Source organism: Leptospira yasudae (assembly GCF_003545925.1).
Taxonomy (GTDB): Bacteria; Spirochaetota; Leptospiria; order Leptospirales; family Leptospiraceae; genus Leptospira; species Leptospira yasudae.
On the sequence record NZ_QHCU01000001.1, the window covers coordinates 230,687 to 346,029 of the forward strand.

General features: G+C 45.7%; 101 protein-coding genes and 2 pseudogenes (2 of these 103 running past the window's edge). 54 read left to right on the top strand and 49 right to left on the bottom strand.

Annotated features, from left to right (window positions below; all coding sequences use genetic code 11):
- Window positions 1–328 (top strand): annotated as a pseudogene (locus DLM76_RS22115) (hypothetical protein); its annotated part reaches 455 nt to the left of the window's first position; the annotation flags it as partial.
- Window positions 329–908: 580 nt separating this feature from the next.
- Here the strand turns inward: DLM76_RS22115 and pssA are convergent.
- From pssA to DLM76_RS01130, 8 genes are all read right to left on the bottom strand, one after another.
- A complete protein-coding gene (gene pssA, locus DLM76_RS01095; protein WP_118956281.1) occupies window positions 909–1,673 on the bottom strand; it encodes a CDP-diacylglycerol--serine O-phosphatidyltransferase in 765 nt (254 codons plus the stop codon).
- A complete protein-coding gene (gene tsaD / locus DLM76_RS01100; RefSeq protein ID WP_118964150.1) occupies window positions 1,670–2,686 on the bottom strand; it encodes a tRNA (adenosine(37)-N6)-threonylcarbamoyltransferase complex transferase subunit TsaD in 1,017 nt (338 codons plus the stop codon). The genes pssA and tsaD overlap by 4 nt, the downstream gene beginning before the upstream one ends.
- A complete protein-coding gene (locus DLM76_RS01105; RefSeq protein WP_118964151.1) occupies window positions 2,683–4,080 on the bottom strand; it encodes a S41 family peptidase in 1,398 nt (465 codons plus the stop codon). Before DLM76_RS01105 ends, tsaD begins: the two co-directional genes overlap by 4 nt.
- Window positions 4,070–4,360 carry an LA_1448 family UV-C exposure upregulated protein gene (locus DLM76_RS01110; protein ID WP_118956278.1) on the bottom strand — a complete coding sequence of 97 codons (291 nt, stop codon included), beginning with the start codon at window positions 4,358–4,360 and terminating at the stop codon, window positions 4,070–4,072. Before DLM76_RS01110 ends, DLM76_RS01105 begins: the two co-directional genes overlap by 11 nt.
- A gap of 38 nt (window positions 4,361–4,398) precedes the next feature.
- Window positions 4,399–5,010 (bottom strand): transcriptional repressor LexA, encoded by a 612-nt coding sequence (gene lexA, locus DLM76_RS01115; protein WP_118956277.1) that lies wholly within the window; start codon window positions 5,008–5,010, stop codon window positions 4,399–4,401.
- 102 nt (window positions 5,011–5,112) lie between these two features.
- Entirely contained in the window at window positions 5,113–6,291 is a 1,179-nt protein-coding gene (locus tag DLM76_RS01120) for an efflux RND transporter periplasmic adaptor subunit (RefSeq protein ID WP_118956276.1), read from the bottom strand.
- 23 nt (window positions 6,292–6,314) lie between these two features.
- Window positions 6,315–7,871 (bottom strand): TolC family protein, encoded by a 1,557-nt coding sequence (locus tag DLM76_RS01125; RefSeq protein ID WP_118956275.1) that lies wholly within the window; start codon window positions 7,869–7,871, stop codon window positions 6,315–6,317.
- Window positions 7,847–8,476: a hypothetical protein gene (locus tag DLM76_RS01130; RefSeq protein WP_425528967.1), complete on the bottom strand. Its 630-nt coding sequence runs from the start codon at window positions 8,474–8,476 to the stop codon at window positions 7,847–7,849. Before DLM76_RS01130 ends, DLM76_RS01125 begins: the two co-directional genes overlap by 25 nt.
- A 237-nt stretch (window positions 8,477–8,713) precedes the next feature.
- On the opposite strand from DLM76_RS01130, the gene DLM76_RS01135 reads away from it, so the two are divergent.
- Window positions 8,714–9,253 (top strand): DUF1564 domain-containing protein, encoded by a 540-nt coding sequence (locus DLM76_RS01135; RefSeq protein ID WP_118956484.1) that lies wholly within the window; start codon window positions 8,714–8,716, stop codon window positions 9,251–9,253.
- 139 nt (window positions 9,254–9,392) lie between these two features.
- Here the strand turns inward: DLM76_RS01135 and DLM76_RS01140 are convergent, their stop codons facing one another.
- Window positions 9,393–10,961 (bottom strand): tetratricopeptide repeat protein, encoded by a 1,569-nt coding sequence (locus DLM76_RS01140; protein WP_118956274.1) that lies wholly within the window; start codon window positions 10,959–10,961, stop codon window positions 9,393–9,395.
- A 114-nt stretch (window positions 10,962–11,075) separates the two neighbouring features.
- Here DLM76_RS01140 and DLM76_RS01150 point away from each other — a divergent pair, with 114 nt between their 5' ends.
- From DLM76_RS01150 to DLM76_RS01180, 7 genes are all read left to right on the top strand, one after another.
- Window positions 11,076–11,600 carry an ABC transporter permease gene (locus tag DLM76_RS01150; protein ID WP_118956273.1) on the top strand — a complete coding sequence of 175 codons (525 nt, stop codon included), beginning with the start codon at window positions 11,076–11,078 and terminating at the stop codon, window positions 11,598–11,600.
- Window positions 11,597–12,262, top strand: a complete 666-nt coding sequence (locus DLM76_RS01155; RefSeq protein ID WP_118956272.1) for an ABC transporter ATP-binding protein — start codon at window positions 11,597–11,599, stop codon at window positions 12,260–12,262. Before DLM76_RS01150 ends, DLM76_RS01155 begins: the two co-directional genes overlap by 4 nt.
- Complete coding sequence (locus tag DLM76_RS01160) at window positions 12,259–13,155, top strand: ROK family protein (protein WP_118964152.1); 897 nt, start codon at window positions 12,259–12,261, stop codon at window positions 13,153–13,155. Before DLM76_RS01155 ends, DLM76_RS01160 begins: the two co-directional genes overlap by 4 nt.
- Window positions 13,152–13,502, top strand: coding sequence for a histidine triad nucleotide-binding protein (locus DLM76_RS01165; protein ID WP_118956270.1), 351 nt, complete (start codon window positions 13,152–13,154; stop codon window positions 13,500–13,502). The genes DLM76_RS01160 and DLM76_RS01165 overlap by 4 nt, the downstream gene beginning before the upstream one ends.
- A gap of 23 nt (window positions 13,503–13,525) precedes the next feature.
- Complete coding sequence (locus DLM76_RS01170) at window positions 13,526–14,536, top strand: lysylphosphatidylglycerol synthase transmembrane domain-containing protein (protein ID WP_118964153.1); 1,011 nt, start codon at window positions 13,526–13,528, stop codon at window positions 14,534–14,536.
- A gap of 73 nt (window positions 14,537–14,609) precedes the next feature.
- A complete protein-coding gene (locus DLM76_RS01175) occupies window positions 14,610–16,454 on the top strand; it encodes an ATP-binding protein (protein ID WP_118964532.1) in 1,845 nt (614 codons plus the stop codon).
- 25 nt (window positions 16,455–16,479) lie between these two features.
- Window positions 16,480–16,887, top strand: coding sequence for a response regulator (locus tag DLM76_RS01180; RefSeq protein ID WP_118956268.1), 408 nt, complete (start codon window positions 16,480–16,482; stop codon window positions 16,885–16,887).
- Window positions 16,888–16,970: 83 nt separating this feature from the next.
- Here the strand turns inward: DLM76_RS01180 and DLM76_RS01185 are convergent, their stop codons facing one another.
- Entirely contained in the window at window positions 16,971–17,408 is a 438-nt protein-coding gene (locus DLM76_RS01185) for an LA_2478/LA_2722/LA_4182 family protein (protein WP_118956267.1), read from the bottom strand.
- Between the two features lie 62 nt (window positions 17,409–17,470).
- The gene (locus DLM76_RS01190; RefSeq protein WP_118964154.1) at window positions 17,471–18,943 is read right to left on the bottom strand and encodes an adenylate/guanylate cyclase domain-containing protein; all 1,473 of its coding nucleotides are present in this window, start codon (window positions 18,941–18,943) and stop codon (window positions 17,471–17,473) included.
- A gap of 580 nt (window positions 18,944–19,523) precedes the next feature.
- Here DLM76_RS01190 and DLM76_RS01195 point away from each other — a divergent pair.
- Window positions 19,524–20,813: a beta-ketoacyl-[acyl-carrier-protein] synthase family protein gene (locus DLM76_RS01195; protein WP_118956265.1), complete on the top strand. Its 1,290-nt coding sequence runs from the start codon at window positions 19,524–19,526 to the stop codon at window positions 20,811–20,813.
- Between the two features lie 10 nt (window positions 20,814–20,823).
- Window positions 20,824–21,351 carry a SiaB family protein kinase gene (locus tag DLM76_RS01200; protein ID WP_118964155.1) on the top strand — a complete coding sequence of 176 codons (528 nt, stop codon included), beginning with the start codon at window positions 20,824–20,826 and terminating at the stop codon, window positions 21,349–21,351.
- Here DLM76_RS01200 and DLM76_RS01205 read toward each other — a convergent pair.
- The 3 genes from DLM76_RS01205 to DLM76_RS01215 all read right to left on the bottom strand — a co-directional run bounded on the left by DLM76_RS01205 (window position 21,326) and on the right by DLM76_RS01215 (window position 23,984).
- Entirely contained in the window at window positions 21,326–22,144 is an 819-nt protein-coding gene (locus tag DLM76_RS01205; protein WP_118964156.1) for a PP2C family protein-serine/threonine phosphatase, read from the bottom strand. The two genes, DLM76_RS01200 and DLM76_RS01205, sit on opposite strands and share 26 nt — an antisense overlap.
- A gap of 161 nt (window positions 22,145–22,305) precedes the next feature.
- Complete coding sequence (locus DLM76_RS01210) at window positions 22,306–23,064, bottom strand: SDR family NAD(P)-dependent oxidoreductase (RefSeq protein WP_118956482.1); 759 nt, start codon at window positions 23,062–23,064, stop codon at window positions 22,306–22,308.
- A 38-nt stretch (window positions 23,065–23,102) separates the two neighbouring features.
- Window positions 23,103–23,984, bottom strand: coding sequence for an acyl-CoA thioesterase (locus DLM76_RS01215; protein WP_118964157.1), 882 nt, complete (start codon window positions 23,982–23,984; stop codon window positions 23,103–23,105).
- A gap of 480 nt (window positions 23,985–24,464) precedes the next feature.
- On the opposite strand from DLM76_RS01215, the gene DLM76_RS01225 reads away from it, so the two are divergent.
- From DLM76_RS01225 to DLM76_RS01250, 6 genes are read left to right on the top strand one after another with little or no spacing between them, the layout of a single operon-like run.
- A complete protein-coding gene (locus tag DLM76_RS01225; RefSeq protein WP_118964159.1) occupies window positions 24,465–26,252 on the top strand; it encodes a CoA-transferase in 1,788 nt (595 codons plus the stop codon).
- A gap of 33 nt (window positions 26,253–26,285) precedes the next feature.
- Window positions 26,286–27,260: a ketoacyl-ACP synthase III gene (locus DLM76_RS01230; RefSeq protein ID WP_118956259.1), complete on the top strand. Its 975-nt coding sequence runs from the start codon at window positions 26,286–26,288 to the stop codon at window positions 27,258–27,260.
- Window positions 27,261–27,284: 24 nt separating this feature from the next.
- Window positions 27,285–32,639: an AAA family ATPase gene (locus DLM76_RS01235; RefSeq protein WP_118964160.1), complete on the top strand. Its 5,355-nt coding sequence runs from the start codon at window positions 27,285–27,287 to the stop codon at window positions 32,637–32,639.
- A gap of 37 nt (window positions 32,640–32,676) precedes the next feature.
- Complete coding sequence (locus DLM76_RS01240) at window positions 32,677–33,231, top strand: SiaB family protein kinase (RefSeq protein ID WP_118956257.1); 555 nt, start codon at window positions 32,677–32,679, stop codon at window positions 33,229–33,231.
- A gap of 2 nt (window positions 33,232–33,233) precedes the next feature.
- On the top strand, window positions 33,234–33,608 hold the full coding sequence (locus DLM76_RS01245) for a DUF1987 domain-containing protein (protein WP_118956256.1): 375 nt from the start codon (window positions 33,234–33,236) through the stop codon (window positions 33,606–33,608).
- A gap of 27 nt (window positions 33,609–33,635) precedes the next feature.
- A complete protein-coding gene (locus DLM76_RS01250) occupies window positions 33,636–35,111 on the top strand; it encodes an adenylate/guanylate cyclase domain-containing protein (RefSeq protein ID WP_118956255.1) in 1,476 nt (491 codons plus the stop codon).
- Window positions 35,112–35,370: 259 nt separating this feature from the next.
- Here the strand turns inward: DLM76_RS01250 and DLM76_RS01255 are convergent, their stop codons facing one another.
- From DLM76_RS01255 to DLM76_RS01265, 3 genes are all read right to left on the bottom strand, one after another.
- Window positions 35,371–35,829 (bottom strand): VOC family protein, encoded by a 459-nt coding sequence (locus tag DLM76_RS01255; protein WP_118956253.1) that lies wholly within the window; start codon window positions 35,827–35,829, stop codon window positions 35,371–35,373.
- Window positions 35,830–35,978: 149 nt separating this feature from the next.
- Window positions 35,979–36,527 (bottom strand): DUF1564 domain-containing protein, encoded by a 549-nt coding sequence (locus DLM76_RS01260; protein WP_118964161.1) that lies wholly within the window; start codon window positions 36,525–36,527, stop codon window positions 35,979–35,981.
- Between the two features lie 354 nt (window positions 36,528–36,881).
- A complete protein-coding gene (locus DLM76_RS01265; protein WP_118956251.1) occupies window positions 36,882–37,964 on the bottom strand; it encodes an endonuclease/exonuclease/phosphatase family protein in 1,083 nt (360 codons plus the stop codon).
- A gap of 131 nt (window positions 37,965–38,095) precedes the next feature.
- On the opposite strand from DLM76_RS01265, the gene DLM76_RS01270 reads away from it, so the two are divergent.
- Window positions 38,096–39,106 (top strand): hypothetical protein, encoded by a 1,011-nt coding sequence (locus tag DLM76_RS01270; protein ID WP_118964162.1) that lies wholly within the window; start codon window positions 38,096–38,098, stop codon window positions 39,104–39,106.
- Window positions 39,107–39,194: 88 nt separating this feature from the next.
- Here the strand turns inward: DLM76_RS01270 and DLM76_RS01275 are convergent, their stop codons facing one another.
- Window positions 39,195–40,142: an alpha/beta hydrolase gene (locus DLM76_RS01275; protein ID WP_118956249.1), complete on the bottom strand. Its 948-nt coding sequence runs from the start codon at window positions 40,140–40,142 to the stop codon at window positions 39,195–39,197.
- A 263-nt stretch (window positions 40,143–40,405) separates the two neighbouring features.
- Here DLM76_RS01275 and DLM76_RS01280 point away from each other — a divergent pair, with 263 nt between their 5' ends.
- The 3 genes from DLM76_RS01280 to DLM76_RS01290 all read left to right on the top strand — a co-directional run bounded on the left by DLM76_RS01280 (window position 40,406) and on the right by DLM76_RS01290 (window position 43,861).
- Window positions 40,406–41,794, top strand: a complete 1,389-nt coding sequence (locus DLM76_RS01280) for an MFS transporter (protein WP_118964163.1) — start codon at window positions 40,406–40,408, stop codon at window positions 41,792–41,794.
- Window positions 41,795–42,499, top strand: a complete 705-nt coding sequence (mtnC, locus tag DLM76_RS01285; protein ID WP_118964164.1) for an acireductone synthase — start codon at window positions 41,795–41,797, stop codon at window positions 42,497–42,499.
- Between the two features lie 87 nt (window positions 42,500–42,586).
- Window positions 42,587–43,861, top strand: coding sequence for a tetratricopeptide repeat protein (locus DLM76_RS01290; RefSeq protein WP_429946395.1), 1,275 nt, complete (start codon window positions 42,587–42,589; stop codon window positions 43,859–43,861).
- Window positions 43,862–43,908: 47 nt separating this feature from the next.
- On the opposite strand, the gene DLM76_RS01295 is transcribed toward DLM76_RS01290, so the two are convergent.
- Window positions 43,909–45,189, bottom strand: coding sequence for a PilZ domain-containing protein (locus DLM76_RS01295; protein ID WP_118956246.1), 1,281 nt, complete (start codon window positions 45,187–45,189; stop codon window positions 43,909–43,911).
- A 266-nt stretch (window positions 45,190–45,455) separates the two neighbouring features.
- Between DLM76_RS01295 and DLM76_RS01300 the strand changes: the two genes are divergently transcribed.
- Window positions 45,456–45,983 carry a hypothetical protein gene (locus DLM76_RS01300; RefSeq protein ID WP_118956245.1) on the top strand — a complete coding sequence of 176 codons (528 nt, stop codon included), beginning with the start codon at window positions 45,456–45,458 and terminating at the stop codon, window positions 45,981–45,983.
- Window positions 45,983–46,783, top strand: a complete 801-nt coding sequence (locus tag DLM76_RS01305; protein ID WP_118964165.1) for an enoyl-CoA hydratase/isomerase family protein — start codon at window positions 45,983–45,985, stop codon at window positions 46,781–46,783. The genes DLM76_RS01300 and DLM76_RS01305 overlap by 1 nt, the downstream gene beginning before the upstream one ends.
- 1 nt (window position 46,784) lies before the next feature.
- Here the strand turns inward: DLM76_RS01305 and DLM76_RS01310 are convergent, their stop codons facing one another.
- On the bottom strand, window positions 46,785–47,963 hold the full coding sequence (locus DLM76_RS01310; protein WP_241548158.1) for a putative glycoside hydrolase: 1,179 nt from the start codon (window positions 47,961–47,963) through the stop codon (window positions 46,785–46,787).
- A 176-nt stretch (window positions 47,964–48,139) separates the two neighbouring features.
- Between DLM76_RS01310 and DLM76_RS01315 the strand changes: the two genes are divergently transcribed.
- The 4 genes from DLM76_RS01315 (at window position 48,140) to DLM76_RS01335 (ending at window position 54,186) form a co-directional block, all read left to right on the top strand.
- Complete coding sequence (locus DLM76_RS01315; RefSeq protein WP_118956243.1) at window positions 48,140–49,081, top strand: histone deacetylase family protein; 942 nt, start codon at window positions 48,140–48,142, stop codon at window positions 49,079–49,081.
- 63 nt (window positions 49,082–49,144) lie between these two features.
- Window positions 49,145–49,663: a DUF1564 family protein gene (locus tag DLM76_RS01320; protein WP_118956479.1), complete on the top strand. Its 519-nt coding sequence runs from the start codon at window positions 49,145–49,147 to the stop codon at window positions 49,661–49,663.
- A 495-nt stretch (window positions 49,664–50,158) separates the two neighbouring features.
- Window positions 50,159–52,189 carry an NHL repeat-containing protein gene (locus tag DLM76_RS01330; RefSeq protein WP_118964166.1) on the top strand — a complete coding sequence of 677 codons (2,031 nt, stop codon included), beginning with the start codon at window positions 50,159–50,161 and terminating at the stop codon, window positions 52,187–52,189.
- Complete coding sequence (locus DLM76_RS01335) at window positions 52,186–54,186, top strand: tetratricopeptide repeat protein (protein WP_118964167.1); 2,001 nt, start codon at window positions 52,186–52,188, stop codon at window positions 54,184–54,186. The genes DLM76_RS01330 and DLM76_RS01335 overlap by 4 nt, the downstream gene beginning before the upstream one ends.
- 49 nt (window positions 54,187–54,235) lie before the next feature.
- Here the strand turns inward: DLM76_RS01335 and DLM76_RS01340 are convergent, their stop codons facing one another.
- Both DLM76_RS01340 and DLM76_RS01345 read right to left on the bottom strand, forming a co-directional pair.
- Window positions 54,236–54,832 (bottom strand): hypothetical protein, encoded by a 597-nt coding sequence (locus DLM76_RS01340; RefSeq protein WP_118964168.1) that lies wholly within the window; start codon window positions 54,830–54,832, stop codon window positions 54,236–54,238.
- Between the two features lie 71 nt (window positions 54,833–54,903).
- Complete coding sequence (locus tag DLM76_RS01345; RefSeq protein WP_118964169.1) at window positions 54,904–55,353, bottom strand: methylglyoxal synthase; 450 nt, start codon at window positions 55,351–55,353, stop codon at window positions 54,904–54,906.
- Between the two features lie 143 nt (window positions 55,354–55,496).
- Here DLM76_RS01345 and DLM76_RS01350 point away from each other — a divergent pair, with 143 nt between their 5' ends.
- Window positions 55,497–56,306, top strand: a complete 810-nt coding sequence (locus DLM76_RS01350) for an FcpA-related putative periplasmic flagellar protein (protein ID WP_118964170.1) — start codon at window positions 55,497–55,499, stop codon at window positions 56,304–56,306.
- Between the two features lie 15 nt (window positions 56,307–56,321).
- Here DLM76_RS01350 and DLM76_RS01355 read toward each other — a convergent pair whose 3' ends face one another.
- The 3 genes from DLM76_RS01355 to miaB are packed head-to-tail and all read right to left on the bottom strand — an operon-like array spanning window position 56,322 to window position 60,417.
- Entirely contained in the window at window positions 56,322–57,149 is an 828-nt protein-coding gene (locus DLM76_RS01355; RefSeq protein WP_167450708.1) for a hypothetical protein, read from the bottom strand.
- Window positions 57,150–57,187: 38 nt separating this feature from the next.
- A complete protein-coding gene (locus DLM76_RS01360; RefSeq protein WP_118964171.1) occupies window positions 57,188–59,071 on the bottom strand; it encodes an LptF/LptG family permease in 1,884 nt (627 codons plus the stop codon).
- A complete protein-coding gene (gene miaB, locus DLM76_RS01365) occupies window positions 59,068–60,417 on the bottom strand; it encodes a tRNA (N6-isopentenyl adenosine(37)-C2)-methylthiotransferase MiaB (RefSeq protein ID WP_118956236.1) in 1,350 nt (449 codons plus the stop codon). Before miaB ends, DLM76_RS01360 begins: the two co-directional genes overlap by 4 nt.
- Window positions 60,418–60,480: 63 nt before the next feature.
- On the opposite strand from miaB, the gene DLM76_RS01370 reads away from it, so the two are divergent.
- The 4 genes from DLM76_RS01370 (at window position 60,481) to DLM76_RS01390 (ending at window position 65,625) form a co-directional block, all read left to right on the top strand.
- Window positions 60,481–61,080, top strand: a complete 600-nt coding sequence (locus tag DLM76_RS01370; RefSeq protein WP_118956235.1) for a J domain-containing protein — start codon at window positions 60,481–60,483, stop codon at window positions 61,078–61,080.
- Window positions 61,077–61,721 (top strand): hypothetical protein, encoded by a 645-nt coding sequence (locus tag DLM76_RS01375; RefSeq protein ID WP_118956234.1) that lies wholly within the window; start codon window positions 61,077–61,079, stop codon window positions 61,719–61,721. The genes DLM76_RS01370 and DLM76_RS01375 overlap by 4 nt, the downstream gene beginning before the upstream one ends.
- Window positions 61,722–62,324: 603 nt before the next feature.
- Window positions 62,325–63,371 carry a hypothetical protein gene (locus DLM76_RS01385; protein WP_118964173.1) on the top strand — a complete coding sequence of 349 codons (1,047 nt, stop codon included), beginning with the start codon at window positions 62,325–62,327 and terminating at the stop codon, window positions 63,369–63,371.
- Between the two features lie 499 nt (window positions 63,372–63,870).
- Complete coding sequence (locus DLM76_RS01390) at window positions 63,871–65,625, top strand: putative Ig domain-containing protein (RefSeq protein ID WP_118964174.1); 1,755 nt, start codon at window positions 63,871–63,873, stop codon at window positions 65,623–65,625.
- On the opposite strand, the gene DLM76_RS01395 is transcribed toward DLM76_RS01390, so the two are convergent.
- Window positions 65,615–66,796 carry an AraC family transcriptional regulator gene (locus tag DLM76_RS01395; protein WP_118964175.1) on the bottom strand — a complete coding sequence of 394 codons (1,182 nt, stop codon included), beginning with the start codon at window positions 66,794–66,796 and terminating at the stop codon, window positions 65,615–65,617. The two genes, DLM76_RS01390 and DLM76_RS01395, sit on opposite strands and share 11 nt — an antisense overlap.
- 1,163 nt (window positions 66,797–67,959) lie before the next feature.
- Between DLM76_RS01395 and DLM76_RS01405 the strand changes: the two genes are divergently transcribed.
- Entirely contained in the window at window positions 67,960–69,171 is a 1,212-nt protein-coding gene (locus DLM76_RS01405) for a helix-turn-helix domain-containing protein (protein WP_118964177.1), read from the top strand.
- Window positions 69,172–69,235: 64 nt separating this feature from the next.
- Window positions 69,236–69,439: a tautomerase family protein gene (locus DLM76_RS01410; RefSeq protein ID WP_118964178.1), complete on the top strand. Its 204-nt coding sequence runs from the start codon at window positions 69,236–69,238 to the stop codon at window positions 69,437–69,439.
- Between the two features lie 41 nt (window positions 69,440–69,480).
- Here the strand turns inward: DLM76_RS01410 and DLM76_RS01415 are convergent, their stop codons facing one another.
- Both DLM76_RS01415 and DLM76_RS01420 read right to left on the bottom strand, forming a co-directional pair.
- Window positions 69,481–70,107, bottom strand: a complete 627-nt coding sequence (locus DLM76_RS01415) for an MORN repeat-containing protein (RefSeq protein ID WP_118964179.1) — start codon at window positions 70,105–70,107, stop codon at window positions 69,481–69,483.
- A gap of 64 nt (window positions 70,108–70,171) precedes the next feature.
- Window positions 70,172–71,380 (bottom strand): metallophosphoesterase, encoded by a 1,209-nt coding sequence (locus tag DLM76_RS01420; RefSeq protein WP_118956218.1) that lies wholly within the window; start codon window positions 71,378–71,380, stop codon window positions 70,172–70,174.
- Between the two features lie 149 nt (window positions 71,381–71,529).
- Here DLM76_RS01420 and DLM76_RS01425 point away from each other — a divergent pair, with 149 nt between their 5' ends.
- From DLM76_RS01425 to DLM76_RS01435, 3 genes are all read left to right on the top strand, one after another.
- Window positions 71,530–73,293 carry a GAF domain-containing SpoIIE family protein phosphatase gene (locus tag DLM76_RS01425; protein ID WP_118956217.1) on the top strand — a complete coding sequence of 588 codons (1,764 nt, stop codon included), beginning with the start codon at window positions 71,530–71,532 and terminating at the stop codon, window positions 73,291–73,293.
- Window positions 73,294–73,602: 309 nt separating this feature from the next.
- Entirely contained in the window at window positions 73,603–73,887 is a 285-nt protein-coding gene (locus DLM76_RS01430; protein ID WP_118956216.1) for an LIC10816 family protein, read from the top strand.
- A 143-nt stretch (window positions 73,888–74,030) separates the two neighbouring features.
- Entirely contained in the window at window positions 74,031–74,681 is a 651-nt protein-coding gene (locus DLM76_RS01435) for a DsbA family protein (protein WP_118964535.1), read from the top strand.
- Here the strand turns inward: DLM76_RS01435 and DLM76_RS01440 are convergent.
- A complete protein-coding gene (locus DLM76_RS01440; protein ID WP_118956215.1) occupies window positions 74,678–75,070 on the bottom strand; it encodes a phage holin family protein in 393 nt (130 codons plus the stop codon). The genes DLM76_RS01435 and DLM76_RS01440 overlap by 4 nt on opposite strands.
- A 12-nt stretch (window positions 75,071–75,082) precedes the next feature.
- Window positions 75,083–75,271: a hypothetical protein gene (locus DLM76_RS01445; protein ID WP_118964180.1), complete on the bottom strand. Its 189-nt coding sequence runs from the start codon at window positions 75,269–75,271 to the stop codon at window positions 75,083–75,085.
- Window positions 75,272–75,404: 133 nt separating this feature from the next.
- On the opposite strand from DLM76_RS01445, the gene DLM76_RS01450 reads away from it, so the two are divergent.
- Complete coding sequence (locus DLM76_RS01450) at window positions 75,405–76,016, top strand: tetratricopeptide repeat protein (RefSeq protein WP_118964536.1); 612 nt, start codon at window positions 75,405–75,407, stop codon at window positions 76,014–76,016.
- Window positions 76,017–76,217: 201 nt separating this feature from the next.
- Window positions 76,218–77,594, top strand: coding sequence for a 2-isopropylmalate synthase LeuA2 (gene leuA2 / locus DLM76_RS01455; RefSeq protein WP_404820514.1), 1,377 nt, complete (start codon window positions 76,218–76,220; stop codon window positions 77,592–77,594).
- A 263-nt stretch (window positions 77,595–77,857) separates the two neighbouring features.
- Here leuA2 and DLM76_RS01460 read toward each other — a convergent pair whose 3' ends face one another.
- The 4 genes from DLM76_RS01460 to DLM76_RS01475 form a co-directional block, all read right to left on the bottom strand.
- Complete coding sequence (locus DLM76_RS01460) at window positions 77,858–78,496, bottom strand: TetR/AcrR family transcriptional regulator (protein ID WP_118964537.1); 639 nt, start codon at window positions 78,494–78,496, stop codon at window positions 77,858–77,860.
- A 110-nt stretch (window positions 78,497–78,606) separates the two neighbouring features.
- Window positions 78,607–81,873, bottom strand: a complete 3,267-nt coding sequence (locus DLM76_RS01465) for an efflux RND transporter permease subunit (protein WP_118964181.1) — start codon at window positions 81,871–81,873, stop codon at window positions 78,607–78,609.
- Window positions 81,874–82,064: 191 nt separating this feature from the next.
- Window positions 82,065–82,763, bottom strand: coding sequence for an Lcl domain-containing protein (locus DLM76_RS01470; RefSeq protein ID WP_118964182.1), 699 nt, complete (start codon window positions 82,761–82,763; stop codon window positions 82,065–82,067).
- Between the two features lie 12 nt (window positions 82,764–82,775).
- On the bottom strand, window positions 82,776–83,531 hold the full coding sequence (locus DLM76_RS01475) for an LIC_13076 family protein (protein ID WP_118964183.1): 756 nt from the start codon (window positions 83,529–83,531) through the stop codon (window positions 82,776–82,778).
- 199 nt (window positions 83,532–83,730) lie between these two features.
- On the opposite strand from DLM76_RS01475, the gene DLM76_RS01480 reads away from it, so the two are divergent.
- From DLM76_RS01480 to DLM76_RS01495, 4 genes are all read left to right on the top strand, one after another.
- Window positions 83,731–84,717, top strand: coding sequence for a YheT family hydrolase (locus tag DLM76_RS01480; RefSeq protein ID WP_118956473.1), 987 nt, complete (start codon window positions 83,731–83,733; stop codon window positions 84,715–84,717).
- Between the two features lie 97 nt (window positions 84,718–84,814).
- The gene (locus tag DLM76_RS22120; RefSeq protein ID WP_118964184.1) at window positions 84,815–85,297 is read left to right on the top strand and encodes a DUF1564 family protein; all 483 of its coding nucleotides are present in this window, start codon (window positions 84,815–84,817) and stop codon (window positions 85,295–85,297) included.
- A gap of 561 nt (window positions 85,298–85,858) precedes the next feature.
- Window positions 85,859–87,070, top strand: a complete 1,212-nt coding sequence (locus DLM76_RS01490) for an acetyl-CoA C-acetyltransferase (RefSeq protein ID WP_118964185.1) — start codon at window positions 85,859–85,861, stop codon at window positions 87,068–87,070.
- 185 nt (window positions 87,071–87,255) lie between these two features.
- Complete coding sequence (locus tag DLM76_RS01495; protein WP_118956207.1) at window positions 87,256–88,182, top strand: hypothetical protein; 927 nt, start codon at window positions 87,256–87,258, stop codon at window positions 88,180–88,182.
- 193 nt (window positions 88,183–88,375) lie between these two features.
- On the opposite strand, the gene DLM76_RS01500 is transcribed toward DLM76_RS01495, so the two are convergent.
- From DLM76_RS01500 to DLM76_RS01510, 3 genes are all read right to left on the bottom strand, one after another.
- Window positions 88,376–89,536 (bottom strand): acyltransferase family protein, encoded by a 1,161-nt coding sequence (locus DLM76_RS01500; RefSeq protein ID WP_118964186.1) that lies wholly within the window; start codon window positions 89,534–89,536, stop codon window positions 88,376–88,378.
- A 13-nt stretch (window positions 89,537–89,549) separates the two neighbouring features.
- Window positions 89,550–89,774: a Rho-binding antiterminator gene (locus DLM76_RS01505; protein ID WP_118964187.1), complete on the bottom strand. Its 225-nt coding sequence runs from the start codon at window positions 89,772–89,774 to the stop codon at window positions 89,550–89,552.
- Window positions 89,775–89,836: 62 nt separating this feature from the next.
- Window positions 89,837–90,856 (bottom strand): DUF2804 domain-containing protein, encoded by a 1,020-nt coding sequence (locus DLM76_RS01510; protein ID WP_118956472.1) that lies wholly within the window; start codon window positions 90,854–90,856, stop codon window positions 89,837–89,839.
- Between the two features lie 126 nt (window positions 90,857–90,982).
- Between DLM76_RS01510 and DLM76_RS01515 the strand changes: the two genes are divergently transcribed.
- The gene (locus DLM76_RS01515; protein ID WP_118956471.1) at window positions 90,983–91,867 is read left to right on the top strand and encodes an LIC_13029 family protein; all 885 of its coding nucleotides are present in this window, start codon (window positions 90,983–90,985) and stop codon (window positions 91,865–91,867) included.
- Window positions 91,868–91,925: 58 nt separating this feature from the next.
- Here the strand turns inward: DLM76_RS01515 and DLM76_RS01520 are convergent, their stop codons facing one another.
- Window positions 91,926–92,516, bottom strand: coding sequence for a DUF6962 family protein (locus tag DLM76_RS01520; protein WP_118956204.1), 591 nt, complete (start codon window positions 92,514–92,516; stop codon window positions 91,926–91,928).
- Window positions 92,517–92,681: 165 nt separating this feature from the next.
- On the opposite strand from DLM76_RS01520, the gene DLM76_RS01525 reads away from it, so the two are divergent.
- Window positions 92,682–93,512: an aldo/keto reductase gene (locus DLM76_RS01525; protein WP_118964188.1), complete on the top strand. Its 831-nt coding sequence runs from the start codon at window positions 92,682–92,684 to the stop codon at window positions 93,510–93,512.
- Window positions 93,513–93,521: 9 nt separating this feature from the next.
- Here DLM76_RS01525 and truD read toward each other — a convergent pair whose 3' ends face one another.
- Window positions 93,522–94,745, bottom strand: a complete 1,224-nt coding sequence (truD, locus tag DLM76_RS01530; RefSeq protein ID WP_167450709.1) for a tRNA pseudouridine(13) synthase TruD — start codon at window positions 94,743–94,745, stop codon at window positions 93,522–93,524.
- Between the two features lie 104 nt (window positions 94,746–94,849).
- Between truD and DLM76_RS01535 the strand changes: the two genes are divergently transcribed.
- Window positions 94,850–95,299 (top strand): MarR family winged helix-turn-helix transcriptional regulator, encoded by a 450-nt coding sequence (locus DLM76_RS01535; RefSeq protein ID WP_118956201.1) that lies wholly within the window; start codon window positions 94,850–94,852, stop codon window positions 95,297–95,299.
- Window positions 95,300–95,509: 210 nt separating this feature from the next.
- Window positions 95,510–95,956, top strand: a complete 447-nt coding sequence (locus DLM76_RS01540) for a DoxX family protein (protein ID WP_118956200.1) — start codon at window positions 95,510–95,512, stop codon at window positions 95,954–95,956.
- 275 nt (window positions 95,957–96,231) lie between these two features.
- Here DLM76_RS01540 and DLM76_RS01545 read toward each other — a convergent pair.
- Window positions 96,232–97,914, bottom strand: a pseudogene (locus DLM76_RS01545) (GMC oxidoreductase); the annotation flags it as partial.
- Between the two features lie 110 nt (window positions 97,915–98,024).
- Here DLM76_RS01545 and DLM76_RS01550 point away from each other — a divergent pair.
- On the top strand, window positions 98,025–98,303 hold the full coding sequence (locus tag DLM76_RS01550) for a GNAT family N-acetyltransferase (protein WP_118956199.1): 279 nt from the start codon (window positions 98,025–98,027) through the stop codon (window positions 98,301–98,303).
- Window positions 98,303–98,638, top strand: coding sequence for a VOC family protein (locus DLM76_RS01555; protein ID WP_118964190.1), 336 nt, complete (start codon window positions 98,303–98,305; stop codon window positions 98,636–98,638). The genes DLM76_RS01550 and DLM76_RS01555 overlap by 1 nt, the downstream gene beginning before the upstream one ends.
- Here DLM76_RS01555 and DLM76_RS01560 read toward each other — a convergent pair.
- The 3 genes from DLM76_RS01560 to DLM76_RS01575 all read right to left on the bottom strand — a co-directional run bounded on the left by DLM76_RS01560 (window position 98,635) and on the right by DLM76_RS01575 (window position 101,602).
- Complete coding sequence (locus tag DLM76_RS01560; protein ID WP_118964191.1) at window positions 98,635–99,873, bottom strand: BaiN/RdsA family NAD(P)/FAD-dependent oxidoreductase; 1,239 nt, start codon at window positions 99,871–99,873, stop codon at window positions 98,635–98,637. The genes DLM76_RS01555 and DLM76_RS01560 overlap by 4 nt on opposite strands.
- 237 nt (window positions 99,874–100,110) lie before the next feature.
- Window positions 100,111–100,539, bottom strand: coding sequence for a DoxX family protein (locus DLM76_RS01570; protein ID WP_118956195.1), 429 nt, complete (start codon window positions 100,537–100,539; stop codon window positions 100,111–100,113).
- Window positions 100,540–100,717: 178 nt separating this feature from the next.
- Window positions 100,718–101,602, bottom strand: coding sequence for a pirin family protein (locus tag DLM76_RS01575; RefSeq protein WP_118964193.1), 885 nt, complete (start codon window positions 101,600–101,602; stop codon window positions 100,718–100,720).
- A gap of 71 nt (window positions 101,603–101,673) precedes the next feature.
- Here DLM76_RS01575 and DLM76_RS01580 point away from each other — a divergent pair, with 71 nt between their 5' ends.
- Together DLM76_RS01580 and DLM76_RS01585 are read left to right on the top strand one after the other, a co-directional pair.
- Window positions 101,674–102,147: an LIC13081 family protein gene (locus DLM76_RS01580; protein ID WP_118964538.1), complete on the top strand. Its 474-nt coding sequence runs from the start codon at window positions 101,674–101,676 to the stop codon at window positions 102,145–102,147.
- A 67-nt stretch (window positions 102,148–102,214) separates the two neighbouring features.
- The gene (locus DLM76_RS01585; protein ID WP_118964194.1) at window positions 102,215–103,918 is read left to right on the top strand and encodes a GAF domain-containing hybrid sensor histidine kinase/response regulator; all 1,704 of its coding nucleotides are present in this window, start codon (window positions 102,215–102,217) and stop codon (window positions 103,916–103,918) included.
- Window positions 103,919–104,014: 96 nt separating this feature from the next.
- On the opposite strand, the gene DLM76_RS01590 is transcribed toward DLM76_RS01585, so the two are convergent.
- From DLM76_RS01590 to ilvB, 4 genes are read right to left on the bottom strand one after another with little or no spacing between them, the layout of a single operon-like run.
- Window positions 104,015–104,614 (bottom strand): anthranilate synthase component II, encoded by a 600-nt coding sequence (locus DLM76_RS01590; RefSeq protein WP_118956192.1) that lies wholly within the window; start codon window positions 104,612–104,614, stop codon window positions 104,015–104,017.
- Window positions 104,611–105,852, bottom strand: coding sequence for an anthranilate synthase component I family protein (locus DLM76_RS01595; RefSeq protein WP_241548160.1), 1,242 nt, complete (start codon window positions 105,850–105,852; stop codon window positions 104,611–104,613). Before DLM76_RS01595 ends, DLM76_RS01590 begins: the two co-directional genes overlap by 4 nt.
- A gap of 46 nt (window positions 105,853–105,898) precedes the next feature.
- Window positions 105,899–106,237, bottom strand: coding sequence for a hypothetical protein (locus tag DLM76_RS01600; protein WP_118956469.1), 339 nt, complete (start codon window positions 106,235–106,237; stop codon window positions 105,899–105,901).
- Between the two features lie 25 nt (window positions 106,238–106,262).
- Window positions 106,263–107,945, bottom strand: a complete 1,683-nt coding sequence (gene ilvB / locus DLM76_RS01605) for a biosynthetic-type acetolactate synthase large subunit (RefSeq protein ID WP_118964196.1) — start codon at window positions 107,943–107,945, stop codon at window positions 106,263–106,265.
- 474 nt (window positions 107,946–108,419) lie between these two features.
- On the opposite strand from ilvB, the gene tpx reads away from it, so the two are divergent.
- Entirely contained in the window at window positions 108,420–108,935 is a 516-nt protein-coding gene (gene tpx, locus DLM76_RS01610; protein WP_118956189.1) for a thiol peroxidase, read from the top strand.
- Between the two features lie 9 nt (window positions 108,936–108,944).
- On the opposite strand, the gene DLM76_RS01615 is transcribed toward tpx, so the two are convergent.
- Entirely contained in the window at window positions 108,945–110,045 is a 1,101-nt protein-coding gene (locus tag DLM76_RS01615; protein WP_118964197.1) for a zinc-dependent alcohol dehydrogenase, read from the bottom strand.
- 298 nt (window positions 110,046–110,343) lie between these two features.
- The gene (locus DLM76_RS01620) at window positions 110,344–111,825 is read right to left on the bottom strand and encodes an aldehyde dehydrogenase family protein (protein WP_118956187.1); all 1,482 of its coding nucleotides are present in this window, start codon (window positions 111,823–111,825) and stop codon (window positions 110,344–110,346) included.
- Between the two features lie 523 nt (window positions 111,826–112,348).
- Here DLM76_RS01620 and DLM76_RS01625 point away from each other — a divergent pair.
- Window positions 112,349–113,875 (top strand): HDOD domain-containing protein, encoded by a 1,527-nt coding sequence (locus tag DLM76_RS01625; protein ID WP_118964198.1) that lies wholly within the window; start codon window positions 112,349–112,351, stop codon window positions 113,873–113,875.
- A 316-nt stretch (window positions 113,876–114,191) separates the two neighbouring features.
- Window positions 114,192–115,343 carry the 5' portion of an LruC domain-containing protein gene (locus DLM76_RS01630; RefSeq protein WP_118964199.1) on the top strand. 135 nt of this gene lie beyond the right edge of the window, so only the first 1,152 of its 1,287 coding nucleotides appear in the window; it begins with the start codon at window positions 114,192–114,194; its stop codon lies off the right edge, out of view.

A 115,343-nucleotide genomic window follows, 5' to 3' on the forward strand; every position in this document is an offset into this window, starting at 1 on the left:
ATTCGAAGCCGCGTATTCTCCCGAGGTTTCCAAACATTACGTTTCTCTAAATTTTCAATCGAATCATTGGAATCTTCCCGGTCCTCGGATCGTTTCCAGAATTCAAACCGTCGGCGAGAAAAAGGAAATCGGCGGGACGTTTTATACTTCTATGTTTTCGGAACGCTTGGATTCCGAATTTCGTCTGACCGGGTATCGCGGGAAAACCGAGGATCTTTTCGCACTCGACCCGAATCGGAACGAACTGCGCGGACAAGCTTCGTTGGTTCGTTTCGGACTCGTTTCCCACTCCGCGTTCTCGATAGAATGGATTCGCGCGTGGAATCGGCCGAGCGCCTCTCCGTCGCAATCGGAAACAAACTCTTTCCATCTTCCGAGCTCGGAAACGATTCCCCCGCCGGCTGCGAGACGTTGGGAAATCATCGGAGGGAAGGCTCCGATCGTTTACGATCCTTCTTACGGAGGAATTCTTCTTTCCTTGAGAAGTTATACGAACGAAACGATCGGCCGGGGAATGTATTACGGTTTATACCGAAACCGGTTTACGATCGAAGCGGGACAAGAATGGAGAATCAACGGAGATGCGATCACCGAAGGGAAATGGTCCTTTCGAATCGCGGAGACTTGGAACTTGGAAGGCGCGTTTTTGTTTCAGAAGGAAGGAAATCGAACGGATTCCCTTTTCGAGGCGAGAACGGCAAGGGATGAAACGAGTTTGATCTTTACGGATCGCTCTTCTTCGTTTCGTCTTCGGCTTTTATCGCCGACCATCGCTTTTACGGTAAGTCATTCGCGAAAGAAGGAAAGTAAAAGCGACGGAATTTGGATCAACTTGCAGGTGCAGTTTCCGTTTTGAAGGCGTGCAGACGGCGGCCTTTTCAAATTCGGCCGCCTCTTTTCGTTTTAGATCAATCCAGCTTCACTCGGAATTCTTGAATCAAGTGAATGAGAAAGGTCATGATTCCGGAAAAGATGTAAAAGAAAATCAATCCGTAGATCAGCCAAGGCCAGCGGTTGAGTCCTACAAGAGCGAGAAGAATGGTGATTCCCGCTACGAGCAGAAACAATCTCGTAGGATTGAGTTTGGATCGAATGGCCGCTTGCGGTTTCGAATAACGTATGTTGGAAACCATCAAGATCGCGATCAAAACGAAACCGGTGATCGTAATCCAATGAGGAGAGGAGTTCGCGTTCAAAAAGATCGGAAAAAATCCGACGGTTACACCCGCCACAGGAGAAGGAAGTCCCGTAAAGGATTTCGGATCGTGTGCGACGTTGAAACGTGCGAGTCGATACGCGGCGCAGATCGGGAAAATCGCGGCGATGAGCATTCCGATCGGGAAAAGATCTTCCTTACCGAATACGTCGATCTTGTATTCGCAGAGAACCATCTGATACATCAGATAACCCGGAGCGATTCCGAACGCGGTCAAATCCGCAAGACTGTCCAGATCGGCTCCCAATTCGGATGTCGCGTTGAGCGCTCTTGCGGCCATACCGTCGAGTCCGTCGCAGAGAGCCGCAAGCAATATAAAGAATCCTGCAAGTGTGTAAGCCTGTAACTCGCTTCCGCCCCTGGAACCGGCTTCGGATGCAACGAGCATAGCGCTGAATCCCATCGTGAGATTTCCGAGTGTAAGAGTGTTAGGAACCCAACTTAGTTTGAGTTTCATGTAAAAATCTCCTGTCTGGATGGACTGACCGTAAAATCGATATCTCTCTGGTAGCCTTTCTGAAAAAGATAGTATCCCAAGGACGCTACCATTGCGCCGTTATCGGTACAATAAATTTTTTTCTTGGGAGTATAAAGTTCCACTGAATTCTTTTCAGCCCAAGACTGCAATCGTTTCCGAAGCGTGCCGTTTGCCAACACTCCCCCCGCGGCAAAGATCCGGCGAATTCCCGTTTTCGCGACGGCCCGTTTGAGATTCCGTTCCACAAGATCGAACGCTGAATTTTGAAAGTTCCAACATATCCGCTCCTGGGAAAGATCCTTTTGTTTTTCCAGCTGAACCATTACCGCCGTCTTCAGTCCGCTAAAAGAGAAGGAAACCTCGTTGTGAGGAAGATTCCTAAGCAGCGGAGGAAGAATCGGTTTCTCGTCCGGAGCGGGAACATAGGCGTTCGCTTTCGCTTCGATATGCGGTCCGCCCGGATAAGGCAGATTCAAAAGTCCCGCAACTTTATCAAAGGCTTCTCCCAAAGCATCGTCCATCGTATCGCCGAGGAGTTCCATTCTACCAAATTCTCGCAGGGTGTAAATGGCGGAATTCCCGCCGGAGAGTAATAATCCGAGAACGGGGAATTCCGCGGGAACTCCCTCCAAGTGTAAAACGGCAAAGTGGGATTGAAGATGACAAACCGGTAAAATCGGAGTCCCGTAAACCATGTGAATGCAACGGGCCATTTGCGCCCCGACCATCAAAGATCCGGTCAAACCCGGGGAAGAAGTCACTGCGACGTAAGAAAGGTCCTCGAACCCGATCTTTGCTTCTTCCATCGCTTCTTCGAGGAGAAGGTTGATCTTTTCCAGATGAGCGCGCGAAGCGATCTCCGGAACGATTCCTCCGTAGGGTTTGTGCAGATCGATCTGACTGAAAATTCTAAGACTGAGTAACTCTTTCCCGTCGCGGACGATTCCGATGGAGGTCTCGTCGCAACTGGTTTCGATTCCCATTCCGATCATGCGTTTGTCGGTTTCTTTTCTCCGTCTTTCGGAGCACTGAGAATTTCGATCGCTTTACGAAGCTGCGGGTCCAGTTCTACGTCGGGAATTCCGTTGTGACTGTCTTGTTGGCTTCTGCTTTTGTATAAGAACTTGGCGACGTCGGCGGAAAGTTTGATTCCCTTTTCAGCGAGATACTTTTCAAAGAGGACAAAGTTCGCCTCGGAATAATTCGGATTCTTAGCAAGAAAGGCTTCGAGCATTTTCTTTTCGGCCATCTTGCGGATGTAGAATCGATCGTCTTCCGTAGGCTCCACCGATTTTACGACTACGTCGGGTTGGATTCCTTTTCCGTGAATCGACTTTCCGCTCGGAGTATAATATTTCTGAATCGTAAGAGCGATTCCCGTGTTATGCGAAAGAGGATAGATGTTTTGAACGGAACCTTTTCCGAAAGAAACCGTCCCGAGAATTTTTCCTCTTCCATGATCCTGCATCGCTCCCGCAAAAATTTCGGAAGCGCTTGCGGACCCTTCATTGATAAGAACGACTAACGGTAGATTGGTGACCTTATCGTTTGCGCTCGTGGAGCGGAACACTCGAACGAGTTCTCCCCCTCTTCCCCGCACGGACACGATATCAAGATCCGGTTTTAGAAAAAGATCGGAAAGCGTGATCGCAAGATCCAAAAGCCCGCCCGGATTCATTCTCAAGTCGACGATCAATCCTTCGGCGCCTTTGTCCTTGAGGGAATTCAGTTCTTTTTTGAATTCGGAAAGCGTGCTGTCCTTTCCCATGAACTGATTGAGTTTGATATAACCGAGTTTTTCTTTTTCCAGATACGAAGAACGCACATAACGGATCTTGATCATCTCACGGACTAAAGTAAGAAGGATCGGTTCCTTTTGATTCTTTCGTTCGAGTTTGATCGACACAGAAGTTCCGACTTTTCCTCTCATGAGTTTTATGGAATCGGAAAGAGAAAGATCGTGCGTGTTCTTCCCGTCGATTTCGACGATTCGATCCTGCGGGAGAATTCCCGCTTTCATCGCGGGAGTATCTTCGATCGGCGATATGACAACGATGGCTCCGTCTGCGAAGGAGACTTCCATCCCGAGTCCTCCGAAACTTCCGCGCGTTTCTTCTTGGAGTTGGGAGAAATCATCCTTATCCATAAATCGGGAATGAGGATCGCCAAGCGAGGAAATCAATCCGCGGATCGCTCCGACGTAGAGCTTTTCTTCGTCCACGGATTCCACGTAATCGGTATGGATGACGGACAATACTTCGTGGAAGATTTGGAGATAGGATTCTCCCGCTTTGGAAATTCCTTTTACGGTTCCTGTCGGGAGAATCAGTGCGAAGCTGAGAAAGGAAACGATTCCAATCCAGACCATTCTTTCTTTACTTTTCATATTGTTTGAGCAATGCCTCGTGCAGCGCGGGACTTTTTTCCTTCAGTCGATCCAGTACACTATCGGGATCCAGTCTGTAGACTGAACAGGCTTCGAGAAAAAATGTGAGATCGTTGGGTGCGGCTTTTCCGGAAGAAGCCTTGAGGTTCGCGTTGATTCTCGCGATGCTGACCCGTTCCAGAACCCTTTTTAGATCACCGTCGGTGATATCTTTTTTAGGAGGACTGCACTGGAGAACGAAAAGGAGGAGAATAAAGAGGAAGAAATTTCGTTGAAACACTCTGTCCGAAGTTTCAGTCGAGTTTCTCCCTCTGTCAATCAGTAAATTCGATACAATCCGATCAGCTTGCCCATCACCGTTGCTTTCTTGGTTTTGATCGGTTTGTATTTCGGATTTCTCGCTTCGAGTCGAATCTGATCCTGTTCTTTATAATATACTTTCAATGTGGCTTCGTCTTCGATGAGCGCGACTACGATTTCACCGTTGCGTGCGATGTCTCGTTTTTCGATGATCGCGATATCGCCGTCGTTGATTCCCGCTTCCACCATGGAATCTCCCTGAACCCGAAGCGCATACATAGGAACGTTGCCCTTTGCCATCTCGTCGGGGACGGGAATGTAGGATTCGATGTTTTCTTCGGCGAAGATCGGAAGACCGGCCGCGACTCGACCGATTACGGGAATGCTCGTCGCTTGCACGGGAAGAGATTCCATCGGGCTTTGACGGATGAGTTCGATTGCGCGGGATTGATTCTTAGCGGTCTTGAGATATCCCTTTTTTTCGATCGCCTTGAGGTGATCGTAAGCGCCTTTCGCGGTGATTCCGAATTCGTCTCCGATTTCCCGGATCGTAGGAGGAAAACCGCGTTCCTTAATGATTGCAGTGATGAATGTGAGGACAGCCTGTTGCTTGTCTGTCAGGTCTTTCATACTAAACAACTTAGTAGTGAATAAATGCTAAGTCAACACAAAAATAGTAAAACTTGTCGGGGGATTGTGATCGGGGGTCGCCTGCGCGCAGCGCAGGCGGTTTTACAACTTCAAGTATTCGCTTTTTAAAATGAACGAACCTCTGGAAACGATCTGCGCTCCTTCTTTCAAGCCCGCTTTGATGACGACCTCGTCTCCGACCGTATCACCGGTGATGACCTCGGTCGCTTCGAAACTTCCGTCTTCGTTTTGGAGAAAGACGATCGACTTTCCTTCGATCTCATGCACCGCTTCGAGAGGAATCGTCCGTCTCGGCTCACCCGTATTCACGACCATTCCTTTCACCTTTGCGGTCACGGATTGTCCCGGTTTCAGTTTTCCGTTCCGATTGGAAACCATGATTCTAAGTTTGGCGGTTCGTTTGATATTATCCAGAACCGTTCCCACATACGCAACCTCGCCCTTGATCCCGGGAGATTTTTCATCCCCGAGAGGATAAATCATCGCGTCGGCTCCTTCGGCGATCGTGCCCAAATCCTTTTCATACACTTCGAGAAGGACCATTAGATTGGTAAGATTTGCGATCGTAAACAGATCCTCGTTTCTGGTGACCTGTTGTCCCTGCACGGCCTTTCTTTCGGTGACTTCTCCGTTGATCGGACTGCGGAGAACGAGGTTGGAGGAAACGTAAACCCCTCTTTCGATTCCGTTGATTTCACCGGGAGTCAAGCCGTAGTTTTCCAGTTTGATCCGAGTCGTTTCCACTTCGGTCTTTGCGGTTTTATACTGCATGTTCGCGAACTCGTAGTCCTTCGCGGAGGTTACTTTCATGTCGAAGAGTTCCTTTGCCCGGTCCGCCTGGAGTTTCAACGCTTCGAGACTCGCTCTTGCTTTCACGTAAGAAGCTTCCACTTCTCCGAGAACGACGGAAGAAAGAATCGCAAGAGGAGAACCCTGACTGACCCGATCTCCTTCGCGCACGAGAACCTTTTTGATTCTCGCTTCCACGGTGGAACCGGCTCTCGCCATACTTTCCGGATCGTAGGAAATTCTTCCCGGAAGAGCTACCTCGTCGAAGGCGGAAACTTCCTTAAGAGCGACTAACGTGAGAGGATGTCGTTTTAAAATCTCTTCGGAAACGGTGAATCTGTTTTTACTGACCGCAACGGGCTTTTTCTCTTCCGCTTTTTTAGGGAAGAATTTTTTATAACCGAAGTATACCGCGCTCACGATCGCGAGAAGGATAAGAGTCGTTCTATAACGGTTTACGAAATTGATCATACAAATCTCCGGGATGGGGCTTTTTAATCCCTCTCTGTTTTTTTACCGACCGCCGCCTTGTAAATTTCGACCGCATTGTAGTAGAGATACAATACTTCGTAATAATCTCTAAGGACCGTAAGATAATTCTTTTCGGCCTGGAGAAAGGTCACCTGATCGGATGCACCACGGACATACGCTATCCTGGATTTTTGTTCCAACTGTTTGTTTTTCTGTAATAGATTGATTCGTTCGTATTTGGCGAGAAGGTCTTCTCGCGCGAGAAGTTCCTTCTTGGAAGCTTCGATTTCCTCGTTGACCTCGCGCTTTTTGGCTTCGAGCGCGAGTTCGAACTTTTTATGTTCTTCTTTAGCGGAAAGAACCTTTCCCTGACCTCGGTCGTTCAACGGAAGAGGAATCGTAGCGAATACGCCCGCGTAATGCTCGTTGCCCTTGATTCTCCATTCTCCTCCGACTTGAAGATAACCGAGGGCTTCTCTTCTTTGGAGATCGATGTTGAGCTTCTTCTCTTTAACGCGTTCTTCCAAAGCCGCGATATCCGGGCGGTTGACCGAAGCGATCGTGGAATCCTTAAGTCGAAGACCTAGGTCCTCGAGGGATTTGAATTTCATCTCCGATTTGAAAGCGAAGATTCCTTCCGATTCCTTGATTCCGGTAAGAATTCTCAGTTCTTTTTCGACAAACTGTCTGCGCACGAGCGCATCACGGTAAAACTTCTCGACCTGAATTCTTTCCAACTCGAGACGTTCGAATTCGAGAGGAGAGATGTCGCCCTTTTCCACTCGAAATTTCGTGAGTTCCAAAAGATCGCTGTAATTTTCGTAAAATTCTTTATTATAATCTACTAAATTAGTTAGGAAGATATAAGTCCAATAGTTCTGCCTCAACCTGAGTCTAAAAAGCCTGTCGAAGTTGTCGAATTCTCCGAGAACCGCTTCGAAGGATTTTTTAGCGACCTTGGATCGGAGAGAAATGATTCCGTAGACGTCCACATCTTGATAGAGGGCCGGTGCAATCTCCGTGCTTCCTCCTTGCGATCCGTTCGCTCCTAAAACCTGAGGACTGGAAGAGCCTCCGCCGGGCATTCCGATGAACTGTTGCTGGAACTGAACGATCGGGTTTCGATACAAGGAAGCGGTGATGACCTTTCCTCGTTCGATTCCCATGTTTTGTTTTTCAGCGAGATACAAGGGATTGTTCGAGACTGCGTATTCCATCAGACGTTCCATATCCCAATCAATGATCTTTCCGGAAAAACCGGATTGACCATAGGTTGTCGAACTCTGCGGTTGAACTTGTGATTGCGTTTGTGTTTGAGACTCGGGCTGTGCTTGGGTTTGCGCGTCCTTTGTCCCTTGCGATTTTTTTTCTTCCGGAGAACTGGAATTCGCGTTCGATTTTTTTTTGTCTTCTTCCTCGGCGAGACCCGGTTCGAGCGGGACTACCTCCGCGGTCGTAGTAACCGGAAAAATCAAAACGGCGGCGAGTCCGAGAAATCCGAAGACTAACCATTTCTTCAGAAATTTCGGCGCAACTGCACCGGTCTTAAGACTGATTAAAACATTCTGTGAAGATACCATTTCCCCTGCACTTTCTTAAAGTATGGATTGAGAAGTTCCTTCTCCAGTTCTATGTTATCTTTGAATCGAAGCTTCAATTCGCATTCGGTCATACTTTCGTAATAGAACTCTATTTCGATTCCGCCGGAAAGCAAAAACAAATCCCGAACCGTTCGAACGTTCTCCGAATTCTTCTGTTTTTTCAAAAGCTCACGGTCAAAAAAATACGTCTCGAAGTAATTCCCTTTTTTTAGAAGTTCCTTTTTAATTTCTTCCCGAGTCCAAATTCCTTTCAGATCGAGAAGTAATCCGTCCTTGGGAGAAACCTGATCTCCGAGTTTGGAAAAATCTTTCCGGACCGTATCGTCCACGAGGGTTTTCATCAACTGGAGAATCTCCGGCGTGTCCAACTTATGATCGCCCGTATGACCCGCGAGAAACACTTTTCCGGCCCGAATTTCCGGCGATTTTAAGTCGGTTCTGGAAAGAAAAATTTCTCTTTCGGATGCGGTTGCCTCTGTCGTCTTGCAGGAAACCGCGAAGAATGCGAAGAATAAAATGATAATAAGTGCGCGACTCGATGCGATCCGTGAATTTGAGGTTCGTGGAGAGAAGCCTAACGGTATTTGCACAGAGTTTTGTTGAACTGAAAAATATGTCTTCTTCGCGGGCATGAGAAATCCGGACTCGGGTCCAGTCTCTGAGAATCGATCGTAAAGTCGAATCAAGTTTTGTTTTTTATTCGAACCTATTTTCCACGGTTACAATCGCATTTCTCGGTTCAGATCTTGCGTTTTTCTACGCTATACGAATTTTTTTCGGTCGATATGCGCTTTGTTTACGCGTTTCGGAACCGAACCGACATGGGATATTTATTACTGGATGCGGATCGGGAGATTCGCTCAACGCTTCAAAAAGATCGAATGGAAACCGTGACCTTGTTGATTCCGGAAGAAACATGGCTTCGTTTTTCCGAAGACGAGGCTCGGAGACTTCCGAAAAAAATTCCGCAAATGCTGCGGACATATGCGAAATTTCTGACAGCTCAAAAACGATTAGGGAAAAATGCGGGGCGGACCTTGTATCAACCAAGCCCGGGAAAGTCCAAAATGAAACGGGTGAATGTTCGTTTGAGCCCCGGGAGCTGGACCTTGTTCGGAACGTTAGCGCAAGCTCATGGTGTATCGCGTTGTTTTCTTTTCAATTATTTGTTGTGGTTGGATTTTGCCGGGGTTGGCGGATCCGTCTTTGATACTTTGAATGCGGGAGTTCCCACATTTCACAGGAACTACAGTTACATCCTGCACCTCGATTTAGCCTACAACCAAGTAATTCGGAAGCTCGACTGCGAACCCGACTCCCTATTCTACACATTAGATTACAGAGATTGGTATCCCGACTAAAAACGAAACATCGTCCGAAACGTTTTTCAAAAAAATCTCAACAAACAAGGGGAAAGACATGCCCCGACAAAAAAACAACGAACCATCAACCCGCGACGCAATCGTCGACAAAACAAAAACATTCCGAACGCATCCCGCGTTAGGCGCCCTTTGCTTCCAAACGAAGAGCCTTCTTCAAAAGCTCTTCGAGGTCCTTACCGTAAATCACGTTCAACAACGAAGAATTATCCGTAAGAAAACGTTTTGCGCCTTCGGTGAACTCCGCATCGCCGACGATAAAGGCTTTATCCACGCCCAACTCTTTGATCTGTCCGATCGTATCCCGCAGAAAAATATCGGAGATCTTCGCGTCCTTCCATTTGCGAAACTTAAACAAAGAACGAGTTTCCTTATCCGTCTTATTCAAACCGGTAAGATTCAAACCGTCCCCTTCTTTATTCGGAACCTCGCGACTCACCGTATAATTCAAAGCCATCACGATCCGCACGCAGAGATTCTTAAATTCGACGCCTTTCAATTGTCTATAGTGATCCAACACACCGACGCCGATCTTAGAAACGTCGGCAAGAAGTTTGTTACCTTGATCGTCCAAGATCCCTTTGATATGAAAGGACTTGGAAGACTTGAGTCCCGAAAGTTCATAAAAACGTTCCACCGGAAAGAGTTCTCCGAAAATTCTTCCGATCTCTTCATCCAGGGAGAATCCGCTTTGCGCCTTGTTAGGATCCGTTCGTTTCGTCTCCAACTGGAATTTATAGTTTGCAAGCTCCAAAATTCTTCTGTCGTCGATTCGTTCCGACTCGGCCTCGATGAGATATTCGCTGGCTTCTTCCAACTTGCCGAGTTTCACGGCCAACAGGGAAAAGTAAACGTCCGAGTCGATCATCTCCTGTTTCCAACCGCTGTTCCGCGCCATCTCCATACAAAGCCTTGCGTGTTTTAAACCTTCTCCCAAATTTCTCTGAAGAATAAAGCAGCACATCAAAAACTGAAAAATCGTATAACGCACGTAATCGTCTTCGATGAGATCCGCGACCGAGTTCGCGACCTTAACCGCTTCTTCGTATTTCCCATCCCTCGTCAAACTCAACGCGTATAAAAATCCGCCCACTGGAGAAGCCGGGTCCAACTCATACGCCTTCGCAAAGAATTCCACCGGATTTCCTTTCCGCAACACCGCGGCAATCACGCCCTTTCCGATAAAGATGGAAGCGTTCTTAATCTTATCGTTGGAAATCTTTCCTAAGAATCGATCGGCGATCGCAAATTCCTTTTGCCCCAAGGCCATAAACCCGATGCGAATGTTCGCTTCCGCATTTTCCGGATCGATCGTTACGGTATCCAAATAGTGAAAGAGAGCTTCTTCGAATAAATCCTGTTGGTAATAAATATCCGCAATCCGGTTGGAAACCGCGACCTCGTTGATCCCCTTTTCGTAGGTACCGATCTTTTTGATTTTCTCGAGATGCCGAGCCTCGTTGGTCGTATCCCCTTCCATCGCGTAGATTTTCGCGATCACATAGTGGGCTCGGACGTTCGAGGGAGAACTGTCCAAAATGTCCCGAATGATAACTCGGGCATCCACATAATTCCCCATGGCGGCGAGGGCCAGGGCCTTTTCGTAAGCGTCTTTCTTGGTCTGGATCAGAAAAGATCCAAACGCAACGATCAGAATGATTCCAATTGCTACAAGAATGACGAAGATCATTTTTTTTGTTTTTCTTTCAGGTTCCGGTTAGTAAATGGATAAAATCCTGAGAATGGATCCGGGATTTGCCCGATCTTGGGATAAAATCCTACTTTTTACAGAAACGAAAACCAGATGGGAAAACTTACCTACTTCAGATTTGCGTATTCTATTGTAAAACGCGATATTACAATCAGTATTCTTCATATAGGATTTTCCGTTTTATTTTGTTTTTTTCTGATCTTCGGGATCTTTCTGCTTCGGATGGATAAGGTCCCCTCTAACCCTTCTAGTATCGAACTCTTCCGGAATTATCCACAGTTGGTTTTATTGCTGAGCGCGGCCGCTTTGACATTTATGGCGATTACCCGAACCCTTCTACGCACTTCCGACGCGGGAATTATGATGGCGGTCGGGGGAAATCGGATCGGAACCGTCCGGCTTTTGGTCGCGGAACTCTGGATTCTTCATGGACTCGGGTTTCTCCTAAGCGTAATCGCTACGGCCTTTTTTCCTCCCTGGGTTTCCGAAGGTTCGAGTCTCCTCGATTACCTCAAAGCGTTTCTGATTCTGATCGGCTTGATCTCCGGAATCGGAGCGGGGCTCGCCTTGATTCTCACCTTTTTAGATCCATACCGTTCGATTCGGAGGGGAAAATGATTCTTCGCATCAACGATCTTTCGCGAGAATACGGAAAATCGAAGGCAGTCAACGGGGTTTCCTTCGACATGAACCAATCCGACTATGTCGCGATCGTAGGTCCGTCCGGTTCCGGAAAAACCACGCTGCTTTCCATGATCACCGGAATGTTGTCCAGTTCCAGCGGAGAAGTCTATTTTGACACGACCAAGGTCAGCGAAATGGGAAAGGGCGCACTCGCCAATTTCCGCGCGAGAAACATAGGACTCATCTTTCAGTTTTCGGAATTGCTTCCTCATCTCGACGTCGAGGAGAACATTCTTCTACCCGCGCTTCTCGTGGGAAAGTTCAGCCAAAAAGAATATTTGGAAAAATGCGAATACCTGATTCAAAGTCTTCATCTCGAATCCATCCGCAAAAGTTATCCGAGCAAACTTTCGGGCGGACAAATCCAGATGACCGCGATCGCGCGATCTCTCATCAACGAACCGGAACTTCTTCTTGCGGACGAACCTTCGGGAGATTTGGATCCGGAGAACAGCGAACTCGTGCGCAATCTTCTTTACGATTTCAATTCCAGAGGACTTACGATTCTATTAGTGACTCATGATATGAATCTCGCCTTCGACGCAAAAACAATCTATGAAATGAGAGAGGGAGCGTTTACCCGGGTGGTAAAATGAAATCCTATCTCGGAATCGACATCGGAGCGGGAAGCATCAAGGCAAGTCTCGTCGATACGCAAGGAACGGTTTTTAAAAGCACGTCGCGCGCAACCGGTGTGGAAACGGACGAAAAACAATTCCTCGATTCTCTCTGCGGTATCGTTTCCGAAATGAAAGACGATTCTCTCATAGCGGTTGGCATCGGAAGTCCGGGCCCCATCGATTCCGAAAGCGGAATCCTCATCGAATCGGCCAATCTTCCTCTTCTCAAAAACGTGGCGATAGTAGATCATCTCAAGAAGAACTTTCAAATTCCAGTATATTATAATAATGACGCAAACCTTGCGGCCCTCGGCGAATACCGTTTCGGGTTGGGTAAGAATTCCGCGAATCTCGTCATTCTTACCTTAGGAACGGGACTCGGCGGAGGCTGGGTGTATCAGGGAAAATTGTTCAACGGTTACAAAGGAAGCGGAATGGAAGCGGGCCACGTCACGTATTTTCCGAACGGCTCCTTGTGCGGCTGCGGACAAAGAGGCTGTACCGAAGCGTATTTCAGCGCGAGCGGATTCTTACATCGATACAAGGAACAAACCGGACACACGCTCGGTTCCGCGGAGGAATTCTTCGATAAGAGCCGCAAGGGAGAATCCCCCGCCTCAACGCTGTTAAATGAAGGAATCGAAGCCCTCGCCCAACTCTGCAGAACCCTGATTCACACGATCAATCCGGAAAAGATCGTGTTCACCGGCGGACTCGTAAAATCCTGGGATCTTTTCGGAAATCCTCTCCGACAAAGAATCCAAGAAATCATCTTTCCGATCTTTCGAACGTACACACAAATCCTGCCCGGAGGAAACGTATCCGGAGCCCTAGGCGCCGCCGCGCTTTGTATGGAGAATCACGAATGAACGATCACAATTGTATCTTCTGTAAAATCATCCGAAAGGAAATTCCGGCAAAGATCGCGTTTGAAAACGAAGAAGTATTAGCGTTTCATGATATAAATCCGCAGGCGCCCGTACATATCGTTTTCATCCCGAAAAAACACGTAACGTCTCTCGCCGAAATCGGAAACGAAGATTCTTCTTTGTTGGGGAACGTATTGCTTCGTATCCGCGACACCGCGAAAAGTCTAGGTTTCGAAGAAAACGGCTACAGGGTCGTAAACAACACGGGAAAGAACGGGGGGCAGACGGTCTTTCACATTCATTTTCATCTTTTGGCGGAACGACAGATGATCTGGCCTCCGGGTTGAGAGTTTAAACAAGGAACAAAACATTGAAACGAATTTTATTGGGAGTGATCGTCAGCGTCGTCGCTCTCGGATTTTTATTTTCCAAACTGGATCTCGACGAGTTCGCAAGAATTCAGGAACGCTGGGAACCGTTCTATCTGATTCCCTTTTGTATCTCTTCGATTTGGGGTTTGATCCTTTTTTCCTGGAGATGGCATCTTCTTATGGGAAAACAAATCCGTTTCCGTTACGCTCTTCTTTCCTCGTTTATCGGAGTCGGCGCGAACATGTTTCTTCCCGCGCGCGGCGGAGACATCTTCCGTTTATACTTTTGCAAAAAAGAATCCGATCTTCAATATCCCACGTTAGTCACCGCTCTCTTCATCGAAAAGGTTCTGGATTTTTCGTTTATCTTCTCCGCGGGAATCTGCGCGCTGCTATTTCTGGGAATCAAGGACGAAAGCAGCGACACTTTCTTTATCATTTCATCCCTCGTCATCGCGGGAATTTTTCTAGGGCTCATCGCGGTTCGTTTTTTAAACGAGACGATCATCAACGTTCTGGCTTGGATCGCGGGTCTTGCAGGCAAGAAAGATTGGTTTCTCCATAAACTCGCGCATTACATCCGAGACCTCGGAAACTTTTTAGTTTTAAAACGTTTTATCGTTCCCGCGGTCTTAACGGCGCTTACCTGGTTGATCGGATACGCGCTCAGTTACGGAATTCTTCTCAAACTCGTGGGAATTCCAATGAACTATCCGGGAATCGTATTCATCATGTTCGCCGGTGCGGTCGGCGTGATGGTTCCCTCCGCGCCTTCCGGCGCGGGAGTATTCCACGCTTCGGTCACTTCCTCCTTCGTATTAATGGGAAGAAAGGCTTCGGAAGGTTTATTCTATGCGACGACCGTCCATCTCGCCCAATTCGTTTTACAGAGCGTATTTGCCGTGATTCTTTATTTGTATTGGATCGTGGACAGAAGAAAACGCGGACTCGGAAAAGCGGAATTCTCCCTTAAGGAATCCGAAGTCATCGAAGAAGAAAGCGCCGAATAAAAAACCGGAAATCCAATGGGAAAGTATCCCGTTTTTCGTATAATATATTCTGGGAAAAATATTGGCGAAAAACATGAACGAAACGAAACTTTCCTTTCCCTGGCCCGCGTCCCGCTTTTTTAAAATAGAAACGCGGATCATTCTTCCTTTCGTTCTCGGTTGTATTCTGTTGATCGTCCTGTTAGGCGCTCTTCTTTTTTATTATCAAAAAAAGAATACCGAAACCGTTTCGATCCGAAACGTGAAATCGATCGCGGATCAGATGCTCGCTCTCCGCGTATATTATTCGGACAACATCGTCAGTAAAGCTTTGCGCGAACATACGGAAGTCACTTACAAATACAAAACCGTAGCAAAAAGTATTCCTCTTCCCGCGACCTTCGTCAAAGAATTCGGAGCACATCTCACCGATCGGTTCGAAGGAATCCGAGTCGAATTATTCAGCGACTATCCGTTTCCTCATAGATCCAAACCGAACGGCTTGGACGAATTTCAAAGAGAGGCCTTATACCGTTTAAAACAAAATCCCGGAAATCCGATCTATGTTTTTAAGGACATCGACGGACAACCTTACATTCGTTATGCGCTCGCGGATCGTATGCAGGCTTCCTGCGTTCAATGTCACAATACTCATCCGGAATCCCCTAAAAAGGATTGGAAAGTCGGAGACGTTCGAGGAGTTCTCGAAGTAAGCATTCCGGTCAGTAAAACCGAAAGCGGCGCGGATATGATTCTCTTTTCCACGATCGCGATCCTGATCGGACTCGGAACGATCTTTATCGTCAATCAGACGAGAAGCAAACAAAACGAAGCGATCATCTTAGAACTCAACTCCAATCTTGAAAAGAAAGTCGAAATGAGAACGGCGGAACTTGCCAAGTCCAACGAAGACCTGACGCAGGCAGTGGAAGAACTCGAAAAATTAATGCGAAATCTGAAGGACACACAAAACCAGCTTTTGCTTTCGGAAAAACTCGCGGCGCTCGGTCAATTGGCCGCCGGAATCACGCACGAACTCAACACTCCTCTCGGCGCGATCTCTTCTTCGTCCCGATCCATACTCGAAGTGGTTCAAAACGAACTCAAAAATATACCGAGCCTTCTTTCCAATTTGGATGAAGAAGACACGAAGAAGTTCAGCGCGATTTTGGAGGAAGCTTTGAAACACGTTTCCGAATCCGCGATTCTTTCCAATCGGGGAATTCGTCAGGAATTGACCCGCCGTTTGGAAACGGCGGGAATTTCCAATTCGTATAGGATTGCAAATCTCGCGGCGGATCTGGGCCTTCACAATATGGGCGACGATCTGATTGCTCTCATTCAAACTCCGAAGGCTCTCGAGATTTTAACCGCGGTATCTTCGTTTATCACGATTGTTCGAGTAAGCAACGTCATCTCGATCGCAACGAACAAGGCTTCCCGGGTCGTGAGCGCCTTGAAGAATTACCTGCGTCCTTCCAAAGAGGAAAAGGAAGGCGGCTTGGAAAGCGTGGACCTCCGTACGGAGATCGAAAATATTCTAGTACTATATCATAATAAAATAAGATACGGAGTCGAAATCGTTAAGGACTATCGAACTTCCAAAAAATGTCTGGGTGACGCGGACAAACTGAATCAGGTTTGGATCAATCTTTTGAACAACGGTCTTCAATCCATGAACTACAAAGGAAAGATCGAAATCTCGATCCGCGAAGAGGATTCTTGGATCGTAGTTTCCTGGACCGATTCCGGCGCAGGAATCCCCAGGGAGATTCAAGGTAAGATTTTCGATCCTTTCTTTACGACCAAAAAACAGGGAGAAGGAATGGGCCTGGGACTTGACATCTGTAAAAAAATAATTGATAATCTTGGTGGAAGGATCGAATTCGAAAGCTCGCCGGGCCGCACCAAATTCAGCGTATGGCTAAAGAGCGCCTAACGTATTCCAAGGACGGTATTTTCATTTGACTTTAGAAAAAGAACCCAACGTGATTCTCTGCGTAGACGACGAACCGATCATTCTTCTTTCCTTAGTGCAGGAACTGAAAAACAAACTCGGAGACGAATTCATCTTTGAAACGGCTCAAGACTCGGACGAAGGTCTGGAAGTGATAGACGATCTGACTTCGAGAGGAACGAAGGTGGTTTTGATTCTTTCCGATTGGCTAATGCCGGGTGTCAACGGAGACGACTTTCTGATTCAGGTTCATCGAAAGTATCCGCATATCCGTTCGATTTTAGTGACCGGACATCTCGAAGAAGGCGTTTCGGAACGGGTAAAGGAAGAAGCGGGAACCTTCACGATCATTTCCAAACCGTGGAACTCGGACGAATTGGTCAAAGCGGTTCGGTTCTGCTGTAACCAAAACTAAAGTCTTGTCCGATCGAAAAACCGATTCGAGAAACGAATTGCGAAGTCCGGAGAATTTCTTCGCCGAACTTCGATTCAACGAAATTACTTCTTAGCTAAAAACTGACAAGACTCCGATTTTTGGATCGGGTTGTTCGGGGACATCATCTCCGCACAGCTCGTCTTTTCGATCACCGCCAAACAATCCTTAGCTGCTTGGATCTTTTCGGGAGTCGCGTTCTTCCACTCGTCCTCTTCTTTCTCGCCGGTCTTCGCTCTTTGAGCCGCCGCGCTTTCTTCCATCGAAGTCAGACAAGCTTCTTTGCTTTGAAGCATGGGAGGAATAAACTTCTTCTGAGACTCGGGCATCTTGCTGAATTGTTCCTGAGCGCATTCCACCGTTTTCGCACAGGTGATTTCCTTGGACTTAGTAGCGAGCGCCTGCATTTCGGCCGCAAGATTCGCGCCGGACGCCTTTCCGCAATTCGCGGCGAAAATCAACGCCGCGATCGAAACGAACAAACTCTTTTTTATACGGTTCATAACCCTATCCTTTTTAAAAGCAAGAGAATGAACCGCCCGTTCTTTTTGAAAATAAATTTTTTCTAAACCGCGTTCGCAAACTCCCTTTGTTCTTCGGTTTTAAAAAGTTTATGTACGGTGGCCTTTTGCCCCACTCCCTTAAGAGAGGCTTCGTGTCTTTCGGCTTCGTATCCTCTTTGCATCAATTCTTCGCGGATTCCGGGGCTGGAAAGAATCGGCTCGGTCACCCAGATTTCTCCCGCGGATGCGAGCGCTTGCACGCGGGCCGCGATGTTCACGCTTTGTCCGAAGTAATCCAGGCGTTCATCGTTTACGACCGCAAGCGCGGGCCCTTCATTTAAACCGACTTTTAAACCGATCTCGTGTCCGTGTTCCTTGAATTCTTCGTTCATGCGATCGATGCGCGACATCATTTCGAGCGACGCGAATAATCCTTCGATCGGACTGGAGAAGGTCGCCATAATCGCGTCTCCCATCGTTTTTACGATCGCCCCGTTGTGTTTTTTTACGGTTTCGGAAAGAAGACGGAAATGTTCCTGCACCAATCGATACGCGAGAATGTCACCGGCCTTGTCGTACATCTCGGTCGATCCTCTCAGGTCCGTAAAAAGAATCGTAAGACTTTTTACGTTCAGATTCAGTTTGTTGCTGAGCTGTTGAACGCGGAACAATTCGCGGAAGGTCTGGTTGTTCAAGAGCATCTTTGCAGTCAGAAACGGTTCGATCACCGTCGGATGTTCATCAATGATTTCTAATATTCTTTTGGAGTTCGGCCGAATGACCAAAAATCCTGCCTTTGCGATCGTACGATTGGAAATCTTCACTTCGTATTCTCCGGGAGAAAGATGAAGTTCGATCGGAGTGAATCCGGTAGACAGCAGACTCAGATCCACGATTCGATCCTGAGTCGTTTCCTTCGCGTCGAAATACAAAAAGACCGCGGAGTTGTTCTCCACCGAACTGAATTGATACGCGGGGACGTTTGTCGCATCGAGTAGAATCGTGCGAGTCGCTCCGGGTTCGATCACGACGAGTTCGCGCGTGTTCGAAGAAATAAAATCCAGAAGCTCCTTCGACTTATGAAAGTTGCTCGAAATATGATATTTGAGATAGGTCTGCGCGTCCGTCAACGGATTGAGATTCTGTTTTCTCAGGGAAGAATTCACCGAAAAACTGACTTCCACCTGATCGTCCAAAGTGGTCGGCACGTCGAGATTGCAAATATAACAGTGAAAACTTTTCTCCTCGATCTGATCCAAAGAAGTATGGGAAGAAGCCACTCCTCCGCAAGCGGGACAGATCATGTTGTATGCGAAATCCAGAAGACCGATCTTTCCCGCGTGCAGAAAAAGATCCAAGGCTTCTCCGGTTTCAAATCCGTTGTCCTTTGCGAAACGGATCGGATTGATCCGGTGCAGCTGCCATTCGTCTTGAGTCCTTAAATTTTCCATAAATCGGGAAATGGATTTTTTCGATAAGACTCCGAACCCTTCCAAGGCTTTTTTCTTTTGTTCGAAAAGAGTTTCGTTCCACATAACATTCTCCTCCGGATTTCCGCGATCCCGCGAAACGACTCTAGTTTTTCCGGTTTCGATTCTTTGGCAAGCTTTTTGTAATAATTTTTGTTACATATTTCGCGATTCATAGTGAGCGAAATAGCTGAAGCCCGCGGAGCGATCAGGCGAAAGCTTTCCACAAAGTGGAAACCGCGATCCTGCCGAACGAACACCGATCAGGCGGAAAATCCGTAAGAGTTCCCACACGATCCCGAAATCCACGTTAGATCTGCGATCCATTCGCAGCTTTGTAAGAGTTCCCACAGAAATCCTATCTCTTTCCGGTCAAATCGAGACAAGTCGCAAAAAAGGAATATACGGTTTTTTTTGATTTGATTTTTACCGTCCAATGTCGTACTTGAAAGTTCTTTCCTAAATCGGAAGCTTCCCTTTAGTGAAACCATGAAATTCGAATGTGAATTTCTTAGAACGCGGTAAAAGTTTGTCGGAACAACTAAGAATACTTTCTTGACGAAATTCGGATTTCGTTCCTGGGAAATTCTCATCCCGAAAAAAGCGTTATGCGCGTTTCAAGATCCGAGAGAAATAAAAAGAGAGTATGGATAAAAATAAGGCAAATAAGAATTCCAGGGTTGCGATAACGGGGATCGGAGTCGTTCTCCCCCATACCTATTCCGTGGATACGTTTTGGAAAAATCTTTCCGAAGGGAATTCCCAAATCGATTGGATTACGAGATTTCCCACCGATGATATGCCCGTCAAAGTCGCCGCGGAGATGAACGATTTCGACTGGAAAAAATTTCTTCCCGATCTCAACGAGAAACACGCAAAAAATTATAACCGAGAAACCTTCGCGATCATGGCGGCGATGGAGGAAGCGAGAAGAGACGCAAAACTCGAAAAGGATTCGGTCGATCCTTCCAAGGTCGGCTTTATCGATTCTTCTTCGCGCGCTTCGCTCGCTTGGTGGGAACACGCTTGGAAACTCTATCACGAAGAACAGAATTCCAGCGTTTTCGATCGATATTCCGTTTTGACTTCTATGGCTTCCAACCCGACCAATCTCACCGCGATCTATGCAAACATTCAAGGTTTCGTAACCACCATCACCGCGGCTTGTGTCGGAGGTCATCACGCGATCAGCCTTTGTTATCAGGCGATCCGCAAAGGTAGAGCCGAAGTGATGTATGCGGGCGGTCACGAGTTCCCTCTCATCAAACCCTTGATGATGATGTATTCCGATCCGGCGAGTTCGGTCATGTCCGCGGAAAAAGACAATCCGAAGGCGGCGATCAAACCGTATGATCGCAACCGGGACGGTTTTATTTTGGGAGAAGGAGCCGCCGTTCTTTGTATGGAAAGAATGGATCACGCTCTCGCGAGAGGAGCGAGAATCTACGCGGAAGTCTTGGGAACCTTCAGCTACAACGAGGCCGATCACGCGATGAGAATGGACTTAACGGGTAAAAAAGCCGCGACCGGTCTGAATCGTCTTTTAAAGATCAGCGGACTTCGTCTCGGAGACATCGACTACTTCTGCGGACACGGAACCGCGACGATTAACAACGATATGGCGGAAAGCCGCGCTCTTAAGGTTTTATACAACGGACTCGCTCGAAACAAATGGGCTCCTCTCGGTTCGATCAAACCGATCTTCGGTCATACGTTCGGAGCGGCTGGAATCATCAACGTCGCTGCGACGGCGCTTATGCTCGAAAAACAAACCCTCTGTCCCACGATCAATCTCAAGGACGTGGACCCCGAATGCGATCACGATCATATCACGGAAGGTGCGAGAAAGGTGCGGATGAGGAACGCGATCTCGATGGCATTCGCGATCGGAAGTCAGTCTTCTTTCGTCAGCCTCACCGCTCCCGATCTTCTTTAAAGGAATTCGAATGAAAAACGGCGGACTGCACAGACAATACGATCATTCCAAAAAGTTAAAGTCCGTCCTCTACTACCAAGGCGCGGTGACGCACGAAATCCTCGGAAGTCTTACGGAAATTCTCAAGGATAGAATCGCGAACGAAAAACGGAAGAACAAGATTCTCAACGTGTTCGTCGAGATGGCGCAGAACGTAAGTCACTATTCTCTGGAAAAAGAAGGGGACTACGGAGTGGGCCTGATTCTTATAAAAGAAAAAAGTCATATTCTCAAACTCTCCACCGCCAACTTCTTAAGCGCGGAAACCGCTTCGGTTCTGAGAACCAAACTGGAACATTTTTTATCCCTGACCGGAGACGAAGTAAAGGAACTGTATCAGGAAAAGATCAAAGGAGAAAGACCGGAGGACAGCAAAGGTGCGGGTTTGGGATTTTTGGAAATATTAAAAAAATCTGATTTTCCGTTTCGTTCCGCGTTCGAGCCGACGCCGACCGGAGATTTCTTTTTTACTCTTACCGTTTTCTTTCGCCTGGGGTAAGCTTCCAAGGTTCCGCGTGGGACAACGCCATTTCTTTGACTTCGATCACGATGACCGAAGTGTTGTCCTTGGTCATTCTTAGATTGGCTTCTTCCGAAAGATGGGAACAAGCCTCTTTTGCGTTCGTTGCGTTTCGCAGAATTTCTTCCAGATCGTCGATCTTGATCACGTCGGTCAACCCGTCCGTACACAGAAGAATCCGATCCCCTTCGTTCAGAGATCCGGTGATGTCGAACAGATCCATCTGAAGGTCGGTGGTTCCGCCTCCGATACAACTCGTGATATAACTTCTCGGCATAGGATGCCCTTTGACCGTATCCGAAAAGGAATGATCCACCGTAATCTTGTGGACCCCTTGCGCGGAAAGATGATAGGCGCGGCTGTCTCCCATATTGAAAACGAGCACCTTTCTTCTTCCGAACAAAGCGCCGACTAACGTGGTCCCCATGCCCAGTCTTCCGGTGGCCTTTGCGTGATCGTTGATCTCGTGATTGATTTTGCGGAATAAGTTCTGCCAACCGGCGCGGGGTAATTCTTCCAAAGGTTGAATCGCACGTTCGGTCCAAGCGAGTTTTTCCAACGTCATGCGGCTTGCGATTTCTCCGGAGATATGTCCGCCCATCCCGTCCGCGAGCGCGAGAATCAACGGAGCGGCGGCGGAATCCCGGATTCCGGCCGAGGAAAACGAACCCGATACGGACCCGGCTACGATTTCACCGGATACGTACATAGAATCCTCGTTATGCGAACGAAAATTCCCCTTTTCCGTTATTCCAAAGTAATTAATAATCATGGAGAAACACTGGAAATTGAAACAATCTCCACAATCTATTAGTAATATGTGTCAACGGCGAACTTCAAGAACAAATCTTCGCCAAATTCTTTTTTCTAGAAAATAGACTGTCTCTAATGTTTTGATTCCAAAATTTTCTGCAACAGGTTTTCGAAAAAACGCTATTTCGCGGAATAACCGCCGTCTACCGGGATCGCCGTCCCCGTAATAAAAGTAGAATCGTCCCCGCAGAGCCAGATCACCGTTTTTGCGATCTCTTCCGGGGTGGCGATTCGGTGCATGGGATGCAATTTGACGAGCTGCTTTTCCGCCTCGATCGGATCTTTGGCGAGATGAAAGAGTTCGTCCAGGATTTCGGTTTTGACCGCGCCCGGACAGATCGCGTTAATGCGAACATTCTTCTTTGCGTATTCCAAAGCGGCGCTTTTCGTTAATCCGACAACGCCGTGTTTGGCCGCGGAGTACGGATTGATTCCGACTACCCCGTTGATTCCCGAAATGGAGGATACGTTTACGACGGCTCCTCCGCCGGCCTTGATGATTTCCGGGATTTGAACCTTCATCGACAGCCATGCGCCTTTGAGGTTTACGTTCACCACGTTATCCCATACCGCTTCGGGATATTCGTGTAAGGGATGATTGGCTCCCATGATTCCCGCGTTGTTGACTCCGAAATCCAATCGACCGAATTTCTCCACGGCGGTATCGACGACCTTCTTCACTTGTTCCCCGGATGTCACGTCGCACACGACGAAGTGAACGTCCCCGCCTTGAGAACGGACTTCCGACTCGAGCTTTTTTCCCTCGTCGAGTCTGCGTCCGCAAAACACGACTTTGACGCCCTTCGAGACGAACTCCTGTACGACTGCTTTTCCGATTCCGGTGCTGCCTCCGGTAACCATAGCGACTTTGTCTTTCATGGAATTCTCCGAAATGATATTCAAATTTTAGAATTTACTTAAATCAGTTTTCTCGTCTTTCCGTTGCGAACCCGGGAAAGATATTTTTTCAGATGCACGTTGATCGTTTCCAGATCGTTGAGTTCCTTTTCGATGGAAGAAGCCTTCAGATCCTGAACGAGAACGAGCAGATAACGGAGTTCTTCCAGATGGACTTTCGCCTTGAGAATATTTTTGATCTTTTCGGAAAGGATTCTGCTTCCCCAGGCTCCGGCGATGCGCACGGGAAGAAGAGCGGAAACCGATCGGATATGTTCGAGGAGAGGTCCGTGTTCTTTGAGCTTGGCCGCATCCATTCTGTTTCCGAGCGCGTATACTTTCAAAATGAGATCGTGTGCGAGACGCAGAACTTCCAGTTTATCAAAGCTGCGGATCTGCGTGGACGTGGAGGATTTCGCGCTTCCCTTCTCCGCTGCGTCGGTTCCCACAGGAGGAGAAGCATACGAAGGAATTTTTCCTTCCGTAAAAATTTTACGGAATCCTTCGGGAATGGGCACTACTTTACGGATGGAATAATCGAAAAACAAAACGCGGATCTTTACGAGAGAAACCTTTTCTCTTCGATCGTCTTTGGAAAGACGGAACGTTAGATCGAACGATTTCTCTCCGAGGTTGTCCAACACGACGTCAATCTTGACGCGATCGTTGTAGAGCAATTCTCCCTGATAGAGAATTCCCGCATTGGCGAAGATAATGCTCTTTCCGTAAATATCCGTTACCGAAAATCCGAGATATTGAAAGAACTGGAGATGCGCCTCCATCACGATATCCAGAATCGAAGCGAAGGACACGTGTATATCCAGAGCCAGATCCGTTTTGCGAATCGCCAGCTCCGTCGAGAAATAATACTTCTCCGGAAATTCGATCTGTATGTCTGTCATAGATATTTCGAAATCCGCCGCGAAAACTCCCGTTGCGACATAAGGGAAGTCCGAAAGCGACGGAAATAAATTTCCTTCTCTTTATAATTTCGGATTTCGAAAGGCCCGTCTTGAAGTGAAATTCCCGTTTGTGTTTTCGAAAGCCTCGCCTTGAATTTTTTTTCTTCGAGACGAACGGAAGAATTCTCCCGTTGACGCCGCGTTTCTTTTTTTGAGAAGACGCCGTTTTTAAATTGTTCGGCAAAAAGTTCTTGCTAGAGAGCATTCTTGAAAGAAGATCCTTCACCATTGCCGCGCGTCGCGATCTACGCGCTGTTCGTCGAAAAACGGATCGTATAAAAATATTCAGAAGTTCGAAAAAAGGGAACATTTCCGGTTGTGATTTTTCTCTTTTTCTCGTATGCGAATCGGGAAACGAAAACGTGTTCGAGCGGACCGACAAGAACTCATAACGTACGCTGATCGGAAACCTTGGAATCATTGGAAGCAAATACGAAGATCTTTAACGACCCGGACGAGATGATCCGAGAAATCGTGCGTCCGGGCATGCACTTGCATCTTTCCGCAACCATGTCCAGACCCAACGCTCTCATCTATTCGCTCGCGCGTTGTTTTCAAAACACGAATCCGGAGTTCGTCATCAGCATGGCGGGAATTCATTCCAGCGCTCACGCCCTTACGATCGCGAAAATCGTTAAACGAATGATCACCGGTTTTGCGGGAGACAACTATCCGAAACCCTCGCCTAATTCATTATATTCTAATTTACTCGAAGGTTCTCCGTTCGAACTGGAGCTTTGGTCCCTTCTCAGCATCGTTCAAAGATTGATGGCGGGCGCGATGCGTCTTCCCGGTTTTATTACGAACTCCCTTCTGGGAAGCGATCTCATTCTCGACAAACTCGGAAAAACCGCGTTCTTATTTCCCGATCCACAAAACCGTTCCACGGGTCCGAACGGTTCTCCCGCGGAAAACTACAGAGGAAAACGAGGAGTCGATCTCGCTTATATTCTTCCCTTAAACCCGGACTTCACTTTGATCCACGCGGTCGTCGGCGACGAAGAAGGAAATCTCGTTCTTTGTCCTCCCAGCGGAGAAGGATATTGGGGAGCGCTCGCAGCAAAAAAAGGAGTCATCGCAACGGTGGAAAAGATCGTTCCAAAAGGAACGATTCCTCCCGAACTGGTAACGATCCCGGGCAATCGAGTCACGGCGCTTTCCGTCGCGGAATTCGGCGCACATCCTCAATCCTTGCGCGTTTATAATCTTCCGGGAGTTTCAGCGTTCGAAGGTCTTTCCACCTATCTCGACGACTACGAGTTTCAGATCGAAGCCAACGAAGCGGCCAACGTTCCTTCCCGAGCCGAAAAATGGTATGCGGATTTCGTAAACATCGAAGGCGGTCATAAGGAATATCTGGATCGCATCGGAAGCAAAAAGCTCAGAAAGTTAAAACAGATTCCCGAAGAAAACAAAGCGGTCAAACTCGAAGATCCGAAAACGGTAAACGACTCGGAGCAGATGATCATCCTTGCTGCGAGAGCGATTCAGGAATACGTCAAACTCAAAGGTTACAAAACGATTCTCGCAGGAATCGGCGCGGCTCATATCTCCGCTTGGACCGCGGCGCGCTTTCTCGAACAGGAAGGAATTTCCGTAAAGGTCATCACGGAACTCGGCTTCTATTCGATGAAACCTCATACGGGAGACGTTTTTCTTTTCAGTCAATTGCATACGAAAGAATGTACGATGCTTTCCGACATCACGAGCATCTTAGGCACGGTCGTTCCCGATCATTGTCTCGGAGTTTTAGGAGCGGCGGAAGTGGATTGGTTCGGCAACATCAACTCCACGAAAACCGCAAAAGGAAAATTTCTTGTGGGTTCCGGCGGCGCGAACGACATCGCGGCCGTTGCGGATTGTATCGTAGTCGCGAAAGCGAACCGCGGAAGATTCGTAAAACACGTCAACTACATCACTTCCGTCGGAGATCGGGTGATGGAAGCGGTTTGTCAGTTCGGAAGATTTCAGAGAAAACCGAACTCGGATCACGTGTTCGAATTCTCCCATTGGATCGCGCCTCCTTCGGACGAAGAGATGGAACCGGAAGAAGCGGTGCTTCGTTTTACGTCCTGGCTTCCGCCGGACGAGGACGTTCCTCTCAAAAACGAACCTCCCGTAACCGCGGAAGAACTGACCGTTTTAAGGGAATTGGATCCGGAAAAGATTTACATAGAACAATTTATGGTATATACAAGACTTCCATAATAAAATGAAATTTGAATTTACTAGAGGCCTTTTATGAGCGGAAAAAATCTGACATCGAACGGAGTAAGAATCACCGGATTCGGTCATTACTTTCCCGAGCAGATCGTGACCAACGAAGAGATCCGCTCGCGGTTGAAATTTCCGGAAATGCATCCGGCTGAAAAAGCCGTCATCGGAAACATCGGAGTCAACGAAAGAAGAAGGGCGAACGAAAAAGAAACAGCGATGTTTATGGCGGCGCAAGTCGCCGAGATGGCTCTCAAGGACGCGGGTAAAAAACCCGAGGACGTGGATCTTTACATTCTCGCGAACTGGACCGATCGTTATTATCTTCCCGATCTCGCGCCGCAAGCGTCCAAACTTTCCGGAACAAAAAACGCACTCGCCTTCGACGTAAGCACCGCCTGCACGGGATTCGTTCACGGAGTTCAAACCGCATCCGCGTATTTGGGCACGGGCAAATTCAAGAACGCGCTCGTGATCGGAAGCGAACGCTTTTCCGTCAGAACCCGCATGGGCGGTTACGGAGAATTCACGGCGGGAGACGCGGCGGCAGGAGTTTTTCTCGAGCATACGGGAGATCCGAATTTCGGAATCATCGATTCCTTTTTGCAGGACGACGGGGATTTGGCCGGAATCATCGTAACCGGACCGCCGCCGCAGAGTTACGTGAAAAGTTATCCGGAACTCGTGACCAACGCGGCGGATCTCACTCTCAAGTCGATGGATCTTCTGTTGGAAAAAAACGGACTGACCGTCGACGACGTCGATTGGGTCGTTCCTCATCCGGGAACGGACGTGGTCGTTCAGGACGTTCTCAAGCGGACCAAGTTTCCGAGAGAAAAAATCCTGATGAACTTCGAACGTGTGGGAAACACTTCCGCCGCTTCGATCCCCATCGTATTATCAGAATATTATTATAAAGGAAAGTTTAAAAAAGGAGATTTGTTCCTCACACCCGCCGTCGGAGGCGGATTTTATTGGGGAGGACTCCTGTTTCGTCTTTGAACGGGATCGGGGCAATCGAACTATATGAAAATAAACGGTTACGAACTAAAAGAAAGAATGAACGCGGATTCGTCCACGGAGGTTTACAAAGCCGTCCGATCGAAGGACGGAACCAACGTGGTGATCAAATATATCCCGATCCTCGACGAACTGCATCCGGCGGTCGTCAACCTGCGGAACGAATACGAAATTCTCAATTATCTCGCTTCCGAAAAAATGATCCACGCTTTCGGAATGGAGAAGATTCCGGAAGGATTCACTCTGATTTTGGAGTTCGTTCCCGGGGCGACGCTCAAACATTTTTCCCAAAAAAAACCGGTCAACCTCAAGGACTTCTTTAAGATCGCGATCGATCTCGCCGAAAAACTCGGAGAAATCCATAATAAAAAGGTAATACACAAGGACTTAAAGCCGGACAACATCATCTTCAATCCGGAAAACGAACTCTTGCGGATCGTGGACTTCGGAATTTCCACCCGTCTTTCCAAGGAAGAAACCTCCTGGTCCAATCCGAACCGATTGGAAGGAAGCATTCATTACGTTTCACCGGAACAAACCGGAAGAATGAACCGTTCCGTGGATTACAGAAGCGATTTCTATTCTCTGGGAGTTACGTTCTACGAACTTCTCACGGGAAAACTTCCGTTCGAAAGCGAAGACCTTCTGGAACTCGTTCACTTTCATCTCGCGAAGTCCCCTATCGAACCGCGCAAACTCCGCAACGAAATTCCGGAAGCGCTTTCTCATGTCGTATTAAAACTTCTTTCCAAAACCGCGGAAGACAGATATCAAACCTCGGAAGGACTCAAAGCCGATCTCGAAACGATCCGGGACAAATGGCTGGAATCCGGAGACGCGCCCGCCTTCCCTCTCGGCTCCAAGGATTATTCCAACGAATTCAAAATTCCTCAAAAACTCTACGGAAGAGAGGAATACATCGCGGCATTGTTAAGCGAATTCAAACGCGTAACCGATACGGGAAGAACGAGCGTCGTTCTGATCGCGGGTTATTCCGGCGTGGGAAAGTCCTCTCTCGTAAAAGAGATCAACAAACCGCTCACTGAATCGAAGGGATATTTCGTTTCCGGAAAGTTCGATCAATACAACCGGAACGTTCCGTTCAGCGCGATCATTCAAGTGTTCTCCAATCTCATCGAACAGATTCTCACCGAATCTCCCGAACGCATCGAGGAATGGAAAAATCAGATCCGCGACACGTTAGGCGTCAACGGAAAGGTGATGACGGACGTATTGCCCGAACTCGAATTCATCATCGGCGAACAAGCGCCCGTAACGGAACTCGGCCCTCAGGAAAACGCGAACCGTTTCTACCTCGTATTTCAGAACTTCATCAAGATCTTTGCGAACGCGGAACACCCGCTCGCGATCTTTTTGGACGATTTACAGTGGGCGGACACGCCTTCTCTCGAACTCGTAAAAAACCTGATCGAGGACGTTTCCGTAAATTATCTTTTCCTAATGCTAGCGTATAGGGACAACGAGGTCGATTCGACCCATCCGTTTTCGACTCTCGTAACGGGTTTGGAAAAGGAAGGGTTCCGTTTGGACAAAATTCTTCTCAAACCTTTGAGTTTGGAGAACGTAAACGAACTTCTTTCCGACAGTTTACGCAGACCCAAGGACGAGACGCAAAGTTTTGCGGAAATCGTTTATTCGAAAACGAGAGGGAATCCGTTCTTTATCAACGAGCTTTTAAAACAACTTTCCAAAGAGGAAATCATCTCGTATCAAAAAGGAAGTTCCACGATTTCCGGAAAGTGGATCTGGAATCTCGAAAAGATCAAAAAGACAGATATTTCGGATAACGTAGTCGAACTGCTCGTTCGAAGAATCAAAAAACTCGCTCCGCGCACGCAGGAAACTCTGAAACTCGCGTCCTGTATCGGAAGCAACTTCGATCTCGGAATCCAATCCAAGATTCTTGGGGCGACATTGAAGGAAACCATGGCCGCGCTGATGGAAACCATGGAAGAGGAATTGATCGTTCCGATCGGAGACAACTATCGATTGGTCGATTCGATGGAAGAGATCGAAGAAAACCGGGAAAAGAATTTTCAAACCGCCAAATCGATTCAATTCCGTTTCCAACACGACCGGGTGCAGCAAGCGAGCTACGAACTTCTGGACGAAAACCAGAAACAATCCGTTCGTCTTCAGATCGGAAGAATTCTTCTCGAGAACCTGAACGAAAAATCCCTGGAAGATTCGATCTTCGACGTGGTCAACCACTTGAACACTGGATCGACTCTCATTCAGGATAATTTAGAAAAACGTAAATTATTACAATTGAATCTTCAAGCCGCGCAAAAGGCGAAACTCTCCGCAGCATACAAACCTGCAAAAGCGTATTCCGAAAAATCGAGAGAACTTCTATTCTCCCTTCCCGAAGCGGGCAAAGGAGACAAGGAACTTTGGACCAAGGAATACGAACTCTGTTACGCGGTTCACAAGGAACTCGCGGAAGTCTTGTATCTCAACGGGAACTTCGAGGAATCGCAGGAAATCATCCAGACTCTCTTGAAACAATCCAAAACTCCCGTGGAACAAGCGGAAGCGTATAACCTTCTCATGATCGAATACTCCGCACAAGGAAAATACGATCTCGCGATGCCGACCGTCATCAAAGCTCTCAAACCTCTCGGAATCGAAATCCCCACTTCCAATTTCGACAAGGTCGTGGACAAGGAAATCGAAGAAGCCAAGAAGAATCTCAAGAACCGAAGCGTTACGGCTTTGTTAGACGAACCATTGATGACCGATCCGAACCATATCTGGGCGGTCAATCTTTTGATCAGCGCGATTCCGATGGCATACAACAAGGAACCCGCGCTCTTCCCCGTCATCTGTTTGAAGATGGCGAACCTTCTGATGAAATACGGGAACCTTTCCGATTCGTACGGATATTCGTGTTACGGAATGGTGCTTGTGGGAAAACTCGCGGACTACAAAGGGGCTTATGACTTCTGCGAACTCGCGGTCAAACTCAGCGAAAAGCACATGAACTCCGGCGGATATACGAAGGCGGCGAACATTCTCGCGAATTACTCCTCTTCGTTCGTAAAACATCTGAAATTTTCGGAGGAGGTGAACATCAAGTGCGTTCAGGCCGCTTTGGATTCGGGGGAATTCCTGCACGGAAGTTACGCCGCGATGAACGATGCGTCTAACGTGATGTTTCAAGGGAAGAATCTCGAGATCCTAAAACCGAAGATCAATCAACTTCTCAAGTTCGTGCGTAAGGTGAAGAACAACCTCGCCATCGACACGATCCTCGGAACGACCTTGATTCTTTCCAACCTCAGAGGAGAAACCGGAAGTCATCTGGACTTCTCCTCCACCGAATACCAGGAGAAGGAATACATCGATCTATGCAACGATCACCAGAGCCCCGCTCCGATCGTTACGTTCAAGGTGATGAAGGTTCGTTCCCTTTTGATGTACGGAGAATATCAACTCGCCCTTCAGGAAGCCGAAGAAGCGAACGGAATGATTCTCTATCTCGGAGGTCAATACGGTCCGCTCGAACACAACTTTTTATATTCGCTCGCGCTCGCCGCGAACTACAAAAAGGTTTCTCCCGATCGCAAAAAGGAATATTTAAAAAAGATCCGCGAGAATCAAAAACAACTTCTTACGTTAGCCGAAAGCTGTCCGGAAAACTTTTATCACAAGTATCTTCTCGTGGACGCGGAACTTGCAAGACTCGAATACAAAAACTGGAAGGCGGCGAGGACGTATGAAGCGGCGATCCGCGAGGCCAGAAAAAACGAATTCCAAAACGACGAGGCCCTTGCCTGCGAGATCGCCGCGATGTTCTGGCTTTCCAAAGGAAGCGTCAAGATCGCGGGAGAATTCGTCAACGAGGCGTATCACCGTTACGGACTTTGGGGCGCGAATCTCAAACAAAGCATGCTCAAGTCCAAGTTCCCGGAATTCATCCGCGAACGGGGAACGGGAACGTTACGCACACACCGAACGATTTCCAGCACGACCGCGGCCGCTACGGAAGTGTACTCGGGCCAAACACTCGATCTTCAGTCGGTCTTAAAAAGTTCCACGGCGATTTCCGGAGAGATCAAACTGGAAAATCTTCTCGATAAACTGATGAAGATCGTAATCGAGAACGCGGGAGCACAACGCGGTGTTCTCATTCTGAAAAAAGAAGGAAGACTCTACGTGGAAGCGGAAGGTTCGATTTCCAAGGACGACGTGGAAGTATTAACCGGCATCCCTCTCGGAAACAGCAAAAATCTTCCGATCTCTCTCATCTACTACGTGGAACGAACCAAGGAGAATCTGGTTTTGCGTAACGCGAACCAGGACGAGAAGTTTAACAAAGACGAATATATCAAAAATTCTAAAACGAAATCGGTTCTCTGCGCGCCCGTCATCAAACAAGGGGAAATTTCGGGGATTCTCTATCTCGAAAACAACCTTTCGGAAGGGGCGTTCACCTCGGATCGACTTCAGATCATGAACATTCTTTCCTCCCAAGCGGCGATCTCCATCGATAACGCGTTGCTCTACGCGAACATGGAGGAAAAAGTAAGGGAGAGAACGAGGGAGTTGGCGCAGGCCAACGCGGATCTGGGACTGAAGAATCAGCACATAACGGACAGTATTCAATATTCTTTGAATATTCAACAAGCGATTCTTCCTTCCGAAGATCTACTTGCAAAGAATCTAAACGAGCAATTCGTTTTATTCAGACCCAAAGACATCGTATCGGGAGACTTCTACTGGTTCAGTAAAAAAGAAGGATCAATTTTTCTGGCGGCGGTCGATTGTACTGGACACGGAGTCCCCGGTGCGTTAATGTCAATGATAGGGAACACTTTACTCAACCAGATCGTAAATGAGGCAGGGATCAAAGATCCGGGCAAGGTTTTGGAACATTTAAACCGAAATGTTCGCCAAGCCTTAAAGCAGGATACCATGGACGCCAACTCGGTGGACGGCATGGATGTCTGCTTCTGTAGAATCGACGGTGATAAAGTCCTGTTCGCCGGCGCCAAAAGACCGCTCTACTTCTCAAAGGGTGATATGATCGAAGAGATCAAAGGCGACAGACATTCGATCGGCGGACGACAAAAAGAAGATTCCAGAACGTACACCACGCACGAAGTAAAACTGGAAAAGGGAAAACCCACCATGTTTTATCTTGCGACGGACGGTTATATGGATCAGCCGAATCCTCAAAGACAGAGGATCGCGAGCAAAGGATTGATCTCTTATCTGCAAAGCGTCTTGTCTCTGCCCGCATCGGAACAGAAAGAGCGTTTAGCCGCCTTTTTAGACGGTCATCAAGCGGGGGAAGCCCAGAGAGATGACATAACTTTGATCGGTTTTAGAACCTGATCCGGGAAACGAAAATATAGGAGCATGTTAAAAAGAAATGATGGAAAACAAGTCCGTAGACCTGTTTAAGCAGTATAAAGAGGCCTGCGATTATCAATTAATTGTTTCCTTTAAAGGACGTCTCTCGCAAGAAGTCCTAACGGAATTCGGTTCGATGATCCGGACGTCCCTGAGTGCGGAGTCGAAAATCAAAAAAATCTTCGCGGTTTTCATCGAACTCGCACAGAATATGCTACACTATTCTGCGGAAAGAAAGGCCCTCGAAGACGGCAGAGAGGGCGGCGTCGGCATCATCATGGTCGACGAAAAATCGATTGGCTATAATGTTTCGTCCGGGAACCTTGTACTAAACGACAAAATAGAATCCCTGAAAGCCAAATGCGAAAAAATAAATTCTATGTCGAGGGACGAGTTAAAAACTTATTACCAACAGCAGTTACGCTCGGATAGACCTGACGACAGCAAAGGCGCGGGAGTAGGTTTGATCGATATCGCTAGAAAGTCGGACGGACCGCTTACATACGATATCTCGCCGGTGGACGATAAACATTCGTTCTTTACACTTTCTGCATACTTCACAAAGGAAAATTGAGAATGGAATCATTACACATTCAACAAACAAAAACTTCTCCGGAGGTTATTTTAGACACAGAGAAGGGAGTGGTTGAAATCATCGGGGAATCCTATCCCGAAAACGCGATCGCCTTTTACAAACCCGTGTTCGATTGGCTGAACGCGGCGATGGGATCGAAGGCATCGATTCAAGTGAAATTTCAGTTGGATTATTTCAATACGAGTTCGTCTAAAGTGATCATGGATATTCTGGATTCTCTTCAGAAGTATCACGATCAGAGCGGCAAGGTCAAGATACTTTGGTTGTACAAAGAGGACGACGACGATATGCAGGAAACCGGAGAGGAATTCTCCTCGGATCTTTCCCTGCCGTTCGAATTAAAATCCTATAAATAAAAAACGGCTCGGTAATCGAAACCACGCATGGAACCCGCATCTTCAGCTCAGAAGGACTTTAATTCCTTTTTCGAAAACGAATTTCAGTTGTTAAACGAAGTCAACGGAACCCTCGATCGAAAAGAATCACTCGGTAAAGAGGAAGTTTTCGAAGAGCTGAAGAAACTCGGAGAAGCCTACGAATCCCTTTTAAAACAATCCTCGAAATTGATGAAGATCGGGGATTCGACGCAGAACCGCCTGATCAAAACGCAGACGGAATTGCAGGACTCCAATCAAAGACTCGTATCCTCCTATCAGAACCTCAAGCAATTGAGCGAAATCGGTCAGATGATTACCGCAAGTTTAGAACCGAAAATCATTCTGACTTCCGTTTATGAAAACACGAAGTCCATGGTATCGATGGACATCCTCGCCTTCGGGATCATAGAAGAAGGCAAAAACGAAATCAAATATAAGTTCAGTCTGATCGAAGGCCGTTATACTCCGGCTCCTTCGGTGGATTCCCTCGCGGAGGAGAATCCTTCCTCGTTCTGTTATCACAACAATCAGGAACTCATCACCAACGATCTCGAAAAGGATTTTCCGCAATACGTTTCCACGATCCAAAAACATTTCGGAGAAAAGACTAGCTCGGTAGTCTATCTTCCGCTGAAAGTCGAGGAACGTTTTATCGGAATGCTTACGATCCAAAGCTACGAGAAAAACGCGTTCAACGAAAACCAGCTCAGCATCTTGAGAACTCTCGCGAACTACGTGGCGATCGGTGTGGATAACGCCGACGCATACAAGACGCTTTCCAAGAGAAACCGGGAACTCAAGGATTCATTAGAAAAGATCAATATGTTAAACGAAGGTTTGGAAAAGGAAAGACAAAAGTCCGAAAGCCTTCTTCTAAACATTCTCCCGAAGACGATCGCCGAACGATTGAAAGGCGGAGAAAGCGTGATCGCGGATTATATTCCGACTTCCACGGTATTATTCGCGGACATCGTCGGTTTTTCCAAACTTTCGACCCAGATCCCCACTCCGAATCAGCTCGTTGAAATCCTGAATCAGATATTCACCTGTTTCGACGAGATCGCGAGCAAATACAAACTCGAAAAGATCAAAACCATCGGGGATTGTTATATGATGGCGGGAGGAATTCCGAACGCGACCGAGGACCACGCGGAAAAGATCGCGTTAGCCGGAATCGATATGATCCAAGGACTGAAGGATCTTCAGAAATCGTGGAAATATGAATTCAATATTAGAATCGGGATTCACACCGGCGACGTAGTCGCCGGTGTGATCGGTAAAAATAAATTCGTATACGACTTGTGGGGCGATTCGGTAAACACCGCTTCCAGAATGGAATCGCACGGGGAACCGGGAAAGATCAATTGTTCCGAAGCGACCTACAACGCACTCAAAGATTTATTCACATTCGAAGATCGCGGGATCATCGAAGTCAAAGGAAAAGGTCCTATGAGAACCTTTTTTCTTTTAGGCAAGAAGTAAGCGCTTCCCGTTTTTCCAATATTTTAAGGTTCGAATGTCGTCCGAAGCGGCTTGGGGTTTGGTTTGTCTATCGGAATACGACAGGAGATTTCCGTGGAGAATGCGTGAGCGATCGAAGCGGGGTCAACAAATTGGCTTTCTAAAAATCGAATATTCAAAAAAAGAAAAATTCAATTTGTGGACCGGAGCCGAGAGCGCGGCCGCGAATTCCCGATCCATTTAAAACCACAGAGAGAGAACGCGGCACGCCCGTAAAATTTTAGCTAAGAGCCTGGATTACGTCGGCCGGAGCCTGAACGAGTTCGACGAGAACGCCTTCCGAACAATACGGAAATTCTTCGTTTCCTTTCGGGTGAATGAAACATACGTCGTATCCCGCGGCTCCTTTGCGGATTCCGCCCGGAGTGAAACGAACTCCTTTTGCAGTCAGCCATTCGACCGCTTTATGGATGTCGTCCACCCAAAGGCCGATGTGATTGAGTTTCGGTTCGTGAACCTTGGGGCTTTTGTTGACGTCGATCGGCTGCATGATATCGACTTCTACCGCGAATGCACCCTTGCCCATTCTGAGAATATCTTCGTCGACGTTTTCTTTTTCACTCTTGAACGTTCCCGTTTTTTCAAGTCCAAGTATGTCGACCCAAAATGTTTCGAGTTTCTTTTTGTCTTCGCCGCCGACCGCGATTTGCTGAATTCCTAATATTTTAAAAGGTCTCATAAGCTTTCCGTTCCGTAATATGCGATCCCATTTTTCTTCCGAACACCGCTTGCGAATATGGGATCTTCATCCAGAGAATTCTTTTCAATTTCTTTGGCAACTTCAATCCGAGCTGAGCGCTTTAGGGAGAATGTCGAGAAGGCTTTGTATTAGGACGGCGGGCGTTGGAACCAATCGCGGTAATCTAAAACGTAAAAACTGTCCTCCGGATCGCATTGTAAGAGCCTTGAAACACGATTGTCTAGCAGGTCAAGGTCCAGGATATATCTGTATTTCCTGTGAAATGTAGGACCTCCTTCATTCATGATATGCACGATAGAATTCCCGACTTCGTTTTCCTCCAACCACAGAAGATAATTAAACAGAAAACAGCGCGAAACCCCATGAGCTTGCGCCAGAGTTCCGAATAAAGTCCAGCTGCCGGTGCTCAGTCGAACATTGATGCGCTTCATCTTTTCTTTCCCCGGACTCGGTTGATACAACGTCCGGCCTGCTTTTGTCCCAAGTCTCTTTGTCGCCGTCAAAAATTTACCGTATCTTCGCAAAAGTTCCGGGATTCGTTTGGGAAGATTCTTACGGTCGCGTTCAGGATAACGCAACAAGATGGTTTCAGGAATCAGCAAAGTCACAACATTCGTATTACTTTCCTGAAGCCGAGAATCGATTCGATGATCGGAGTGAAGCAACAATACGCCCATACTGCTACGGTTCCGCAAAACGAATCCCAGGACATACAACCGCTTAAAAAACCAAAAACGATACAATAAAATACGAAACGATTTTAAAAAATTTGATCCAAAATGACCGAACCGATCCTAAACCGTTTTAGGGTGGCATACGCCTCAAAACGCCAATTCCTATAAGATCAAAACAAAGATTGAACGCTCAATCTCTACAGAATCAAAGCGCTCTCTCAGATTCTACTGACAGAAAACAAAAACGCAACAACACTCAACCTTCTGCGCTCCAATACCGTCCGCCCCACAAGCCGCCACCGGCGACAAACTTTCTAAAAAAACTCACTCGCAGCGAAGAAGGTCGAAGCCGGGTCTTTATTCCTTCAAAAGATATGTCCCGATCATCGGAAAATGATCGGACACGGTCCAAAGAATCTCGCCTTGATCGACTCGATAACTTGTTTGTTTCAGATTGGATGAGTAGAAAATATAATCGATCGTTCGATCCGGTTTTCCGATCGCAGGATCGTTCGAATAATGCGTATAATACTTAGATCTTTCCGGTCCATTCAAAATATTGAATGGAACAGAAGAATTCCATTTATCAAACAGAGGTTTGATTTCCTGTTCGTCCGAATAAAAGAACGCACCGTTCGGGTGCATGGACTTGCGATCGAATCCTGGAGGAAGCAAATTGAAGTCCCCGCCTAACACCCAATAATGACCCGCAAGATCCAGTTCCTTCAAAAGTCCCGCGATCGTTTCCACTTGTCTGTGCATCGTATCCGTTCCCTGCGAGAACGCATCCAGATGGGTATTCAAAACGGTGAACTTATCCCCGCCTTCCACCGGAAAATCATTTTGAAGAATCGCCCTTTTTAACCCGAATTGAGTCGAAACCGGATCGGCCGGCATCAAAGGAAGAGAATGACGAATCCCGTCGGAAATTTTATATTTACTGATCGTCGCGAGTTTCATTCCAACGCTTCCCAAAATCTTAGGATGAGGAACGAATAACGACTTCCAATAAAACGCCTCGCTTGAACAGGCGTATGCAGGACCGATTTGCGAAAGAATTCTTTCCAATTGATCCTCTTGGAACGTATTCTTCGCGCCGTCGTGTAACTCCTGAAACAAAATCACGTCCGGATCTTCGGCGCGAACGTAATCGGTAATTTTTTTGAGAGTCGATTCGATTTCTTCGCGGGATGGTCCGGTATCGGGTCCGTCCCCGTTCGGAACGTCGTACCAAAACACTCGTTTCTTCCCGGCAAGATATTGAACGTTCCAGACGAGAACCTTGATCTTAGAATCCGCCTTTAAAAGCGGCGCGTTTTCGTTGCATACAACGTCCGCGGGTTGAGCCTGATCGGGATGAAACGTGATCGAGTAGATCAGAATCAGAAGAGAACCGAATAGGATTCCCAGTATCGCTAATATTTTTCGCAACCAACCCATTTTAATCTCCTAAGGAACGTCTAAACGGAAAAAATCGCCGTTTCAAAGAGAATCACGTTACGGGAAGAAAAGTGAGTGTAAAGGATTTTCTTTTTGAATGGGCAGAATAAAAATGACCTTAGAGCCCTGAGATGAAAAATATAATTACGATTCTATTCTCCCTTTTACTAATACAGACATCCGTTTATTCGGAAGAATTGGAACTGAAAATACGGATCAAAAACGGAACCACCGGCCAAGAAGGAAGCATCGAATCCCTTCGTATCATCGCACTCCAACAGGGGATGATTCCGATCAAAGAAATCGGACCTTCCCACGGCTCTTTTGTCGTTTCCAAACTTACCGTTCCCGATCAGACTCCGATCCTTCTTCAGGCGAAATACGCCGGAGTCAATTATAACAAGATGGTTCCTCCCGTCCCCGTTATGCGTTCGGGAGTTCAGGAAATCGTCGTCTACGAAAAGACCAGAGACAAATCTCTCGTAAGAACGAGATCCGCGATGCAGATCTCGAGAGGCCGCGACTTTCTCAGAGTATTTAAGATTTTTCTAATATCCAACAACACGATTCCTCCCAAAAGTTATCAGGACGAGCAAAACCCGTTCGAGATTTTCGTTCCATCCGAAGCGACCGAGGTCGCGGGCCAGCTCACTCAGGGAGAATCCAGAATGGCGATCCCTCTTTCTCTTCAAGACGGACCGAACGGAAAACTTTTGGACAGAGCCATTCTTCCCGGAAGTTCCGAATTACAAATTTCTTATACGATTCCCGCTAACAATCTTTCCACCGTGACCTTTAAGGATAGAATGCTCGCCGAAAAGGAAGAAGGTTATAGGGCCGTTTTTTCCAAACCGCAAGACATGGAGGTTTCCTTTATCGGCGCGGCTAAACAGGAAAAGATTCAAGAAGACGTTCCTTCGGATATGAAGGCGTTTAAGATCGGCTACCCTTCTCCCCGTTACGAAGTTTCGATTTCCGTTTCGGGCGGGAATCCGGTCGCGGACGTGGAAACGGAACGGGTCAACCGTAAAATCGAAAACGGAACCTGGTTTCCGACCACCGAACGTTCGTTACTCGGACTGGTCGCCATCTTGGGATTTCTATTCACTCTTTCCTTTATTTTTATCTATAGAAAAGAGTAATCGGCGAGTTTCCTGCGCGCGCTTCGCGCGCGCCTCTCTCAATCGATTCTAAAATACGAATTCTCTAAAAGCGAAAGCGTCTCGAATCTCAGACGACCGTTTTCTTCTTACTCGAAGCGCTTGCCTTCGGTTTTTTCTTCAGTTTCAGGGAAGAATCCTTCGCCTCGCCGGGAGATTTCTCCCGAAGAATCGTATCCAAAAACGCCTGAATATCGCCGAAAACCTCGTCCCTGTGTTCCGGAAATTCGTTCATGATTTCATGATACAAACCGGGATAAATCTTCATTCTTTTGTTTCGATAAATTAGATTTTTATAAAGTTCCATGGAACCGTTCACGTCGACGAGGCCGTCCTCTTGTCCGTGAAGAATCAAAACCGGGCAACGGATCACGTTCGCCTTTTTGATCAGCTTCGGTCCGAGTTCCAAAAGTTCGGTCCCCATCCTTAAAGAAACCTTCCCGTGAACCAAAGGATCCTGTTTATACGCTTCGATCACGTCCGGATCATGCGAAAGATAATGAAGATCCAATTCCGCGTCCACAAGCGTCGCGGGAGAAATCCTGCTTAAAAAACTTCCCACGAACTTCTTCAACTGCTTCTGAAAGTCCATCTTTACTTTGAGGGCCGGAGAACCTAAAACTAATCCCAGAATATTATCCTGATTGATTCCTTCCTGCGCGTAACGAAGCGCAACCGCTCCGCCGAGGGAATGACCCAAAAGAAAAAAACGGTCCTTTTGTTCCCTCTTTAAAACCTCGTTCGCAAAATCGGAAAGATCCCTTACGTATAAATCGAAGGATTCCGCGTGACCTCGTTTTCCTTCCGAATTCCCGTGGCCTCTCATATCGAAGGAATAGAAATTGATGTCGCTTTTCGCAAAATAACGAAGCAGGTTCGTATAACGCCCGCTATGTTCTCCGAAGCCGTGATGAAAGATCATTACTCTGTTTGCGTTCGGCTTTGTCCAAGATTGACAATATAACTTTGATTTATCGGAGCTTGAGAGAATGTAGAATTCTTTGTGATGAAAGGTCATTGCGAAATCCGATTTGTTTGGAAGAAAGGAATCATTAAAATCATGGGGGTCAACTAAATATTCTAAAACAGATTAAAAACGGAATTTTTTCATCGTTAAACGCTTTTGAAATAAAACGGATCTTTTTTCTATGTCTCGTTACGAACGCTCGAACGAGGGATCGAATTCTAAAATCGGATTTAAAGTTTCCTTGAGTTTTAGTCCGCTGTCCCCATTGTTTGAATTCGTTTCTAAAAAGAATTATACATCGGATCGGAGAGAATATGGAAAAAAGACCTTCGGAAAAAAGCCTGCTTCGCTTTTTCGGATTGGGAGAATTGGCGAATCACGGTTGGAACGCGATTTTAGCGTTCTGGATGATTATGGGAATGGCTTTCTTCCTGTTCGCGGATCAAAATCTCATCGCACCGAACCTGAAAAACATAGGCGCTTCCTTCGGACTCAACAGCCAAGAAGAAGTGGATTGGTATATCGGCGGCCTAATTCCGATTTTATTCTTTATCTTAGGCGGGGCCGTATCGGTGAGTATGGGTTACCTTTCGCAAAAGTATTCCCGCAAAATGCTCATTCTATTCTCCGTATTTTTGGGAGAAGTTCCCTGCTTTCTTTCCGGGTTCGCGACGAGTTACCCCGAGTTCGTGATTTATAGAACCTTAACCGGATTCGGGCTCGGAGGAATTTTTCCGCTTCTGTTTACCGTCCTCGGAGATTACTTTTCGGATAAATCCAGATCCACCGCGGCGGCTTACGTTTCGCTTTCGATGGGAATCGGACTCGGCGTCGGTCAGCTTTTCGGAGGAATTTTAGGAAACGCGGATCCGATCAACGGATGGAGAACCAGCTTTATCTATCTTTCGATTCCTTCCTTTTTCTTTGCGGTCATCTATTGGATCTTTTGCAAGGAACCGATTCGAGGCGGCGGAGAAACGGAATGGGCCGGAATCGCCGAAAAATTTCCGGAAGAAAGTTTTCATCTTCGTTGGAGCGATATACGGCTTCTCTTTCAAAATAAAACGAACATCGGAATCTTTTTACAAGGAATTCCCGGATGTGTTCCTTGGGGAGTGTTCTTCGTGTTCTTAGTCGACTACTACGAAACTTCCTATCATCTCGATAAGGCCGCTGCGACGATGCTTCTTACCTATGCGGCGATCGGCGTTTTTGCGGGAACGTTTTTCGGAGGAGTCATCGGACAAAAAATCTACAACCGCAACAAACGGCTTCTTCCGATTTTTTGTATGTCGAGCATTCTGATCGGGATTCTTCCGTGCATTTATCTTTTAAAGGCGGACAATATCGCCGGTTCGGGATTGTTCATCGTCGTCAACATCATCACCGGATTCATCATCTCCGTGACTGGACCGAACGTCAGAGCTACATTAATCAACGTGAATATTCCAAAAAATAGAAGTAGCATGTTCGCTCTCTATAACCTTACCGACGACCTCGGAAAAGGACTTGGCCCCGCGATGAGCGCCGTAATTTTAGGTCTGACTCCGGGAGACAGATCGCTCGGGCTTTCGATCTCGGTTTTATTTTGGGTTCCCTGCGCGCTTGCCTGGCTGATCGTTCTGAAAAATTTCGAGAAAGACGAGAAAGACGTCCATGAATACCTGGTAGCGGAAGCCGAAAAAATCAGAGGGGCCGCTTAATTGAATATAAAAGAATTCGATTTATATCTATTCGATATCGAAGGAACCACGACTCCCATCGAGTTCGTACATAAGGTTTTGTTTCCGTACTCGGTCGGGAAGTTCGACGAATTCTTCCGGTCGAATTCTTTGGAGAAAGAATGGGTCGAAAAACTTCTCGAAGAAGGAAAAAACGATCCGACTTACAAGGGGAAGATCGACGATTCTCCCCAAAGTTTAAGCGATTACTGCAAACATCTCGTGAGCGTGGATCGTAAAAGCGGTCCTCTCAAAGAGATTCAAGGGAGAATTTGGAAAAAAGGTTACGAAAGCGGCGAACTGAAAAGTTCCATGTTCGAAGACGTGTCCGATTTTTTAAACCGAATTCAAACCGCGGGCAAACGCGCCGCCGTATATTCTTCCGGAAGCGTTCAAGCGCAGAAGTTAATTTTTGAATATTCAAATTCCGGCAACTTGACCGGATATTTTTCCGGTTATTTCGATACGGCAGTCGGAGGCAAACGGGAATCTTCGAGTTATACGAAGATTGCCGAACAACTGAAGATCGCACCGGAAAAAATCCTATTCTTTACCGATATCAAAGAAGAAGCGGACGCCGCCGTGGAAGCCGGGCTCAAAGCGACGGTTCTGGAACGACCGGGCAACAACGCGCAACCGGCGCATTCTCACCCGAGAATTTCCTCGTTTCAAAATCTGAATCCTTAACATCGGCGATTTGGTTCGACTGAGTCGCCGGAAAAACGAAATCCTTTTTCCATAAACCGAAATTCTCACCGTGAAATCGGACGGGAAATGCGACCGAAACGGATCTTTTTTTCGAGCGGGATCGCGAGATCGGCCGATCTTTGGAAGGTGAGATCCTTTCGAATTTTCTTTCTTCTATTGCCGATTCTACTGAACCTTCTTCCTTTGGGAAAAATGGACGCGCGGGAACTCGTCTACGCGTTCCGCGACCCCGGCAAATCCGAAAAAGAAAAGATGATCCTCGTCGGTGAGACCGTTCTTTACGATAAGGTAAAGCCGATCGAAGAGGAAGGAAAGAACAAACATCTCGATATCGGCGTGGACACGAGAGCCGATCTTGTCACGATCAAGATCAACTACGATCCGGGTCTCAGAGTCGGACAAATTTTGTATCTTATCGAAAAGGATTTCGACCATAAGAATTACAAAAACGGAAACATCGTAGCGCAGATCGAAATCAAATCCATCTTTCAGACATCGTTCATCGGAAAAAGGGCCAGAGGAATCGGAAACTTAGGACTTGTTAAGGACAGGAACCTCATGGTCGCCGCTCCTCTCGTTTCGGAAAAAATAGAACCTGCGATCGTAGAACGGAAGAAAGGCGACTATTATCTTGCCAGAAACGAAATCGCGGAATCGATCCGCTCTTACAAACATACCATCAGCTTGGATCCGTCTTCTCCGATGGGTCATTTCCGTTTGGGACTTTTATATAAACGAACGGGAGAGGCTTATGTTTCCGCCGGCGCGGAATTTTCCATGGCTTGGAAAAATCGAAAACGTTTCGTTAATTCTCAGGAAGAATTGGAATTCTATGTAGAATACATTGATTACTTGAATCATAAATACGAGACCGAAGGATTTAAAAATCCAGCCGCTCTTTCCAAGTCGATGGAAGTGATTCAAGAAGCCTTTAAGTTGACCAAAACGGACAGCGAACTTCTTATCAACTCCGCTCTTACGTATTATTATCTTTATCGGGAAGAATCGAAAGCCGCTCAGACTCCGATCAAAGCCGATTCATCTCCGATTCATGCTTCCAAAAACAGAAAAAGATCGGATACATATTATACGATTGCGGAAAAACTCACCAAGGACGCGGACAAACTCAATCCTTCGGATTATAGAATTCATCTGCTGGCTTGCAAACTCTATCTGGATAAGATCGGAGAATTGACTTCGCCTGCGGGACAAACCGGTTTGGGCGAATCGGAAGAAGTCGGAATCTTAAAAGGGAAATTCGCGGAATCGTTTGAGAAATACAAGACATTCAAACCGGCTTCCGTTCCCGGCGATCCATACGTTTTAAAACCGATCCAGTAAAGACTCGCGAAAAACCGTACAGCAAGCGGCTTTGAACTGCAATTCGTTTATTCCGAAAGAATCTTACGCGTTCTCGTAAAGATATATTTCTGAAGAATGAGCATGTCGTCCGGATTGGAATCGAAAAAGTTCACTCCGAGATGATATTTACCTTCTTCCACGGTTATATATCGAACCACTTCTCCCCGAAGAATCAAAGTCCGTTCCGAAACGGGAATGAAGATCTTTATAATATTATGTTTTTTTAAATATTGAAAGATCCTCCGTTCTTCGATCTCGAATAGAAGTCCGTTGATACTGATATCCACAACCCTTGTTCCGGCCTTCGCATTCCTGTAATTATCCTCTCGGATAAAAATCTTTGTCATCGAGTAACTGAAAATTTCGGAGAGTTCGATCAGATATCCGACTTGGGAAGGAGTTATCGAATAGCGGTCCATCGCGGATGTATAAACGCGGATATAGCCGATCACGTCGTTGAACAATCGAATCGGAAGAACGAGATAGGAAATCACGAATTCGCGGATTTCCTTCTTCTGAAGTTCCCTGAAAAATTTATCGGCGTAATCCTGGCCGCTTTCCAACACCATCCGTATGTATTCTTCCCTGTAATTCCCTACCGGGGAGGTTTCATTTTCTTTGATGTAATTGATGATCAGAGAAGTATCGGGTATGAACACCGGACGGTCGTTCCTCTTGATGAAGGAATCCAAAAACGTTTCTTCCCGATCCTGCGAAAAGAACACGACTTCGTATTCCTTGGATACGGTGGAAATATATTCGGATATCATAATGTTGATCAATCTTAGATCCGGATTGTCCTTTTTGATCTCCCGCATCAAATTGTTGAATCTCTGTTCCACTTGAATATTTCGGCCGATCTCCCTGCCTCCTCCGGTCAAAGAACGGAAAAGAATCACGTAATTCATAAAGAGATCGTCCACTGCTACACGAACGTTCTTTCGAAAGGACGCGGCCTGTAATTCCGACGGAATTCGGATTTGTATGATGGAATCATCCAAAAACTCGAGAATGATGACCTCGAATTGATAGAGAATATTCATAATTTCGAAACTGATTTTCGCGCGGAGAGTCAATCCTTGTGTCGCTCCAGGGATCCTCAGTTTTACGCTGGTTTCTTCGATGTCCTCCACGATTGCAAAGAACCGTTGCCCGTCGTAGTCGAACGGAAACTCCACATCGTCGGCTTTGAGATAGTAGAAGAGATGTTTTACGAGATTGATGTCGGTTCCAATGATCGTTTCGCCAAACATCGTTTCGAGTATGGTGATAAGTTCCTGTAAACTGTCCGATCTTCCGACTGCCATTGTTTCGTTTTGGGTAAGGGAGAATTGTATAGTAAATATCGGTTCGGGGGAAGTCGGAATTCAGTCGCGTTAATTTATGAGACATAAGATCGAGAAAAAAGAGAATGAATGTGGTTCGATGTTCTTTCCGTGAATTGGAGAAGCCCTGGAGATCCGACTTTTTAAACGGAAATATTTTACGATCCTTGCAGCAACCGACCTCGAGAAACGGAAATCTCCAGAAAAAAATCCCGCTGAAGGTTTGGAATTAACCCGAAAAAGAATGTATGGATACAAGAAAGTCGGAACTCAACCCGGAATTGTTCGATATGATGAAACAGGGAAAGCTATCAGCCGGAAAAATCCTGGATCTGATCGCTCTGAAGGAACTCGTTGATAGATTTGCCGTAACTCCGTTTTTAGAAGAGGAGAAACTTGCAGAAATCAAAGCGAAAACCGGAGTAGAGCCGGACATTTTGACTTGGGGCGATTACTTTCAAACCGAAATTGCTTCCCGATATTTCGAAAAAAGCGAAGCCGATTTTAAGAAAATCATGGAAACGATCCGCTTCGACTTAATATCAGCCCACCTTATTTTCTCAGGAAAACCGGAATATTTTCAAGATTCAGTAAGAGGACAAGCGTTGATCTCGAAATCAATTGATTCTTCCTTTTGGACCTTAGAAGATGAAGAGGCCGTTCATTTAGAAACATTGCTCGAATATTATACACAGATGGGAATTGGAGAAAAACCGTTGACCGTATCCGATCGAATCTGGTATGAAAGCTTTGATTTGGAGAAAAAAGCAGTTTAATGGGATTAATTGACCAAGACACAATCGACCTGGGTTCAGGAAACAAAATCCTGACTTTGAGCCTCAACAACCCGGAAACCAGAAATTCTATGACTCGCGAAATGGGATTGGAATTCAAAAAGATCATCGATGGATTGATTGAAACCTCCGAAAAACACAAACCGAGAGTTGTCATTCTGACCGGAAAAAATAACATTTTTTCCGCTGGCGGAAATTTCGAACTGCTTAAATCCTTCTCGACGAAAGATTACGAAACAAACAAGAAAACTATGTTCGAGTTTTATAATCTGTTCTTATCGGTCAGAAGATTGGACATACCTGTAATTTGCGCAGCAAACGGTCATGCAATCGGTGCCGGGTTCTCTCTTGCATTTGCATGTGACATTCGTGTATTTGCCAACGAATCAAAATACCAATTCAACTTTGTCAAACTCGGAATTCATCCTGGAATGGGTTCGAGTTATATTGTTAAAGAATTGTTCGGAACTCATATCGCAAACAGACTTTTATTTTTGGCCGAAACGTTAAGCGGAGAAGAGGCGTTCCGACTTGGACTTTGCAACGATTCCGTTCCTCAAAAAGAAGTCCTGGGAAGAGCGACGGAAATCGCAATCGCCTTATCCGAAAGCGCTCCTTTGGCGCTCGCAGAATTGAAAAAGAATACTTACGACAAAGATAAGCTGGAAGCTGCACTAAAAAAAGAAGCAGAATCGCAAGCAAGGAACTTTATATCTGCGGACTTTAAGGAAACCATCAAAGCGATAGAACAGAAACGAAAACCTGTTTTTAAAGGTTTATAACTTAGTCCTTTTTTATCTCTTCATCGTAATCCTTTAAAGCCTGGAAAGTAGATTCGTAATCATTCCAGGCATTCCAGACTACGAACCCATGCCCACCGCTGTCGTACGACGCCTTTACCTGCGCTTTAATATAATCTGAAAGTGTGAGACCCGACTTTCCAACAGACATGTTAAATCCTTGAATATAGGGGATAACTCGCGTCGTCTTAAGTGATCGTTTTAAAGTAAGAAGAGTTCCGTCATAAACCGTTTGATAAGGATCTTTGATTCTAGCAGGCATTCCATAAAAGTGGGATGGATACAACATAGGATAAAGGACGTCGACCACTTGAGCAAAGACTTCTACCTTTTGGCCGATCATATCGTTTTGATTGAATGGGATCCGACCAAAAATATCAGCTCCTATAAAAGGAAGATGTTCGCATTTGAGTGTTTCATTTCTTATGTCTTTTATTATGCCTGAGATATTCTTATAACGCTTCTCGTATGTTAGTTTTAATTGAAGATTGTCGGCATATCGAATGTAATCTAATTGAATTTCCGGAAATCCAGATTCGCAAGCTAATCGAATTGATTTGTGAATAGAAGTAATCCTTTGATTCGACGGTTTTTCGGTCGGAAGCCCCCCGTCAAAATTGACAACCCTTGCAACGGGATAGAACCCCTCCTCGACCAACCCTTCTAAAATCAGCTTCGAGGGCATCGAAGGTTGAACATCAATCACAAGCAAATTCACGCCATGTTGTTTACCTTTTCTTCTTAAATCTCGAAATTCCTTTTCCTTCTTCAAAGTTCTTTGCGATATATAAATTCCCCGAGAGAATTCAGGAACTTTAGCATTCAAAATGGTTCGTGGCTCAGGATTTCTAACCGAATTCTCGACATTTTGTTGCGGAGTTACGACTTCCACCTTCGCTCTTAAGTCCGGTTCTGGCTTTCGGTTTTTTAATTTTAATAATATCTCGGAAGTTGGGAATCTTTCCGAATTCGTAAATTTCGAATCTTCAACATTATCCTTTTTGATTCGCGTAGATCCGACTTCTAAATCAATGGTTTCGCGAAACGTCACTTCCGGTGCCTGTTTCTTAATATTCTTTTTAGGAAAAGGTAGATCGAAATCAGAGAATAAAGACGAGTTCCAGGAGAAAAATAGAAATATAAGAGGAATAATCGTTTTCACAGGTTTTGAATGTTAGAAAAGTTCAAAGATATTTTACAGTTCTTTATTAAATGTCGGAATTCAATCCGGCTAACTAAAAGAAACTGTTTGGAATTCGGATTGATAATCAAATTCTTTTTGAAATGTTACATCGAAAAGTGATTTAAATACCATTTGCAAAGGGGTTAGGAGGTGTGATGTCTACGGGTTTTATATTTTCGGAAGTTTTTCTCCAACATAATGCAGGACCTCAAATTCCGCATTTCGAGAATTCAGACCGACTTCTTGCATGCTTGAATCGATTACATCAAGCCAGCTATTTCTCTTCTCTATACAAACCAGAAATGAAAGATCTTCCTCAAGATTTTTTAAAAGAAGTTCATTCCAGTTATCACCTACAGAAAATAGAAAATTCCAAAGAACGCAGAGGGTATTTTGATTCAGATACTCCGTTCACGGAAAAATCGTGGCTCGCTGCATATTCGGCGGCAAATTCGGGCCTGGCCCTGGCCGACGCAATAATCTCCGGTCAAATTCGAAATGGTTTTTCTCTTCTAAGACCGCCCGGACATCACGCAGAACACAATCGTATTATGGGTTTTTGCATGTTAAACAACGTTGCCATTGCGGCGCGTTATTTACAAAAGAACGGTTTTAAAAAAATATTCATTCTTGATTGGGACGTGCATCATGGAAACGGAACTCAGGAAATTTTTTATACAGATCCGACTGTTTACTATCTATCTATACATCAATTTCCATTCTATCCGATGACAGGTTCATTGTCCGAGATGGGTGAGGGTTCTGGAGTTGGTACAACGAAAAATATTCCGATGCAGGCGAATTCAGATAATCAATCTTACATTCGAAAATTCAAAGAAATAGTAATTCCGACAATGGAAAGATTTGAACCAGATATCGTCTTAATATCAGCCGGATTTGACGCCCATAAAGATGATCCCCTTGGAGGAATGAATATTACAACGACTGGCTTTGAGGAATTAACTCGAATCACACTTGAAAGCGCCGACAAAGTCTGCCAAGGAAAAGTTTTATCCTTTTTAGAAGGGGGTTACGACTTAATTGCATTGTCAGAATCCGTTGAAGCGCACCTAGCCGTTCTGAATTCTTTCTCTTAATTTTTTTCTGCTTGAGCGACTCTTCAAGAATTCTTCGGAACCGTAAAAGGCATGGAGATTATGATGCAAGAGCAAACGATCAAAAGCTTCACCGAATATAAAGGTCAGTCACAGCGCAACTCAGGTCCTTCGGATTTATTGATTCCACTCTATTTAGAAAGTTATGTATTAAAACAAATTAGGAAACATAAGAATCTAAGAAATTATTTTCATTTTTTAATCGTTAAATTTCAGAAGAAAAATCTCTTTTCAAAATTTTCTGATACAGCGTTTAGGAAAACTCTCTATCAATCGAAACATCTACAATTGATTCGATATTCCTTTCGTCCTGATCACCAAGATTGGTATGAAGCAAAGTTTGCTGGTTTTTATTTCGGAATATCGGTGTGTAGATTTTTTTCTCGATTAGTCGATTTGGAGATAGAAGATGATTCTAAAATTAAAAATTTAAGAGAGGAACTTATAAAATTAACGAAAATGGAAATCGGTCCGTTGCACTTTTATTTCACGATCATTTCTAATCGAAAATTCATTTTGAAGAAACTTGTAAGGGGGAAAAATTTCGAGTTGAACAGTGCATAATTTTCAGATTTTTTATCGGGATAATCCGATATTTAAAGGGAAATGGAATCCTCTTTGGAAGAGTTAAATCATATAGAAAAGAGATTTAGAAAATATATTCTAATCTTAGATTTTCTCCTTCGCGAAACGAGGACAGAGCTCTCGCAAAACCGTGCAAAGCGAGAAACATGGCATAGACATAACGAAAATTGGAAGTTAGGCCGTGTTCATCCTGAAAATAATAGCTTCCAGAACCCGAATCAGAAAACAGAATCAACTTCTCTTTTGAGAACGTCGCTCCCCTTTCGGCCAATTTCGAGTAACGAGAACAAACCGATTTTAAGAAACAGCTTCGTAATTCAGGAATTCCGACCCCTTCCTTTTAACGATTAGAATTTCCGAGTCTCAGACTCACCACTTCAGGTTCTGTAATTAATTTCTCCGATTAAAAAATCCTTGAAATTATGTCTCTTTTTGGCCCTTATAGAGAGATCGGGGCTCAATTCCGGACTAATTATGCATTTCGATCGATTCTTAATTTTATTGCCCCTCCTTTTCATCACCTTCTCGTTAAATTCGGATGGCCTTCCGAATTTTTCTATCCAAGAAAAGGAAGCCCGAACTCAGTTTTCGAGAGGTTTTTCGTATTTTAATAATTCTCAATATTCTTCCTCACGTGAGAACTTTTTAAAGGCACTCTCAATTAAATCGGATTTCACTTTAGCAAGACTCTTACTTTCAAATTCGTATTACTTGTCCGGTGATTGGCCGGAGAGTATGTCGGAATTAGAACAAATTGAGGGTACGACAGGTTTAAATCAGATTCAAAAAGCGAGACTCGATGCTCTCAGAATCAACCTCGCTGGCGGTAGCCAAGATTCAGCCCCCCGCTATTACTCCGCAATTTTAGGCGACGACCTTCGACGTTTTCGATTTCGAAATCCATCCGACGTAGCTATCGACGATGATGGATTTCTCTATGTTCTCTCTTTTGATACAGCGAATATTGTAAAGTTTGATCCTAATGGCAATCCGGTTGATAACTTTAAAGGATCCTTAGGTCGGAATTTATCGGGTCCCCTATTCTTCTCTTTGAGAGGAACCTCGATCTTTGTGGCTGATTTTAAGTCTGACAAGATCTATGAATTCAATACAAGAGGAGAATTTAGAAATCGCTTCGGAATATCCGGTAAAGGGAACGGAGAATTTCACGGTCCAACCGGAATCTTTTTAACAAAAAGCGGATTTCTTTATGTTTCTGACTCCGGAAACAATCGCGTTCAAAAACTAAAGACAGACGGCACATTTATTCAGGAAATTGGAGTCGGAATTCTACGAAATCCATCGGGACTCAAAGTAAATTCTAAAGGAGAAATCTATGTAGCCGATCGCGGTAATTCAAGAATCGCCGTGTTTGACGCTGAAGGAAACTATCTACGAGAAATTACGACCCCGAATACATTATCGTCCCCCCGGAACCTTACGATTCGAAAGAACGAACTTTATATCTCGGATGAAAAGTCGGGGCTCATCATCTACAACACTCTCGAGAATACTTGGAAACTCCTTGATTCATTCCGAGATTCGAAGAATACAGTTAGAAAGCTAAACCAACCATTCTCCTCTGCATTCGATTATACCGGGACTCAGTATATTGCCGATTTCAATCGCCATCGAGTCGAGATTTTCAGCCCCTCCAACCAAATGTCTTCCAACCTGGACATCGTAGTTGAGAAGGTTTTAAACAGAGAATATCCGGATATTTCCATATTTATGCGAGTTCGTGATCGATCCGGCCGGGACATCAAAGCGATTCCGAGGAACTCTTTCCGTGTTTACGAGTATGGTAACTTGGCTCCCTTGATCGGGCTCGCCGATATGCAGCAATTCAACAATCGAATCTCGGTTTCGCTCGTTTATGAGAACACTCCCGAGGTAAAAGCGGCTTATCCCGTCTTTGAAAAGTCGCTCAAACCTCTTCTTACCTCCCTGAGACAATACGACGGTATCGAAGTCCTCCGTTCCGGGTCGGAACTCATCAAAGCATCCGATTTCAACTACTCGATGCACGAAATCTTTCGAATCTTAAGAACCTCTCCGAACGAAAACTCCTCGAAAACAGGCAAGGCGATTTACAGAGGGATATCCGACCTGCTCGACCGGCTCGGCCCTCGGATCGTTTTGATTCTGGTTTCCGGAAATTCTTACGCGGACTCGTTCACGCAGATCTCTCCGGAAAAGATCATCCGTTACTCCAAGGCCCACTCCATCCCGGTTTATTTCCTATCCTTGTCGGATAACGGACCAGCCGTAGAAACCTACAAAACGATCGCCGCGTCGACCGGCGGAAAATTCATCTTAGTTCCGGGAGAAGGATTGGAAAAAAATCTCTATGATTCTTTTCTAACGCACAAAGACCGCAGATACATCGTATCCTTCAAAAGCAGAGTGGATGCGGACAAAAAGGATTTCTATATCCCGCTGACAGTCGAAGCGAATTTCAGAAACACATCGGGAAAAGCGGAAGCGGGATTCTTCACAAAATGAAATTCAATCTTTTTCAAAAACGTTTCGTAATCTTCTTAACGATTCTACTTTGCCTAAGGCCGATTTCATCGCAGGAAACGATTCGAAAGATACAAGAGGGAGAATCCTTTCTCAAAGACAGAAATTACGCCGCGGCTTATCAATCTTTTTCGGAAGCGTCCAGAGCGAACTCGATGTCCGTCCGATCTTTCCTCGGATTGGCAGAAGCCGCAAAACATCTTCATAAGTATAACGAATCCTTCGAAGCGTATAACAAAGCGCTCGTTCTCGAACCGGAAAACAAGACCGCAATCAAAGGCGCCGCTCTCGCTTACGTTCGTAAAAAAGAATATCAGAATTCTCTAAATCTTCTAAAACCGTCTCTCGAAACGGATCCGTTCGATCCAGTCTTAGCCCCCGTTCAAATCCAAATCCTCCTGGAAATGGGAAGTTACGAATCCGCTCTGAAAAAGCTGGAAGCATCGCGCACTAAATTTCAAAGCTCGAAAGAAGTTCAAATCTTAGAAGCGAAAGTAAACGGTAAAACGGGAAACTTTTCCAAGTCTTATCATCTTTGGAACACGGTCCTTGCATCTTCCTCCGATGATCCGGAATTATTTTTTAACATGGCTTCTTTGTTGATCGATTGGTCCGAAAAAAGTTCGCACCAGGAAAGAAAACAAAAGCTCGAGATGGCCTCCGAAAAACTCGAAAGAGCGATTTCGCTGTATCCGGATTTCGAGGAAGCGATCGATTCGCTCGTAAGAATTCGAATTTGGCAAGGCTACTATTCATCTGCGGTTACGCTCTCCCGAAAACTCGTTTCTCTGTATCCTCAAAATCCTTCGTATCTGTATCTCAAAGCGTTTGCGGAGGAGAAAGAAGCGAACAAGGATTCCAACTTAAAAGACGCTCTCAAAAACGACCTCGTTGAAATATTAAAATTAGATGATTTAGATTCCGTCTCCAGACAAAAAGCGGAATCGGCGGCGCTCAGTCATTTCCCCGAGAATCATTCTTTCCGGAGAAAACTCGGTGATTACAGAATGCAGCGGTTTCGATCCGCGAAAAATTCTCTTCTATACGACATGGCGTCGCATCACCTTGCGACTGCGAGAGAATTGATTCCGGCTCAACCCGAGGTTCAGTTTCAAACCTTGACAGAATACAAACGAACCTCGTTCTTCCCTCGATATTTGAATCTTCTTTTATTTTTAAGAAAGAAATATCCGGAAAACGAAAAGTATCAATACGAGATCGAGAATCTTTTAGGTTCGATGAAACAATCGATCGCATACAAAGAAGGTTTGGTGGAGATAACCGGAGACAATCTTTCGGAAAATTACGGAAGAACTCCGCCCGTGGTTCTCATGTTCGATCTTTCGGACAAATCTTATTTAGGCGATTATCCCGATCTCGCGCTTTTGGTTTCCTCTTCCGTGCGGAAAATTCTTTCGTTAAATCCTACGATCACTCTTTCCGGGGTTTTGGAAGCGGCGCGAAACAATCCAAGCTCGTTCGACATCAACTCGGAAGCATACACGGGAATCCTTCCTTATAACGAAACGACCTTTTTGAAAGTGAAGGATTCAGCCAAGAATGGGATCAAACCTAGATTCTTAATTTACGGTTCTCTAAAATACGAAAATCATTCCTTGAACATCGATTGGACGATCAAGGACTCGAAACACGAAAAAGTTCTTTCAACGTTCCGCATTTTTGCGAAAGGAAGGGATTTTCTTCCCGAGGCGGCTGCGCGATCGGCCTCTAAGATTCTCGCGGCGATCCCTCCATCCGGTTCCGTCTTAAAGGTAAAAGACGAGGATATCATTCTCAATGTGGGAACTCTCGACGGTTTAAAAAAAGGAAGCAAGGTCCAAATCTACAACACCGCCGGAAAATCGGGAGAAGCTACGATCGAAGAAACGGATTACTTTCTTTCGAGAGCCGTTCCGGACAACGGGAACAACGGACTCAAAACGATCTCCGAAGGCGATCGGGTTCTCTGGAAACGTTAGACGAAACTGAAATCCAGCGGACGATCGAATCCATCCTTAACTTCGAACCTCAATCAAGAAGTCGCGGAAACTCGCTGAAATAATCCAAAATCTCGTCGGCAATTCCCTGCTCCAATCTGAGAATTTCTTCGGCATCGTATCGTTCTTTCAAATCGAACGTCCAGACTCTTCCTTGGATTTTCGTTTTAGCAAGATTGAATCGTTCCGGTTGGATCGGAAACCAATTCGGATAATCGGACGGGCTTTGATAGATCCGAGCGGAATCGTTTTTGAACGTGTTTCGATTGACGTGGATCGTAAACCGGTTGAAAAGAATTCCGTATTCCAGATCCAAATCCACATCCGGATGAATCCGAAATTCCTGGGTTTCCGCGTCCCATTCCATCCGCGATCCTTCCAGACAAACCTCGTCCTCCGCTTCGATTTCGACGGGAACCGGATAGGAATATGCGGTTTTTATGTTTTTCTTACGATCGTATCCGACCTGGACGTTGGAATGTTTTCCTTTTCTTTCGATTCTTACTTGGAACGCGGATTCCGGCCGATTTTCCAAATGCGCTCGAATCGCGGCGACCGCTTCTTCCGAAAACTGCAAGGGAAGAATGGGGTCGGAACTCCCTTTCAATATTTGATTGATCCATCTCATTGGAATTCTTCGTAAAAACTATACTGTGGGAACTACAGCACCGATAAATTCGAATCGATCGCCCACAAAAATCACTCCGGCTTCTTGATTCTCGTGTCGTAGTCCATCAGAACTTTCTGATACGATGTGATGAACTGGGGAGAACTGATCATATAGTCCGCGGTGGATCGATTGCAAGCCATAGGTATATTATAAAGTACTGCAATTCTTAAGAGAGCTTTTACGTCCGGGTCGTGCGGCTGCGCCGTCAAAGGGTCCCAAAAGAAGATCACGATATCCAAATCCCCTTCCGCGATTTTCGCCCCGATTTGCTGATCCCCGCCTAACGGTCCCGAAAGGAATCGATATACGGGCAATTCGGCCTCTTCGTTTATCAATTTTCCGGTCGTCCCCGTTCCGAATAGATGATGTCTGGATAATATCTCACGATGGGTTTTGACCCATGCGACCAAATCCTCTTTGCGATTGTCGTGTGCGACGAGTGCGATTCTTTTTGTCGCGGGAACCGAAACTTCTTTCATTCTTCGTTACTCTTTCTCGTTGATTTCAATCTAATTTTTTGATGACGGGCATCGGCGACCAATCCTAAATTGACCTAAGAGTTTTTTTTTCAAAGTCGAACCGGCGTTTCTCCGCGTTCGTCTTTGTTTCGAGCAAAATCCGAATGAACCCTTCCTCGTTTTATTTTCGATTCGCGTGCTTTACGATTTCATTTTTCATTCTCCATTCTCCCTTGACTCTGCAAAGCGAACAGGCGTCGAACGAAAAGAAGATCGAGATTCTCATCCCCGACGGTACGAGCGGAGATTCCAATTGGGGAAAGGACGTTCTTCCTTTCGAGGACATCGATCTTTTGGGAGACGCGAGCGAGGAGAATTCCAAGAATCTTTTTGAAAAAGCAAAGGAAGGTTTCTTAAGTTCCGTGGATCGTTTCCGCAAGTCGAGCGATCTCGCCGACGCCAAACGCAAGGAATTCGATCAACAGACGTTCGAAGCGGATCGTTATGATTGGCAGAAACAAAATCGACGCGAGAATTTCGAACGCGCTCTGGCAAGGGACTTAAACAAGTCGCGATCGGACGCGATTCATCTTCTCGTCGCTTCGATGAATTCTTTGGAAAGAATTCAAAACGAGAAAGTGAGAGATTCGGATCAGTTCCGCGAATTGCAAGCCGGCATTTATCGCGAATACATCAAACACCAGCTCGCTCTCAAAAATTTTATGCAAGCCATGGATCTTCTGGAACGATACATCCAAATCGGAAACAAGTATTACGAAGATTCGGAGGCTCAGGGTTTTCTCGCGAACTGTTACGAAAGGGCCTATCGTCTTTCCAAAAAGAACCGGGACGATCAAGCCCGGGAGAAATACGATATTCTCCGGAAGAAACACGGTTTGTTGTACGCGGAATATAAGTTCGGGAAGAACTCTCCGGATTATAAGGAATTCTCCAGAGAGCTATTTAAAGATTAAACGAAATCGGAACGATTAGATTCCGAGACGTTTTTTCAGGCTGCGGTTTTCCTCGATCAGATCCTTGATCTCTTTTTCGGTATAAGCGAACAGTCGATCCTGTGCCTCGAGAATCTTATCGAGTTGAATCTCTTCGATATGGGAATAATTCAGGGCTTGTTCGGTCGCCTTTTTGAAATCCAACGCGTCCTTCAATTCCTGCGTTTTCATCGAATCGAGAATTTCGGAAACCTTCAATCGTTCGTGCAACGCGAGCAATTCCTTGTTCTTGAGTTCGTTGACTCTTTCAAGAGCCTTGTTGATTTCTTCGTTGTTCTTTTTGACCTTGGATTCGAATTCCAAGATGGCTTGTAAGGCTTCGTTCGCTTTGGTCGCGTCCTTGTATTCCTTTTGGGCCAGTTCGAAAACTCCTTCGAAAAATCCGATATTGGTCAGACAACTGTTTCCGATTTCGTTCGCGGCGAGTTTATAAAATTCGGATTGGATCGTTCTATCTAGAATGAGTCTTAAATTTCTCGGATGAACGGGATGTTCGAGGACTTCGATTTTGCCGCTTTCGGGAACGACTCCGTTGATCTTTTCGGCGTCGTCCGAATAAACCATGATTAAACTGACATAGGGATGAAGTTCGAATTTACGGATGAATTCGCGGATTTGATTCCATTCCTGCAAACTCACGGAAAGAAAGAAAATATGAATATCGGCCTTCATAAGGTCGATCGCCCCGAGTCCGTCGAGCGACACTTTGCTCAGCTCGATGTTTACACGAGGGTGCTTCCAGATTTGAATCGGGAATTCTTTTCCTGATGTGAGATGCCAAATGATCGCGTTTTTTTGACTCATCGTATTTATTGTAACACTAACCAGCGGATTTTCCCGGGTCAGGAACCTCTTTTCGTGATCTTTTTTATTTTTCCCCATATACTTAAACTTTCTAATCTCTCTGTCAATTTTTCTTTTTGATCGGAGATCTTATCTAGGATCTTTTGAATGGGTTTCGGTAAATCCATATCGGTTCTTTTGATCATGATATTGATGCTCAGAAGCGCGATTAGTATGTTCGCGCTCCAAGGACCGATCCAATCCGGAACCTTATCATTGTAGGAAATCGTACTTCCCAGGGTAAAAAATGTAAAGTAGATCATTAGGAAAACGACTGCAAGCGTAAAACTCATTCCTTTTCCGGAACGCTTTACCACAAGTCCCAGAGGGAATGAAATGAAGAAGAAAATCAGACAGGAAATCGGCATCGCGATTCTTCTGTGAATTTCCACATTAAAATCAGTTAAAACCTTCTTCCCTTGTTGCATCAAAGCCATCAGCTGCGTTAAAACCGAATACATTTGAGTCATCTGATCCGGTGTAAGAGTCCCGTTGGCCGCACCCATGGCGAGATCGATCTTCATCTGCTCCACCATTTGCTTTAGTCCAACTAAACCTTTTATCTCGATTCCCATTTCCTTCAGAGTTTCCAAGCCGGGAATTTTTTCGAGACCTTCACTTTCCATGTTGTTACGAATCTGAAACAGCACGGGCATGGAGAAGGTTTCGGGTTTCACGTTCAACTCGAGAGTTTTCTTTTCTTTCCCTTTCGGAATGTTGTAATCCATTTCTCCGTTTCGAAAATCGGTTACGGAAAAACTTTTACGATCGTCGCTCCATTCCAAGATCCAACCGTCTTTGAGACGGATGGATTTTTCATAATCCCCGTCCGGTCCTTGTTTTTCTACGAGGTTTCCCTTGCCCGCGTTGATGATTTGGATGATTCTCGAGCCGCCCATAGGAATCATCTTTCCGCCGATATGAAAGTATTCGTTTCCTTCGAGAAAGATTTCCCATTCTCGGATCTGAACTCCCCGGAGCTCTCCCGTGTCGGAATTCATTCCGTCGGTGTACATCGTGCGGGCGCGTTTTTCAAACAGATCTTGGGTTTTGTCCCCGCTGAATTGTCCCGGAGTGATCGCCAAAAGAGGATTGTATGCGAGCACCCATTTGTTGAACTCGTTCATCTTTCTCGTGTTTTCGGGAGAAAGATAGAAGTTCAGATATCCGACCGTCAGGGCCATCACGAAACCGAATGCAAGAAAGTTAATATAGATTCGGGGAAAACTTACGCCCGCCGATCGGATCGCGGTGATTTCCGAGTCTCCGGAAAGTCTTCCCGCGGCCATGATCCCGCTCATCAGACAGGCCATGGGGATCGTCATCGGAAGCGTATTGGCGAGAAGATAACCGAAGTAATCCAGAAGACGAAGAGGATCTACCCCCTTCCCCACGAAAAGACCGATCATCTTTTGAAGCGCGAGAACCATGTAAACCATGGTGAAAAACGAAAGCGCGACCAAAAACGGAGAGAGAATCTCCTTCAAGATATACCGATCCAAGATCGGAATGATCATATAAAATTTACGTTTGTCCGTGTGAACCTTGAAGTCGGGCGGAAGATCTTCGACGCTGCTCAGACGAACGGTTCTTAAATCTTTTCCGGTGTTGACCGTGCCGCCGGAACCGGAAGCGCTTCGATTGGAAGCGGCCGTCGTTTCAGAACGCGCACCGCTCTTTTTAGAGGGAGAATTCTCCCGTGCATCGAATGCGTCGCTCTTGGACTTTGCGTTTTTTTTAGGAGAAGAAGAATCGGGATTCTTCTGAGAAGAGGAAGTTTTTTTTAACTTAGAATCCGGATCGGGAGAATCCGTTTTGTTCGAGGACGCGCGCGTCGCCTGCTTTTTAGCAGACGCCTTTTTCCGATTGTCGCCACTCTTCAAGCAAGGATCCTTCCTTTCAGAGTCGCACTGGTCGCGCTCTCGATTTGAACGGAAACCGTAGTACCGATCAGATCCGCCGCGTTCTTTCCTTCGGGAAGAGGAAACACGGTCATTCTTCCGCAGGGAGTTCTTCCGCAGAGTTGTTTCTCCGACTTGCGGGAAGTGTTCTCAATCAAAATGGAATATACTCTTCCGATACGCGCGCGGTTTTGTTCGTGAGAAATCGAAGTTTGTAAGTCTACGAGTTTGGTAAGCCTTGCGGACTTCGTTTCTTCGGGAACGTTGTCCGGAAGTTTTCTCTGCGCCATCGTTCCTTCGCGCTCGGAATACTTGAACATGAACGCCATGTCGAATTGAACTTCGCGAACGACCGCGAGAGTGTCTTCGAATTCTTCGTCGGTTTCGTTCGGAAATCCTACGATGATGTCGGTCGTAATTCCCACATCGGGAACGATGCTGCGGATTTCTTTCACGACATCCAAAAATTCTTCCTTGGAATAAGAACGTTTCATCTCTTCCAAAACTCTCGTGTTACCCGCTTGCAGAGGAAGATGAATGTTCGGACAAAAGCGGGGATTCTCCGCCATCAACTTGAGGAGATGCACCGGAAAATCTTTCGGATGCGGAGAAGTAAAACGGATTCTTTCGATGGTCGTTTCATCAAGGAGCATTTGGATCAAACCGGCAAAGTCGGTTCCTTGTTCTTTGTAGGAATTCACGTTTTGTCCGAGAAGGGTCACCTGACGGATTCCCTTTTCCGCGAGATCCTGCACTTCGCGCACGATACTTTTCGGATCGCGGCTGCGTTCTCTTCCCCGAGTATAAGGAACCACGCAGAATGTGCAGAAATTATTGCAGCCTCTCATGATCGTCACGAAGGCCTGGATTCCGTTGACGACCCTCGGTTCGATTTCGTCGTAGGTTTCGATCTTGGAAAGACGGGTGAGAGCGATGGAATTCTCACCGCCTCGAATTCTTTGAATGAGTTCGGGAAGACTTCTGTAATTGTCCGGTCCTACGACCAGGTCGAGAGGCAGTTCCTGATGGAACAAATCATCTCCGAGATTCTGGGCCATACAACCGAGGACGCCGATCACGAGATTCGGGTTCCTTTTTTTCAAATAACCGAGGGATTGAAGACGGTTGTAGATCTTTGCGTGAGCGTTTTCGCGGATCGCGCAGGTATTTAAGAAGATGATGTCGGAATCCTCCGGGTCAACAGAGGAGGAATATTCAGCGTCTTTCATCAAACTGGAGACAATACCGGAGTCATATTCATTCATTTGGCAGCCATAGGTCTCGATATAGACTTTTCCTGCCTTTTTTTCCAGTTCCAGAACGCTCATAGGACTGAATTTCTGCTTGCAGGACGGGCTGTAAAGGGGTTTTCCATAGATAGGCAGATCCCTATGGCAGTGAATACCAAACCGGATTATTACAGGCTTTTGGATGTTTCTCGGAATTCCGACCTGAGAAAAATCGAGACCGCGTACCGGGATTATTTGGAAAAACTGGAATCCGATCCATGGAATCCTTCCCGAGAATTGGATCGGGAAGAAGGCACCCGAGCCTATCTCACACTCAGTTCCCCCGAATCCAGAGAAGAATACGATAAGACCTTGGACTATGAGTTCCTCCTTTTGGACACGACCAAGATTCCGGAAGAATTCGAATCGTTTTATAACGTGCAAAAATTGTCCGAAGGGGAAGAAACCAGAGAATTCTACTCACGATTTTTAGAATTCAAAAAGGATCTTGAAAACACGTTGAAGAATCTTCGGATCACCGTGTTATTCTTTCTAAGCGCATTTTCGCTCTTAACGATTTTCGCCCTTTTAATGGCCCTGGCTCAGAAAAATGGTTTTCTCTCCCCCGGCATCGAGTTGTTCTACAGAAAGTGGGGAATTCTTTGTTCTGCGGGAATTCTCTTTTCGGGATACGCGATCTTTCGTAAGATCCTTTCACCGAAGAAGAACAGAATCGAAAAACGTCGGGAACCCATTCATTGAAAACATCACCAAAAAAGAACGATCCGAAACATCTCGCCGAAGAGGAAATCTCCTACTACTATTCCCTTCTTCAAGAAGAATTAACGAACTTTGATTGCGGAGAATTGTGTAAGCCCGACAACGACGGAGTTCCGTTCTGTTGTATCGCGGATAACGCAGTTCCGACCTTGTATCGATCCGAGTTCTCCATGTTGAAAAAAAGAACCGATCTCTGGAAGGTTTGGAAACCGGAAACGGAAGTCGACAAAAAGATGCTCGCGGAATACGATTCCAAAGAAACGCTTTTCTGCGAATGCAAAGGAATTCAATTTTGTGAAAGAGACAATCGTTCCATCAGCTGCAGAACCTTTCCGCTGGAACCCTACTTGGATACGAGAGGAGTTTTGATCGGCTTAGTTTTCATGAAAGAATTCACCGGTAAATGTCCGTTGACTTTGAGAGCGAAAGACATTCGTCAGGAGTTCGTGGACTCTCATTTTATTTTTTGGGAAAAACTCCTGTTTCGTTTGGATTCCGAATACGAAACCTTTTGGAACTCATCCAAATCCTACCGCAGATCCCGCGCAAAAACTGGGCAAAAATTTCCGATCTTCTTTCCGAGTCATTTAAAAGGAAAGAATTATCTGTTGGAGTATGTTTGATTCTTTGGAAGAATGAATCCGGAATTAGAAAATAAGAATATTCGAATAAATTGGAATGGTTCCATTCACCGCCCTCTTTCAAACGGACGTCAAAAGAGTAGATAAAGCGCGCATTTGTTCGCAGTTGAGCAGGATAAAATTAAATTTCGTAGTGATTTTCGGGATATTTTTATATGTTGAATCTGAAAGTAAAAAAGAAGGTTGGAACTTGCAAACGAAATTGGAAGAGATTTAGCTAAAAGAGATATAAATGAGCAATTCATTGGCAAATGGTTTGTTTTTCCTAAAACATTGTCCATTTATCAATTCAAAAGCCACTCATTGCAATAAGACCGTAGGGAGAAAAGGGGAAATATTACTTTGACATTCACAAACAAACCTGCATTGACACCAATTGTTATTTCTTTAAAGAAGATAATAGTTTGATCTTTAAGATTCGCTTAATTAATAGTGAACAAATAGAAATCATTGAATCTGCGAGGGCATAGGACCAGGAATGGAAATAAAAGAAAAATACTACTTACCTCTTTTTCCGAATGGATACATTCTTAATAAGTCACATCAAAAACTGAAACCTTCACCGTAGCAATTCGATTCAACATCGTGAAAAAAATCCTGCCCGCTCTCCTCCTCACACTCGCATTCTTCTTCATTCTCCGCGAAGGCTCCTCCTATCTCTACCAATCCAAGGAGGAAGCGAGAGTTTACAACACGGGACTTTATTGGCTTACCAAAACAGACATTTCACCCAAACATCAATCCGATTCTTTTTTACTACCCTATCTTTTATATCAACTACATGCGGATTTAACACCGACTGAGTTCGCGCGACTTTGCAATACGATCTTGACTGCGGGAATTCTTCTGCTCGTATGCTACTTTGCTTTTGAGTTCAACGTAGGGGCCGGTGTATTCATCGGGCTTTTTGTTTTATTTTCGCCTTTAGTTCTCATTCAAAAAGTATGGATCGGATTTCCGGATCATCTCACGTTTTTCTTTTCTGTAGCGGCCTTAATACTTTTGGATCGGATTTCCAAAGATCGGCGATGGTCGTCTTACATTGCCTTATCCGTAATATTGCTTCTCGGGGCTTGGAATCATTTTTATCAATTCAGCATCATTGTCGGGTTACTCGTTCTGATAAAGTTCAGTTCAGAAAAGAAAATCGAATGGAAATTATCCGGTTTGATTCTCGGAACTTTGATTCTGGCTCGAATTCTTTCCTTGCTCCTCTTTTATCTGAAAGGAATTTCGTTTGAAGATTCTCGTTTGTCAACCATTCGAGAAGAATCCTTTTCCAAATGGATCGCAATCAACACGAGCGTTCCATTCTTTGCATTGTTTTCTTTTTTCAACGGGAATCTTGTTTTCTTGGCCGAGCGAATTGTTAAAAAGAAGTTTTTGATTTTGATTCCCTTCGGATTGTCACTGGCTGTGACCTTCTTTACGTACGACACTACCAGGGTTTTTGTTCATTTGTTTTATCCTGCATGGATTTTTCTTTGGTTACAAGCTTTGCGCACAGAACCGGAAGAATTCGATAAGCATAAGAAAATCTATTTCGCGTTGCTTGCGTTTTCCGCGTTGATCTTATTATTAGTTCCGCGGTTTTTCGTCGAAGCCGGTGGAATCAATTATCTTCTACCTTAGTTTTGATTGAGAATGGAGAATCCATAAGGTGATTCGATTCAAAATGAATGATCCCATTAGAACCCAGTTCAACGATGATATTACAGGTAAAACCGATGCGCCAAAGGACGAAAGGTCTTAGGACTTCATAAAGAAACCGATCGTCATTCCGATTTTGTTAAGCGACAAAAACAACCACTGATTTTCAACAGCACTTGATTGAACTCAATCTTCGATTTTAGTTCGACCACGCCGTTCTTTACAAATGCTATGCCTCTATGAATTGCAATATTGATAAACTTTATAAGCTTTAGTTCCAACTGTAGGAACTCTTACATCGACCACTTCGCTTTTGTATAATTGTAAGTAGCCAATTCCTCAATTATAAATCATGGAGAATAATCCTCGGGATTTCCGTATCTTCTTCTAACGATTTGTTTTTTGAAACGATGTTCTAAACTTGAGCCACAAGGTTCATGAAAGTTCAAAAGAATGGTATCGTTTCTTTGTAAGAGGACCAATGAAAAAGCGGCTGATTGTTGAATTCTATTCTCCATTGCTCCTACTGCTTACGTTTGTTACCGGTTGTTTGACCGGAGATCGTGGTAGTTCCTACATTCTTCCCCTATTGAACACCAATCTTTCAATCGGAATGCCAAACCCGTCGAACGGAACCGGACCGGCATTTCAATATTCTTCCTCATCGTTTCGGTTTGTTAAGAATGAAGCGATCACGAGTTTTACGCCCACCACGTCGGATCTCATCGATCATTATTCGATTTCTCCGGCTTTGCCGAACGGAATGAGTTTCAATCCGTCGAACGGTGAAATCGCGGGAACTCCCTCCTCCGCACTTGCGCCGACCGGATATCAAATTACGGCCTATAATTCTCAGGGAGATTCTTCTTCAATCTCTCTCAATCTGGAAGTTCAGGCTCTGAATTGGGAGAATCAATATTTTCTGAAAGGTTCCAATCTCCTTGCTAATAACGGAATGGGGGTAAGCGTCGGAATTTCGAACGATACCATCGTCGCAGGTGCGTTTGGTGACACATCGTATACCGGGGCTGCCTATGTATTTCGAAAAGTTGGAACTACATGGTCTCAGGAAGCGTATCTCACCGCCCCCTTGCGTACGAATACCGACGTATTCGGAATCAGCGTCGCCATTTCAGGCGATACGATCGTAATCGGTGCGCCGTTCGAAGACAGTAATCAGAATTTCGTTTCCACAACCGCCTCTTCCGACGAATCTATGCTTTCCTCGGGAGCGGCGTATGTTTTTCGAAGATCGGGCGCTACTTGGAATTTCGAAGCGTATCTCAAACCCTCCAATCCGGATGCGTACGATTGTTTTGGACGTTTTGTCGCCATCAATGGGGACACAATCGTGGTCGGTTCTCCGCAAGAAGCGAGTTTGGATCCGACCATCCAAAGCGGCTCGAACGCGAGTTCGGATAACGCGGGATCCAACGTCGGAGCCGCTTATGTTTTCAAGAGGGTCGGAACTACATGGTCCCAAGAAGCGTATTTGAAAGCACAGAATCCGATGGCAAACGACCGATTCGGTTCTGAAATCGGAATTTCCGGTGATACGATCATCGTGGGCGTAAGCCAAGACGACGTCACTTTTGCGAATTCGGGAGCCGCTCATATTTTCAAAAGAGTCGGAGCTACATGGACTCGCGAAGCCTTCCTCAAGGCGTCGAACGCGAACGCAAACGATCAATTCGGAGTCTCGGTCGGAATTTCAGGCGACATCGCGATTATCGGAGCGTCCACACAAGCCTCCAGCGAAGGAGCCGCATACGTCTTTGAAAGAACCGGAACCTCTTGGACGGAAACCGGAATCTTAAAGGCGCCCAATGCGGGAACTAACGATCTCTTCGGAAAAGCCGTCGCAATCTCGGGAAATACCGTCGCCATCGCCGCTCCCCGCGAATCGAACTCCGGTCGAACGATCTTAAACAAAGGCGTCCTTCCCGATCCGCTCGACAACGGCTCCTTAAATTCGGGAGCGGTTTACGTCTTTCAAAAAGATACGAATTGGATTTATCGCTCCTTTATCAAATCTTCGAATGCGGATCCAAACGATCAAGTTTCCAACACCACCAGCGGACCGAGCGGAGAATACGGAAGTCTCGCGATACACGGAGATATCATCGCACTCGGTGCGGCGGAAGAAAGAAGTTCACAAACGGTTTCCTCCCCCGTTGCACCGATCGGCGACAACACAAAATCAAAAGCGGGGGCAGTCTACGTCTTTAATCGCTAAGTTGTTCCGTCAGCTCATAAGAACTATCTAATGTCTTTTTTTGAATCTCTTTTTTTAAATCTCTCGGAGGAATTCCCGTAAACTTGATCGAAGCACGGTGAAACGAAGAAGTAGAATTGAATCCGCAGGCCAACGCGATCTCTAAAAGATTCAAGTGAGCCTGATCGAGAATCATCTTCTTCGCCTCCTCCATACGATGATAATTGATAAATTCGGGAAAGTTCAGCTTCTTATATTGATTTAGATAAAAGGAAGTCTGATGCACCGTAAGACCAAGGTAAGCGGCAAAGTCGGGCAGACGCAGATCTTCGTCCGTATATTCTCTTTCTTTAATAAACTTTTCGATCCGGTTCTCGATTACTTGTAGATTTACGCCTTCCATCAGATTCCTTCTTGGAATCTTTTCTCCGATGATTCCTTCGCTTGGTTCGCTTGAAATCGACTTTAGACCGAAACTACGGAGTTGATCCCCTTCCCTCCAGGTAAATCCCGGGAAATTATATTCCAAAACGAAGAAGTAAACCACGATATGGCCGGGAATCATACAAGCGATCAACATTAGATCCGCGGAACGCGTGGAAACGCCGTAATAGTGGAGCAAAAATGTAATGCACATCATTGCATTCATAGCCGGGTAATTGAAATAGATTTTGGATTTTTTTAAACGGAAGATCGCATAAAGACCCCAAACGCCCGTAGTTCCTTGAATCGATAAACCGAGAAGGTCTCCAAAACGTGCATATGAATCCATGTCAGGAAAAACGAAAGCAAGAATCAAAACGATCGGCAAACTGATCGTAGCACGGACACAATATATTTCCGGGCTTTTCAAAAGACCCAAAAGATAGATCGTATAAAACATTCCCCAGAGACAAGGAAGCACATTGATTCCGTAATAAAAACCGAAATAGAAACGATGATAAAAAGCGGGATTTTCTAAAGCGGGAGAGACAAGAAAGTTGATAGCGGCAGTGTTTAAAATGAGACAACCGCAAACACTCAGTGCGACAAGACCGCGAGTCAGATTCATTTCACTCTTTTTGAATCTAGAAATCTCGGAAACACCTGTGATAAAACTCAGGGCAATCGAACCGGCGTGAATACAAATTAAATACGGAGAAGCCCGATCGCTGAATAAAACGAAATCCCTAAAAAGGTCAAACAACATCATAAACCATCCATCTGCACAAACTCTAAATCCAAACTTTCTATAGTTTTATTTTTACTTGGGAACACACCGTGTTCCGACATTTTCACTTCGATCGTCGAAAGGATTCTTTTCACATGGGAGATACGATTTGCGCCCGATATCTTGTTTCAATGCTCCAATTTTTCCGAGAATTCGGCTATTTAGCGGGAACTCTTTTCCCGGGGGATTTTTCGTATAAGAAACCGCCGTTTATCTATTGAACGAACGTTTATATTGATAGATGCGTTCGATTCTTGATACTACGGCCATCTTTCTAACGATCGCTTCTCCCGAAATAATTTTTTGCTAAAATTGTTAACCGAATTCAGCATTCAATCTATAATTATAAAGATCTTATGTAACTTCTTTACAGAATCGATCACCAACTTCGTTAAAAAAAGAATACCAGAATATATGTTGAACATCCCATCAGTCTATAGATTGCGAGATATTTACGAAGCTGCTTTTCGGGTTTGGCAGGAAAACACATTCAGCTTTTTGAAAGTGATCTTGGCTTCCAATTGCGGAGTAAACTTGCCGCCGGATCATTTCTTTTTATTGTCAAATTGAAACAAAATCCTCGAATCTATGCAAAGGCCGCCGCAGAATGGACCCGTCAAATTGACCGGATTTTCAATTTTCTTTTTTTATAACTCCGAATATATTAAATATAGTTTCTAAAATTTTTTAAAATAAGAATTCGATAAAAAAAGAATCCCATTTCCTGTTTCGCACAACGCGACATTTTATTCTTTATCAAAGATTAGAATGATTATAGATCGGACCAAAACAAGACTTTTCGAAAGCGAAGCCATTTCGTTTAACAAAATTTGACATAAAAAATTCATGATTTATTTCGTTCTTTGAAACAACGTTTTGCACAATTCGTATTTCGGTTTTTCTATTTAATTCAACTTATATCATGAAAAGACTTTTGCTTTATAACGAAGTAACTTCTTATCAACAACTTATTCCTTTGTCGTTCAAATCTTGCAAATCCAAATCGGCAAAATTCAGGCACAGACGGAATCCGTTGCGTCGCTTCAAAATGAAGAAATAAATTTTTAAGCGTTCCACATTAGAAATAGCTTTCTAAACGTCCAAATAAATTTGGGTATTAGGAAGAGGATGAGCAGGAGTGAGGGATGATTTTTTTCGCAGATTCGAATCTTTTAGTCTATATTACTTTGTTAAAGGACGGCTTTAACCGCTATTTAGAATATCTCTATTCAGCCAGTATCGTAATCAGCTTTTTAACCGGACTTTCGGGTTTTTACAAGGGTATTTACAAAGCCCAGCAAGATCGTTTGAACCTCGTGCGCGGGATCTTTTTGACCTGTGTTTGTTTTTTGATCCTCGGTCACGGGAAAGCGATTACACTGATGTCCACCTTCATCAACAGCCCGCTCACCCTCGAATATCGGGTATTTTTCTCCTATTATTACGGATTTGCGGTCACGGCTTCCGTCGTTTCCACGTTGTATGTGATGCATCTTTTCGGAGTTCTCCGCAATCCTCTCCGTTATTGCCTCTTTACATTCGCGTCTTTTCCGATTATTTTCCTGACTTCGTTTATGATGGGAGATATGCTTTCGATCGTTTATTTCGGAAAAACCGTTCTTTTCCTTCTGCAAATGTCAGCGGGAATTTTAACTTTGAGTTTTATCATCAAAAACAAGATGAAAAGGATTTATCTCAACTATCCAATTCAGAACTTTATACTATGCACCGCGCTTCTCGTTCATACATACGGAATGGCGATTCAATCTCCATTGCTGATGATGACCGCGCTTTCTTTTACCGGATTCTTCGTGGTTTATTTCTTTATCTTAGAATACAATCATCCCGATTTCTGGAAGGTGGGTTTTTCCAGCGAGTTGATGGAAGTGAAGTCCGAGGATTTAAAAGTCCAAGCTCTTCAAACATCCGGTTCTAAAAATTTAGTCGAACGTCTCGACATCGATCGAATCGAAACTAGAATTCAGAAATTCGTGGAAGACCGCGAATACCTCGACGAAGAAATTCGTTTGTCGGATTTTTCGGCGTATATCGGAGTTTCCCTGCATCAAGCGTCCTATTACTTGAACAACTATAAGGATCTCAGCTTTACGGATTTCTTAAGTTTTCACCGCTTGGAAGAAGCCGGAAGAATGATTCAGCAACGGCCTGAAATCAATCTTTTGGAAGTCGCACTCGCTAGCGGCTTCAATTCCCCTTCTTCTTTTCGAAGAGCTTGTTTGAAATTCGCGGGAAAACCTCCGAAAGAATTCAGAAACAATATTCTTCAAAAAGCAGCTCTCGCAAGAACCGTGGATTCACAATCAATGGCCTTGGAGTTTCAAAACCAGCTCGGATAACTTTTCGACGTTCTCTTCTCTTGGCCGAGTCTAAGGTTCAACGAACTCGGTCGAGGAGAGAAACATGCCCTACGTCAATATCAAAGTCACCAACGAAGGCGTTACCAAAGAACAAAAGGCGGAATTGATCGCCGGAGCTACGAAACTTCTACAGGACGTCCTCGGTAAAAACCCTCAGACCACGTTTGTCATCATCGAAGAAGTGGAAACGGACAATTGGGGAATCGGCTTTGATCAAGTCAGCGAACTTCGGAAAAAACAGACCTAACCGAATTCGGACTCAGAACTTTATAAAAACTGAATATTCCCTTATCTATTGCAGTTCATCTTGTTGCGGATGATGGAGCATTCCTTCTTCTTTTTACCGATCGTCAAAAAACCTTCCGCGCTTTCTCCGTCGTCGAAAAATCTTCCGCTAAAAACGGCTCCGTTTGCGAATCGATACGTTCCGGTCCCTACCTTCTTGTCGTTTTGAAAATAACCGGCATATTTGTCGCCGTCGCGGTAGTGTATGTTACCGAAACCATGTCGCTTATCATTTTTAAAACTTCCGGAATACGCTTCGCCCGAATCGTAAACGTAAATCCCGCTTCCGTCCCTACAATTACCGCTTTTGCATCCGGGGGAGGAACCTACATACGCAGATAATGATTTCGTTTCTTTTTTGGGAGAGAGATTGCGATCTTCGTCCGAATGCGATTCCTCGGACTCGACGTATTTTTTCGGCTGGCCTTGTGCGTCTTCTTGAAAGAACTTTCTTTCCTTCAATTCCGGTTCCAAGTCCAGATCTTCTTTCTTTTTGGAACCGGTCGTTTTGGAAATTTCTTTTTTAGGAGCGTTCTTATTCTTCTTTCCGCAGGCAACGGACGTGAAGACGAAAAGAAGAACGACTCCTAACGTTAGAATTCTTTGTTGTCCGGTTCGCCCCGAAACCATCGTCGCCCTCCATTCTAAGTCCTTCTTAGAATATCGGATACGAATTGCCGGTTCCGAAACGGTCTTAGGAATTTTTCTTCAAACGAATTACGCTGATTTCGGACGGAGCGCCGAGTCGAATCGGCGGTCCCCAATATCCGGTGCCTCGGCTTACGTAAATCCAAGTGTCCTTGTGCTTATGCAGACCGGCGACGAACTTCTGCGCGAGATAGATCAGAAGATTCCCCGGAAAATATTGTCCGCCGTGCGTATGGCCGGAAAGTTGAAGATTGAATCCGGCGGCCGCTCCTTCAAAGACGCTGTTCGGCTGGTGCGCGAGCAGAATCTTATAGTCCGATCCTTCTCCGCCTCTCATCGCTTGATGCGGATCGGTTTTATGTTCGGCGATGATCGTTCCCGCTTTGAGATCGGTTACGCCTGCAAGAGTGACGTTCGCCTTTCCATGTTCGAGAATTTGGTTTTCGTTTAACAAAACTTGTATGCCGTGTTTCTGCAATTCTCGAATCCAAGAAAGAGCGCCCGAATAGTATTCGTGATTCCCGGTTACGAAGAAGGTTCCGTGTTTGGATTTCAGATCCGCAAGCGGAGTGATATGATGTCCGAGTTTACTCACAGGCCCGTCGACCAAGTCCCCCGTGATCGCGACGAGATCGGGTTCAAGTTCGTTGACCCTTCTTACCACCGATTCGAGAAATCCCTTTTTGATCGTAGGCCCGATATGGATGTCCGAGATTTGGACGATGCGAAAACCGTCCAAGGAAGAATGCAGATTCTCCTCCACTACGTCGATGGAAATCACCTTCAGTTTGCGATGCGCCTGATAAAATCCGATCCCCGTCAATCCGCCCGCAAGCCCGATCACGGAAAAACTGAGAAGTCGGTTTAAAAATTCTTTCCTTTCGATAAGGTCCACTCCGGCAGCTTCCGTTCCGGATTCGGACATAGGAAAGAATGTCGTGATTCCTCCGATCGATGCCGCGGTTATGTCCTTCAACAAAACGAGACTGAATAAGATCGTAAAAAAACCTAACCCAGTAAAGGCGAGATAGGAAAACGCGGTTTGAACCGATTCCTGACGCGAAGTCAAGCTGATGTAATAACTGACCGGAATGCTCAAGGTGAATAAAACGATCAAACCCCAGGCGAGCCAAGAAATCCAACCTTGGGCGCCTAAAGCCGGGATCAAACGAAAACCCGTATACGTGTAACCCAATGCGATGATGAGGGTGAATACGGAAAGAAAGATAAGAAAACGGGACAACTGATTTTCCATTACTTAAATAAGACCGGAAAAAACGCGGGAAGTTTCTTTTCAGATTCAATTCCTGTCGATGCCAAGTTATACTTTGCCATTTTCAGATCCTAGAATATTCCCAAACCCTTGACGAACCTTGTAATTCCTGTAGTATTGACAGAATATCTATGCCGCACGCTGATTTAGAATTTCAGAAACTCAAGAGTATTCTCAACACGAGTACGATCTTAAACGCGAATTTGGATCTCTATCAGCTGTTGCCTTTGATCATGCTCTACTCCAAGGATCTTCTCGAGGCGGAAGCGAGTTCTTTGTTTCTTCTGGACGAAACGGGAGAATTCTTATACTGCGAAGTGGCGCTGGGCGAAAAGGGCGAAATCATTCAAAAATACGGACGGCTCGACGTGGGACAAGGGATCGCGGGCTGGGTCGCCAAAGAAAAGAAACCGATCATTCTCGAGGACGCATATTCCGATCCTAGATTCAACCAAGCCTGGGATCAAAAAACCGGTTATAGAACTCGTTCCTTGGTTTGTGTTCCTTTGTTTGTGGAAGACAAGATCATCGGAACGCTGGAAATTCTCAACAAAACAAAAGAGCGTTCTTTCGATTCTTCCGATCTGAATTATCTTACCTCCTTATCCGAAGTCGCGGCGATCGCGATTCAAAACGCAAAGATTCACGATAATCTTAAAAAAAGAATTCTGGAACTTTCGCTTTTGTACGAATTCGAAAAACTCATCGTTTCGGAAAAGAGCATTCACGAACTCGGCAATTGGGTTTTGGAAAGAATCCTCGAATTTCTGGAAGCCAGAACCGGTACGATTTATCTCGCGGATCACACGAATCGAACGCTACGGATTCTCGCGGCAAAAGGAATTCCAAAAGAAGCCGTTCACACGATCGTCGTTCCTTTCGGGGAAGGAATCGCAGGCTGGGTCGCCCAAGAAAGAAAAAATCTTCTCATTCAGAATCTGGAGGAAGACAAACGCTACAATCAAAACGCAAAGTATAAGTTCGAAGCGAACTCGTTGATTTCTTCTCCTCTGATTTATCGGGACGAATTGCTCGGAGTGATCAGCGTAAACAGCAAGAACTCCGGTTTCGCATTTCATCAAAACGATCTCGAGATGCTCGGCGCGATCGCAAACCGTCTTTCGGTTACGATCAAGAACGCGGATCTATTTCATAAGGTTGTCGATTCGGACCGCGAACTGCAAAGAGCGCGCGAGGTGATGTCCAAGGTCATTCCCACCACGATTCCTTACGTCAAAGGTTTGGAGATCGGAGCGGAACATATTCCCTACTCCAACGTCGGCGGGGATTTTTACAGCATCTTTAAACTCGACGCGGAACGAACCGGCTTTTTGATCGCGGACGTTTCCGGTCACGGTCTTTCCGCTTCGGTAATCGCCGCCGTGATGAACACGATCATTTCCACTTACGATAAGGATATCCTTTCCAGTCCGTCCAAATTCTTTACGGGTTTAAACCACGCACTCAACAATAAGATGGCCGGAAATTTCGTGACCGCGTTTTACTGCGTGGTCGATACGGAAAAGAATACGATCTTGTATTCGAACGCGGGCCACAATCATCCCCTGCTGCTTCAACACGAAACGGACAATATGATCCCGTTGGAAACGAAAGGGAAATTGATCGGTGTGATCCCCGATCTTTTCTTCGAAGAATGTTCCATGAACTTCAAAGCCGGAGACAGATTGGCGTTGTATACGGACGGAATCTCCGAACATTCTTCCGAAGACAGATCCAAACGTTACAGTGAAGAATTGATTTCTCTTTCGATCCGCAAATCCGTTTCTCAAAACACGAAGGAAGCCGCCAACCGAATCATTTCGGATTGCGTGGAATACTGCAACCGCCCTAAGTTCGACGACGACGTCACTCTTCTCGTAATCGATCGCAAGTAATCGACGATTCGGATCAGCACGGCGCGTTCCTTCAAAAAGCCGACTCAAAAGAATTCGCATCTTTCTTTATATTAAAGATTCAAAATATTCTAAACCTTAAGATAAAAGCGCCCTTCAAAGAAGGACTCAAATCGAACTTTGTTCGTTTTAAATCCGCCCCTCGACTACGGATTTCGCGGGATCGAGTTTAAACCGAAGTCACTAACGTTAATTTGAACAAGCATTATATAATATACCGAATAAAATAAAATTCATGAATATTTTCGAAACCTCCCCGAGTCTAACTAGATGAAATAAGGAGGGTTCACCATGAATGCAATCACGATCTTTGCGCTTGCGTTGTTGGCAGTTCCTGTTTTTGCCCGTTTTGCTCGGGTGACAAAAGAAGCGATGGGAAGATATCACCTAATCGGCTTGGGTGGTTTGTTTTTGATCTTGGGTGAAGCTACCCGGATGACAGCAGATAAAATCACGCCGATTGCGACACTTCTTCCGGTCATAGACATTGTCACTGTGGTCTTAGCATATGCGGGGGTTCTCTTCGGGACACTGTGGTTATCAGTGTATTACATAAAACACCCGAATGAAATTTGAAAATTCTTAAACAAGAATCCAAGGAAAAGGCGGGTTTATCCCGCCTTTTTTCTGTACGCACGTCGCGGGAACTCTTACAATTCCATAAAACCGCCGGAAAATCCCCTTGCAAAGCGGTGTGGACGGTAAATCGTTCCTACTGCATGGACCGAAACGAAACACGAAAACATTCCATTCTCTACGCGGCCGATCCGCTTTGTCCTTGGTGTTATGGATTCGGTCCGGTCGTTCAAAAAATCAGGGAAGAATACAAGGACAAGATCCGTTTCGATCTCGTTTTGGGCGGACTGCGTTTCGGGGACAGCGCGGAAGTTCTGACTTCCGAATCGGCGCGCGTTCTCAAACACGAATGGAAGGACGCGGAGTTCATCACCAAACAGCCGTTTCAACTTGCGCCCTTGGAACAAAAAGAATTTCGATACGATTCGTTTGCGTCGTGTAAGGCCGTCGTAAGCGCGCAAAAGATCAAACCGGAAATCACATTCGATTTTTTGAATGCAATTTCCAAAGCGTTCTTTCACGAAAGCCGCGACCCGAATTCGATCGAGACGTTCATTGCGGTCGCCGAAACGTTCGGAATCGATCCGAACGAATTCCGTTCCGTTTATGAAAACGGGGACACGGATCTAGAAACCAAAAACGATTTTTATTTCGGCTTTTCCTTAGGAGTCAGCGCCTTTCCGACGCTCGTGTTTTCGGACGGACTGGAGAACGGAATTCTCACCCGAGGGTATTACTCGTACGAGCAAGTGGACTCCATTCTCAAGGATTACTTTCGATCGGTGAGAATTTAATTCGAAGTCGTTTGTTTTTCTTTTTTTCTTTCTTTGGATTCGGTCTTACCGACGTAGTTCGCGAGCACCAGAAGAATTCCTCCCAAGAACGCGGACCAAAATCCGGGTACAGATAAGGTTCCGGGAAACCAATCTCCGATGATGAGAATCACCCACGCGTTGATGATAAGCCCGATCAATCCCAAACTCAGATAGTAAAACACGATTCCGATTCCGAGAGTCATGATGATCAGGATAAGACGCAGGACCGCGTTGATCAGTACGAACGCGAATACGACGATCACCGAACTGACCCAACTGCCTACTACGTGAAAATCGGGATGAATTAAGGGAAAAACGAATTCGACAACGAGAGACATCAAGATTAAGGAAAAAAATAAATGGGTCATAGCACTTCCGCGTTAAACGTAAACGTCGATATTGTTTCCGATGGAAGGAGGAGGCGTTCCCGGTGGTACGACTTCCGAATCGGGACTTTTGACTTGGTTGTCCTGAGCCGCGACGATTTCTCTCGGAGACGAGCCTGTTGCTACGGGCGCATTCGAATCGGAAAATAGAATTTGTCTGGAGCCCACCGCCATGTAAGACATCGCCTTTCTCCTTTTCGGTAATTTTATCGGAGACTTCCCGCGGTTAAAGGGAAAAATGGGTACATCTTGGAAAAAACTTTCCAAAATTGGATATGATCCGCGGCTCTTCGATAAAGTCGTAATCGATTATAACATGAAACTGCAACAAGCTCTTGAATACGTTAAAAAAGGGGACCTTCCCGGAGCAAAAAAAGCTCTGATCGAATTTCTGCAAAACAATCCGGACGATCCGATCGGAAATTATCACCTGGGAATGTGTTATTCTCACTTGAACGAGCTCGATGCCGCGGAAGAAAAGTTGATCCGTGCGATTTCGTTCAACGAATCCTTTGTCGCCGCGCGAGTCGGTCTCGGCGTTTTATACGCGAAGAAAAAGGACAAACCCAAAGCGGAAATCCAATTCACGAAGGTTCTCGAGCTCGACGAAAATAATGTAAACGCAAAGAAGAATCTGGCTTCTCTTTATACCGGAACGGGGAACGTTCAAAAGGCGATCGATCTATATCTTTCCGTTCCGCCCGAAGAACGAAAGGACGTCGTTTCGCTCTATGCGATTTCCTTTTGTTATCTCAAATTGGATCGGCTTGCGGACGCGAGAGAATTCTTCCGCGAATTGGAAAAACAGCCGATTCCCGAACCGATGAAAAAGGAAGTTTCCGAACTGAAAAACCTCATCGAGGAAAAGAACATCGAGTCCGAAGGGATTTGGACCTTGATTCAAAAACCTGATTCTCCCAAAAATTGAAAGACCGCTTTCGATTCGGTTGATTTAGAATTGATAAACGACATTAAAAAATTCTTGTCTTTTTTCCCGATCCTTCCGAGTCTAAGTCTATAATGTTTCGCAACGTAATTCTACCGCCGACCAGCCTTGAGCTTCTCCTCCTCCTTAGATAGGGGGAGCCGGTAGAATTGTAAAATAACACACGAGCCTGCTCCTCCTGGAGTGGGCTTTTTTGTTTCCGGAGAATTCTTCCGATTCGGAAACCCACTCCTAAGCCGGCCGGTTTTAAGGAGAAAACCAATGAGACAAGATTCGGAATCGGGAAACGTAGACTTCTCCCGCGCGGTCAGCGCATCGGCAAGTTCGAAAGAAATTCAATTCGCTTCGGAAATTCTTCAGAACCCTCTTCCCAAACATCCGCCCTTTTTTATGGATGTGACCTTGAGAGACGGAAACCAAGCGCTGCGCAAACCTTGGAATCTCGATCAAAAAGAAACGATCTTTAAACAACTTCTGAAACTCGGAGTGCAAGGAATCGAAGTTGGATTCGCTTCCTCCAACGATCAAGAGTTCGAAGCCTGCAGTCATCTTTCTTCCATCGCGCCCGATAACGTCGTCATCTCTTCTCTTTCCAGAGCCGTGGAGAAGGAGATCGAAATTTCGTGGAAGGCGATTCGTCACGCTCCAAAACCGAGACTGCATATCGTATATCCGATCTCCGCGTTTACGATTCAAAACGTGTTGAAGCTGAGTCCTGAAAAGGTTTTGGAAAGAATTTCGGAATCGGTCGCTTATGCAAAAAGTTTGGTCGGGTCGAGAGGAGAGGTTCAATTTTCCGGAGAACATTTCGGAGACGCTCTGGAGAATTTGGATTTTGCGGTAGAAGCGTTTCGCACCGCGTTGAACTACGGAGCGGATGTGGTCAATCTTCCCAACACCGTGGAACGATATCGTCCTTGGTTGTTCGTTTCGATGGTGAAGGCCGTAACGAACGCGCTTCCCGAAGACACGAAGATTTCCATTCATACGCACAACGATTTGGGAATGGCGACTGCGACCACCGTCGAATCGTATTTTTCCGGAGCGGTTCAGTTGGAAACCGCGTTGAACGGTTTGGGAGAAAGGGCGGGAAACACGAACACATACGAGGTCGCAATCGCGCTTCACAACTGCGGCGTGAACGTGCCTCTGAATTTTTCGGCGATCTATGAAACGTCCCGTTTGGTTTCGTATCTTTCCGAAGTTCCGATCTACGAAAAAGCGCCGTTGATCGGCGAAGACGTGATCTCGCATCGATCCGGGATTCATCAGGACGGAGTCGCGAAAACGAGACATCTGCAGAAAGGCGCCTATCGCGCGTTTGACGCCGGTTTGATCGGAAGACCGGAAGGAGATCGGATCGAGTTCACGAGCCAATCGGGAAGAAGCGCGGTATTCTGCATTCTGAAAGACGCGGGGGAAGACATCACCTTGGAGCAAGCGGGAAGATTGCAGCCGATCTTAAAAAAGATCTCGGAAGAATCGGGAAGAGGAGAATTGACCTTGGACGAAATTCAAGTCGAGTGGAATAAGATGAAGGCGATCAGTTCTGCAAGTTAAAATGCGCGATGTAAGGCTGTGGGAACTCCCACAAAATGTGGGGGAATTCCGCTTGGATTCATGCAGTTTTTCTGATAGGGAAAAATTGCCTTAGCTTTCCCACAATGTTAAACGCAGCGCTTCGCTCTTTATGAATCGATCGTCATCACCACCCTGCGACGCGACCCATAGGAAGCGGCACATTGAGTTTTTTTCGAGCGGGGATCGGACCGTCTTTCGGGAAAGTTTGTCGGAACAAGTTTAAAATCCGACTTGCTTAGAACTTACGATCGTTCCTGTCCGGAGACTTTGGAAACATCCACGTTCGCGGCGGGGCAAGAATTCATGATTCCGTAAAAAAGAATTCCGTGAATCTCCCCTTGCAGCTGCATCATCGAATACGGAGAATTTAAAAGGAGTTCTGGCGTTGCGGTCATTTCGATCGCCGAGTTGATAAGAGCGGCAAAGATCGTCGGGTTGAGATCCTTTCTGATCTCTCCCTTTTCGATTCCTTGTTTTACAAGGGCTTGAATCGATTTGGAAACCGATTCCATTCTCACTTCTTTGATGTAAGCATAGTGATCCGGGGCTTGATCTCGAATTTCCAAAATGAATTCGTTTGCACCTGCGGGGAATTGGCTGATCTTGAAGTCGTTGATGGCCCTGATTTTTTCATGCACGGAAAGAGAATCGTCCTCGCTGATCTGCTGCAGCTTGGAACTCATGATCGCATGTTTCAAAGTGAGAATTTCGAACAGAAGATGATTTTTGTTTTCGAAATGTTTGTATAAAGTTTTACGGGATATTTTCAGAATCCTTGCGATTTCCTCCATCTTGGTCTTCGCGTAACCGTATTTTAGAAAAAGCTCAAGCGCTTTTTCCATAATCCGAAGTTTTACCTCATCCTGCTCCATCGCACTCATTCTTATCAGTTCAAACATTTTACGAAACTCTTTTTTTATATTCTAATCGAATTCGGAGCCCTTGTCGCTTTAGCAAAGAATGCGAAACGACTCCGAAATTCGTTCTCTTCTTACTTAGCGTCCGGGTCCGGAGAATTTCTTCTTACGAATTGATTCAACTTTTCGATGTAAGAGAAAGCCGCGGGAACCACCACCAGAGTAAGAATCGTGGAAGAGATCAATCCTCCGATGATCGCAACCCCCATGCTCGTTCTCTGACGGGACGCTTCGTTGAGCCCGATCGCGATCGGAAGCATTCCGGCGATGAGGGCGAACGAAGTCATCAAAATCGGTCTTAATCTTTCTCTTCCCGCTTCGATGATCGCTTCCTTCATCTCTCTTCCCTGATCCAGCAGCTGATTGGTAAAGTCCACGAGAAGAATCGAGTTCTTGGTCGCGACGCCGATCAACATGATGAGCCCGATCATCGAAAAGATGTCCAATGATTTTTGCGTCAGGAACAGAGCGATAAACGCTCCGCAAAGCGCGAGAGGCAACACGAGCATGATCGCGATCGGCGTGATAAAACTTTCATAGAGAGAAGCGAGAACCATGTAGATAAAGAGAACTCCGAGTCCCATCGCGATCGCCATGGAAGTTCCCATCTCCTTAAAACTTTCCGCCTGTCCCGAATATCCGATTCTAACTCCCGGCGGAAGAGGAAGTTCGGTTTGGCTGATCTTTGCAACCTCTTCCATCGCTCCCCCCATACCGGGGCCTTTCGGATTTACGTCCGCATAAATTTCCACGGCTTTGTTCCGGTTGAGTCGATTGATCGTCGCAAGTCCCGTGGTTTCTTCCGCTTTTGCAACGTTCTGAATCGGAATCAATCGGTTGTTGAAGTTCGGAACGAAAGAACTGTAAAAGTTTTCCTTGAGATCTCTTTGTGATTCTTTTAATCGAACTCGGATATCATACTCGACTCCGTTTTCACGATATACCGCCGGAGTCGTTCCTTCCACGAGAGTTCTAAGTTCGGTTCCGATCACGGTTCCCGGAACTCCGAGGAGGACTTCACGATCGCGGTCCGGCACGACTCGAAACTCGGGAGCGCCCGTGCGATAACTCGTATCGACGTCGAGAAGCGCGGGTGATTTTTGAAGACGTTTGAATAACTTCTTCGCATAATCTTCGACGACTTCTCCCTTTTGTCCGCTTACGGTGAGAGTAAACGGTCTTTGTCCCCCGCCCACGTTATCGATATCCTTTACGATCGGATTCGCATAGGCAAAGCCCGCGAGTTCCTCACGAAGAAACGCTTTGAACTGAGTCGTGTTCATCGTACGGTCTTTGGAAGGAACCATCTCGACGAACATGTTCGTGTTTCGATTCGTGTTGAACATTGCGACCAGCTTGATCTCTTTGTAAGAGCGGATCTTCTGATCGACTTCCTGCGCGACCTGCGCCATTTTTTCCACGGAAGTTCCCGGAGGCATGTCCAGGGTTACGGAGAATTTTCCTTCATCCTGAGCGGGCAAGAACGTTTTCGGAATGAATTTGGTAAGAACCAAACTCACGACGAAGATCAATACAGCGCTGGAAAGAATGAACAACGGCCGCTTGAGAGTGAATTTCAGGATGGAAGCGTATTTTTCCTCCAGCCAAGATTGAAACACATTAAAAATTCTTAATACGGAATCCAAGCCCGTTTCCAACTTTCCGAGAACTGCGAGGACCGGCGAAAATATTCTCGAAAGAATTCCTTTGGAAGCGTTGTTCTGAGAGCGGATTTTGGAATACGCAATCTCTTCCAAAGCGGTCGTCTCGGCCGCTTTATTCTTCCCTTTGCCTTTCGGAGCCTGAGTCGTAATTTCAGGAATCGCATCGTGTCCGGATTTATTTCCGTGATTCCCGATCTTTCCTCCGAAATACGCGGATAACATCGGCGCGATCGTAAGCGCGTCATACAAGGAGATGAGAAGCGCGAAACATACGGTTAAACCGAATTCTCTCAAAAACTGTCCCACGACCCCGCTGATGAACGCGATCGGCATAAACACCGCGATCACGGTCATCGTGGTTGCGATTACGGCTAACGTTACTTCTTTCGTTCCTTCGATGGAAGCTTCTCTCGCCGTCTTTCCCATTTCTCTGTGTCTGAAAATATTTTCCCGAACGACGATCGCATCGTCGATGAGCAGACCGACCGCAAGGCTGAGCGCGAGAAGAGTCATAACGTTTACGGTAAAGCCGGCGATCGCCATAAGAATAAACGCTCCCAAGAGAGAGTTCGGAAGTGCAAGTCCCGTGATCAAAGTGGAACGTACACTTCCCAAAAATAATAATACGACAATGATCGTGAGAATGATTCCGATGATGATCGTTTCCTTCACGTCGTAGATGTTGTTGTCGATCGTGATGGATGAATCGTTCGCCGCGGTGAGTTCGGGAGATCCCTTTCGTTTGGAAAGGTCTTGGTTGATTTCGGCCACCTTCTTCTTTACCGCTTGTGCGACCGCAACCGTGTTCGATCCGGATTGTTTATAGACTAAGAGAAAGACCGCCTTCTTCCCGTTAAAGTACGCTCTGGAGGTTTCATCTTCAACCGTGTCTTTAACTTCTCCGAGTTGTCCGATCTTAACGGGGACCTCGTTTCCGAACAAAGAAACCGGTGTGTCTCTGATTTCCTGCGGCGATTGGAATTCGTTGATGGTTCTATATACGAGTTCTTTGTCTGTCTTGCTTACTTTTCCGGCGGGAATGTTCATTCCTCCCGAAGCGAGTCGATTGGATACGACGAACGCGGGAATCATGTGTTCCTTGAGTTTGTGTCGATCCAGTTCGACGTGAATCTCCCGTTTGCGTCCGCCGTAAATGTTTACGTTTCCGACGTCTTTGGTCGTAAGAAGGACTTGTTTGATTTCTTCGTTGGCGATGTCGTAGAGTTCCGCTTCCGGCAGATCGGCTCTGAGCGCGATGATTAAGATCGGTTGATCCGCGGGATCGATTCTTCGGATCACGGGTTCTTTCGCGTCATCGGGTAACTTCGGTTTAACGCTGGAGACTTTGTCGCGGACTTGTTGTTCGGCGTATTTGACGTCGGTTTCGAGTGTGAACTCCACGACGACCGTTCCGACTCCTTCGTTGCAAATTGATTTGATCCGCTTTACTCCCGAAATTGTGGAGAGTTCGTCCTCGACCGGTTTTGCGACGAGCGTTTCGATTTCGTTCGGTGCTGCGCCCGGATACGGAACCGTCACTGTTACGACGGGAATCGTTACGTTGGGGAATAGATCGACCCCTAGCTTGTTTAAGGAAAGATATCCCGCGACGAGAATGAGTAAAACCGTGCAGGTGATGAAGATCGGTCTTTTGATCGAGAGCGAGGCTAAATTCATTGAGAATCTCCTACCGTTCTTTAGGTTCGGAATTGAGCTGAAATCAAATTTGGAAACAGGATTAGTTTTTATTGTTTCCTGATTACGAAACAATTTTTGGGTAAGTTGTTTCCGTCAAGGTTTTTCTGTGAATTGAGGAATGCGCGGGGAGTTCCCGCGTCTTTAGCGCAATTTCAAGTATTACAGTAGATTTAGCGGGAACTCACGCAACGGAGATACCCAGCAACGACTTTGCCGGAATTTGGATTCGTAGCGCCCGTACTGAAATTCACCTTCCAAGCTACAGAGGAACTCAATGGGTCACTCGTGCTCGACCAAAACTCAATTGGATTTCCAGTTGGACTTCCCGGAAACCATTCTTTTCTTATAGTCGGAACATCAAACCCCGTTCCCGTTAAAGAACAAGTCTTTGAATTATCAGTAGAATTCGCCAGGTCCGTTCCATTGGAACAGTAAACTATTCCTTTCAATTCAGCATGCGTGGGAACTCTCCAAGTCATCGTCCTTCCTGAGACACTAAACGTAGCACAGGAATCAAAAGCAGGCCCGGATGCTAAGACTCCACCCGAAGAACCATTGCATTGGTTATCGGAAGTAGAACAATACTGCGGAGAAACGACAAATCCAGTGCATGTATCAGTAGTCGCATCATATGTTTGTCCGCGGGAACACCTCATCCAAGTCAGGCCGGTCGAAGGAAAGAAAATCGTTTCACCTTGAATTACAGGATTCAACGCTCCTACTAAAAGAAAAATAAAAGGGATAGGAGAATCCCTTTCTTCATCCGAAGAAACCGCATCTTTGAAATAAGGATTCAAGTAACAAGCGTAATTGATAAAAAATATTCCGACAAGAAAAACATTAACGAATAAGATTCTAAGATTTGTCATCGCTCAAATGCCTCAATCTTGAAATCGAACTCTTTGGACATCGGCCCGACGGAATACTCTTTCTTTGCCTTTATAAAACAACTTAACGCCGTCTCCATCGATTCTCGTTACTGTTCCCTTCGCTATTTCGCCCGATTTCAAAAATAAAACGGAAAGATTCTTTGAATGTTTGATCTCTTTTTTCCAAGAACTTTCCAATTCTTCGCTCAAAGAAGAATGAATCTTCTCCTGCAATTCTTCTTTCCATTGCTTTTCATTTTGTTTGATAAAATCTTCTTTCAATCTTGCCAAATCCGCTTTGGAAAGTTCTTTATCTTGCTGAAGATTCGGAGTCATCGCGGGAACTCTCGGAGAAGATGCCAGCTCCCTGGAATCACAGCTTTCCACTTCAATTGTCTTCCGAGTAATGGAAGCTGCAATACCTAAAACCGTACTCAGAATTCCATCCAACCAGGTCGTTTTCAGGTTCACACGATACGTTTTGTTTGAATCCGGAAGAATCTCAGAATAGTCCATTTGATTGATTGGAACAGATCCAAAAAGAACATACCACTGAGATTTTTTGATACTCGGTTTACAATTGAATGAAACATTTTCGGAAACATTAGAATCCTTTTGAGACGATACGGGCAATTTTGCGTTTTCACCACCTCGAACCGAATTCAATTCGATCGTAGAACAAGAAAAAAGTAAGAATGATAACAAAAGGAAATAACGAAAGCCGGATAGAATCAAGACAGAATGTAAAATACCAAATGATTTCTGCACTTTAGAATAAACTCCTAATTCAAGAAATTACGCGCTGTTCGTATATTTTTTAGAAAGTGTTTTGAAGGCCAGTTTTTTTCTCTCATTCTGCTGAGCTAAAAAATCAAGTTATAAATAAACAAAGGCCTTTGTGAAAAAAACCGAATTCATATAACCTAAAAAGACTTTGCTGGAGAATGAATTCTCTTCCAATGATCTTATGCTCAAAGAACTCAAGACCCAAAAATTCAATCCCGCGGGAATTCTGAAATCACCTTTAATTCAAACTGCTTTAGCCTCGTTCGCTTGGAATTTACCAGAAGAAATGCCATTTTTAAATCATGCGGAAAAAATGATTCTCGATGCAGGGAAAGGTGTAAAGTTAGAAGGTGCTTTGAGCAAACAAAAAGATAAGAAATCCAAAGGATTCTTAGTTTTGTTACATGGCTGGGAAGGAAGCATCAATTCAACTTATATCTTGAGAACTTCTCATTACTTTTATGAAAAAGGATTCGATATTTTTCGTTTAAATTATAGAGATCATGGAGATACACATCATCTCAACCCCGAACCGTTTAACGGTAGTCTTATTGAAGAAACTTATGAGGCCGTTCGAAAGGCCACATTCTTAGCGGAAAAGAATGTTCCAGTCTTTGTTACTGGCTTTTCTCTTGGTGGGAACTTTACACTTCGAATTGCAAGAGTCCATTCTCAATCGGAAAAGAAATTGAATCAACTGAAAGAATTCATAGCAATTTCTCCCGCAATTCATCCTAAAGATGCAACAATGCTAATGGATAATAAGCTTATCATTGGCAGATATTTTCTTAAAAAATGGAAACAATCGATTGAGAAAAAGCAAAAACATTTCCCGACGATTGTCCCGTATGACTCTATTCTTAAAGAAAAATCGGTAATGCGTATGACCGAAAGATTCGTCGAGTCGACTGAAGATTTTACCGATATCGATCATTATTTCGGGACTTATACTTTGGGTGAAAAGGAACTTTCTCAGATTTTAGTTCCGACGACGATTATTACTGCGAAAGACGATCCGATTATTCGGGGTGAATCATTTTTGTCCCTACATCCGAATCGAAATGTAAGAATTTCGATTCAAAATTTTGGGGGCCATAACGGCTTTTTAGAAAACTGGAAAGGTGCTTGTTGGTATTTCCGGGTATTAGAGGAAATTTTATTGTTTTAGAAAGTATGCGGGAACTGCTATAGAATTTTTATAACTATACCCCATAAAAAATCTATAAAATCATGCTCATTTTTATTCTTAAAAAACCGTATGAAGCATGGCGGGCATTCAACATATAACCGAAAAAGAATTCATTGCATCTTCGTTAAAGGGACCAAAAATCACATGCAGCTTTTTAATTCCTCTCGAATTGCTGAAAAAACTTCCAAAATCTGACCGATCAAAGATCGGAAAAAATCTTGGACAACTTCTAAAAATACATTCTAAATACATAAAAAGAAAGAACCGTTTCAATAAAAGTGCGCTAACAATTAAATATCAAAGAAAAGGAAATTCTTTGGTGAAATTCAATTCAAGAGTATTCCCGGAAGAGTGGGCACAACTTAGCATTCTCTCTGCAATCCACGGCGTTTCCCGGTGCTTACTATATTGCCTATTAATTCAACTGCATTTAGCCCGCACTTTAATAAAACCGAATCACAACTTACGAAAAACGCAAGAAATCGTTTTACCTGCCTTCATCTGGGAAATAAGCTTAAAAACGAAAATGATTCGAAGAATAATATATCATAGATTATGAATGTTCGATCGATAAAAGCAACACGTTTTTTAACCAGATAAGCGATTAAAAAAAGTAGAATATTCCGCTCAATCTGACATCGTTTCCTTTTACAAAAGATTACTTCCTTAAACGTAAATCGCATCGTTCGAAACTTCAATGTAACATGATACAGGATTTCGATTACGGAAAAACTTTGTTTGGAAATAATAGATAAGAATTCAATGCGGATCACCGAAGAGTTCCCGCAAAACATTGTATTTCTGTAAAACCTGCCGCAGGGATGTGAAGGGCTTGGTCCGAGAGATATCTTTGCATTGGCGTATTAAGACTTTACACAAGGACCGAGCGGGACTCCGCGAGCCCGTAACAAGCCCGACCCTCCTGCACATCCTCCGAATGACGTTCGTTATCGAGAAATATGCAGGAGGGTGCGGCCCAAACCATTCCCTACGTGAGAGTTCCCGCAAAAAGAATTGCAAACTCCCCTACCCCCGCAAAATAGAAACCGGAACACCCAAATTCATTAAACGACTGTTCATTTTATTCCCAAAAGATAGAAATGAACAGAGAGGTAATCAAATGTCAAACGCCTATGTAATCGACGCCGTAAGAACTCCCAGAGGAAAAGGGAAAAAAAGAGGGACACTCGCGAGCATTCACCCGCAGGAACTCTCCGCAGCGACCTTAAACGCAATCAAAGAAAGAAACGGAATCAAACCCGAAATCGTGGAAGAAGTAGTCATGGGATGCGTATCCCAAGTAGACGACCAAGCGGCGTGTATCGCGCGTTATGCGGTTATGTCCGCGCTTTGGCCGAACTCGGTTCCCGGTTATACCGTAAACCGTTTTTGCGGATCGGGATTACAAGCCGTCAACAATGCTGCAAATCATGTTCAATCCGGTTCCATGCAGATAGCACTCGGCGGAGGCGTCGAATCCATGTCCCGCGTAAAAATGGGAGCGGACATGAATGGAAGAGATTTTAATGTAGGAAATCCTAATATTCAAAAACACTACAACTTGGTTCCTCAAGGAATCTCCGCGGACCTGATCGCGACGAAATTCGGAATCTCGCGCGAAGAAGCGGACCGCTTTGCGGAATCGTCCCAAATCAAAGCGGACAAGGCGATCAAAGCCGGATACTTCAAAAAATCCATCATCCCCGTGAAAACCGAAGACGGAACGATCGTCGACACCGACGAAAACCCAAGAATCGAATCCACGTTCGAGTGGCTTTCCGATTTGGCTCCGGTATTCAAAACGATCGGTGAAAAGGAATTAGACGCGATCGCACTCAAGTCTTACCCGGAAGTGGGAAAGATCAATCACATCCATACATTAGGCAACTCATCCGGAATCGTGGATGGAGCAGCATCCGTTCTTCTTGCTTCCGATGAAGGAATTAAAAAATACGGACTCAAACCTCGCGCTAAAATAATAGCAATGGCTTCCACCGGAGAGGATCCTACCATCATGCTTACCGGACCCGTATCCGCTTCCAAGAAAGCCCTCGCGATCGCTGGACTTAAACCGGAAGATATCGACATCTGGGAAATCAACGAAGCGTTCGCATCTGTGGTGTTATATACTAAGAAGTCGCTTAACATTCCGTTGGAAAAGATCAACGTAAACGGAGGTTCCATCTCCCTTGGACATCCGCTCGGAGCGACCGGCGCGATCCTTCTCGGAACCGCGTTAGACGAACTCGAAAGAAGACAACAACGTTATGCGTTGATCACTCTTTGTATCGGCGGCGGAATGGGAATCGCCACGATCATCGAAAGAATCTAACTTTGCCCGATCCGGACCGAAATTTCGGTCCGGACCTTTCCACCTACGCAATTCATTCCCCGTTTTTTAAACTTCATTCCGCATTTTTTTTAAAAAATAGTCAATAATTTCCATTCTCCCCGTTATCAGAATAGATACAAAAATTTTACTAAGATTCGACTCTTTCGTAAAACGGAACTAAAACGATGGAAGATACAACATTAGCGCAAATCATCCTGGACAAAATCAAAAAGGAAAACGAGAATTTTCAATTACCGACTAACACGGATTTGTTCTACCATTTCCGTTCCACACTCAATCTTTCGGAAAAGAAAATCTCGAAAATTCTGGCGTTTCTCAAAGACTCAAACTGCATCTTCGTATTAAATCTCAAAAAACAGAACCCGAACTTCTCCCTGCCGGGGTTGGACGCTTACGTCGTCGCAGACTCCTACATTGCGGAAAGCCTTTTTACCAAATATCAAAAAGAGCTCGAACTGCAATACAATGCGATGTATCGCAAATCCCTCGGGTATCAGCAGATTCTCTCGAGAGTTCTCGACGAGATCTCAACGATTCAGAATCAATCCGTATTGGAATTATTTTCCTTCTGCATTCTTCTCGAAGACATCCGCAAGATGATGAAACATCATCCGGAACGATACGAGGAATCGAAACGAATCGCGACTCTCAAAGATATGATCCGCGATTCGGAAACCCCGCTTTCCTTCAACCCGGATCGGAATTATTCCTCCTCGGAACCGGTTTCCATCTCCACGATTTATATCGAACCTCAAACCGAGGTCGAAGCGGACGTTCGCAACGAGGAATCGAAATCTAAAGTGAAAACGAAATGGGAATTGATGGCGGAACTTTATTCCGTTCCGTTTCTTTTGAGAATTCACTTTAGAAAAAAAGAATATTCTATCATTCAGCAGCTCCTTCTTTCTTCCAAGATCAGAGCCGCCGAGGATTTGAAGATGGTTGCCGTTACTTGTTCCAATCTTCTATCCAAAACTTCCTTGGAAGCGACTCTCAGAATGGAACTGAATAATCTTCGCAATCTTGCGATGAAAAAACTTTTGGATGAAGTAAAAACTCCGGTTTTCAACGATTTGGAACTCGTGATCTAACCAATCGAACGATCCATAAAAAGTACGATTGTTTTTAAATCGTTGCCGGGCGCTTCTGCTCGCAACGACCGCAAAACAAAACTTGCCGTTTTAGTCGCAGACCTGGCTTGCTCCGCGCTTCGGCATTCGCCTTCGGTCCTCTCTACGAGAGGACCGCTTCGCGCGCTCCGCATCCATAGCGCGGGTAATGTTCTTAAACCTTGAAATAAATTTTCTTACGATCCAAGTAACTTAAGATCAGCCACCATACGATCAAATTCAAAAGGGCATACGACAAAGAAGCGAAGTACGAGTCGCTTAACAATCCGACTAAGCGTAAATAAATCCAAGTTTTCACGCTGATCGCTTTTCCGTTTTCGCCGATCGTAGTCCAGAGATTCAAAATTCTTGCGACGATTCCCGAAGCCACAAACACGAGAATGGCGTTCTTTCCGAACACGAGAAAGGGTTGGAACAAAATCTCCAAAACGTTTTGGTCCGACTCCGATCGATCCGAAGAAAAAAGCAGAGATAAGAATTCGAAAAAACTCACGCTGAAAAACGCAAGCCCGGCCGTATAAACCGCGTAGCTCGCGGTCCATAAACTTTTATTCATAGGAAGACTTTCGTTCCAGATCAATCCGGCTAACGTCAATAAGGCGCCGATGCCGAAAAGAGCCGCCGTTCTTTTGTTCCGTGACGTTTCCTGAACGGACAAAATCAACCCGCAAAGAACGCCGAATAAGGAACTTGCGATCGACATGATTCCGCTGAAAAATCCTTCCGGATCCCAGGTTTTGGAAAACTTCCAAAGATGTGATTCACCGAAAAGAATTCGATCCAACCATGAGCCGATGTCTTTTCCGGGCTCTAAAGAAACGGCCGATTCTCCCGGAGGAGCGACATTCAACAAAATCCAAGTAGGCACGATCAAGATCGGAATCAAAGCGATTAAACTCTTCTTCCCTGGAACTATAAGATACAACGAAGCGACCGCGAAATAAACGAAACCGATTCTTTGTAAAACGCCCGGAATACGAAGCTCGGCGAACGACCATTCTCCGAAAAAGTTCAAAAACAATCCGAGCCCGATCAGAACAAGACTTCGAACCGATATTTTCGACCAAATCCCGCTTCGACTCATTTCATTTTTTGAATACAATGAAATTGAAATAGAAGCCCCGACCGCAAAAAGAAAAAACGGAAACACCAGATCCGTCGGTGTACATCCGTTCCACTTTGCGTGTTTAAGCGGAGAATAGATCGCGGACCAGGAACCGGGATTGTTTACGAGAATCATTCCCGCCACGGTCATGCCGCGGAACAAATCCAAAGACAGGATCCGTTTTTTTGCTTGCGTTGAACTTTTTTCCAAAGTGAGGCCTTATTCAAGGATTGATTTTCAGAATTTTATCCAATCGGATTTTTTCTCCGTTTTCCAATACTGCGAATTCTTCCCGATTCATGGATACGAGATCGAAAATTCTCTGTTTTTGAGTGCAGGTTGTTCCCGCTCCTTCTTCGGATAATTCCAAAGAAACCCTTATTTTTCGGAGCACGATTTCTTCCAATCGGTCGTATAAATCGCAGGAAACGGGAGCGTATACATCCATAAATTCTTATATTCTTATATTCTTATATTCTAATTTGTCACTGCAAACCGAAACGTTTCGATTCACCAAAGGGATCTATGAAATTCCGTGAATCCGTAAACGTCCTTGAAGGAAACCTTCTTTCCTTGTGCGGACTTGAATTTACCGGAAAACTTTCCGACGAATTGCCGAAAATACAACTTGGAAACGATCAGATTCATCTTGTCCTTTCTTTCCCCTTCGGGTTTAAACTCGAGATCGACCAAACCTTCCTCGTCGTAAATTCTCCAGGTTTTGTAAGGATCTTTCTGCGAAAAATCGAAGATCAGCCTCGGAACTCTCGTCCGCTTCCGATCAATCCAAAACGCGTTCTCGGAAAAGAAGGTTTCGTTTACGAGTGCCGCAAAGTTCGCCCCGATCGTGGTTTTGTTCGGAAGGATCGCGCTGAAAGCGGCCCAATACCAGTTCGTTTCCCTTCTCAGATAACCGCCCGACCAATCGTAGAGGATCGTCGTTTTTTTAGGATCAAAGGAAAGAGGTTTGCCATTATACGAAAGTTCGATCGAAGACGGCGTAATCGGAGAACATTTTTCCGTGAACGTCCAATGAGTCGGTTCGGAAGGATTCACAACTCGTAACGGTGAATGACTTTTTAATCCGAAGTCCGCGTTAAACCGAAATCGCAATTTTTTTCCTAAAAACGCGTCGACTTCGAGCTTCTTATCGGAGTGAGATTTATCCACGTTTAAAAACGAAGCCCCTTTTTTAAACCGAATTGAATATTCGTCCGGGTTAGCGGGAAAATCCAATTCCTTGCCCGTATCCAAACCCTTTGCATCGAACTCGTAAAGAATCCCGTCCTTATAATGATACAAATACGAGAAAACGTTATATACATATCCCAGACTTACGGCTGCAAATCCGATCAAGAATTCGTCCGTTATAATCCCGATATAATTGAACCTTTTAAACGCAAATCGCTTCTTTAATCCGCGGATTTCTTTTCCGAAGAAGTCAAGCAGTTGAAATTCCTTATAATTGAATTCAACCGGACCGTCGAAAACCCCATAGTTAACTTTATTTTCGGCGCCGATAATTTTCATCTCGATCGGGTAAAATACGAGAGAAGCTTTAAAAAGCAATGTAAATATATGCCGTTCGGCAATTTCGCTTTACTTTTCCTTTTTTACGGAAAGCATTGGCATACCAATTGTTCCATAAAGAAGCCCATGGCAGAAGCGCAAAGCCAGAACCCTCCTAAATCTTCGAATCTCGACGAATCCGATCTTAAGATTCTTAAAGCGAAAAAAACATCCCGTGAACTTTCCGTTCTACTCTATCGCGTACTTTACAGGACGGACGAAGTCAGACAAGGTGCCGTCAAAGTCTTAAAGGAAACTTTCTTAAGAACTCATACCAATCATCCCGAACTCTTTCCGATTTTGGATCGCGCCAAATTCACGAAAGACATGATCAATCTTTATAAAGCGTCTACGACGTTGCCGCCGGATAAGTTGGAATTATTTTTCAGCGGAATACACGCTTCCTTTCAAAATGAAATCCGTTACTTGGTGGGTAAATCGGCTCAGTTTTCCTTCGACATTATCTTTCTCGTGATCGAAACGATCCTGAACGAAATGAATCTTCCCGAAAATGAAAGAACCGTGAACATGAAGGACCGAGAAACGATTCTTAAAAACTTCAAGGCTTATAACGATCTATCGAAAATCTTCAACAAGATCGGAAACACGAAGGTCGTTATCGATAAGAAGGACGATATCATCACGGAAATTTCCATTCTTCATAAGGACATCACGATCATTTCGATCGAGAGTATGTTTCGTCACATTTTGGCGCAGCTTCTTCTTTCTAAAAAGTACAACTGCGGAAGTTTGATCGAAAAATGGGCTCAGGAATACGGGATGGAGGACAACGCGCCGTCGATGAAACGAGTGATCGCGGAAGCGACTCCGTTGACCGAGTTCCGTCTTCAATTTACGAATGCGGTCAAGATCCTAAAGGACGAAAACGAATTGGATCTGATGTTTTTGAGAACTCTTGCGAACTACTACGCTTCCTGGGTAACTCAGGTTTCGGAACAAATTCCTTCTTAATCTTAGAATATTCGAATTTTCGAATATTCCAAGATTCAAAAAAGCTCCTCTGCGTTTATCAACTCAATCTTTTGAGAGAAACGCTCAGAGAATATACGGCAACCGCAAGAACGATGTGAAAGATATCCACGTTTAAAATCGGCCCTCTGGAACCGGTCGTTCCGATCACGAGTCCGGCGAGAATGAATAGAATCGCCCCTAAAATTCCGTATAACGCCGCAACTTTGGTTCCGCCTGAATTCTTACGAATACAGACAAGAATCGCCGCAACCATGGCGAGTCCGCCTAACACGGTCGAGAGCAAAGGAAACGGAAGCACATATCCGAAAACAACGTAGATTAGAAGCAGCACTCCCGCGATCGGATAAAGGGAATTCTTTTCAAGCTTCTTAATGCCGAGATGAAAAAATCCTACGCCGATCAACGGAACTCCCACAAAGGAAGCAAGTCCCACGGAAAAACGATAGACAGGATCCAGAAGTCCGATCCCTAAAAAATGAATCGTTCCCAATCCCGCGGAAACTCCTATCGTTAAAAATCCTAAGAACCCGGCGGTCCTGGAATAGGAAGAGGAGTTTCTGATCTGAAACGCGGCCAGGATTGCAACAAGGCTTAAAATTAAATCGGAAAATACTGTACTCAATTGCATGACGGCTGATGATTTCGAAGAAAACGAATTTTGCAATTCTTTCCCGAGGAAGAATCAAAAAAAGATCCGCATTCAAAACACGTCGCTCATTTCCAGCGGATGCAATTTTTATCTTTCGATTCCTCCTTTCGTTTTCAGAATCGTCCAAGTATCATAGGAAATTTTATGACAAAAAAATCTTTCGATCAATCCGTCACTCTCAACAACGGAGTCTCGATGCCGATCCTCGGACTCGGCGTTTGGAAAACGAAATCCGGCAAGGAATGCAGGGAAGCCGTTTTGAACGCGCTCGAAGCCGGTTATAGACATATCGATACTGCAAAAATTTACGGGAATGAAGAAGACGTAGGTAAGGCGATTCGCGAAAGCGGAATCCCTAGAAAAGAAATTTTCATCACGACGAAACTCTGGAACGCGGATCAAGGTTCGGATAAAACAAGAAAGGCCTTGGAAACGAGTCTGGAAACGTTAGGAATCGATTTCGTCGATTTATATCTCATTCATTTTCCGGTAACTTCCAAAAGAAACGATTCCTGGAAAGAACTGGAGAAAGCGTATCACGATAAACTCTGTAAATCGATCGGAGTCAGCAACTACACGATCGCGCATTTGACCGAATTGTTAAAAGAAGCGAAGATTACTCCCGCCGTCAATCAGGTGGAGTTTCATCCATTTTTGAACCAAGTCGACTTATTCGAATATTGTAAAAAGCATAAAATTCAATTGGAAGCGTATAGCCCGCTTGCGCACGGACAAAAAATCGAGGATCTCCAGATCGCAAACATCGCGAAAAAATACGGAAAGACTCCGGCGCAAATTTTGATCCGCTGGGCAGTCGAGCAGAATATCGTTGTGATTCCTAAGTCCGTTAAAAAGGAACGAATCGTTGAAAACGCTCAGATTTTCGATTTTCAAATCGAAGACGAGGACATGAAGATTTTGAATTCTTTGGACGAGAATTTTAGAACTTGTTGGGATCCGTCGGAAGTCGCTTAATATTTTTATTCAAATATCGGCCCGGAGCATCAATCGTTTGACGAGCATCGTCGCATACGCCCCGGAAGGAAGACGAAAGGAAATCGTCGCCTTTTTTCTCCCCGGGTTTTGCTCGTCTTCCATCGGATCGCCCAATTGAAAGTCCTCAGGTATAACGCAAACGTTTCGATCAAAGGATTTCATTTTGACCTTTGGAAACGGAGAACGATCCAAATCCGATTCTTGCAATCGAAAATCCGTCAGAATGCGCCCGATCAAATCCATTTCAATTTTAGAATATTCTAATTTTTGAATTCCAGGCGTTCCGGGAACGGGTAAATTTTTCGAGGCCGAAAAAAATTCACCGGACGATTCTCCGCAAAAAAACAAAGGGCCGGTCTTTGTCTTGATCCAAACTCCCGTTTTCGCGGCCGCAACGGACAGTCTGGATACGAATTCGTTCCATAAAAAGGATTGCAAGGACGTAACGAGCATCAGCAATTCTTCTTCCGGAAATTGAAGAATGAAATCGGAATACGTTTTTTGTGTGAGGTTTCTTTCCCGCTTTAAACCGGAGAAGATCCGATTTTCCAATTTACTTCCCGATAAGCGCGCGCACTCGGACCAATTTCCCCAAGCGGTTTGTAAAAGTTTCTTACGATCGCGCGCTTGTTTTTTCTCTCCCGGATACGCGTCGGTCAAAAGAAGTTTCAAACAAGTTTCGGGATCGCCTTGCAAATACGGAAAAACGGGAAGTAGGAACTCCGAATGAAAACGGCTGAATCTTTGTGAGTCGTAGTAATTGGGAAAACCGTTCTTCGCGATCTTGTCAAAATTTTTCCGAACCATATCGGACTCTTTCTCGATCAGATTTCGAAGAACCAGAACGAATCGGTTTCCCGCGTTGTCGTCGGGACTGAGAGAATGATCGCTTTTACCGACCGATTCTATCTGCAAAACCTGTGAAAGTTCGGTCGGAACCCGCAACTGTTTTTGGCAGCTGATAAATTGAGAAGTTGTCGCGTGTCGGTCCTTTTTTCCGGCGTAGCCGATATCGGAAAGCGCGACCTTGGATTCTTTGGAAATTCTTAAGAGAGCGTCGAGCGTATTCCATCCGGATTTTCGAAGTCGGAAGATCGTCCACTTTCCGGAGGATTGGACCGTATTCGGCCGGAGAATCTCCCCCACTTGAAAGTCCTCCGGGTTCTGTTTGAGATCATAGACCAAAAACCCGCTGAATGGATACTCTGACACAGCTCCAAAGTGTGGGAACTCCCCGCGCAAACAATCTGAATTAAAAAAAACATTGACCGGGAAACCCGGTCTAACAAATAATAGTTCAAGTTTAAAGTATTTACATGGGAACCCATTACAAAGGCAACAGTCGAGAAACCGCGGTCTTAAACGCTTTTATTAAGCTGAGCCGTTGTTCCGACTCGATTCGTCAGTTGGAAGAAAAGGTTTTCACGAAATACGGACTAACAACCGGACAATTCGGTTGTCTTGAAACGCTTCACCATCTGGGTCCGATGTGCCAAAAGGAAATCGGTCAAAAGCTTTTCTCTTGTGAAGGAAACATAACCCAGATCATCGACAACCTTGAAAAACGAAAATTGGTCCAAAGGGTTCGAAGCGAAGAAGACAGGCGGTATATCATTATCCATCTGACTTCGGAAGGCAGTTCTCTCGTGCAGAAAGTATTTCCTGCAATTCTCGATTCTTTGGTAAATAAATTCGATCCTTTGACGGAAGCTCAATTGATCGATCTTGGGGATTTTCTCAAGGAAGTAGGTTTAAAAGCAGTATGATTTCTTTTTTTCAATGTTATACTTTGAATATAAACCATTCGTCGTTAAAATATGCGCCATTCCTTGCTTTACTGCGCGGAGTTCCCACAAATTCAAAACGATAAGGAAAGATCCGCAGACATACAGTTCTATTCTCAATACTTTAAATTCAAATCATTCAGCATCAAAGATTCGCGAATGATAAACTTGGAATCATTTAGGAGGAAACAAATGCTTCAAAAATTTTTTAAAACAGATTCAGATCTTGGATCCCTCATTCTCAGAGTAGTTGCAGGAGTTGTAATGTTCCCGCACGGCGCACAGAAACTCTTGGGCTGGTTCGGCGGTTACGGTTTCACCGGAACTATGGGATATTTTGTCGGAACTGGAATTCCTGCACCGATCGCATTTCTCGTCATCATCGGCGAATTCTTCGGCGCAATCGGATTGATTCTCGGATTGTTCACGAGATTGTCCGCATTCGGAATCGGATTGGTGATGATCGGAGCGACGTTTCTCGTTCACTTGCCGCACGGTTTTTTCATCAACTGGGCGGGGAATCAACAGGGAGAAGGATACGAATACCATCTTCTTTTGATCGGGATCTCGGTTGTTCTTTTTATCAAAGGCGGCGGAAAAGCTTCCGTAGATTCTTTGATCGAAGAAAAACTCGACTAAGAAAGAATTTCTTCGGGAAATCCGTGGAACGAAAATCCACGGTTTTCCCGGTTCAAAGAGAATATTCTAAGTTTAGAATATTCAAATCATCTTTTATTCTTCATCCTTTTTTACTTTCTAGAAGATTTCGCCTTGGAAGTCTTTGCGGCCCTTGTCGCTAAACCCGACTTCTTTACCTCGCCAACCTTCGTCACGGACAATGACTTATTTATCTTTCCGTTTTTTTCCGCGATCTTGTTTGACCTTACGGCTTCCACAGTCGCGTTTTTAGGAAGGGAAGAATTTCTTGTTTTACTGAAAAGTCCGGTCACTCCCCATTTCTTTTCAAACTTGAACTGAAAGATTTCCTTTTCTTTCGGAGGAACAAAGGACATTGCCCGTTCCGACAAAGCCGTGATCGTCAGACTCGGATTGACGCCTAAATTCGCAGGAATCATGGAACCGTCACAGATCGTAAGATTTTGATAACCGAAGACCTTGTTCTCAAGATCGATCACCCCCTCCTCGGAAGATTCCGCTATATTACATCCGCCTAATATATGCGCGGTTGCCGGTATATCCAGCAACGCTTCGTTGATGCTGCTTCGCGCAACACCGCCCGTGATCTGAGCGAGTCTTCTTGCAAATTCGTTCGCAATCGGTATGTAAGTCGGAATTTTTTCTCCGTTTTCCTGAGTCGAAGAAAGCGTTCGTTTAAAAGGCCAGATCCATCTTCGTTTACGCACGATCTCGATGCTGTTGTCGACGGTCTGCATAACGAGAAGAATGATCGTCCTTCTTGCAAATCCGATCGGATTGAGCAAGCTTACGCTGTGGATCGGATGTTTTAAGACTTCGATCAAAAAGCGAAGTTGTCTCGGGATACTCCCTCCCCCATCGACGAGAACTCCGGCGGCCAATCCGTTCATCGCATCGGCTCCGTCCGAATAACGCACCGGTTCGATATGCGTATGTTCATCGGGGAACACGCTCGAAGTGATCGCGATTCCGTGTGAAAGATCCGCCTTCTTATCCTTTAGAGTGACTCCGATCAAAGACTCGCTGTTGGTTCGAACTACGTGCCCGAGACGTTTTGAAAGTTTCGGAAGAATTCCTTCTTCTTTCATTTTTAGAAGAAGCCCTAACGTTCCGAGAACTCCCGCAGAAAGAACGACCGACTTCGCTTTATAGATTCTTCTCGGAGAACCGAAAAAGGAAGTCGTTCTTTCGGTATGGACCTCGTAACCGGCGGAACCGTCTTCGTTTAACGGAAGTAAACGGGAAACTTTCGTTTCAGGCAAAACTACCGCCCCGGCCTTCTCGGCGAAGTAGAGATAATTCTTATCGAGCGTGTTCTTCGCATTGTATCGGCAGCCGACCATACAGCCGCCGCAATCGTTGCAGGAATTTCTTTCCGGTCCTTCTCCGCCGAAGAACGGATCGACTCCGCTTTTACCGAAATGAACTCCGACCGGAGTTTTGTTAAACGACTTCTCGATCCCGAAGGTCTTTGCAGTTTCCTGCATATACCGATCCGATTCCCAAATCCTCGGGTTTTCCACGACTCCGAGCATCTTCTTTGCAAGCTCGTAAAAAGGAAGAATTCCCTTTTTTCCTCCCATCTTTTGAACGAGGGCTTTTTGCCAAAACGGTTCCGGCGGAACATACAACGTGTTCGCGTAAACGAGACTTCCGCCTCCGACTCCGGCGCCGCTCAGTACCATCACGTCATTGAGAAAGTTAATTCTCTGAATTCCGAAGCAGAACAGTTTCGGGAACCATAAGAACTTGCGGAGATTCCAATTCGTCTTCGGAAATTCGGAACTGTTCCAGCGTTTGCCCGATTCCAATACGGCGACCTTATACCCTTTTTGCGAAAGCCGAAGAGCGGATACGCTTCCGCCGAAGCCCGAACCGACGACGATATAGTCATAATCATAAATAATTTCTTTCTTTTCCGAAGCCGATTCCGTTTTCATTTGCAGTCCTATCGAAGTTTTAACGGATTAGGTTTTTTTATTTCACGCGGATGGAAAGACAAAATTCTCTTTCGGCTTGATGAATTCTTCTCCGATCTTAAAGTTGAAGAATGAATCCAGAAGTCGTTCACTCCGAATCGGAATCGAAATTTTACGCGCAAGTAGACGGATACGAATCCCATCTGTATTATCGGGAAGAAGGAAACGAAGTGTGGAATCTTCTTTCGACGTACGTTCCGCCGGAACATAGAGGCAAGGGTCTCGCCGCGGATCTCGTCCGAACCGCTTTGGACAAAGCGCGTTCCTTGAATAAAAGGATCATTCCGAGCTGTTCTTACGTTGTGACCTTTTTAAACCGACATCCGAATTACAAGGATCTCGTCGCCTGATGCTACATCATATCGCGATCGGATCTCCGCATCTGGATTCTCTCGTATCGTTTTACGAAACCTTGCCGGGTCTTACGAAATCGAAGGAGAACCGCAATCCGGACGGTTCGTTGCGCTCGGTTTGGTTTCAATCCGGGGAAATCATTCTCATGCTGGAAATCGATCTGAAGGTAAAAGGTCCGAAAGCCCTCATTTTTTCCGCGGCCGTTCTGAAACAGGAAGACTTAAAACGACTTCCCCAATGGATTCAAGAAACGGAATATACGAAATACTTTAAAGATCCGGACGGAAACCTTCTGGGTTATTCTTCCTATCCGAACCGCTGGCCGTTCTAAAAACTTTCCAAAATTCCGCGCGCGGCGATGTAAGAAGTCGTCCAAGCGTTTTGAAAATTAAATCCGCCTGTAACCCCGTCCACGTCCAAAACCTCTCCGGCAAAGTAAACTCCGGGAACGACCTTGCTTTCCATCGTTTTGAAGTTCACTTCTTTGCGGCTTACGCCTCCGCAGGTTACGAACTCGTCCTTAAATTCTCCCTTACCGGAGATTTGAAAACGTGCGTCCGTGAGTTCTTCGGTGATCTCGTGCAAATCCTTGGAGGATAACCCGGACCATTTCTTTGAGGAATCTATAGAATGAATTTCTAATATTCTTTCCCAATATCTTCTCGGAATTCCGAGAACGGGAGTGTTGACGATCGATTTGGACGGATGCAATTCCTTTTCCTTCTCGATCTTTTTGCGGACCTCGTCCTTTTTCATACCAGGTATGAAGTTGATCTTTAAGATCGTATCGTATTCTTTCTGAAAGAGTTCCCGCGCGCCTTTGGCGGAAAGTTTTAAAATCGCGGGTCCGCTCAATCCCCAATGCGTGATGAGCGTCGGTCCGATCTGGGAATATCCGAATTCGACGAGAGAACATTCCGTCCGCTCGAAGGAAAGACCGGATAAATTCTCCAGACGGGGATCGGAAATTTTAAACGTAAACAACGACGGAACCGGTTCCAAAATCGTATGGCCCATCGCCTGCAGCCAACCCCACGCCTTTCTCCCCGAACCGGTCGCAAAAAGAACTTTATCGAATTCTAATATTCCTCCGTCCTTGAACTTGATCTGAAAACGACCGTCTTCCGTCGGAGTAACGGAATGGATCTCGGTTGTCGTTTTGAGTTTAACTCCGACCTTCTTCGCTTCCTGAAAAAGCGTCTGCAAAATCGTTTCGGAAGAATCTGTAATCGGGAACATTCTCCCGTCGGCCTCGGTTTTTAATGCGACACCGCGCTCCTCATACCAACGAATCGTGTCTTTCGGTCCGAAGGTTTCAAAGGCCCAGCGGAGTTCACGCTCCCCTCTCGGGTAATTCTTGCTGAGAGCTTCCGGATCGAGGCAATGGTGCGTAATGTTGCATCTTCCTCCGCCGGAGATTTTCACCTTGGAAAGAAATTGTTTCCCTTTTTCCAAAAGCGTGACACTGCAAGTTCCCTCGGAAGCGATCTGAATCGCGCCGAAAAATCCGGCGGCCCCTCCTCCGATCACGGCGATTTTATGTTTTTCCTTTGGATGTTCGGCCATGTTGAAAATTTATCGGAATCACAGGAATAAAACCCGTTCCCGTTCCATACAAAATCGGCCGTCGGAATTTGCACTCCGTTATTCGTTGGGGATGATCGATAAGATCGAACGAAGATATATCTTCTTCCGCAAAATACGGATTCTTGTTCGAAGTGAATTCGAGTGGAGAAAAAAAACCCGGAATCCCGGGAAGCGAAGATTGGAGAGATATACTCTCCAATCTAGATTAGGTTTTCATTATACGCTTTTGTGCGTTTCTATGTAGTAATCGGCCGAGATTCTTCCCGAACCGTATAAGGAAAAGTGAAAGAGTAAGAGAAGAATCATCGCCGCATACGGAAGATTCGATCCCGGAGCCATAAATCCTTCTTTGCCGTGAATGAATAAGACCGCACCGATCAACACGGGTACTTGAAGGATCGCGGCAAAACGGGTCAATAATCCGGATAGGAGAAGAATTCCTCCGCAGATATGCGCGATTACGATATAATGTGCAAGCAGCGCGGACGCCATGGGAGCATTGTTCATCTCCATCAAACGAATCAATGCGTCCGTATCGTATAGGAACTCCAGACCTTTATAGATTAAAACCCCGCCGAGATAGATCCGCAGGAAGTCGACCAACCAATCCCGATGCTCTTGCAGCCAATGGTTCAAACGATCCATAGCTTACCTCCAGATTTTTAGGTTTGCAAAGCTCATCTTACCCCTTTCCGAAACTTTTGCAAGGGGGGAATCCGCCGAAAATCCCTAAAAAACCGGACGACAAAACCGCAAATCCGGAGTCGAAACCTCGTTTAAAATGTTTCGGTTTAGCGGATTTACGGTTTAATCCGACATCGTTTTACGAATGGATCGCGCCCATCTTGCCCGCTTGAAAATCGTGAAAGGCTTGATAGATCTCCTCTTGCGTGTTCATTACGAAAGGTCCGTATCTCGCCACGGGCTCTTCCACCGGTTCTCCTCCGATCAAAAGAAGTTCCCATTCTTTCGAAGCATTCTCCGGCAGGGAGAATCGAACGTCGCCTTCGCTTCTTTCGAACCAAACCATATCCCCTTCGCGAACGTTCTGCGTTCCTTCTTCCGTATGAAGAACCCCGTCTCCCGAAAAAGGATACGCGAATACGTTGTACGAATTCGGAACGGGAATCGTAATATCCGCTCCCGGCGATAAACGAAGATGATAGTAAAGAATCGGAATTTTCGTTTCGATCACGGCTTTGGTTCCCAAAACTTCTCCCGCGATGACTTTGACTTTCGTTTTTCCGTCCGACGTTTGAACGACCGGAATTCTTTCCGAAGGCGTATCCTGATATCTCGGGTCGCTCATTTTTTTTGCGGAAGGAAGATTGACCCAAAGCTGAAAGCCGTGCATCGTTCCTCCGTTCTTTTGAAATTCATCCGAAGGCAATTCGGAATGCACCAAACCCGAACCGGCTGTCATCCATTGAACGTCTCCGGATTTTAATTTTCCGTAATTTCCCCAAGAATCACGGTGTTCCATTTCACCAGTCAATAAATAAGTGACCGTTTCGAACCCTCTGTGCGGATGTTCCGGAGCGCCGATCGCTTTTCCGGGTTGGTATTCCACGGGTCCCATTTCGTCTAATAACAAAAAGGGATCGAGCTGAATTAGATCTTGAACGGGGAAAGGTCTTCGAACCGGAAAACCTCCTCCTTCAATCGTTCTCAGCGAAGGTCTGATCGTTTTTATTTTTCTGAGATTCATATATCAAGCGCTCCTCTCGCTTTCTGGTCATGGTGCAAATTCTTTTTCGAAACGGATGCAACGGCAGAACCATGATAACAACTACTGTAACTTTCTTAGTTTCATATTCTTTAGACGAAGCTTTTCGATTTGTGGCCGATTTTAGAAATTTAGTTTATTGGGCGGACGGGATTTGCGGAGTTTCTCCGATCCTATCCGGCAACGGAACTCAACTGCCGACATACGAACTACTCTATTCTTTCGGGCCGTTCAAACTCAAGGCGAATTATTTCGCGAAAGAATGGATTCCGAATTCAAGAATGATCATGGAAACGAATCATTCGTTTGTGGATCAGAGGGACATTTATACGTTTCAGCCAGCAAAGACCGGAACGAAAATAACGTTCACCAATCATTCCAAACTGAAATTCCCGTACAGCGCGGGGGAATGGATCTTGGACGCCGGGATTCGAGGGAGAATCTGTAGAGAAATGAGGCAGTTACAGAATTGTCTGTATGAAAACGGATGCGGCTCTCCCAAACATTTTCAAGTCATTCGAATTTAGGAGTTCTTATTAAATTCCTCTTGCCTAATTTTATTTTTTAGGAAGAATATGTTTCCGGTTTCAAGCTGTGAGTATTTCGGAAGAACAATCTTTAGCGTTCCCGTCTAACGAAACCGAGCGGCTCAAGGCTCTGGATTCCTATCAAATCGTTGATACGGCTCCGGAAGAGAAGTTCGACTCGCTTACTCAAATCGCCGCGTATATTTGCGATACCCCGACCGCCCTAATTTCCCTGATCGACGTAGACCGCCTGTGGTTTAAGGCGAAGGTCGGAATGGCCGATTCCGAAACTCCGAGAAATATTTCCTTTTGCCAGTACGCGATTCTTCAGGACGATATTTTTGAAATCGAAGACGCGAAACAAGACGCCCGTTTTAAGAATAATCCTTTGGTTTTAGGTCCTCCGTTCATCCGTTTTTATGCGGGCACTCCTTTGAAAACTCCGGACGGGTTTAACATAGGGACGCTTTGCGTCATCGATCAAAACCCGAAACGGCTCGACGAAAAACAAAAAATCATTTTGAAGGTCCTGTCCAATCAGGTGATCGCGAACTTCGAACTGATCAAGAAAAACCGAGAACTCATCCTCGTCCGCAAAAAGGAAGAAGAACTTCAGCAATCCAAAAGTCAGTTTTTTGCAAATATGAGTCACGAGATACGGACTCCGATCCACGGGATTCTCGGAGTCGCCGGGCTTTTGGCGGAAACGGATCTGCATTCCGAACAAAAGGATTACGTCGATACGATCCGACGGAGCGGCGGCCTCCTCTTGGGATTACTCAATGATATATTAGATTTTTCTAAATTAGAATCCGCTCACATGAAGATCGAAATCATCGCGTTCGATCTGAACGCGCTTCTAAAGGACGTTTATTCCCTCTTTGAAGCGGACGCAAAAAAGAAGAACGTAGAATTCAAACTTACAGGAACGAAAACCGCTCCTCTCACGGTTTCGACGGACCCGAATCGTCTCCGACAAATTCTGGTCAATCTGGTCTCGAACGCGTTCAAGTTCACGGAAAAAGGAAGCGTTCTGATCGAAGTCGAGTCCGACGTCGTCGGAGAGGAATGCGACGTCAAAATCCGGGTCCGCGATACGGGAATCGGAATTCCCGAACTCAAGCTCAACGAACTCTTTCAAGCCTATACCCAGGCGGATACGTCCGTATCGAGAAAATACGGAGGAACCGGACTCGGACTCGCGATCAGCAAAAGTCTAGCGGAAATGATGAAGCTGGAACTGACCGCACAAAGCGTCGTCAACAGAGGAAGCGTCTTCGAAATTTCGGGAAGAATTCCTCTCGCCGAAAAATCGGAGATCGACTTCGAACCGAGAGCGATTTCGGATAACGCGAACGGAAAGTCGCAACAGACGAATCTGAAAATCCTCGTCGCGGAGGACAACGAAATCAATCAGATGCTGATCCGCAAAGTTCTCGAAAAGCTCGGATACAAACCCGTGGTCGTTCCGAACGGAATCGAAGCGCTTCATTACATCGAAACGATCGGAACGGACGTTTTGTTTTTGGATATCCAAATGCCGGAACTGAGCGGAATCGACACAGCAAAAATTCTCACCCAACACACCAATCAATCACTACATCCGTATATCATCGCAATGACGGCTAACGCGAGTCAATCGGACCGGGACAAATGTTTGGCGGTCGGGATGGACGATTACATCAGCAAACCATTCCGCAAGGAAGAGATCGCCGACATACTCGAACGTTTTATTTCGGATCGAAATTCCAAACAAAACGCGCAAAAATAAAATCGAAGGGGCCTTACCGCTTCGCAATCGGACTCTCCGCTACTGAGCGAACTCATTGATCGAGAACACAACCGACTTTACGACACGATTCTATCCTTAGCGCAAAAAATTCTCAAGCATCGTTCTCCCGCCTTCGGTAGCAAAGGATTCGGGGTGAAACTGCACGCCTTCGATCGGAAGCGTTTTGTGTCTGATCCCCATCAACGAAGAACTTTCCGATTCGACAGACGCCGTAATTTCCAGACAATCCGGCAAAGACTCGGGAACCCCTTCCAGAGAATGATATCGCATCACGCGGATCGAATCGGGAACGCCCTTAAAAATTCCAAGCCGATCGTGCGTAATCTCGGACGTTTTTCCATGAAACGGAATCTTCGATCTCCGCAAACGGCCCCCGAAGGAGGTGACGATCCCCTGCATACCGAGACAAACGCCGAAGATTTTAATATAAGGATTTCTTAATCTAAGAATCGATTCGGAAACCCCGAAATACTCAGGATCTTCCGGATGGCCCGGACCCGGCGAAAGAAGAATGTGAGTCGGATTCAAGGAGAGAATCTCATGCAGATCCGTTTGATCCTGTCTAAAAACCGACAAAGAGAATCGTTCCCCGGAAGTCTCCAAACAATCCTGCAGGAGATGAACGAGATTGTACGTAAACGAATCGTAATGATCGACGACGATGCAGTTTTTCATACGGTAAATTCCTCCATGGATCGTTTCACTGCCTTCAGCTTATTGAGAATTTCTTGATATTCTAATTCTTCCTGCGAATCGAAAACGATTCCGGAAGCCGCTCTCGAATATGCGAAGTTTCCCGATCGAAACAAACTTCGGATTAAAATGCAGAATTGGGAACTTCCGTCCAAAGAGAAATAGCCGAGAACCCCTCCGTACAATCCCCGATCATCCCCTTCGGTTTTCGAGATCAGTTTGATCGATTCCACCTTGGGCGCCCCCGTAAGAGTTCCCGCCGGGAACACGGATGCCAAACCGCTGAAGGAATCCTCATCCTTCTTTAAAATTCCGGAAACCTCGCTCGTGATATGTTGAACGTGCGCGAACTTTAAGATCTCGAATTCCTTTTTGAGGCGCACAGTTCCGCTTTCGCAAACACGGCTGAGATCGTTTCTATGCAGATCGATCAGCATCGAATGCTCCGCGATTTCCTTTTCGTCGCTTAACAATTTCCGCGCGAGAATTCTATCCTCTTCCGGAGTCGCGCCTCTCGGATACGTTCCCGCAAGAGGATAGGTTTCCGCGATCCGATCCTTATGAGAAAACAAAAGCTCGGGACTCGACCCGAAGGTTTCGATCTCGTCGTCCTTGTAAAAGAAAAGATAAGGAGAAGGATTTCCCTTTTTTAAATTTCCGTATATCGGAACGAGACTTCCCTCAATCTCGAATTCCTCCTCAAATCCGATCTGACATTGAAACGTGTTGCCCGAAAGAATCTCTTCCTTCGTTTTCAAAAAGAGATTCGAATATTCTTCTTTCGTTTTGGAAAATCCGAAGGATCGGGCTTTCGTATCGCGCGGAATGGTATCGTCGGAATCGAGAAAAACGTTAAGTTCTTCGATTCGACTCCGCGTATAATAAAAGTATTCGGACGTTCCCGTCAGATGATCGATTACGATTCCATCCAAGTACAAACCGAAAGAAAAAAGAGGATAACCTTCCCGCGGATTCAATGCGGTTACCGGTTCAAAGAGCGAAGCCGAATCGTAACCGAGATAACCCACGAGACCGCCCGTGTATCGTTTACAGTTTTTTTTCGGAGGAAAAATTTCTTGGAGTGTTCGGTAAGGATTCGAAACGGAGAAGGTTTCTCCGTCGATAATGAGCTTTCCGGGATAGCCGCGGAATTGGACGAAAGGCGAAAAGCCGAGAATCGAATAACGGTAGTTATCCGGATATCCCGGATGACTCTCCAACAGAAAACATCCGGGATACTTTTTTGTTAAGCGAAATAGAAATGCTTCAGTTTCCTCCTCCCGCAGCGGAAACGGTAAACTCTTCGGCTTTTCCGGGAGAGAGTTCAGGGTTTGTTTCAGATTCGAAATCCGATTCGACATAGTGGACTCCAGTGATTTCCGGAATACTCCGGAACAAGTTCAGTAATTTTTCCGGTTCCCCGGTATGAATGACGATAACGATCCTTTGTGTTTTGTTCTCTATGTCGCGCCAGAGGCGCCAATCCTTCCAATCGATCGATTTACGGGATAAAATTCCGATCAGACGCAAAATCGCGCCGGCGCCTTCTTCGGACGCGATCTCGTATGTATAACTTCTTTCCTCTTTTGTAGCTTGGATAAACATGATCTTTCTCCTATATTCCAATATTTTAATGAATCATTTCTCGGTTCGGCTTTCCGGGCGGAACCATCGGCAATACGTGCAGTTCGGGCGCGACTCTCAGCGTCACAAAGGAAGGTCCTTTTCGGTTCAACGCCTCTTCCAGAACTTCCGAAACGGAGTCTTCTTCCCTTAGCTCGAAGGAAGGGATTCCGAAAGAAGATGCAATTTTCGTAAAGTTCGTGGGAAGCGTGAATTTCGACGCGGAGAATCGGGACGAAAAGAACAATTCCTGTTGTTGTCTTACAAGTCCCAGATGTCCGTTGTTCATCAAAAGAACGGTCACGTCCAAATCGAGTTCGCGAAGCGTATCCAATTCCTGAACGTTCATCAGAATCGATCCGTCCCCCGAGATACATACGATCCGTTTGCCCGGCGAGGCAAGCGCCGCTCCGATCGCCGTCGGCAATCCGAATCCCATAGTCCCCAAACCGCCCGAGGTCAAAAGAGAACCCTGCGTTTGAAACGGATAATACTGAGCCGCCCACATCTGATGTTGACCCACGTCCGTCGTGATGATCGCACGTTCTTTTAAAACTTCCGCGACGCGTCGAATGATCGCGAACGGATGCAGCGCTTCTTTTTCTTCGGGCATCGGAAACGCGTATACCGTTTTCAGAGTTTGAACGCGATCCAACCATTCTTCCTTTGCGGAATGCAACTCCGTGAACGTTTCGTTCAGAATCTGTTTTAAAAAATCTCCGATATCGTGTTTGAGGGAAAGATTCGGATTCTTTAATTTACCGATTTCGGTCGCGTCTATATCCACGTGAACGATCTTTGCGTTCGGACAAAACTCGTTCAGCTTTCCGGTCGCGCGATCGTCGAAACGAACTCCGAGTGCGATCAATAGATCGGCTTCTTCCAAGACGAGATTGGTCGCGCGTGAACCGTGCATTCCGAGCATTCCCAAAAACCGAGGATGATCGTCGCGACAGATTCCCAAACCCATCAACGTGGAAACCGTGGGAAATCCGAGCTTCTCGTGCAGCTTCCGGAACGACTCCGCGGACTCCGGACGATTCAAACCGCCGCCGATATAAAATACGGGACGTTTGGACTCCGACAGCAAGTCCTTGAAACGTTCGGTCCAATCCGCGCCGATCTTCAAAGTAAATTCCGTTTTTCGAATATTCCAAAATTCTTTTTCTTTTTGTTCGTCCCATTCGATTCTTGCGGAAGCGACGTCCTTGGGAACGTCGATCCAAACCGGCCCCGGACGTCCTTCGATCGAAGTTTTCCAGGCTTGCGGAAGAATGCGGATCAGATCCTCTACGTCCTTTACGAGATAACTTCTTTTTGTGATGGGAATCGACAGACTAAGAGTATCGATTTCCTGGAAGGCGTCCGTGCCGATCATCGAAACCGGAACCTGACCGGTGATGGCGATCAAAGGAATCGAATCCATCTTAGCATCGGCGACCGCCGTGATCAGATTCGTAACACCAGGCCCGGAAGAGGCGATACAAACTGCGGGTTTACCCGAAGCCCTCGCCATTCCTCCCGCGATAAATCCCGCTCCTTGTTCGTGTCTGGCCAGAATATGACGGATCTTACTTCCGTGTAACGCGTCGTAGATGGGAAGACTCGCACCTCCCGGAATTCCGGCGACGACTTCGATTCCTGCGTATTCTAAAAATCGAACGATGAGTTCCGCTCCGTTTAAATTCATATCTCGGTTCCTTCTTCCATAAACGTTTGATTCCGCACTCAAGTTCAACGGGCGCCTTAAAATAAAAAAGCCTCCACCGGCTTTACACCGGAGGAGGCTTTTCTTAGGATTGCGCCTGAAGTAAATCTCTACAGCGTAAAGCGGGGTCCCGGTGGCCAGACGACCACCACAAGCACGAGCCACATCACGACAGTGACGAGAGAAACTTGTTTTGCTACGCGGTTGAGATTCATAAAATTGAGTTCTGCCGCTAACTTACTTGAAAGTTCTTTCCATTTGCAAGTCTTTTTTCGATCTGTTCTATAAAATAAAGAGCATTCCCCATTTTGGTTTCGAATTTGAATTCTATTTCTTTCTTTGAAAGTTCTCTTCCGAAGTCATTCGATGGAAATCCTGCTTTCTAAACTTCCTTCTTCCGTTAGAATTGGTTCTTCTCATATATTCTCGAAATTGAATCTATTTAGGAAAACTCAAATGGCACAAGTCACTCTCAAAGGCAATCCGGTTCCGCTCGAAGGAAAAATTCCTTCTCCCGGTGAAAAGGCTCCCGACTTCAAAGCGATCAAACAAGATCTTTCCGAGTTCGGTCTCAAAGACTACGCGGGAAAAGTGAAAATTCTCGTGGCGGTTCCGAGCCTCGACACTTCGGTTTGCGCGATCGAAACCAAGGTCTTTAACGAAAAAGCGGCGGGACTTTCGGACATCGCGACTCTCATCATTTCCGGAGATCTTCCGTTTGCGATGAAACGTTTTTGTTCGACCGAAGGAATCAATTCTCCCAACCTCGTGACCGGATCGCAGTACCGCGATTTTTCTTTTTCCAAAGCGTACGGAACTCATATCGCCGACGGACCTCTGAAAGGACTTTCCGCAAGAGCCGTGTTCGTCGTGGATAAAACGGATACGGTGCGTTATGTGGAGCTTGTTCCCGAGATCGGTTCCGAACCGAATTACGCGGCCGCTCTTGCAGCAGCCAACGCAGCGCTTTAAAAACCATCCTCAAATCCGTCTCTCGATTACGACCTTGGGTCCGGGATCCATCAAAGATTCCGGAGCTTCTTCCCAGGAAGAAGTCAAAGTCGTAATCTTGTGCGGACAGAAATGAGGATTCTCCGTCAAAGGTAGTAAATCGTGCAAACACGGTTGGACGTTGACTCTCCCGGTAGAAAACGTAACTCCTCTTCCGTACATTTCCAACAAAGGAATCGGGGTTCTCTGATCGTAGTAGATTCCCACACTCGTACAATGACCTCCCGGTAAAAGCGAACGAAGTGCGAACGCAAGACCGTCCTCGTTTGCGCTCGCATCCACCGAAATCGGATATTGAATCGTAGGCTCGGGATATTTTTTAGAAAGAATCGCGGCGCCCAATTCGGAGGCGATTCTGATTCTCTGCGGTTCGTCGTCGACGTAGGTTACGGGCGAACCCATCGCGAGAGCGATCATAACGGAATAAAGACCCACGCTCTTAGCTCCACCGCCGACGACCAACACGGGACTTCCGGGATTTCGTTTTAAAAAAGGTGCGACGGTTCTATAACCGTCCGGAATATTATCGCTCATACTCGCGGCCGCCGCGGGAGAAAGAGATTTCGGCAAAGGGATCAACATATAATCCGCAAACGGAACGCGCACCAAATCCGAAAAAGCCCCTCCCCATTTTTTCCCTCCCAGATCCCCGAACCCGTACATCGATCTTGGCGGAACGGATAAACAGCTATTGGTCAAACCTTGTTTGCATCGATCGCATTTTCCGCAAGCGATCTGAAACGCGACGATCACGAGATCTCCTTCCTTTACGGCCTGCACCCTGTCCCCGACTCGTTTTACTCTAGCAACGAATTCGTGTCCGAAAGGATATGGACCGCGAAACGGAGCCTTTCCTAAAGCGGTATTGGAAATCAGACCGTGTGCGTGGTTTCGAATCCAATGGAGAAGTTTTCCTCGAAACGGAGCCTCTCCCTTTAAAATCGCCAAATCCAAATCGCACCGTGCGACCGCGAGCGGTTCCACCAAAGCGTCGTCGTCGTTTTCCAAGCGAGGTTCGGGAACGTCCCACCATTCCAACGTGCCGGGACGGATAAATGTAAGCTGTCGCATTCGAATTCTCCATAGACCAAGTGGTCTATTAAAACTTAGAACAAACAGACCAGTCTGTCTATATTAAATTCAAGAATTCCACGGGCTTTCCTAATTTTTTTCGAAACTGTAGAAGCGATCCGCAACTCGAACCACAGAAACAACGTCTCTAAAAAACTCCCAAAGGCGCCCGAGTACATAAAAAATCCTTCGAAGTTTCGGCGGGATCGCCGTCTTCAAAGGATTTTTAAAAAGGATTTCCGCTTTTCAAATCGGGGAAAGAATCAGAAAGCGGATCGATTCGAATTGTCTTACATGCTCAAACGAGAAACTTCTTCGTCAAAGAGACGAGGCGTTTCACGAAATTCGTGTAAGGCGGATACATCAGATCGATCGAACTCAAAGCGGCCTGACGCAGAACGGAACGTTCGTGCGAGAAGGCTTTAAATCCGAAATATCCGTGATAACTTCCGTGACCGGAATGATTCACCCCGCCGAACGGAAGATTCGGATTCACCAAGTGAAGAATCACGTCGTTGACCGCGACTCCTCCCGAGGAAGTTTCCTTCAGAATCTTTTTAATCGCGCGTTCCTTCTTACCGAATACGTAAAGAGCGAGCGGTTTCGGCTTGGAGTTGATCTTAGCGATCGCGTCGTCGAGATCCGTATATGGAATCATCGGAAGAACCGGTCCGAAGATTTCATCTTCCATAATATTCGAATTTTCTGGTACGTTGCTCAAAAGAGTCGGTTCGATATAGTTTTGGGAAGCGTCCGTATCTCCTCCCATTTCGATCTTAGCGCCTTTTTCCACAGCTTCGTGGATGTAACCGGAAACGCGGTTGAAGTTGCGATCGTTGATGATTCTACAAAAATCAGGATTCTCCTTAAGAGATTTACCGTCCTTCGTATAGAATTGTTTTACGACCGCTTTCGCTTCTTCTACGAACGGTTTCATCATGTCGTTCGGAATGAGGAGATAATCGGGAGCCACGCAGGTTTGTCCCGCGTTCAGCACTTTTCCCCAAACGAGTTTTTTAGCGGCCTTTTTGAGATCCGCGCTTCGATCGATGATCGCAGGCGACTTCCCGCCTAATTCGAGAGTCACCGTCGTTAGGTGTTTGGCCGCTGCAGTCATTACGATCTTACCGACTTGGGTGCTTCCCGTAAAAAAGATATGGTCCAGAGGAAGTTCCATCAACGCACCGGAAACCTGATAGTCTCCCGCAAACACGGCGACTTCTTCTTTTGGAAATACTTCGCTGATGATTTTCTGCGTAATCTCGGTCGTAGCGGGAGTAAACTCGGACGGCTTAATGAGAACCGTATTCCCCGCAGCGATCGCAGCCGCAAGAGGTGCGAACGTGAGATAGAACGGATAGTTCCAAGGTCCGATGATCAACACCACTCCGCGGGGTTCGTAGATCATCTGGCTTTTCGCTCCGAAAAGAGTCATCGGGGTTTTTACTCCGACTGGTTTCATCCATCTACGTACGTGTTTGATCGCGTCGTTGACTTCGGAGATCGAAGGCATGATTTCGGAAATGTCGACTTCCCTTTCGTTTTTGCGGAAGTCCGCGTTCACGGCCTTTTCGATTTCGGGCGTGTATTTATTGATCGCGTCTCTGAGTTTTTTCAGACGCTGAATCCGCTGACTTGCGGTGGTGAGTTTCATCACTTTATGAAAATGTTCTTTTTGCAGTTTGAACACACGTTCAATCTCGGCCTTATCGACGGGCGGATAATTGGGAGTCTGTTTAGAATTCGGCGTTTTTACCGGAGATTCCTGTAAAGTTGGCATCGGAAGCGGCTCCTTTGATCTAGTTCTGGGATTGAAATTCGGGAATAGACCCGATTAGGCGGCCTTATTCTATCATCACAGAATCGGAAAGCAATTCTTTTTATAGGCGTTTCAATCCCTATTCCTTAAGTAGACCGTTTCGATCGGAGAAGAGTTCCGAGAGGCGAACTAAGTCCCGTGTTTACGGGAGCTTTTCAACCCGGAAGAATCGCGCAAAATTTCGGCGATTTTCACATACGTTAGACGTTACGCATATCATTGCAACGCGCCTTATAAGTTGCGACTTCGCATTAACGGATTTGCGATGAGGATGGCGACCAAAAGAGAATTACATGCGACCGGCAAGGGTTGATTTTAAGAACGAAGAGGAAATGAGACGGAATAAAATTCAAATTCCTTAACAAAGATTCCTTTCATGATTCATAAAAACGGAATAGAATTAGGAAATATTTTTCCAGGAATTTCCATGCGGAATTTCCGATGACTTGACAAGAAAAGAACGCACGCGGAAGAATCAAACTATATGAGTCAGAGCAAGACGTTAGAACTGCATCATCACCGAGACTTAAATCTTTACAGCAATCTTAAGGATTTGAACCATCCCGTTCTTGAAAATTCTCCCGTTCATTACAGATTTCATAACCTTACGGAAAACGTGGACTCCATCATCAGCAGAACTCTGGACCGTTATCTGCTTCAACTCGACATCATCTACGTTCGTGATTCCGTTTTCGCCGCTCTGAAAGAAACGATCGCCAACTCGATCAAAGCGAATATCAAACGAATTTATTTCCGCGAGCTCGAAGCGGACATTCAAAATCCGGAAATCTACAAACAGAAGATTTTGGGATTCAAAAAGAAATACATAGACGAAAAGGAAAAATACGAGGAACTTCTTTTTAAGAACAATTTCGTGGTTCTCGTTTCCTTTATCCACAACAAGGACATGATCCGGATTCGGGTGATGAACAACGTCAAACTCAGTCCGACCGAAGTGGAACGGATCAATCAAAGGATCGAAAAGGCGAAACAATACAACGATCTTGCCGAAGCGTTTCTAGAAGCGGGGGACGAAACCGAAGGAGCCGGACTCGGCCTCATCATGTCGTTGATGATGTTGAAAAACGACGGACTTTCCACTTCTTCCTATAAGATCGAAAGCCAGGGAAACAATACGAGCGTCATCATCGATATTCCTTTAAACGTAACGAAGGACAATCACCAGCTGCAGAAAACGCAGGACATTCTCAAGAACATAGACGGACTTCCGACTTTTCCGAAATCGATTCAGGACATTCAGGCGATGATCGAAAGACCGAACTCTTCCATCAGCCAAATCGCCGAAGTCATCAAAAAGGACGTGGCGCTTTCCGCGAATATTCTGAAACTTGCAAACTCCGCCGCGTTTATCCGCGCGAACAAAGTGGAGTCCTTGGACAGAGCGATTCAACTCATCGGACTCAAGGAACTCAGTCAGCTTTTATACTCTCTCGGAACGAAACAGATTCTGGAGGATAAGTTCCCCGCCTTTCTTTCCATCTGGGACAAATCCAATCAATGCGCGTTCTATTGTAAATTAATCGCGGCGAAGATGAATCTTCCCAAGGATACGGTCAGCAATCTGATGTCCGCCGCGTTGTTGCACGACATCGGGGAAATCATTCTTCTTTCTTTGGAAGAAAGAACGATGAAGAGCATCGGCAAAATCTCCGCATCCAAGGAGATCGCTTCCGCGGTTTCGATGGAAGAAGCCGCATTAGGAATCACTCATACGAAAGTGGGTTCTCTTATCGCAGAGAAATGGAACTTCCCGGATATCTACGCAAAGGCGATGGAATTCCATCACAGACCTTTGATCATCGACGAGGAATTCGCGCCGTATATCTATCCGATTTACATCGCGGACATGATGATCAAGATCAACAATGAGGAAGCGAAATACAGCGAGATTCCCGAAAAGATTCTTCAGTTCTGCAAGTTCGGAAGTTCGGGAGAATTTCATTCCTTCAGAACGAAAGCCCTCGAAAACTTTCTCGCGACCACGAGATAAGGGAAGGCGCCTCCCCGGGACCTTTCGAGGACGACGAAAAAATTCCGATTTTTTTTCGAAAAGACGCAAACGATTTCCGGGCCGTTTGTTAAAGTCGAAACAGAATCCGTAATTTATTATATTGTAAAATTCGAATCCGTTTCCGCCGCAAATAGGCCATTTCCCCTTAAAAGCCTATTTCCCGTCATTTAGGGAAAATTTAATCCGACTTCGTTTTATACCTGTTCGCTTAACAAAATACACCGTTCGGACTATTGTCCCCGTTAATCCGACGTGCGAGAATAGGTCTCGTTAAGGCTACATGCCGGAGGGGACGATGAAAGGGTTTCAAAAAATAACGGGGATGGTTCTGGCGGGGGTTCTTCTTTTCGGAGCGAACGCTTGCACGAATTCTCAGGATCCCAATCTTCTCTGGCTCCTGAGCGCTACGCAGCCGAATCCTTCGGCCGCTCCGGACGGAGAGCAGCCGTTCAGCATCGTCATCAACGACGAAACGGCTCCGGTGGATTTCGTCTTCGATACGACCAAAACCGTGAACGTAAACATTCAGGTTTTAAGCCCCGAGTCTCCCGTCTCGGGAAGTTTAGTACAAATCTTTAATATAGATAATACCGCTCAAAAATCGATCTTCCGCGCGGCGACTTCCGAAAACGGAGAAGTCAAGGGAAGTTTCACGATCGACGAAGCGACCCGCAAGGTTTTCCTCAAAGTGGAAGCCTTCGGTCAGCTCTACGAAGCGGAAGTGGAAATCATCAACTCGTACAGCATTTCCAGAAGAATCACGGTCGTCATCAAAGGGAACAACGTGATTCTCCCCGATACGGACGGAGACGGAATCGTGGATCGGGACGACACGTATCCGAACGATCCGACACGCGCTTCCACGTTTCGTTATCCAACCGAAGGATATTATACGATCTCTTACGAAGACTTATATCCGGCTCAGGGAGACGCGGACTTCAACGATTACAACGTTCGAGTCGTGTTTGAAGAGGACTGGAACGCGAAGGGTGAAGTCGCAAGAGTTCGCGCCAACTTCACGCACGTAGCGAAAGGCGCGGGTTACAATCATACTCTGCATCTTACGATTCCCGGGATCACGGCTTCTTCGTATGCTCTGACTCGATTCGGTTTCGACGGAACTACGGTAGAATCCAACACGAGCGGAAACGATACGGCGATTTCTTCTCTCGAAATTCTTCCGAGATCCAATACAACGATTCAATCCCCGAACTCGTCGAGAAACAACACCACGTTTAAAAAAGGCAAGTCCGCGAATCTGGAAGTCGTTTTACAAAATGCGATCAATCGTTTAAGTTTAGGTCCTGCTCCGTACGATACCTTCGTCAAAGTCATCAACACGAACAAGGAAATCCACTTTCCGAGAAGATACTTCGACGCGCAGGGCAAGGATATCTATCTGGATTCCACCGGATTCCCTTGGGCGCTTTTGGTTCCGGGAAATTTT

Coding starts and splice junctions, on each gene's coding strand:
- tsaD (WP_118964150.1), bottom strand. CDS start 2,686: ATGATCGGAATGGGAATCGAAACCAGTTGCGACGAGACCTCCATCGGA.
- DLM76_RS01445 (WP_118964180.1), bottom strand. CDS start 75,271: ATGTCTTACATGGCGGTGGGCTCCAGACAAATTCTATTTTCCGATTCG.
- DLM76_RS01370 (WP_118956235.1), top strand. CDS start 60,481: ATGGCAGTGAATACCAAACCGGATTATTACAGGCTTTTGGATGTTTCT.
- DLM76_RS01480 (WP_118956473.1), top strand. CDS start 83,731: ATGCTCAAAGAACTCAAGACCCAAAAATTCAATCCCGCGGGAATTCTG.
- DLM76_RS01570 (WP_118956195.1), bottom strand. CDS start 100,539: ATGGATCGTTTGAACCATTGGCTGCAAGAGCATCGGGATTGGTTGGTC.
- DLM76_RS01505 (WP_118964187.1), bottom strand. CDS start 89,774: ATGGATGTATACGCTCCCGTTTCCTGCGATTTATACGACCGATTGGAA.
- DLM76_RS01125 (WP_118956275.1), bottom strand. CDS start 7,871: ATGGTATCTTCACAGAATGTTTTAATCAGTCTTAAGACCGGTGCAGTT.
- DLM76_RS01540 (WP_118956200.1), top strand. CDS start 95,510: ATGCTTCAAAAATTTTTTAAAACAGATTCAGATCTTGGATCCCTCATT.
- DLM76_RS01390 (WP_118964174.1), top strand. CDS start 63,871: ATGAAAAAGCGGCTGATTGTTGAATTCTATTCTCCATTGCTCCTACTG.
- DLM76_RS01615 (WP_118964197.1), bottom strand. CDS start 110,045: ATGCGACAGCTTACATTTATCCGTCCCGGCACGTTGGAATGGTGGGAC.
- DLM76_RS01575 (WP_118964193.1), bottom strand. CDS start 101,602: ATGAATCTCAGAAAAATAAAAACGATCAGACCTTCGCTGAGAACGATT.
- DLM76_RS01440 (WP_118956215.1), bottom strand. CDS start 75,070: ATGACCCATTTATTTTTTTCCTTAATCTTGATGTCTCTCGTTGTCGAA.
- DLM76_RS01280 (WP_118964163.1), top strand. CDS start 40,406: ATGGAAAAAAGACCTTCGGAAAAAAGCCTGCTTCGCTTTTTCGGATTG.
- DLM76_RS01330 (WP_118964166.1), top strand. CDS start 50,159: ATGCATTTCGATCGATTCTTAATTTTATTGCCCCTCCTTTTCATCACC.
- DLM76_RS01550 (WP_118956199.1), top strand. CDS start 98,025: ATGAATCCAGAAGTCGTTCACTCCGAATCGGAATCGAAATTTTACGCG.
- DLM76_RS01395 (WP_118964175.1), bottom strand. CDS start 66,796: ATGATGTTGTTTGACCTTTTTAGGGATTTCGTTTTATTCAGCGATCGG.
- DLM76_RS01265 (WP_118956251.1), bottom strand. CDS start 37,964: ATGGGTTGGTTGCGAAAAATATTAGCGATACTGGGAATCCTATTCGGT.
- DLM76_RS01590 (WP_118956192.1), bottom strand. CDS start 104,614: ATGAAAAACTGCATCGTCGTCGATCATTACGATTCGTTTACGTACAAT.
- DLM76_RS01240 (WP_118956257.1), top strand. CDS start 32,677: ATGATGGAAAACAAGTCCGTAGACCTGTTTAAGCAGTATAAAGAGGCC.
- DLM76_RS01235 (WP_118964160.1), top strand. CDS start 27,285: ATGAAAATAAACGGTTACGAACTAAAAGAAAGAATGAACGCGGATTCG.
- DLM76_RS01255 (WP_118956253.1), bottom strand. CDS start 35,829: ATGAGACCTTTTAAAATATTAGGAATTCAGCAAATCGCGGTCGGCGGC.
- DLM76_RS01460 (WP_118964537.1), bottom strand. CDS start 78,496: ATGAGTGCGATGGAGCAGGATGAGGTAAAACTTCGGATTATGGAAAAA.
- DLM76_RS01245 (WP_118956256.1), top strand. CDS start 33,234: ATGGAATCATTACACATTCAACAAACAAAAACTTCTCCGGAGGTTATT.
- DLM76_RS01195 (WP_118956265.1), top strand. CDS start 19,524: ATGGATAAAAATAAGGCAAATAAGAATTCCAGGGTTGCGATAACGGGG.
- DLM76_RS01510 (WP_118956472.1), bottom strand. CDS start 90,856: ATGAAAATTATCGGCGCCGAAAATAAAGTTAACTATGGGGTTTTCGAC.
- DLM76_RS01175 (WP_118964532.1), top strand. CDS start 14,610: ATGAACGAAACGAAACTTTCCTTTCCCTGGCCCGCGTCCCGCTTTTTT.
- DLM76_RS01215 (WP_118964157.1), bottom strand. CDS start 23,984: ATGACAGACATACAGATCGAATTTCCGGAGAAGTATTATTTCTCGACG.
- DLM76_RS01120 (WP_118956276.1), bottom strand. CDS start 6,291: ATGATCAATTTCGTAAACCGTTATAGAACGACTCTTATCCTTCTCGCG.
- DLM76_RS01335 (WP_118964167.1), top strand. CDS start 52,186: ATGAAATTCAATCTTTTTCAAAAACGTTTCGTAATCTTCTTAACGATT.
- DLM76_RS01405 (WP_118964177.1), top strand. CDS start 67,960: ATGATTTTTTTCGCAGATTCGAATCTTTTAGTCTATATTACTTTGTTA.
- DLM76_RS01450 (WP_118964536.1), top strand. CDS start 75,405: ATGAAACTGCAACAAGCTCTTGAATACGTTAAAAAAGGGGACCTTCCC.
- DLM76_RS01230 (WP_118956259.1), top strand. CDS start 26,286: ATGAGCGGAAAAAATCTGACATCGAACGGAGTAAGAATCACCGGATTC.
- DLM76_RS01470 (WP_118964182.1), bottom strand. CDS start 82,763: ATGACAAATCTTAGAATCTTATTCGTTAATGTTTTTCTTGTCGGAATA.
- DLM76_RS01270 (WP_118964162.1), top strand. CDS start 38,096: ATGAAAAATATAATTACGATTCTATTCTCCCTTTTACTAATACAGACA.
- DLM76_RS01415 (WP_118964179.1), bottom strand. CDS start 70,107: ATGGTTTCGGGGCGAACCGGACAACAAAGAATTCTAACGTTAGGAGTC.
- DLM76_RS01275 (WP_118956249.1), bottom strand. CDS start 40,142: ATGACCTTTCATCACAAAGAATTCTACATTCTCTCAAGCTCCGATAAA.
- DLM76_RS01535 (WP_118956201.1), top strand. CDS start 94,850: ATGGGAACCCATTACAAAGGCAACAGTCGAGAAACCGCGGTCTTAAAC.
- DLM76_RS01205 (WP_118964156.1), bottom strand. CDS start 22,144: ATGATTATTAATTACTTTGGAATAACGGAAAAGGGGAATTTTCGTTCG.
- DLM76_RS01625 (WP_118964198.1), top strand. CDS start 112,349: ATGAGTCAGAGCAAGACGTTAGAACTGCATCATCACCGAGACTTAAAT.
- DLM76_RS01160 (WP_118964152.1), top strand. CDS start 12,259: ATGAAATCCTATCTCGGAATCGACATCGGAGCGGGAAGCATCAAGGCA.
- DLM76_RS01320 (WP_118956479.1), top strand. CDS start 49,145: ATGCAAGAGCAAACGATCAAAAGCTTCACCGAATATAAAGGTCAGTCA.
- DLM76_RS01150 (WP_118956273.1), top strand. CDS start 11,076: ATGGGAAAACTTACCTACTTCAGATTTGCGTATTCTATTGTAAAACGC.
- DLM76_RS01260 (WP_118964161.1), bottom strand. CDS start 36,527: ATGGGCGTATTGTTGCTTCACTCCGATCATCGAATCGATTCTCGGCTT.
- DLM76_RS01430 (WP_118956216.1), top strand. CDS start 73,603: ATGAATGCAATCACGATCTTTGCGCTTGCGTTGTTGGCAGTTCCTGTT.
- DLM76_RS01355 (WP_167450708.1), bottom strand. CDS start 57,149: ATGAGTCAAAAAAACGCGATCATTTGGCATCTCACATCAGGAAAAGAA.
- miaB (WP_118956236.1), bottom strand. CDS start 60,417: ATGAGCGTTCTGGAACTGGAAAAAAAGGCAGGAAAAGTCTATATCGAG.
- DLM76_RS01295 (WP_118956246.1), bottom strand. CDS start 45,189: ATGGCAGTCGGAAGATCGGACAGTTTACAGGAACTTATCACCATACTC.
- DLM76_RS01250 (WP_118956255.1), top strand. CDS start 33,636: ATGGAACCCGCATCTTCAGCTCAGAAGGACTTTAATTCCTTTTTCGAA.
- DLM76_RS01560 (WP_118964191.1), bottom strand. CDS start 99,873: ATGGCCGAACATCCAAAGGAAAAACATAAAATCGCCGTGATCGGAGGA.
- DLM76_RS01555 (WP_118964190.1), top strand. CDS start 98,303: ATGCTACATCATATCGCGATCGGATCTCCGCATCTGGATTCTCTCGTA.
- DLM76_RS01135 (WP_118956484.1), top strand. CDS start 8,714: ATGGGATATTTATTACTGGATGCGGATCGGGAGATTCGCTCAACGCTT.
- DLM76_RS01435 (WP_118964535.1), top strand. CDS start 74,031: ATGGACCGAAACGAAACACGAAAACATTCCATTCTCTACGCGGCCGAT.
- DLM76_RS01305 (WP_118964165.1), top strand. CDS start 45,983: ATGGGATTAATTGACCAAGACACAATCGACCTGGGTTCAGGAAACAAA.
- DLM76_RS01465 (WP_118964181.1), bottom strand. CDS start 81,873: ATGAATTTAGCCTCGCTCTCGATCAAAAGACCGATCTTCATCACCTGC.
- DLM76_RS01200 (WP_118964155.1), top strand. CDS start 20,824: ATGAAAAACGGCGGACTGCACAGACAATACGATCATTCCAAAAAGTTA.
- DLM76_RS01185 (WP_118956267.1), bottom strand. CDS start 17,408: ATGAACCGTATAAAAAAGAGTTTGTTCGTTTCGATCGCGGCGTTGATT.
- DLM76_RS01105 (WP_118964151.1), bottom strand. CDS start 4,080: ATGAAAAGTAAAGAAAGAATGGTCTGGATTGGAATCGTTTCCTTTCTC.
- DLM76_RS01620 (WP_118956187.1), bottom strand. CDS start 111,825: ATGCCAACTTTACAGGAATCTCCGGTAAAAACGCCGAATTCTAAACAG.
- tpx (WP_118956189.1), top strand. CDS start 108,420: ATGGCACAAGTCACTCTCAAAGGCAATCCGGTTCCGCTCGAAGGAAAA.
- DLM76_RS01210 (WP_118956482.1), bottom strand. CDS start 23,064: ATGAAAGACAAAGTCGCTATGGTTACCGGAGGCAGCACCGGAATCGGA.
- DLM76_RS01600 (WP_118956469.1), bottom strand. CDS start 106,237: ATGTTTATCCAAGCTACAAAAGAGGAAAGAAGTTATACATACGAGATC.
- DLM76_RS22120 (WP_118964184.1), top strand. CDS start 84,815: ATGGCGGGCATTCAACATATAACCGAAAAAGAATTCATTGCATCTTCG.
- DLM76_RS01315 (WP_118956243.1), top strand. CDS start 48,140: ATGTCTACGGGTTTTATATTTTCGGAAGTTTTTCTCCAACATAATGCA.
- DLM76_RS01345 (WP_118964169.1), bottom strand. CDS start 55,353: ATGAAAGAAGTTTCGGTTCCCGCGACAAAAAGAATCGCACTCGTCGCA.
- DLM76_RS01290 (WP_429946395.1), top strand. CDS start 42,587: ATGCGACCGAAACGGATCTTTTTTTCGAGCGGGATCGCGAGATCGGCC.
- pssA (WP_118956281.1), bottom strand. CDS start 1,673: ATGAAACTCAAACTAAGTTGGGTTCCTAACACTCTTACACTCGGAAAT.
- DLM76_RS01300 (WP_118956245.1), top strand. CDS start 45,456: ATGGATACAAGAAAGTCGGAACTCAACCCGGAATTGTTCGATATGATG.
- DLM76_RS01155 (WP_118956272.1), top strand. CDS start 11,597: ATGATTCTTCGCATCAACGATCTTTCGCGAGAATACGGAAAATCGAAG.
- DLM76_RS01520 (WP_118956204.1), bottom strand. CDS start 92,516: ATGCAATTGAGTACAGTATTTTCCGATTTAATTTTAAGCCTTGTTGCA.
- DLM76_RS01425 (WP_118956217.1), top strand. CDS start 71,530: ATGCCGCACGCTGATTTAGAATTTCAGAAACTCAAGAGTATTCTCAAC.
- DLM76_RS01580 (WP_118964538.1), top strand. CDS start 101,674: ATGATAACAACTACTGTAACTTTCTTAGTTTCATATTCTTTAGACGAA.
- DLM76_RS01495 (WP_118956207.1), top strand. CDS start 87,256: ATGGAAGATACAACATTAGCGCAAATCATCCTGGACAAAATCAAAAAG.
- DLM76_RS01350 (WP_118964170.1), top strand. CDS start 55,497: ATGAACCCTTCCTCGTTTTATTTTCGATTCGCGTGCTTTACGATTTCA.
- DLM76_RS01525 (WP_118964188.1), top strand. CDS start 92,682: ATGACAAAAAAATCTTTCGATCAATCCGTCACTCTCAACAACGGAGTC.
- DLM76_RS01190 (WP_118964154.1), bottom strand. CDS start 18,943: ATGTGGAACGAAACTCTTTTCGAACAAAAGAAAAAAGCCTTGGAAGGG.
- DLM76_RS01420 (WP_118956218.1), bottom strand. CDS start 71,380: ATGGAAAATCAGTTGTCCCGTTTTCTTATCTTTCTTTCCGTATTCACC.
- DLM76_RS01515 (WP_118956471.1), top strand. CDS start 90,983: ATGGCAGAAGCGCAAAGCCAGAACCCTCCTAAATCTTCGAATCTCGAC.
- DLM76_RS01490 (WP_118964185.1), top strand. CDS start 85,859: ATGTCAAACGCCTATGTAATCGACGCCGTAAGAACTCCCAGAGGAAAA.
- DLM76_RS01140 (WP_118956274.1), bottom strand. CDS start 10,961: ATGATCTTCGTCATTCTTGTAGCAATTGGAATCATTCTGATCGTTGCG.
- ilvB (WP_118964196.1), bottom strand. CDS start 107,945: ATGAATTTAAACGGAGCGGAACTCATCGTTCGATTTTTAGAATACGCA.
- DLM76_RS01165 (WP_118956270.1), top strand. CDS start 13,152: ATGAACGATCACAATTGTATCTTCTGTAAAATCATCCGAAAGGAAATT.
- DLM76_RS01410 (WP_118964178.1), top strand. CDS start 69,236: ATGCCCTACGTCAATATCAAAGTCACCAACGAAGGCGTTACCAAAGAA.
- lexA (WP_118956277.1), bottom strand. CDS start 5,010: ATGAAAGACCTGACAGACAAGCAACAGGCTGTCCTCACATTCATCACT.
- DLM76_RS01340 (WP_118964168.1), bottom strand. CDS start 54,832: ATGAGATGGATCAATCAAATATTGAAAGGGAGTTCCGACCCCATTCTT.